This window comes from Phenylobacterium sp. (genome assembly GCF_030646615.1).
In the GTDB taxonomy this organism is placed as follows: domain Bacteria; phylum Pseudomonadota; class Alphaproteobacteria; order Caulobacterales; family Caulobacteraceae; genus Phenylobacterium.
This window is the reverse complement of sequence record NZ_JAUSLG010000066.1, coordinates 1-114,253: the sequence shown is the minus strand read 5'-3', so window position 1 is coordinate 114,253 and position 114,253 is coordinate 1. Positions and strand designations below refer to the sequence as shown.

General features: G+C 67.8%; 100 protein-coding genes and 1 pseudogene (1 of these 101 cut by a window edge). 41 read left to right on the top strand and 60 right to left on the bottom strand.

The features are described from left to right. From Q7S93_RS11430 to Q7S93_RS19050, 12 genes are all read right to left on the bottom strand, one after another. Positions 1–1,080, bottom strand: partial view of a phospholipase D family protein gene (locus tag Q7S93_RS11430; RefSeq protein ID WP_304714032.1) — the 5' portion only. Its footprint begins 111 nt before the window's first position; only the first 1,080 of its 1,191 coding nucleotides appear in the window; the start codon lies at positions 1,078–1,080; the stop codon falls past the left edge of the window. A gap of 120 nt (positions 1,081–1,200) precedes the next feature. Further along, entirely contained in the window at positions 1,201–1,926 is a 726-nt protein-coding gene (locus Q7S93_RS11425) for a M48 family metallopeptidase (protein WP_304714031.1), read from the bottom strand. Beyond that, complete coding sequence (locus Q7S93_RS11420) at positions 1,926–5,201, bottom strand: type I restriction endonuclease subunit R (protein WP_304714030.1); 3,276 nt, start codon at positions 5,199–5,201, stop codon at positions 1,926–1,928. The genes Q7S93_RS11425 and Q7S93_RS11420 overlap by 1 nt, the downstream gene beginning before the upstream one ends. Continuing rightward, entirely contained in the window at positions 5,198–6,841 is a 1,644-nt protein-coding gene (locus tag Q7S93_RS11415; protein WP_304714029.1) for a DUF6119 family protein, read from the bottom strand. The genes Q7S93_RS11420 and Q7S93_RS11415 overlap by 4 nt, the downstream gene beginning before the upstream one ends. Next, on the bottom strand, positions 6,838–8,022 hold the full coding sequence (locus tag Q7S93_RS11410; RefSeq protein WP_304714028.1) for a restriction endonuclease subunit S: 1,185 nt from the start codon (positions 8,020–8,022) through the stop codon (positions 6,838–6,840). Before Q7S93_RS11410 ends, Q7S93_RS11415 begins: the two co-directional genes overlap by 4 nt. A 154-nt stretch (positions 8,023–8,176) precedes the next feature. Then, positions 8,177–9,694, bottom strand: coding sequence for a type I restriction-modification system subunit M (locus tag Q7S93_RS11405; protein WP_304714027.1), 1,518 nt, complete (start codon positions 9,692–9,694; stop codon positions 8,177–8,179). Positions 9,695–9,696: 2 nt separating this feature from the next. Beyond that, positions 9,697–10,410 (bottom strand): restriction endonuclease subunit S, encoded by a 714-nt coding sequence (locus Q7S93_RS11400; protein WP_304714026.1) that lies wholly within the window; start codon positions 10,408–10,410, stop codon positions 9,697–9,699. Between the two features lie 205 nt (positions 10,411–10,615). Next, on the bottom strand, positions 10,616–11,464 hold the full coding sequence (locus Q7S93_RS11395) for a hypothetical protein (RefSeq protein ID WP_304714025.1): 849 nt from the start codon (positions 11,462–11,464) through the stop codon (positions 10,616–10,618). Between the two features lie 438 nt (positions 11,465–11,902). After that, entirely contained in the window at positions 11,903–13,153 is a 1,251-nt protein-coding gene (locus Q7S93_RS11390; protein WP_304714024.1) for a type II toxin-antitoxin system HipA family toxin, read from the bottom strand. Beyond that, positions 13,150–13,473, bottom strand: a complete 324-nt coding sequence (locus tag Q7S93_RS11385; RefSeq protein WP_304714023.1) for a helix-turn-helix transcriptional regulator — start codon at positions 13,471–13,473, stop codon at positions 13,150–13,152. Before Q7S93_RS11385 ends, Q7S93_RS11390 begins: the two co-directional genes overlap by 4 nt. 236 nt (positions 13,474–13,709) lie before the next feature. Next, entirely contained in the window at positions 13,710–14,789 is a 1,080-nt protein-coding gene (locus Q7S93_RS11380; protein ID WP_304714022.1) for a hypothetical protein, read from the bottom strand. A gap of 415 nt (positions 14,790–15,204) precedes the next feature. Continuing rightward, positions 15,205–15,933 (bottom strand): helix-turn-helix domain-containing protein, encoded by a 729-nt coding sequence (locus Q7S93_RS19050; protein WP_370652143.1) that lies wholly within the window; start codon positions 15,931–15,933, stop codon positions 15,205–15,207. 610 nt (positions 15,934–16,543) lie between these two features. Here Q7S93_RS19050 and Q7S93_RS11375 point away from each other — a divergent pair. Beyond that, entirely contained in the window at positions 16,544–16,867 is a 324-nt protein-coding gene (locus Q7S93_RS11375; RefSeq protein ID WP_304714021.1) for a DUF6968 family protein, read from the top strand. 58 nt (positions 16,868–16,925) lie between these two features. Here the strand turns inward: Q7S93_RS11375 and Q7S93_RS11370 are convergent, their stop codons facing one another. Next, positions 16,926–18,176, bottom strand: a complete 1,251-nt coding sequence (locus tag Q7S93_RS11370; RefSeq protein WP_304714020.1) for a type II toxin-antitoxin system HipA family toxin — start codon at positions 18,174–18,176, stop codon at positions 16,926–16,928. After that, positions 18,173–18,496 carry a helix-turn-helix transcriptional regulator gene (locus Q7S93_RS11365; protein ID WP_304714019.1) on the bottom strand — a complete coding sequence of 108 codons (324 nt, stop codon included), beginning with the start codon at positions 18,494–18,496 and terminating at the stop codon, positions 18,173–18,175. Before Q7S93_RS11365 ends, Q7S93_RS11370 begins: the two co-directional genes overlap by 4 nt. A gap of 680 nt (positions 18,497–19,176) precedes the next feature. Here Q7S93_RS11365 and Q7S93_RS11360 point away from each other — a divergent pair. Continuing rightward, complete coding sequence (locus Q7S93_RS11360; protein WP_304714018.1) at positions 19,177–20,364, top strand: serine hydrolase domain-containing protein; 1,188 nt, start codon at positions 19,177–19,179, stop codon at positions 20,362–20,364. A 40-nt stretch (positions 20,365–20,404) separates the two neighbouring features. Here the strand turns inward: Q7S93_RS11360 and Q7S93_RS11355 are convergent, their stop codons facing one another. From Q7S93_RS11355 to Q7S93_RS11335, 5 genes are all read right to left on the bottom strand, one after another. Then, entirely contained in the window at positions 20,405–20,995 is a 591-nt protein-coding gene (locus Q7S93_RS11355) for a hypothetical protein (protein WP_304714017.1), read from the bottom strand. Further along, positions 20,992–22,710, bottom strand: coding sequence for a hypothetical protein (locus tag Q7S93_RS11350; RefSeq protein ID WP_304714016.1), 1,719 nt, complete (start codon positions 22,708–22,710; stop codon positions 20,992–20,994). The genes Q7S93_RS11355 and Q7S93_RS11350 overlap by 4 nt, the downstream gene beginning before the upstream one ends. A 128-nt stretch (positions 22,711–22,838) precedes the next feature. Then, the gene (locus tag Q7S93_RS11345) at positions 22,839–23,951 is read right to left on the bottom strand and encodes an AI-2E family transporter (protein ID WP_304714015.1); all 1,113 of its coding nucleotides are present in this window, start codon (positions 23,949–23,951) and stop codon (positions 22,839–22,841) included. 27 nt (positions 23,952–23,978) lie between these two features. Continuing rightward, the gene (locus Q7S93_RS11340) at positions 23,979–24,965 is read right to left on the bottom strand and encodes an SDR family oxidoreductase (RefSeq protein WP_304714014.1); all 987 of its coding nucleotides are present in this window, start codon (positions 24,963–24,965) and stop codon (positions 23,979–23,981) included. A 77-nt stretch (positions 24,966–25,042) separates the two neighbouring features. Beyond that, the gene (locus tag Q7S93_RS11335; RefSeq protein ID WP_304714013.1) at positions 25,043–25,468 is read right to left on the bottom strand and encodes an Lrp/AsnC family transcriptional regulator; all 426 of its coding nucleotides are present in this window, start codon (positions 25,466–25,468) and stop codon (positions 25,043–25,045) included. A 128-nt stretch (positions 25,469–25,596) separates the two neighbouring features. Here Q7S93_RS11335 and Q7S93_RS11330 point away from each other — a divergent pair, with 128 nt between their 5' ends. After that, on the top strand, positions 25,597–26,697 hold the full coding sequence (locus tag Q7S93_RS11330) for a saccharopine dehydrogenase family protein (protein WP_304714012.1): 1,101 nt from the start codon (positions 25,597–25,599) through the stop codon (positions 26,695–26,697). Positions 26,698–26,706: 9 nt separating this feature from the next. Continuing rightward, complete coding sequence (gene amaB, locus Q7S93_RS11325; RefSeq protein WP_304714011.1) at positions 26,707–28,236, top strand: L-piperidine-6-carboxylate dehydrogenase; 1,530 nt, start codon at positions 26,707–26,709, stop codon at positions 28,234–28,236. A 12-nt stretch (positions 28,237–28,248) separates the two neighbouring features. Here the strand turns inward: amaB and Q7S93_RS11320 are convergent, their stop codons facing one another. From Q7S93_RS11320 to Q7S93_RS11305, 4 genes are read right to left on the bottom strand one after another with little or no spacing between them, the layout of a single operon-like run. Then, on the bottom strand, positions 28,249–29,469 hold the full coding sequence (locus Q7S93_RS11320) for a glycosyltransferase family 4 protein (protein WP_304714010.1): 1,221 nt from the start codon (positions 29,467–29,469) through the stop codon (positions 28,249–28,251). Further along, positions 29,466–31,751, bottom strand: coding sequence for a hypothetical protein (locus tag Q7S93_RS11315; protein ID WP_304714009.1), 2,286 nt, complete (start codon positions 31,749–31,751; stop codon positions 29,466–29,468). Before Q7S93_RS11315 ends, Q7S93_RS11320 begins: the two co-directional genes overlap by 4 nt. 57 nt (positions 31,752–31,808) lie before the next feature. Continuing rightward, on the bottom strand, positions 31,809–32,564 hold the full coding sequence (locus tag Q7S93_RS11310; RefSeq protein WP_304714008.1) for an ABC transporter ATP-binding protein: 756 nt from the start codon (positions 32,562–32,564) through the stop codon (positions 31,809–31,811). After that, a complete protein-coding gene (locus Q7S93_RS11305) occupies positions 32,561–33,394 on the bottom strand; it encodes an ABC transporter permease (protein WP_304714007.1) in 834 nt (277 codons plus the stop codon). Before Q7S93_RS11305 ends, Q7S93_RS11310 begins: the two co-directional genes overlap by 4 nt. A 126-nt stretch (positions 33,395–33,520) precedes the next feature. Here Q7S93_RS11305 and Q7S93_RS11300 point away from each other — a divergent pair, with 126 nt between their 5' ends. Together Q7S93_RS11300 and Q7S93_RS11295 are read left to right on the top strand one after the other, a co-directional pair. Next, a complete protein-coding gene (locus Q7S93_RS11300) occupies positions 33,521–34,615 on the top strand; it encodes a glycosyltransferase family 2 protein (protein ID WP_304714006.1) in 1,095 nt (364 codons plus the stop codon). Then, positions 34,612–34,980, top strand: a complete 369-nt coding sequence (locus tag Q7S93_RS11295; protein ID WP_304714005.1) for a hypothetical protein — start codon at positions 34,612–34,614, stop codon at positions 34,978–34,980. The genes Q7S93_RS11300 and Q7S93_RS11295 overlap by 4 nt, the downstream gene beginning before the upstream one ends. Here Q7S93_RS11295 and Q7S93_RS11290 read toward each other — a convergent pair. From Q7S93_RS11290 to Q7S93_RS11255, 8 genes are all read right to left on the bottom strand, one after another. Beyond that, a complete protein-coding gene (locus tag Q7S93_RS11290; RefSeq protein WP_304714004.1) occupies positions 34,955–35,725 on the bottom strand; it encodes a PIG-L family deacetylase in 771 nt (256 codons plus the stop codon). The two genes, Q7S93_RS11295 and Q7S93_RS11290, sit on opposite strands and share 26 nt — an antisense overlap. A gap of 1 nt (position 35,726) precedes the next feature. Beyond that, positions 35,727–36,578 (bottom strand): GNAT family N-acetyltransferase, encoded by an 852-nt coding sequence (locus Q7S93_RS11285; RefSeq protein WP_304714003.1) that lies wholly within the window; start codon positions 36,576–36,578, stop codon positions 35,727–35,729. 67 nt (positions 36,579–36,645) lie between these two features. Further along, the gene (locus Q7S93_RS11280) at positions 36,646–37,470 is read right to left on the bottom strand and encodes a glycosyltransferase family 2 protein (protein WP_304714002.1); all 825 of its coding nucleotides are present in this window, start codon (positions 37,468–37,470) and stop codon (positions 36,646–36,648) included. Next, positions 37,460–37,861: a GtrA family protein gene (locus Q7S93_RS11275; RefSeq protein ID WP_304714001.1), complete on the bottom strand. Its 402-nt coding sequence runs from the start codon at positions 37,859–37,861 to the stop codon at positions 37,460–37,462. The genes Q7S93_RS11280 and Q7S93_RS11275 overlap by 11 nt, the downstream gene beginning before the upstream one ends. An 8-nt stretch (positions 37,862–37,869) precedes the next feature. Then, entirely contained in the window at positions 37,870–39,033 is a 1,164-nt protein-coding gene (locus Q7S93_RS11270; RefSeq protein WP_304714000.1) for an FAD-dependent oxidoreductase, read from the bottom strand. Continuing rightward, complete coding sequence (locus Q7S93_RS11265) at positions 39,030–40,043, bottom strand: hypothetical protein (RefSeq protein WP_304713999.1); 1,014 nt, start codon at positions 40,041–40,043, stop codon at positions 39,030–39,032. The genes Q7S93_RS11270 and Q7S93_RS11265 overlap by 4 nt, the downstream gene beginning before the upstream one ends. After that, a complete protein-coding gene (locus tag Q7S93_RS11260) occupies positions 40,040–40,894 on the bottom strand; it encodes a sugar phosphate isomerase/epimerase family protein (protein WP_304713998.1) in 855 nt (284 codons plus the stop codon). The genes Q7S93_RS11265 and Q7S93_RS11260 overlap by 4 nt, the downstream gene beginning before the upstream one ends. Next, positions 40,891–41,844, bottom strand: a complete 954-nt coding sequence (locus Q7S93_RS11255) for a hypothetical protein (protein WP_304713997.1) — start codon at positions 41,842–41,844, stop codon at positions 40,891–40,893. The genes Q7S93_RS11260 and Q7S93_RS11255 overlap by 4 nt, the downstream gene beginning before the upstream one ends. Before the next feature lie 203 nt (positions 41,845–42,047). On the opposite strand from Q7S93_RS11255, the gene Q7S93_RS11250 reads away from it, so the two are divergent. Then, the gene (locus Q7S93_RS11250) at positions 42,048–43,433 is read left to right on the top strand and encodes a hypothetical protein (RefSeq protein WP_304713996.1); all 1,386 of its coding nucleotides are present in this window, start codon (positions 42,048–42,050) and stop codon (positions 43,431–43,433) included. A gap of 23 nt (positions 43,434–43,456) precedes the next feature. Then, positions 43,457–44,167 carry a hypothetical protein gene (locus Q7S93_RS11245; RefSeq protein ID WP_304713995.1) on the top strand — a complete coding sequence of 237 codons (711 nt, stop codon included), beginning with the start codon at positions 43,457–43,459 and terminating at the stop codon, positions 44,165–44,167. 73 nt (positions 44,168–44,240) lie between these two features. Here the strand turns inward: Q7S93_RS11245 and Q7S93_RS11240 are convergent, their stop codons facing one another. Genes Q7S93_RS11240 through Q7S93_RS11230 form a run of 3 tightly spaced genes read right to left on the bottom strand, consistent with a single transcriptional unit; the run spans position 44,241 to position 49,607 of the window. Beyond that, the gene (locus Q7S93_RS11240) at positions 44,241–45,374 is read right to left on the bottom strand and encodes a glycosyltransferase family 4 protein (RefSeq protein ID WP_304713994.1); all 1,134 of its coding nucleotides are present in this window, start codon (positions 45,372–45,374) and stop codon (positions 44,241–44,243) included. Further along, positions 45,371–48,562, bottom strand: a complete 3,192-nt coding sequence (locus tag Q7S93_RS11235) for a glycoside hydrolase family 99-like domain-containing protein (RefSeq protein WP_304713993.1) — start codon at positions 48,560–48,562, stop codon at positions 45,371–45,373. The genes Q7S93_RS11240 and Q7S93_RS11235 overlap by 4 nt, the downstream gene beginning before the upstream one ends. Before the next feature lie 25 nt (positions 48,563–48,587). Beyond that, positions 48,588–49,607, bottom strand: coding sequence for a sulfotransferase family protein (locus Q7S93_RS11230; RefSeq protein ID WP_304713992.1), 1,020 nt, complete (start codon positions 49,605–49,607; stop codon positions 48,588–48,590). 181 nt (positions 49,608–49,788) lie between these two features. Between Q7S93_RS11230 and Q7S93_RS11225 the strand changes: the two genes are divergently transcribed. The 8 genes from Q7S93_RS11225 (at position 49,789) to Q7S93_RS11190 (ending at position 61,864) form a co-directional block, all read left to right on the top strand. Further along, positions 49,789–51,795, top strand: coding sequence for a hypothetical protein (locus Q7S93_RS11225; protein WP_304713991.1), 2,007 nt, complete (start codon positions 49,789–49,791; stop codon positions 51,793–51,795). Next, positions 51,792–52,832: a hypothetical protein gene (locus Q7S93_RS11220; RefSeq protein ID WP_304713990.1), complete on the top strand. Its 1,041-nt coding sequence runs from the start codon at positions 51,792–51,794 to the stop codon at positions 52,830–52,832. Before Q7S93_RS11225 ends, Q7S93_RS11220 begins: the two co-directional genes overlap by 4 nt. Then, positions 52,829–54,067 carry a hypothetical protein gene (locus Q7S93_RS11215; protein ID WP_304713989.1) on the top strand — a complete coding sequence of 413 codons (1,239 nt, stop codon included), beginning with the start codon at positions 52,829–52,831 and terminating at the stop codon, positions 54,065–54,067. The genes Q7S93_RS11220 and Q7S93_RS11215 overlap by 4 nt, the downstream gene beginning before the upstream one ends. A 25-nt stretch (positions 54,068–54,092) precedes the next feature. Beyond that, entirely contained in the window at positions 54,093–54,791 is a 699-nt protein-coding gene (locus tag Q7S93_RS11210) for a sulfotransferase family 2 domain-containing protein (protein ID WP_304713988.1), read from the top strand. A 108-nt stretch (positions 54,792–54,899) separates the two neighbouring features. Then, positions 54,900–56,627 carry a type I secretion system permease/ATPase gene (locus Q7S93_RS11205; protein WP_304713987.1) on the top strand — a complete coding sequence of 576 codons (1,728 nt, stop codon included), beginning with the start codon at positions 54,900–54,902 and terminating at the stop codon, positions 56,625–56,627. Beyond that, positions 56,624–58,000, top strand: coding sequence for an HlyD family type I secretion periplasmic adaptor subunit (locus Q7S93_RS11200; protein ID WP_304713986.1), 1,377 nt, complete (start codon positions 56,624–56,626; stop codon positions 57,998–58,000). Before Q7S93_RS11205 ends, Q7S93_RS11200 begins: the two co-directional genes overlap by 4 nt. A gap of 234 nt (positions 58,001–58,234) precedes the next feature. Beyond that, positions 58,235–60,046 (top strand): calcium-binding protein, encoded by a 1,812-nt coding sequence (locus tag Q7S93_RS11195; RefSeq protein ID WP_304713985.1) that lies wholly within the window; start codon positions 58,235–58,237, stop codon positions 60,044–60,046. Positions 60,047–60,172: 126 nt separating this feature from the next. After that, complete coding sequence (locus tag Q7S93_RS11190; RefSeq protein WP_304713984.1) at positions 60,173–61,864, top strand: glycosyltransferase family 4 protein; 1,692 nt, start codon at positions 60,173–60,175, stop codon at positions 61,862–61,864. Between the two features lie 204 nt (positions 61,865–62,068). Here Q7S93_RS11190 and Q7S93_RS11185 read toward each other — a convergent pair whose 3' ends face one another. Together Q7S93_RS11185 and Q7S93_RS11180 are read right to left on the bottom strand one after the other, a co-directional pair. After that, the gene (locus Q7S93_RS11185; RefSeq protein WP_304713983.1) at positions 62,069–63,103 is read right to left on the bottom strand and encodes a M23 family metallopeptidase; all 1,035 of its coding nucleotides are present in this window, start codon (positions 63,101–63,103) and stop codon (positions 62,069–62,071) included. A gap of 44 nt (positions 63,104–63,147) precedes the next feature. Further along, positions 63,148–63,888 carry a sulfotransferase family protein gene (locus Q7S93_RS11180; protein WP_304713982.1) on the bottom strand — a complete coding sequence of 247 codons (741 nt, stop codon included), beginning with the start codon at positions 63,886–63,888 and terminating at the stop codon, positions 63,148–63,150. A 148-nt stretch (positions 63,889–64,036) separates the two neighbouring features. Here Q7S93_RS11180 and Q7S93_RS11175 point away from each other — a divergent pair, with 148 nt between their 5' ends. From Q7S93_RS11175 to Q7S93_RS11145, 7 genes are read left to right on the top strand one after another with little or no spacing between them, the layout of a single operon-like run. Continuing rightward, positions 64,037–64,804, top strand: a complete 768-nt coding sequence (locus Q7S93_RS11175) for a cephalosporin hydroxylase family protein (RefSeq protein ID WP_304713981.1) — start codon at positions 64,037–64,039, stop codon at positions 64,802–64,804. 25 nt (positions 64,805–64,829) lie between these two features. Continuing rightward, a complete protein-coding gene (gene rfbF, locus Q7S93_RS11170) occupies positions 64,830–65,603 on the top strand; it encodes a glucose-1-phosphate cytidylyltransferase (RefSeq protein ID WP_304713980.1) in 774 nt (257 codons plus the stop codon). Further along, complete coding sequence (gene rfbG, locus Q7S93_RS11165) at positions 65,564–66,658, top strand: CDP-glucose 4,6-dehydratase (protein ID WP_304713979.1); 1,095 nt, start codon at positions 65,564–65,566, stop codon at positions 66,656–66,658. Before rfbF ends, rfbG begins: the two co-directional genes overlap by 40 nt. Continuing rightward, a complete protein-coding gene (locus Q7S93_RS11160) occupies positions 66,658–67,896 on the top strand; it encodes a class I SAM-dependent methyltransferase (protein ID WP_304713978.1) in 1,239 nt (412 codons plus the stop codon). The genes rfbG and Q7S93_RS11160 overlap by 1 nt, the downstream gene beginning before the upstream one ends. Next, entirely contained in the window at positions 67,896–68,447 is a 552-nt protein-coding gene (locus Q7S93_RS11155; RefSeq protein WP_304713977.1) for a dTDP-4-dehydrorhamnose 3,5-epimerase family protein, read from the top strand. The genes Q7S93_RS11160 and Q7S93_RS11155 overlap by 1 nt, the downstream gene beginning before the upstream one ends. Then, a complete protein-coding gene (locus tag Q7S93_RS11150; protein ID WP_304713976.1) occupies positions 68,447–68,941 on the top strand; it encodes an acyltransferase in 495 nt (164 codons plus the stop codon). Before Q7S93_RS11155 ends, Q7S93_RS11150 begins: the two co-directional genes overlap by 1 nt. Beyond that, positions 68,938–69,753 carry an NAD-dependent epimerase/dehydratase family protein gene (locus tag Q7S93_RS11145; protein ID WP_304713975.1) on the top strand — a complete coding sequence of 272 codons (816 nt, stop codon included), beginning with the start codon at positions 68,938–68,940 and terminating at the stop codon, positions 69,751–69,753. Before Q7S93_RS11150 ends, Q7S93_RS11145 begins: the two co-directional genes overlap by 4 nt. Here Q7S93_RS11145 and Q7S93_RS11140 read toward each other — a convergent pair. The 4 genes from Q7S93_RS11140 to Q7S93_RS11125 all read right to left on the bottom strand — a co-directional run bounded on the left by Q7S93_RS11140 (position 69,750) and on the right by Q7S93_RS11125 (position 74,041). Beyond that, positions 69,750–72,062, bottom strand: coding sequence for an O-linked N-acetylglucosamine transferase, SPINDLY family protein (locus tag Q7S93_RS11140; RefSeq protein ID WP_304713974.1), 2,313 nt, complete (start codon positions 72,060–72,062; stop codon positions 69,750–69,752). The two genes, Q7S93_RS11145 and Q7S93_RS11140, sit on opposite strands and share 4 nt — an antisense overlap. Positions 72,063–72,169: 107 nt before the next feature. Further along, positions 72,170–72,469 carry a SemiSWEET family sugar transporter gene (locus tag Q7S93_RS11135; protein ID WP_304713973.1) on the bottom strand — a complete coding sequence of 100 codons (300 nt, stop codon included), beginning with the start codon at positions 72,467–72,469 and terminating at the stop codon, positions 72,170–72,172. Between the two features lie 6 nt (positions 72,470–72,475). Beyond that, positions 72,476–72,937, bottom strand: a complete 462-nt coding sequence (locus tag Q7S93_RS11130) for a response regulator (protein ID WP_304713972.1) — start codon at positions 72,935–72,937, stop codon at positions 72,476–72,478. A 6-nt stretch (positions 72,938–72,943) separates the two neighbouring features. Next, positions 72,944–74,041, bottom strand: coding sequence for a histidine kinase dimerization/phosphoacceptor domain -containing protein (locus Q7S93_RS11125; protein WP_304713971.1), 1,098 nt, complete (start codon positions 74,039–74,041; stop codon positions 72,944–72,946). A gap of 233 nt (positions 74,042–74,274) precedes the next feature. Between Q7S93_RS11125 and Q7S93_RS11120 the strand changes: the two genes are divergently transcribed. From Q7S93_RS11120 to Q7S93_RS11085, 8 genes are all read left to right on the top strand, one after another. Then, positions 74,275–75,654, top strand: coding sequence for an ATP-binding protein (locus Q7S93_RS11120; protein ID WP_304713970.1), 1,380 nt, complete (start codon positions 74,275–74,277; stop codon positions 75,652–75,654). Positions 75,655–75,770: 116 nt separating this feature from the next. Beyond that, complete coding sequence (pstC, locus tag Q7S93_RS11115) at positions 75,771–77,213, top strand: phosphate ABC transporter permease subunit PstC (protein WP_304713969.1); 1,443 nt, start codon at positions 75,771–75,773, stop codon at positions 77,211–77,213. Then, positions 77,206–78,507, top strand: a complete 1,302-nt coding sequence (gene pstA / locus Q7S93_RS11110) for a phosphate ABC transporter permease PstA (protein WP_304713968.1) — start codon at positions 77,206–77,208, stop codon at positions 78,505–78,507. Before pstC ends, pstA begins: the two co-directional genes overlap by 8 nt. 83 nt (positions 78,508–78,590) lie before the next feature. Beyond that, positions 78,591–79,373 carry a phosphate ABC transporter ATP-binding protein PstB gene (gene pstB, locus Q7S93_RS11105; RefSeq protein ID WP_304714074.1) on the top strand — a complete coding sequence of 261 codons (783 nt, stop codon included), beginning with the start codon at positions 78,591–78,593 and terminating at the stop codon, positions 79,371–79,373. Positions 79,374–79,389: 16 nt separating this feature from the next. Then, positions 79,390–80,085, top strand: a complete 696-nt coding sequence (gene phoU / locus Q7S93_RS11100; RefSeq protein ID WP_304713967.1) for a phosphate signaling complex protein PhoU — start codon at positions 79,390–79,392, stop codon at positions 80,083–80,085. A 17-nt stretch (positions 80,086–80,102) separates the two neighbouring features. Further along, complete coding sequence (gene phoB / locus Q7S93_RS11095; protein WP_304713966.1) at positions 80,103–80,792, top strand: phosphate regulon transcriptional regulator PhoB; 690 nt, start codon at positions 80,103–80,105, stop codon at positions 80,790–80,792. A 45-nt stretch (positions 80,793–80,837) separates the two neighbouring features. After that, the gene (gene purD / locus Q7S93_RS11090) at positions 80,838–82,109 is read left to right on the top strand and encodes a phosphoribosylamine--glycine ligase (protein ID WP_304713965.1); all 1,272 of its coding nucleotides are present in this window, start codon (positions 80,838–80,840) and stop codon (positions 82,107–82,109) included. A 134-nt stretch (positions 82,110–82,243) separates the two neighbouring features. Beyond that, a complete protein-coding gene (locus Q7S93_RS11085; protein WP_304713964.1) occupies positions 82,244–83,317 on the top strand; it encodes a phosphotransferase in 1,074 nt (357 codons plus the stop codon). An 11-nt stretch (positions 83,318–83,328) separates the two neighbouring features. Here the strand turns inward: Q7S93_RS11085 and lpxK are convergent, their stop codons facing one another. From lpxK to Q7S93_RS11060, 5 genes are read right to left on the bottom strand one after another with little or no spacing between them, the layout of a single operon-like run. After that, a complete protein-coding gene (gene lpxK / locus Q7S93_RS11080) occupies positions 83,329–84,351 on the bottom strand; it encodes a tetraacyldisaccharide 4'-kinase (protein WP_304713963.1) in 1,023 nt (340 codons plus the stop codon). Then, a complete protein-coding gene (locus Q7S93_RS11075; protein ID WP_304713962.1) occupies positions 84,348–85,643 on the bottom strand; it encodes a 3-deoxy-D-manno-octulosonic acid transferase in 1,296 nt (431 codons plus the stop codon). Before Q7S93_RS11075 ends, lpxK begins: the two co-directional genes overlap by 4 nt. Further along, positions 85,640–86,602 (bottom strand): cation diffusion facilitator family transporter, encoded by a 963-nt coding sequence (locus tag Q7S93_RS11070; protein ID WP_304713961.1) that lies wholly within the window; start codon positions 86,600–86,602, stop codon positions 85,640–85,642. Before Q7S93_RS11070 ends, Q7S93_RS11075 begins: the two co-directional genes overlap by 4 nt. A gap of 4 nt (positions 86,603–86,606) precedes the next feature. Beyond that, positions 86,607–87,338 (bottom strand): lysophospholipid acyltransferase family protein, encoded by a 732-nt coding sequence (locus Q7S93_RS11065; protein WP_304713960.1) that lies wholly within the window; start codon positions 87,336–87,338, stop codon positions 86,607–86,609. Continuing rightward, complete coding sequence (locus tag Q7S93_RS11060; protein ID WP_304713958.1) at positions 87,335–89,116, bottom strand: ABC transporter ATP-binding protein; 1,782 nt, start codon at positions 89,114–89,116, stop codon at positions 87,335–87,337. Before Q7S93_RS11060 ends, Q7S93_RS11065 begins: the two co-directional genes overlap by 4 nt. A 108-nt stretch (positions 89,117–89,224) precedes the next feature. On the opposite strand from Q7S93_RS11060, the gene Q7S93_RS11055 reads away from it, so the two are divergent. Next, complete coding sequence (locus Q7S93_RS11055) at positions 89,225–89,890, top strand: fused DSP-PTPase phosphatase/NAD kinase-like protein (RefSeq protein WP_304713957.1); 666 nt, start codon at positions 89,225–89,227, stop codon at positions 89,888–89,890. 70 nt (positions 89,891–89,960) lie between these two features. Here Q7S93_RS11055 and Q7S93_RS11050 read toward each other — a convergent pair whose 3' ends face one another. Next, positions 89,961–90,236, bottom strand: coding sequence for a hypothetical protein (locus Q7S93_RS11050; protein ID WP_304713955.1), 276 nt, complete (start codon positions 90,234–90,236; stop codon positions 89,961–89,963). 123 nt (positions 90,237–90,359) lie between these two features. Here Q7S93_RS11050 and Q7S93_RS11045 point away from each other — a divergent pair, with 123 nt between their 5' ends. The 3 genes and pseudogenes from Q7S93_RS11045 to Q7S93_RS11035 all read left to right on the top strand — a co-directional run bounded on the left by Q7S93_RS11045 (position 90,360) and on the right by Q7S93_RS11035 (position 91,833). Further along, on the top strand, positions 90,360–90,608 hold the full coding sequence (locus Q7S93_RS11045; protein WP_304713954.1) for a type II toxin-antitoxin system ParD family antitoxin: 249 nt from the start codon (positions 90,360–90,362) through the stop codon (positions 90,606–90,608). A gap of 57 nt (positions 90,609–90,665) precedes the next feature. Further along, positions 90,666–90,806 (top strand): annotated as a pseudogene (locus tag Q7S93_RS11040) (type II toxin-antitoxin system RelE/ParE family toxin); the annotation flags it as partial. Between the two features lie 286 nt (positions 90,807–91,092). Further along, positions 91,093–91,833: a hypothetical protein gene (locus Q7S93_RS11035; RefSeq protein WP_304713952.1), complete on the top strand. Its 741-nt coding sequence runs from the start codon at positions 91,093–91,095 to the stop codon at positions 91,831–91,833. Positions 91,834–91,842: 9 nt separating this feature from the next. On the opposite strand, the gene Q7S93_RS11030 is transcribed toward Q7S93_RS11035, so the two are convergent. Both Q7S93_RS11030 and Q7S93_RS11025 read right to left on the bottom strand, forming a co-directional pair. Further along, positions 91,843–92,700 carry a PIG-L deacetylase family protein gene (locus Q7S93_RS11030; protein WP_304713950.1) on the bottom strand — a complete coding sequence of 286 codons (858 nt, stop codon included), beginning with the start codon at positions 92,698–92,700 and terminating at the stop codon, positions 91,843–91,845. Continuing rightward, positions 92,690–93,928: a pyridoxal phosphate-dependent decarboxylase family protein gene (locus Q7S93_RS11025; RefSeq protein ID WP_304713949.1), complete on the bottom strand. Its 1,239-nt coding sequence runs from the start codon at positions 93,926–93,928 to the stop codon at positions 92,690–92,692. The genes Q7S93_RS11030 and Q7S93_RS11025 overlap by 11 nt, the downstream gene beginning before the upstream one ends. A 153-nt stretch (positions 93,929–94,081) precedes the next feature. On the opposite strand from Q7S93_RS11025, the gene Q7S93_RS11020 reads away from it, so the two are divergent. Then, complete coding sequence (locus tag Q7S93_RS11020) at positions 94,082–95,362, top strand: MFS transporter (protein ID WP_304713947.1); 1,281 nt, start codon at positions 94,082–94,084, stop codon at positions 95,360–95,362. Between the two features lie 3 nt (positions 95,363–95,365). On the opposite strand, the gene Q7S93_RS11015 is transcribed toward Q7S93_RS11020, so the two are convergent. After that, a complete protein-coding gene (locus Q7S93_RS11015) occupies positions 95,366–96,415 on the bottom strand; it encodes a serine hydrolase domain-containing protein (RefSeq protein WP_304713946.1) in 1,050 nt (349 codons plus the stop codon). Positions 96,416–96,598: 183 nt separating this feature from the next. Between Q7S93_RS11015 and Q7S93_RS11010 the strand changes: the two genes are divergently transcribed. Next, on the top strand, positions 96,599–97,975 hold the full coding sequence (locus Q7S93_RS11010) for an L-serine ammonia-lyase (RefSeq protein ID WP_304713945.1): 1,377 nt from the start codon (positions 96,599–96,601) through the stop codon (positions 97,973–97,975). 12 nt (positions 97,976–97,987) lie between these two features. On the opposite strand, the gene Q7S93_RS11005 is transcribed toward Q7S93_RS11010, so the two are convergent. Together Q7S93_RS11005 and Q7S93_RS11000 are read right to left on the bottom strand one after the other, a co-directional pair. After that, positions 97,988–98,449, bottom strand: coding sequence for a chemotaxis protein CheW (locus Q7S93_RS11005; RefSeq protein ID WP_304713944.1), 462 nt, complete (start codon positions 98,447–98,449; stop codon positions 97,988–97,990). 2 nt (positions 98,450–98,451) lie between these two features. Then, on the bottom strand, positions 98,452–99,957 hold the full coding sequence (locus tag Q7S93_RS11000) for a methyl-accepting chemotaxis protein (protein WP_304713943.1): 1,506 nt from the start codon (positions 99,955–99,957) through the stop codon (positions 98,452–98,454). A 169-nt stretch (positions 99,958–100,126) separates the two neighbouring features. Here Q7S93_RS11000 and Q7S93_RS10995 point away from each other — a divergent pair, with 169 nt between their 5' ends. Continuing rightward, the gene (locus Q7S93_RS10995; protein ID WP_304713942.1) at positions 100,127–100,633 is read left to right on the top strand and encodes a MarR family winged helix-turn-helix transcriptional regulator; all 507 of its coding nucleotides are present in this window, start codon (positions 100,127–100,129) and stop codon (positions 100,631–100,633) included. Between the two features lie 190 nt (positions 100,634–100,823). Here the strand turns inward: Q7S93_RS10995 and ahpF are convergent, their stop codons facing one another. The 3 genes from ahpF to Q7S93_RS10980 all read right to left on the bottom strand — a co-directional run bounded on the left by ahpF (position 100,824) and on the right by Q7S93_RS10980 (position 103,917). Continuing rightward, the gene (gene ahpF, locus Q7S93_RS10990) at positions 100,824–102,413 is read right to left on the bottom strand and encodes an alkyl hydroperoxide reductase subunit F (RefSeq protein WP_304713941.1); all 1,590 of its coding nucleotides are present in this window, start codon (positions 102,411–102,413) and stop codon (positions 100,824–100,826) included. Positions 102,414–102,676: 263 nt separating this feature from the next. Next, entirely contained in the window at positions 102,677–103,240 is a 564-nt protein-coding gene (ahpC, locus tag Q7S93_RS10985; protein WP_304713939.1) for an alkyl hydroperoxide reductase subunit C, read from the bottom strand. 140 nt (positions 103,241–103,380) lie between these two features. Further along, entirely contained in the window at positions 103,381–103,917 is a 537-nt protein-coding gene (locus Q7S93_RS10980) for a hypothetical protein (protein WP_304713938.1), read from the bottom strand. A gap of 220 nt (positions 103,918–104,137) precedes the next feature. Here Q7S93_RS10980 and Q7S93_RS10975 point away from each other — a divergent pair, with 220 nt between their 5' ends. After that, positions 104,138–104,683, top strand: a complete 546-nt coding sequence (locus Q7S93_RS10975) for a hypothetical protein (protein WP_304713937.1) — start codon at positions 104,138–104,140, stop codon at positions 104,681–104,683. Position 104,684: 1 nt separating this feature from the next. On the opposite strand, the gene Q7S93_RS10970 is transcribed toward Q7S93_RS10975, so the two are convergent. The 5 genes from Q7S93_RS10970 to Q7S93_RS10950 all read right to left on the bottom strand — a co-directional run bounded on the left by Q7S93_RS10970 (position 104,685) and on the right by Q7S93_RS10950 (position 110,469). After that, positions 104,685–106,031 (bottom strand): flavin-containing monooxygenase, encoded by a 1,347-nt coding sequence (locus tag Q7S93_RS10970; protein ID WP_304713936.1) that lies wholly within the window; start codon positions 106,029–106,031, stop codon positions 104,685–104,687. A 412-nt stretch (positions 106,032–106,443) separates the two neighbouring features. Next, entirely contained in the window at positions 106,444–107,241 is a 798-nt protein-coding gene (locus Q7S93_RS10965) for a 3-hydroxybutyrate dehydrogenase (RefSeq protein ID WP_304713935.1), read from the bottom strand. A 25-nt stretch (positions 107,242–107,266) separates the two neighbouring features. Next, positions 107,267–108,049, bottom strand: a complete 783-nt coding sequence (gene yaaA, locus Q7S93_RS10960) for a peroxide stress protein YaaA (protein WP_304713933.1) — start codon at positions 108,047–108,049, stop codon at positions 107,267–107,269. Between the two features lie 53 nt (positions 108,050–108,102). Further along, positions 108,103–109,512 carry an FAD-binding oxidoreductase gene (locus tag Q7S93_RS10955; protein WP_304713931.1) on the bottom strand — a complete coding sequence of 470 codons (1,410 nt, stop codon included), beginning with the start codon at positions 109,510–109,512 and terminating at the stop codon, positions 108,103–108,105. 24 nt (positions 109,513–109,536) lie between these two features. Beyond that, a complete protein-coding gene (locus Q7S93_RS10950) occupies positions 109,537–110,469 on the bottom strand; it encodes an L-threonylcarbamoyladenylate synthase (protein ID WP_304713929.1) in 933 nt (310 codons plus the stop codon). Between the two features lie 127 nt (positions 110,470–110,596). Between Q7S93_RS10950 and Q7S93_RS10945 the strand changes: the two genes are divergently transcribed. Continuing rightward, entirely contained in the window at positions 110,597–112,345 is a 1,749-nt protein-coding gene (locus tag Q7S93_RS10945) for an acyl-CoA dehydrogenase (protein ID WP_304713927.1), read from the top strand. Positions 112,346–112,438: 93 nt separating this feature from the next. Beyond that, the gene (locus Q7S93_RS10940; RefSeq protein ID WP_304713925.1) at positions 112,439–113,233 is read left to right on the top strand and encodes an EAL domain-containing protein; all 795 of its coding nucleotides are present in this window, start codon (positions 112,439–112,441) and stop codon (positions 113,231–113,233) included. A gap of 51 nt (positions 113,234–113,284) precedes the next feature. Here the strand turns inward: Q7S93_RS10940 and Q7S93_RS10935 are convergent, their stop codons facing one another. Continuing rightward, entirely contained in the window at positions 113,285–113,836 is a 552-nt protein-coding gene (locus Q7S93_RS10935) for an OmpA family protein (RefSeq protein WP_304713924.1), read from the bottom strand. Positions 113,837–114,253: the final 417 nt, after the last annotated feature.

Here is a 114,253-nt window from a genome sequence, read left to right as displayed (position 1 = left end):
TTCCGACAGGTGCACCGCGGCCTGTTGCCGATACGCGCGGCGCGGGTCCAGATTGCCCTCACCCTTAGTTAGGTTTCGCAGCGTCGAGGCGAACGATCGGGGCCCCAGGGCGTCCATAAGGGCGCTAAGCGATATGCCGTTGGCGAGTGTTCCGGCCACGAAGGTAGCGCCGTGAACGCGGATGTATCTGGGCCAGGTCTCTTTCCAAGGGCGCAGCGCTATGTCGGCTTCGGTCGCGTCATCGCGACCCGGTTGATGGGCACAGGCGATGGCCCTGCCGAAGACGACGATGTCTGATGGGTCACGGGTCAGGCGAGCGATGAAGATAACATCTCCGTCCTGGACGCCTCCCGGGCGTTTGGCGGCCGGATAGGCCACAGCCCAATGCGCGCCGGAGCGTCCGATCTCATCGATCACGGACTGGCCCAGCGATATCCTGTTCTTGCCCTCACCCAGGAACTTGACGAAGGCCTGGTTTGCGCCAGCAATGGCTACGGGGGTGTGGGAAGCGGGCTTGAGCCCCGCGTCCGCCCCATAGTCGGGCCAAGGCTCATCCTTTATGTCTGCACCGGCTGCCAGCACCCGACCCCCGAGCTTGCTACGCCAATAGCTCAACTGGGGGGCGGTGAGGTCCGGCCCGGCGAGTTGCCACAGGCGATCGAAATAATCTTGGCACGACTGGATCACAGCGAGATCGTCGGAAGCGACGCCAAACTCGTGATTTCGGTCCAGCGCGGCCCCGGTAAGATTGGCTGAGGTGATGATCGCCTGGCTCTGGCCGAACAAATAGAGCTTGGCGTGCAGGTGGCGCACGCCCCGGACCCTGGCCCCCGCCGCGAGCAGGCGCTGTAGGGCGTCAATGTCGCTGACGCCGCGCGAGAAGTCCTCGAGGCTGAACCGTGTGAGAACTTGCAGCGCGCGGGGCGCGGCGTCCAACAGTCGGTTCAGCGCCTTCAGCTTGATGAAGGGAGAGACGATCCGCAATCTGGAGGGATCAGCCGCGGCTGCCGCCATGATTTCCCGGCTCCAGTCGGTGTCGACGAGGCGAAGGCTCGTGGCAATCCTTTCGAAGTTCGGCACGCGATTGAGATATCGGAGGGGGCGCAACGGCCAAGTGGCGTACGCACATGGTTCAAGAACGTGTCGGCTTGCCAGGAGACTCTCTTTTGCTCCTATCGGCTCAACGGGCCCCATCAACCTTCACGCGACCAGCAACATCTCCGACAGCCCGTCTAGCTCATCCTTCGCAGTCCTCCACTCCGGCATGTGGCGATCGAGGAGCGCATAGAAGCGCGGACTGTGGTTGTGCTCTGCCAGGTGGCACAGCTCGTGGAGGAGGACGTATTCCACGCAGTGAACCGGCGCCTTGATCAGCGCCGGATTGAGCGTGATGGCGCCGTGCGGAGAGCAGCTCCCCCAAAACCGCTTCATCTTCAGCAGTTTGACTGGAGGCGCGATCTCGACCCACGGCAATTCGGCCGCCAACCGCGCTGTCCTCAGATTGAAGTAAGAGAGCGCACGTTGGCGATACCATCGCTGCAGGGCCAGCTTGACGTCGTCGGCGTCGCCCACCGGGGCCAACACTTCAAGCCGGCCGGCAATGAGCCTGACCGAGCGGGTAGCGCCGGGCTCGGTGATAACCTTCAGCTTATGCCGACGGCCGAGATAGAAGTGCGTCTCGCCGCTGCAATAGTCACGCGGCAGGGCGTATCGGCGGTAATCTTCGAACCGATTGATGTGATCCATGATCCAGCGGGCGCGCTTCTGAACGCCTGCGCGGATCTTGTTCTCCGAGGTGCCGACCGGCGCCTCGACCACGAGGGCGCCGCTCGGCTCCACATGGATACGTAGCTTGGCCGTCAGCCGCGGGCTTTCGCGCACGTCGTAGTCGGCGGACTTGGAGCCATAGCGCAGTGTCAGGCGCATTACGCCGCCTCCCGAGAGAGCCCTACCCTTGTGACCTCGACGACCTGATCGGTGATCGCCCGTGCCAGGTCGAGGCCGGTCAAGGCGAACAACCTCGGTAGGACTGCCTTGCGAATAGCGGCTTCGACGTTTGCAGGATTGAGCGAGTTCTCCGCGACCGCTGTCTGGACCATGCCGTCGATGTCGATGGCCGCGGCGGCAAAGCTATCGACGTCCGCGCCAAGCGCGCGCCCGTCGCCTACGGCGAGGCGGATGATTCCGAAATAGGCGGTGGCGTGCCGCTTGCCGTTGAGGGCGCCGGGCGTGCCATCGACCTTTCGGTTGGCGACCCGGTCCTCCACGTCCTTGAAGATCGCGTATTGCTTGAAGGGATGATCGAACAGCGCCGACGCCTCGGCGATGGCCGCCTTCAGCAGTTCGGAGAAATGGCGCTGGGCGTAGGGGTCTTCCACCAGATCCTGCTCGATGGTGCGTGTAAGCCGGGTGCGGATGATGTCGGTCTCGTTCCGGGTCTTCTCCTCGCTCCACTCCTCCGGCGGGGCCTGTTTTGCCACGTCGTTGACGACCAGCAGGTTGCCGTCGGAGACGACGTCTTCGCCGATGACGTACCGATCGACAATCTTGCGGATCTGGTCCTCATAGGCGCTGAAATCGACCGTCTCGTGCGCGTCCTGCTTTGCCATGCGGCGAAGGTTGGAGAAGAACTTCAGGTCGCGCTTGTAGGTGGCGATCTGGGCCTCCGAGAAAGCTCCGTCCTCGAAGAAGGAGCGCGTGGCCAGAGCCGTGCGCAGGCACATGCCTAAGGCGGTCAACGCCTCGTAGAAATCCTCGCGGACCTTCTGGTGAACGTCGGTGGATTCTCCGGCTTCATCGTCCGTGTAGCGTGGCACCAACACCTGCCGGTACTGCTCGATGTCGCTGCGGTTTCGCACACCTGCGAAGATCGTCCAGAGCGCCTCGTGGAGCGCGGGAAGCTTTTTATATTCAGTGCTGACGTTGGCGTAGAGGCTGTCGATGTCGTCAATATCGAAGCCTCCCTGGGTCTGGTCCGCCAGGTTCTGGTACTCGGTAAGGGCTGAATCCAGCTCCGCCAGGATGCCGCGATAGTCGATCAGCAGCCCGAACTTCTTCTGCTCGTGCAGGCGGTTCACGCGCGCGATCGCCTGGATCAGATTGTGCTGCTTCAACGGCTTGTCGATGTAGAGGACGGCGTTCCGCGGCTCGTCAAAGCCGGTCAGGAGCTTGTCGACAACGATGAGCAGGTCGGGCCGACCCTCCGTCGAGAAGTCTTCAATCACCTGGCGCTCGTAGGCCTCCGGGTCGCCGTGGACGTTTTCCTTCCACCATTGCAGCACCTCGGGCAGCTCGGCCTCGTCCACCTCCTCGTGCCCCTCGCGAGTGTCGGGAGACGAGATGACGATGGCGCTGCTGACGAGGCCGGTGGCGTCCAAGGCCTTCTTGTAGCGGATAGCCGAGAGCTTGCTGTCGGTCGCAATCTGACCCTTCAGGCCAAGGTCGAGGTCTTTGAAGTTGGTCTTGAAGTGGACGGCGATGTCCCAGGCGATCAGGTCGATCCGGTTGCCTGAGCCGTAGACCGGTCCCTTCTTGCCGTACTTGGCCTTCAGATCGCTCTGCTGCTTTTCCGACAGGCCCAGCGTGATCTTCTCAAACCAGTTGTCGATCGCCGCGTCGTTGATATCCAGCAGCGGCCTGCGCTCCTCGTAGAGTAAGGGCGTCACTGTGCCGTCGCTGACGGCGTCGCGCATAGTGTAGGCGTGGATGATCCGCCCGAACTTGCTGGCGGTCTTGTCCTCCTTCAACAGCGGGGTGCCGGTGAAGGCGACGTAGCTCGCCTTCGGCAAGGCCTGGCGCATGCGCTCGTGGTTTTCGCCGCCCTGGCTACGGTGGCCTTCATCCACCAACACGATCATGTCCGCGCTGTCGTTGTGGCACTCTGGCAGCTTCGAGGCGCTGGCGAACTTGTTGATGATGGTGAAGATGATCCGCTCGGCGCCCTTGCCGATGCGGCGGGCGAGATCGCGACCCGATGAGGCCTTGGCCTTAGCGCCATCCTTGTCCGCCACCCCCGAGCCAAAAGCGCCTCCGGTGAGGAAGTTGCCGGCGAGCTGCTTCTCCAGGTCACGCCGGTCCGTCACCACCACGACGCGGCAATTCTTCAACGCGTCGTCGAGCAGCAGCGCCTTGCAAAGCAACACCATGGTGAAGCTCTTGCCCGAGCCGGTCGTGTGCCAGATCACACCACCCTCGCGCCCACCGTCCGACCGGAGGGTGCGCACGCGCTCGAGCAGCGCCTTGATCCCGAAATACTGCTGGTGGCGGGCGGCGATCTTGCCGGCCTTCCGGTCGAACAGCATGAAGGTGCGTGTGAAATCGAGCAGGCGCTCGGGCGAGCACAGGCTAATCAGCAGTCGGTCCTGGCCGGTGACCTCCTGTTCCTCGCTCCAGAGGCTGACGAAGTGCGCTTTCACGTCGGACAGGCGGTCGCGCAGCAAGGCCTCGCGGGGATCAGTTTCCAGCGCCTGGTTCTTGATCTGCTTGAAGTGGGCCTCGTCCAGCACCTCTTCGCGCCAGCGCGCCCAGAACTTCTTCGGCGTCCGCGTTGTGGCGTAGCGCCCGTCCGTCATGCCGATTGAAAGCAGGAGCTGGGCATAGGCGAACAGCTGCGGGATCTCGTCCTGCCCCTGGTTGCGGATCATCTGGCTGATGCCTTCATCAACCATCGCCTTGTTCGGGTTGCCGCTGTCCGGGCGCTTGGCTTCGATCACCAGCAGGGGAATGCCGTTGACGTAGCCGACCACGTCCGGCCGCCGGGTATGCACGCCCCCGGTGGCCAGCAGTTCCACCTCCTCCGTGACCGTGAAACGGTTGGCCCGCGGCCGGGCCCAGTCGATGACCGGGACGGTCACGCTGTGGCGCTTGCCGTCCACGAACTCGGTGACCGTCACGCCCAGGGTGAGGGCGTTGTAGATGCGCTCATTGGCGGTCAGCAGGCCTTCGTTGAGCGGAGGCGAGGACAGCTCGCGCACGATCTGGTCAATGGCATTGGTCGAAAGCGGATAGGTCTTGCCCTTGTATTCGAAGGTCCGGAGCCGCAGCTCCTCCACCAGCACCGGTGCCAGCAGAACGCCTTGCGGCCCGCCAAGCGCGGCCATGGCCTCGGCCGGCGGCATGTAGTTCCAGCCCAGGGCCACGAGCGTCGCCAGGGCCGGGACGTGGGAGGAGTAGATTTCAGCAGTATCTGGAGAGTGGGTCACGGCGCTGCCGCCTTCTTGGTGCGTTCCTTAGGCTTGGCCGGCTTGGGCGGCGACTTGTCCGGGATGAAGCAGAGTTCGGCTTTGATCCCCATGACCTGGAGATCCTTGAAGGCCCGCCGCAGGCTGATGCGCGAGAAGAGCGGCAGGTTCCTCGACTTGTTACCCGGCGCCTTGGTCGTGACCACGCCGAAGACGACCTTCAACTTGTCGTCGTCCAGGGGCTTGTGAAACGCCACGTCAGCGCCCGCGGGCACCTTTTTGGTGATCAGCGCCTTCAGTCGGGCCTTCGCCTGGGGCTCGTCGCGGATCAGCCAGACCGAATTGACGCCCTGATTGAACAGGTGGCTCAAAGAACCAGACAGCGTCTTGAGCTTGATGTGATGGAGCACCGCGGCGCCGTTGATCACTTCGAACAGGTCACACGGTTCGACGGCCTTCTGTCCCGCCGGGGCGATGCTCGTGGTGTCGAGGCACAAGCGCTCGGCGGTGGCCGCCGCCTTGTTGTAGGCACCCTCGCTGGTGTGGTTGTAGTCGGGCAAGGTCGTGGCCACGATCTTGGGATCGAGAAAGTCCTTCAGGTCGTCGATGAACGACTGCTTGACCTCGTACCACTGGCCTTCGCGCAGGTGGTAGGCAACGCCGTTGTGGGCCGTATCAAACAGCAGACAGCGCAGGATCTTATATTCCGCGTGGGTGATTGATCCGTCTTCGTTGGTGACGAGCAGGCGATGCTTTTTCAGGTCTTCCAGCGTCAGCGCCGCCGGGTCTTGATCATGGTCGTCCAGGTACTGGAAGTAGTCATCGATATCGGCGTCATCCGAGACCTTGCCGCTTCCGGCGCCGGCGTAGCTCACGCCGAAGTTCGAGTTGAAATCCTGGATTTCCGGGACGGTCAGCACGACACCGTCGTCCTTGGCGTGAACCGCGCTAATCAGCTCGCCATTCAGCCCCTTTGCGATCGCCGGATCGCGCACCGGCGACACGTTCAACAGGGCCGGGAAACTCGTGGCGTAGGTATTCTTTCCGTAGAGATCGAGCAGTGTGGCGCACACCGTTGAGAGATCGCCCGACGCCTTGTCCGTGCTGATCCGCACGTTGGCGGCGCCGGTGATGTTGCGGCACAGGTCCTTCAGCGCCGGGTCCTTCACCTTGCCGGTCAGGCTCTTCAGGATCGTGCTGTCCTGATCGAAGTCGAACAGGGTCAGGTCACCGGGCGCCGGAAGCTGGATGCGCTGTCGCTTAGCGCCGCTGGGCTGCAGGATGTCGGTGCTGCGGATCAGGTCAGGATCGACGGCGTTCAGCGTCACCCGAAGGCCGAAGTCGTGCTCGTACTGTTCGTCGTCGAGGTAGTGGCTCACGTGGCCGAAGGAGAGCGCGAACCAGCGATCCTTGACGGGAAGGAACACCAGCGCGCCCTTGGACATCTGCTCCAGCTTGGCGGCCAGGCCGAAATAGCCCGCCCACCAGATCGGCCGAGGGTCCGTGTCGAGGACGTACAGGACCGCTCCCTTCGGTAGGCCCTCGCCCTTGATGGTGTCTTTAAGAGCGTGCCCGGCTTTCAACGCATCCGCCGGCGCCTTTACGTCCGACTTCAGCAGGAAGATCGAGAACGACCGGCTCTTGTTGCCCCCCTTGCTCATGCCGCCTCGCTTTCGGCTGGGCTGACGCGGCGCTTGCCGCTCAGCAGTTGTTGCATCAGCGCGGCCTTCTCCTGCTTCAAGGCGAGGAGCTTCGCTAATTGGCTCCGGACAAGCACGTCTGCCGTGCGCAAATGTTCCGCAATCGCGTCCTGCTCGTCCCGCGGCGGGATGGCGAACTTCAGCCGGGCGAGATTCGATGCACTGATATGGACCACGGCGTTGCCTTGCCCCATCTGCGCCTTCTGGATCGCCAGCTTGGGCGAGTTGAGGAGGTAAGCCAGGAAGACAGAGTTCTCCCCTTGCGGGGTGAAGACAACGATGTCTCCTCCAGCGTAGGCCCGTTCGGGACCGTCAAAGGCCACACATTTTCCGATTTCCTCGGCCGTCTCTCCAGAGCACGCGAATAGGATATCCCCGCGCCCGATCGGCTCGCTCAGGGACGCTGACGCTCGATCGATGTAGGATCCGAATTCCTGAATGAGGTCGTGGTGCAGGGTGTAGATTTCTCCGTACCGTACGCAGGGCAGCCCTGACGGCCTGACTTCCGCGCGGCTGATGCCCTTGCCTTTCCTGAACGTGCCGAGTTCGCTGAGCGTGACTTGGCGCCACGGCTGGTCAAACCCGGGCAGGCGGCGCTCCCCTGTCAGCAGCGCCTGCATCATCGCTGCCTTCTGCTCGCGGGCGTTGGCGATCAGACCCCCGACGGTCTCGATGGCCCGGTCCCAGGTGGCGAGGATTTCCGCGATCCGGCGTTGTTCGCGCGCGGGCGGCAGATCGAAATCCCACTTCAGCCACTCTTGCAGCTTGAAGATCATCTTCTCGACGTGAACGCCGATGCTGGAGTGGAAGCAGGTCTGCTGAAAGTAGATCGAGTGGGCGAGGCAGTTCAGGAATTCCAGGTGCAGCGACGGGCGCGCCCGGAGCACGGCGTACTCATTCGACACGATGGCGCCGTCGAGTTCGGGCGGCACAATCCCACACGCCCCATGCACGATCTGGCGCTTTGAGATCAGAAAGTCCCCGGCCTTGAGCCGGAACTGGCTCTTGACCGCGATTTGCGAGCCCCTGAGGCGCTCGCGCAGGACGACGCCGCCTCGCGAGCGCCTTACTGTCACGAGGGCGTAGACCTCGTCGTCCGCCATGTTCAGCGGGCGCAATTCCTCGATCAGATGGGCGGACAAGGGCCCCCGCGTCCAACCTGGCGGACAGGTGCCGAGCCTCGGCAAGCCCGATTGCACCGACTTCGGGTAGGCGGACGCTTTAGAAACAATGGTCACGCCAAGCCCCCTTCCGACACCTTCAATCGAGCCGCGGTGATGTCCTGCGCGCGGGCCATCAGTAGCCAAGCTCCGTGAGGTACGCGTCCATCTTGAGCTCAAGCATGGCCAACTCGTCCTTGAGCTTGAGGCGTTCGGCGCGGACGGCGACGAGGTCGATCTCGACCTCTTCCTCGAAGGTGTCGACGTAGCGCGGGATGTTGAGGTTCCAGTCGTTGCCGGCGATCTCCTCCGGTGAAGCCAGGTGAGCGTACTTCGGGACGGACGCGCGCGCCTTATAGGTTTCCACGATCTTGCGGACATTGCTGTCCGGCCCACCGACCGTGAGCTGGTTCTGGTTTTTGCCCGACCGGAATTCGCGCGAGGCGTCGATGAAGAGCACGCTGCGGTCCGGCTTGGATTTGCGCATGATCAAGATCGCGGCAGGAATGCCCGTGCCGTAAAACAGCTTCTCGGGAAGCCCGATCACGGCGTCGAGGAGGTTCTCCTCGATCAGTTTTCGACGGATGACGCCTTCCGCGCCACCCCGGAACAGAACGCCATGCGGAACCACGACGGCCATACGCCCGGTGCGGGGCTTCATCGTCTCCACCATGTGGAGAATAAAGGCGTAGTCGGCCTTCGTGCGCGGCGGCAGGCCTCGCCGAAAGCGGCCAAACCGGTCGTGCTCGGCGGTGTCGTGGCCCCACTTGTCCAGACTGAACGGCGGATTGGCGACAACCACGTCGAAGTGCTTCAGCGCGTCCGCGCTGTCGAGCAGCTTGGGATTGCGGATGGTGTCACCCCACTCGATGCGGTGATTGTCCTCGCCGTGCAGGAACATGTTCATCTTGGCGAGCGCCCAGGTGCTGCCGATCGATTCCTGGCCGTAGAGGGCGTACTTCTTTGAGCCGTGCTTGGCTTGGACGCGCTGGCCGCACTTCATGAGCAGCGAGCCCGAGCCGCAGGCTGGATCGCAGGCTTCCTCCCCCTCGGCCATGTCCATGATCTCGGCCATCAGTTCCGACACCTCGGGGGGCGTGTAAAATTCGCCCGCCTTGCGGCCGGCGTCCGATGCGAAGTTCTTGATCAGAAATTCGTAGGCGTTGCCGATGACGTCGAGATTGCCGATGCGCGACGGGCGCATGTTCAGCTCGGGCTTGGCGAAGTCCTCCAGCAGATGGCGGAGCAGGTCGTTCTTCTGCTTTTCCTCGCCGAGCTTGTTCGAGTTGAAGCTGATGTCCTGGAACACATCACGCAGCTTGCCGATGTTGGCGTCCTCGATGGCGTGCAGAGCCTTGTCGATACGCTCCCCGTTGCCTGGCTCATGCCGCCGCTCGTGGAGAGCGTAGAAACTGGCGCCGGTTGGCAGGACGAAGCGCTCGCTGCGCATCAGTTCGGTGATGAGATCCGGCGCGTCGCCATACTGCTTCTGGTAGGCGTCGTAGTGGTCCTGCCAGACGTCGCTGATGTATTTCAGGAATAACAGCGTGAGGACGTAATCCTTGTAGATGTCGGGCGAGACCGTGCCGCGAAAGGTGTCGCACGCCGCCCAAACGGCCCTGTTGACTTCATCCTGGGTGATGGCGTTGGCCATGGCTATTCCTTGTTACTGGCGCGAAGCCCGACGGCGAGCGCGTCCATTTCCTGCTGGCGGTTTTCGATGAGGGCGGAAAGCAGACGCCTTTCACGCGCGGCTTCCTCGGCAAAGGCTACGATCGCGGCCTGACGCGCCAGCGACGGGATCGCGATCTCCAGTCGCTCGATGACCTCTCGCCGGATGTTGAGAATGTGCGAGCCGGTCGCCTCGCGCTGGAGATATTCCTGCGCCGGGGCCTGGTTGATCTGCCAGGCCAGGAACCGAGGCTCGACGGCTCCCCCGCGGATGCGCAGGACGAAAAAATGCGGGGAGCAAACCGCGGGGAACGGCACCGCGCCCAAAGCGACAGCGTAGGTGCGGGTGCCCCGGGTCGAGAAGATCACGTCGCCTTGGTTTAGGAATTGAATCCGGCGCGCCGGCGGCAATTCGACCCTGGAGACACTCCTCCAGTCGACGCCAGTATCAGGATCGGCATTCCGCATCTGGATGACGCCGGTGTTGCCAGCTGGGAACTCATCCATCCCCAACCTCAAGGGATGGCCTGCCGCGATTTCGGCCACCTCAGCCAAGGTCGTAATTTTTGCACGATGCGGGATCATGCAGTAAATATGCAGCCATTCCGGGCGAAAGTCAAGGCAATCGAAGTGCGTGAAGGACGTTATTGCATATAGAATTGAGGCGCAGTTCACCTCAAGGCGCACCTCAGGAGCCATACCAATGTCCGTACACTCAGCCGGCGGCTGTGGCCGGCTTTGGTGAAAGCTGGGGGCCTAATGAGCCGTCGGTCGCCCGTGCAATGGGCTGCTGCCGCCGACGAACAGTGCAAGTGTAACCCCGCCGATGGCCGACAGCCCCCCACTCAGCAAAGGGCGGGCTTATGTGCCTCTCGCAATCGGCGGCGCTCGAGAGTCGCGGCGATCACGTAACCGTACGCTCGTAGGGAAAACTATTGAGGAGTAGCTGGCTCTGCTCGACTTTGGTTGCCCGCCCGTCGAAACCGGTTACCTCCGCGCCGCAACTCCGAGCTAAGCCTTCGAACATATAATTAAAACGCTTTACGGTATCGCCCGGGAGCGCATACTCCACGCCAACAACTACACTTAAGAAAACGCCATCTTCCTTACACCTGGTGAGCTGATCATTGAATATAGATCTGTCAAGCTCACAGCATACATTGGATTCATCTTCCTCTCCAGGAAACAAGACGCGCCCAAGCTGTATGACATTCATGAGGTGGGTGTCAGAGGAATTGGCTCTAGCGTACTGTGCTGCCTCTCCAGGGTTTGCAAACATCTTGTATGTCCAAAGGACTCGGATGGCGGGAGATCGTCCGACGTTCTTCACTTTGCATACAATCGGAAGGCGAATGTCGCGTTCGCTAAAGGTCAGGTCGCCCGATAGATCGAACTCTACAGAAAGCCAGGCTCGGTCGGCGACAACCACAGAGTCGCGCATCGCTCTGAGGCTTGCCTCTGCCAGCTTATGCTGCATTGAAAAATGCTGAGCTTGGGACGCCGCTTGCTGACGGGCGTCTTCTACTGATGCGGCTGCGGCGTCGGCGCTTCGTTTCGCCTCCGCCCAAGTTTGCCGAGCGTAGTAGACTGTGAAGCCAATGCCGAGCAGGCCTGTGGCACTTATCGCAGCCTGGGCCACTGCGATCTGCGCGATGGCAATGGTGGCGGCGTCCATCCCCATAGTTGGCGGCCCCAATTTTGCCACCATCATGAGGCCTGCCAGCATCGTTACCACCCCGCCGGTGATCGCCACGCAGACAGCAAGAGCGCCTGCGCCGCGTCTCAGCTGTTCCCCAAACTTAGACATACAGAAGCAGTTCCCCGCAGCTATCCAGGAAGATGAGTAAAGCACGGACGGGCATCATCAACCCATGACGTGGGCGAGCATCTCGACGTTCCTGACCTTCAATGTGGTGGGGCTTCTGGCTGAATCTTGCTGACGGCCGAGCGCGTCCCCGCCCTGATTGGTCAGGCACATGAACCCCGCCACCGGGGCCACCAAAGCCGGCCTTTGCAAGATCGGGGAAGAGTCGGGCCCGGGCCATCGTTGCGGCATCATGGCTGCTGCCAGAAAGCGGACCTTCCCAAGGTCAGAGAAGAGCCCAACACGATCACTGCCGTGGTCGGGGGCAAGCTGGATGGTCCTCCGCGCCGGGGCTCTCGTCATCTCTGGATTAGGAGTGGGGCTCTGTCACCGAATGTCACCCGCAACCGCCTCTTGCGCGGCTAGCACCTCGCTCCTGGACCGGCTGGTGACTCCGGCCTCGCTCGCAAAGCGCCCCCACTCGGCGACCGCCGCACGGACCTCCTCAACCACCGAGTCGATGACCCGATCAGATAGGCCGTGGCGGCGGCCAAGGGTCTGAACGTGCTCTTGGGTGGGGTTTCGGCCTTCGCCCTCGATGTCCAGATAGTGCTCGCCGCCCGGACCGGCGGAGTAGGTGAGGTCATAGGCCGGCGCCAGTCGCCATTGGCCGTGCTCGTCCATCAGGTAGCTGTGTTGTCGGGTGTGGTCGTCGCGGTTGCAGGCCAGCACGTTGAAGACCATGCGCCGGAAGGCGGCTTGCACGTCGTCGGCGCGGCGGGTGATGGCCAGGGTCACGCGGAGAAAGAGGTCGTAGCTGGCTGGCTTGCGCCAGGGCGCTTCCACCGCGCCGCTCAGCGACACCATGTGCAGACGCCGACCAGGTTCTGGCCGGTCAAAGCGCCGGGTGGCGAAGTAGCCCGGGCCTGATCGCGAGGGCAGCAGGCGATAGGGCGCCATCTCCAGGCCGGCGGCCACGGCCATGGCGGCGTAGGCCGCCTCGATGGGGCCGATGTCGGCCGGGTCGTTGGGCGTGGCGAACTTGACGATCCAGGCTTCGTGGCCGGGCGCTGTCTCCCCTTCGGAGACCGAGATCCGCCCTTGTGCGTCAAACCCGACATGGATCTTCGGCCGCGCCCCGCCTGAGCCTCCGCCCAGGGTCGCGAGCGTTGCGGCGAGCTCGCCTTCGTCACCGGCCAGGATGGTTTGGGACTCTTTGGCCAGGGCATCGAGGTCGAGACTCTGCACCTCTGGGGGCGGCGCGGTGGCTGGCCTGTAGGTCAGCGCGCCCCGGCCGCCGTCGCCCACCAAGGCCAGGCGATCGAGGGGCGTCAGGGCGTCTATGCTGACGCCTAGGCGGCTCAAACGCCGCCGCATAACCAGATGGCCCCAGCCCTCGGGCAGGCTGTCGGACAGGAAGCCATGCAGCCCGTCGAACTCCCGAGTGCGGGCGGGATGGAGGCCTGGCTGCGGTGGATAGAGGAGGGCCGACACAGACAGGTCGGCGGCGATCATCTCTGGCGACCACTCGAGCTGCGCCAGGCCATTGGCCATCGCCAGCCGTCCGACCAAGGAGGCGGGGGCGGCCTCATCGAACCGCAGGCTGGCGCCCAGCGGAGTCCCAGGGGCGAGCCTCACGATTTGCTGGCCCTGCTCCGTGGCGCGCGCGTGCGGGAAGGGCGCTTCGCGGTAGCGGCCTGCTGCGCCAGAAGCTCATCCAAACTGGCAGCGGCAGGCAGGGGAAAGAGCGCCTCCAGGCCTTCATCGCATCGCAGCGCGACAGCAGCCTTCACCATGTCCTCCAGGGAGGCCTGACCCTCGTTCTCCAGCCGGCGCCAGGTCCGATAGGCGACACCGGCCCGCCTAGCGGCCTCCACTTGCGTCCAGCCCAAGGCCAGACGGCGAGCCTTGAGGCGTGCCGCGAGAGATTTCAGAAGTTCAGTTGGTGTCTGAAGCATTGTCCACATTTGGCCGATATAGCAAGGAACGCCAGGTTAATTGGCCAGAACCCGCAACTGATGCGAACTTTCGGCGTGGCGGGTGGGCGGGCCACAGACGGGCGTCCGGGCCGTTGCGGCGCTCTCCGGGCGTCCCAGCAATAGGTGCGGCGCAAGGCAGTGGGAGGCCCGGCCGGCGTTCGCAGCAGGTAAGTATGTTGCGGAACAATTCCTCGGCGGCTTTGAGGCGCCTTCGGCTACGGTGCAAGGTTTGAGGTGCCAAGCTTGGCCGCCTGCAGGGCGGGTCGGATTTCGGCCCATCGCGCCCGCACTTCGCGAAGGAACGGGGTCGCCATTGCTTCAGCTATTCCGATGTCGACTATGGACGTTGGTATCGACCACGCCATCAGTGCGGCCTCGCGCTCTGCCACCATTCGGCTGCAGACGTCGGAGACGTCTATATCCGGCCAGTTAGAACCCCGCCCTCGCTCCCGTTCGTAAAGTCTCGGGTAGAGCGAACAGAACATTTTCAATCGAACCAGCGCGGGCGGATGCGTTCGCGGGCGATAGTCCTCTTCTATCCCAGGATCAAATAACTCAAAGAATAGTTGCGCCAAGCTGCCTCCAGCGACCACGAGGCGCAATGACGATTCAATCTCGCTACTGCTATTGATGTTGAGATTGCTAGCCCCCCCTCCGGAAACTGAGAGGTTGTGCAATGCCGCGAAAGCGTCGGCGTCAAACTCTAGCGTGCGCCGAGTTAACCTAACATCTGCATCGATTTCTCGCGCCGTCTCATCGATTGCTCCGTGGCCGTAAACACCAGATGCAAGGTGACCATTGATGATGTGACCGAGCTCGTGCAGAACGATAAAATTGATGGCCGTCGCAGCTAGCATATCCCGGAGGACCCGCTGCCTGTGCAAGAGCGGCGTCATTTCGCAATGCAGGATGTGAGCTAACCCGAAATAGCGGTTGGGCCAGCTCTGCGGAGGAAGCGGAGGTAACTGGTCCTGAACTAGAAACCGACCGGTAACTGAAAGATATGAGGCCGCGGCGTAAAAGCCCGATATCAGCCCCCGCGTGAGCAGAACGAACGGCACTTTGCCAGGCGGGCAAAATGCGTAAGCCGCAGGCCGCGGGTGCGCCGCAATTCCAAACTTGATTTGTTCGGATGTCCCCGTGCGCCCGCAGGCGTGGTTGATTGTCCCGGCGATGCCGTGAGCAACATTCGACGCCTCGACCTGGTCTAGCCTCAGAAGCGGGCAAGCCAAGCCTACCGCAAGCAGTCGATTTTCAACTGTGGCGTTTGTCGCCAGATAACGCTCAATCAACATCGGTAACCCAATCCGCGCGGTCCATGCGTCGTTGCTTGATTCAGGCAGCCACAAAACGGTGTCGACAGCGCTTGCGTTTTCGCACTGCCAAATGTCCTTCTGCGATCCATCATGTGCAACCTCTACTCCATGCCAAAGGCCAGACGGCGATCCTGAATGTCGTCCGCGCCACGTTGGACAAGACGGGGATCCAACCCTCGGGCTGGGAGGGGGTACGAAAGATCAAGACCGGGCGCGAGACGGCCGACCTCTTCGCCGCCCTCCCCACCGAGCCAAACGCCAAAGTCCGCGCGGTTCATCCGAAGGCTATGCCGGTGATCCTGACGCAACCGGAGGAGTGGCTTGACCCGCCCGTCGGCTGCGAAGGGGGGACTCGACCCGATAGATGAACAACGCGCGATTGACCCCGCCGGTCCTACCGGAGGCAGGGCGAAAGGGCGTGCACCCCCCCTACAGAGGTTGCGACGCTCAAGGCTTGGTGGCTCTCGGGGTCGTGGATGATGCGAATGCCAATGCGGTCCAGGTCGCGGCCGATCCGGTCGTGTAGCGCTTTCGCGGCGACGCCCAGACGGCAGATGATCGTCCGATCGTCGGGCCTCCAGACGGCTGGGTCCAGGTAGCTGATGGTTGCGGGTTCACCCAAGGCTCTGGCCGCGACCTGTCGAACGGCTTCCTCGGCGAAGCGCTTGGCCGTCGCCCCTCGGGGTTGGCCTGCCTGCACTCGGCCCGATGGGGGTAAGGGGGTAGATTCGGGTACTGAAAGGGTAGGGGGGACACCACTGTCCGCCTTTCGCGCCCACCATGTCCGCCTTTTGCCGGCAATGGAGGACACGGGTGTCCGCTTTTCTGCGGCGGGCTCTGGCTCTACCTGCCCTGACGAGTGGGGCGGCTCAGACGGAACGCCGTTGGGAGCGGACGAGAGGACCGGGGCGTAGATGTTCGCCTTGCCTCGCCCGCGAGAGATGCGAACCGTGAGGTAGCCGGCCTTGACCAGCTCCTCGGTCGCCCGCCGTATGCTGCGCACGGTGACTGACAGGGCTCGCGCAAGAGTCTCCTGTGCCGGCCACGTGGACTGGCTCTTGCCGAACATGTGGGTGAGGTGGCAGGCCAGCAGCCGGGCGAGCTGTCCCAGGTCTGGATCCACAATGACGCGCGCCTGCCAGGCGAGCTTGGCGGCGGTGAAGTGGCGAGGATCTGAGAGGGCCGTCACGAGGAAAGACCTCGGCGATTCGGGGCGTTTTTAGGCCCCAATCGGTTTGCAGCGGCTGAAAAACTCTCAACAAAAACAAACCCCCTAGAAGGGGGCGGTTTGCAACTTTCCTCAATGAAATCAACGCAAAACGTCAGACTACGAATCTGAGGGTCGGACGTTCGAATCGTTCCGGGCGCGCCAAATTTTCCTTGTTTATTAGAGGCTTAAAGCCTCTCTAGGGCAGGTTATCGCTGTTACGTGACCCCCTGAAACTCAGCCAGAAATAGCTAGAGTCCGCCCCATGGCGTCCTTCCCCTGCCACCGGGGATCTTGCCGGCATTGCGAGATGCCATCGTGCCTCCGCTATCGGGATCTGGCGGTGGCAATCCGAAACAGTGCGTCGTCCAGGTACGAGAATGACGCGGAGATTTGCCGGAGACTTCCAGGCGTCGGTAGCCGGCGACCCTGCTGGGAAAGCGCAGCTGAACGGGAAGCCTATTGTATCAAGTCCAAGGGGGAGGTTGGGTACCCGCCGCTCGGGACCTAGCTTGGAGAGCGTGGGATGATGCAGATTGCGGAGATTGCGCTGGATCTCTCCTATACGGACACAAAGGTCTGGGCGCGGGTCTATGCGCCTGTGCGCACGGCCTCTGACGAAGAGTGGTCCTGCTCATTTGAGATTAGCGAACCCCTCGCTATCGAGCGGACAATTTATGGCGGTTCCAGTCTGCAGGCGCTCATGCTCGCCCTAAAGACCATGTCGTCGTACCTCTACGGATCAGAGGCCTACGAGAACAAGCAACTCGGCATCGGTGGCGAATTCGGCGGAAATCTGTCCATCCCGGCTCCAAGTATCATCCTCGAGACCGCCCCTTTTCCATTCTGAGTGAGTTTGCGCAGCCTCGGGACTCTCTTCATTTCTCTGGACCAGGAGTGGGGCGATATCACAGGAAGAGCCCCACGACCGCCTCTTGCGCCGCCAGGATCTCGCCTCGGGACCGGCTGGCGACCCCAGCCTCGGTCGCGAAGCGCCCCCAGTCGGCGATGGCGGCGCGGACCTCCTGGACCACTAAATCGATGACCCGGTTGGACAGGCCGTGGCGGCGGCCGAGTGCTTGGACGTGCTCTCGGGTGGGGTTTCGGCCTTCGCCCTCGATGTCGAGATAGTGCTCGCCGCCGGGACCGGCGGAGTAGGTGAGGTCATAGGCCGGCGCCAGTCGCCAGTGGCCCTGCGCGTCCATCAGGTAGCTGTGTTGGCGGGTGTGGTCGTCTCGGTTGCAGGCCAGAACATTGAAGACCATCCGCCGGAAGGCGGCTTGTACATCGTCGGCGTGGCGGGTGATGGCCAGGGTGGCGCGGAGGAAGAGGTCGTAGCTCGCGGGCTTGCGCCAGGGCGCCTCCACCGCGCCGCTCAGGGACACCATGTGCAGACGCCGACCAGGTTCTGGCCGGTCAAAGCGCCGGGCGGCGAAATAGCCTGGGCCCGATCGCGAGGGCAGCAGGCGGTAGGGCGCCATCTCCAGGCCGGCGGCCACGGCCATGGCGGCGTAGGCCGCCTCGATGGGGCCGATGTCGGCCGGGTCGTTTGGGGTGGCGAACTTGACGATCCAGGCCTCGTGGCCGGGCGCTGTCTCCCCTTCGGAGACCGAGATGCGTCCTTGTCCGTCGAACCCCACATGGATCTTGGGCCGCGCCCCGCCCGAGCCCCCGCCCAGGGTCGCGAGCGTTGCGGCGAGCTCGCCCTCGTCACCGGCCAGGATGGCTTGGGATTCTTTGGCCAGGGCGTCCAGGTCGAGGCTTTGGACCTCTGGAGGCGGCGCGGTGGCAGGCCTGTAGGTCAGTGCGCCCCGGCCGCCGTCGCCCACCAACGCCAGGCGGTCGAGTGGCGTCAGGGCGTCTATGTTGACGCCTAGCCGGCTTAGACGCCGCCGCATGACCAGATGGCCCCAGCCTTCGGGCAGGCTGTCGGACAGGAAGCCATGCAGCCCGTCGAACTCACGAGTGCGGGCGGGATGAAGGCCTGGCTGCGGTGGATAGAGGAGGCCCGAGACAGGCAGGTCCGCCGCGATCATCTCTGGCGACCACTCGAGCTGCGCCAGGCCATCGGCCATCGCCAGCCGTCCGACGGGGGAGGCGGGGGCGGTCTCATCGAAGCAGAGGCTGGCGGCCAACGGAGTCCCTGGGGCGAGCCTCATGATTTGCCGGTCCTGCTCCGCGGCGCGCGCGTGCGGGATGGGCGCTTCGCGGCGGCGGCCTGCCGCGCCAGAAGCTCATCCAAACTGGCGGCGGCCGGCAGGGGAAAGAGCGCCTCCAGGCCTTCGTCGCATCGCAGCGCGACAGCTGCCTTCACCATGTCCTCCAGGGAGGCCTGCCCCTCATTCTCCAGCCGCCGCCAAGTCCGGTAGGCGACACCGGCCCGCCGCGCGGCCTCTACCTGCGTCCAGCCCAAGGCCAGACGGCGGGCCTTGAGGCGCGCCGCGAGAGATTTCAGAAGTTCGGCTGGAGTTTGACGCATTGTCCATATATGGCCGATAAAGCCGAAAAATTCAAGTTAAATGGCCAAAAGGAGAAGGCCATAAGGATGCGCGGCGGGCCGAGTGCGGCTATCGTATGCCTCTGTCGAAAAGCTCTGAGCCCTCCAGGCAGGCTGCGACTTAGGTCGACCGATCAGCTTGAGTCCGAACTTGCCGCCAAATCCATCCTCGCGTCGGTCTGGTCCGCCAGGGGCTGCGACGCTCAAGGCTTCGTGGCTCTCGGGGTCGTGGACGATGGGAATGCCAATGCGGTCCAGATCGTGGCCAATCCGGTCGTGTAGCGCCTTCGCGGCGACCCCCAGACGGCAGACGATCGTCCGATCGTCGGGCCTCCACACGGCGGGATCCAGGTAGCTGATGGTCGCAGATTCGCCCAAGCTTGCGACGCGCCCCCCGGATTGGTCATCGACAGTCGCAAGGCCCACTTCGCCGGACGGCTTCGAGGCGCCCTTCACTGTGCAATATGAACAATTTGAAACCTCGCGCCCCATGGCCGGGGCCGCGCTAACAGGCTTACTTGCTGGCTATGCAAGACGCGGACCGTCGATCGGTCCCGGCTGGGCGTCGGTTCACGGGATGTTTCTCCGCGGCCGATCACCAAGGCTAGCCTGGTCCGCAGTCGATTGAGAAAGCGGGGTGCAGAGTGAGACCGTCAAGCATCGTGGCGCGGATCGTCGCGCTGGCCATCGGGGGGGCGCCGCCTTTTGCGATGACCGCCTGCGCGTCGCCGCTCCTCCCCGCCACCATCGCTCAAGCGCCTTTCGCCGGTCGAACAGACCTGCCGGACGAAGCCGCCATCGCTGAGATCGTTCGGCGGCATGACATTGTCACCGCAGGCTTCGGCGTCATTCAAGACGGGGAGCTGGTCTGGGAACGCTATCTGGGCGAGCAGTCCCCCGGCGTCGCGGCAGGGCCTGGCACGCAGTTCAACGTGGCCTCGGTCACCAAGACGGTGACGGCCGAGACGATTCTGCGCCTGGCGGACCAAGGCCGGTTGTTGCTCGATGAGCCGATGGTCGCCCATTGGCTCGATCCGGACATCGCCAGCGATCCTCGTCGGCTCGCCCTGACGCCGCGAACGGCGCTCTCCCATTCCACGGGCTTTCCCAACTGGCGATTCTTCCTCCCCGGTGGACGGCTGGCCTTTCAGTCAGCGCCGGGGGAGCGCTACAGCTATTCCGGCGAAGGCATGGAGTATCTGGCGCGGTTCACCGAGCGCAAGCTCGGCCGGCCATTCCCGGACCTCGTCCAGGAGGTCGTTCTCGGACCTGTCGGAATGACCCACACCAGCCTCGTCGCCCGCCGCGGGGAGGCCGCGACGTCCATCGCCCGGCCAGTCGATGAGGCCGGTGAGTTTCCCGGGTACTATTGCCGGCCTGCAGAGCAGGACGGGGGCTGTCGCGCCGATGGGAGCTATTCCGCCGCCGACGACATGGTCACCACGGTTCGCGACTACGCCCTTTTCTTGAAGGCTGTGGCGACTGCGGAGGGGTACAGCGCCGAAATGGCCGCAGATCGCGACCGCATCCACACCGACAAGGGAGATCAGGCGGTCGTCGACTGCGCCTCGCCGTCATCAACCCCCTGTCCCGATCATCAGGGTTACGGCCTGGGCTTCAATGTCTTGAGGTTGGGCGACGCCGTCGTCCTCCAACACGGCGGTGCGGACTGGTCCGAAGTCAGCCTTGCCTACATCGGGACGCCTTCGCAGTCGGGCGTCATCATCTTCCTGAACGCCCCCAATGCGAGGGCGCTGGCCGCCATGCCGGAACTGATCGAGCAGATCGACCCGGGATCGCCGTTCACCGGGGAGTACCGACGGTGGCTGGCCAACGCACGGCAGCCGTGACGGCGAGTTTCGATCTAGCTCAAGCTCTTTGAGCCACGCCCTAGCGGCGGGCGATGGCGATTTCGTGGATCAGGACGGCGCCGCCGGCCTCGTTGTCGAGATCGAGGCGGATCTGGTCGATGGCCGATCGGCGCCAGGGGCGGCCTACCGACGGCTGCCTCATGTCATAGATCAGCAGGGTCTGGACGCCGATCGGCGGGGACGACGGGGGTTGCGGGGCGGCACGCCTGTCGGCGGATTCCCCCTGGCGGTCGGTCGCGTAGTAGAGCGATCCGTCCCAGCTCGCGGCGCCGGCCAGCCGGGTTAGCCGCACCAGCACGAGATCGGCGTCCTCGCCCCTGAGATTCAGGCCGGCCGCCGTACGGAGGCCCGGATCGTCGCCGGTGGCCACCACCCGGAGTCCCTCGGGCGTCGGCGTGGCGTCGGCGTTGATCGCCTGGAGGCCGTGGCTTGCGCCCGCGAAGGTCCACTGTGCGACCAGCTCGAGGGGATGATCGCCGGAAAGGTACCGCTGCGTCTGGGCGTCCCACCGGACTTGGGGGCGTTCGATCTCGGCGACGCGCTCGACATTGGGTTTGTCACACCCGGCGACCAGCGCCAGGACCAGGGCTGCGGCGAGAAGGAGTTTCATGGACCTTGGTCCGCCTCGTGCTGGAAGAGGTCGACTTCACGGCCGTCGAAGCGCGTCTCCCAGGGGGCGTCCAGGACATCGCCGCTCATGACGATCACCCAGTCATAGCCCTGAATCTCGGCCAGCGGGGCCTGGCCTGGGGGGGTGAGCAGAATGCGGGCGCCGCCGTTCAGTCGCATATAGGCGAGGTGGGCGCTGTTCAGGTTGGGGACCAGGGCGACGGAAGGGCCCGGCGCCGCCGTCATCAGGCCCTGCGCCACATGCAGCTCATGTTCGATGTCGCTGCGCTGCTGGGCGATCTCCCCCACCCACAGGTCGTCGAACAGGGTCGAGAGCACTCCGAGGACGACGAAATAGGCCGCCCAGGATCTGTAAAGATCCCGTCGGGTCGCCGTGGCTGCGACCAGGCCTGCGGTGGCGATGAAGGCGAGCAACCGGAACGGGGCCTGCGGGGCGAAGCCCCACCGCTCGGGATCGGGGGCGAAAAAGGCCGTGACCGCCGTGCCATCCCAGGGAAACAGCATGATCCCCGACAGGAAGGCGGCGGCAAGTCCCAGGGCGCCCAGCAGGGCCAGGCCCGCGGCGGCGCGGGCGGCATGCCGATAGCCCTGCCGCCAGGGCTGCAGATGCGGCGCGGCGGCGAGCCAGAGGATGGGCACGAAGAACTCGAAATAGCGGCCCCAAAGGCGATACCGCTCCCCCTCGACGGCGGCGATCTTGTAGGTGAAGACCGCCACCATCGCCACCGTGCCGAGCGCTAGGGCCAGGGCGAAGAGGAAGACGAGGTCCTCCCGCCGGAAGGCGCCGCCCTCCCGGATGAGCCGGCGCGCGCTGGCGGCCAGGGACCACAGGCCGGCCAGTAGGGGCGGGCCGGCGAAAAGGGCGAGCACGGACGCCATCGACGCCACGCCCAGCCCGGCCAGCCACAGGCCGTCGGCCGGAGGCTCCAGGCCGAGGTGCTCGGAATAGGCCCCGCCGAGGAAGAACAGCAGGGGGCGGGCCTCTGGCCCTTGGGCTGCGAGGTCTATCGCCGCGCCGGTCGCCAGGAAGGCGACGGCGAAAAGGATCAGGCGCTGGGCCGCGGCGCGCCGCGCGGGCTTCGAAAGCAGGGCCTCGACGCCCACCAGCAGGCCAAAGGCCAGGGGAACGATGAGGCCATGGGGCTTGACGAGGACCAGGATGGCGGCGAGGGCGCCGACCGCCAGGGCGTGCGCATAGGGCCGCCGCTGGTAGAGCCATGCCGTGATGGCGATGATGGCGCAGAGCAGGCCGACATACAGGCCCTCCGGCATGGCCGAGAAGACGAAGCGGTAATAGGGGAACAGGAGCGCCACCGCCGCCAGCCCCCAGATCTGGGGCCGGGGCAGTCTTGGGCTGACCGCCCGCAGAAGCAGCAGCAGCCCCCCGAAATAGGCCGCAGCGCCGATCAGGCGCAGCCACGGCAGGACATTGAGGGTCAGGGCGTCGAGCCCGCGAATGACCAGCAGATAGGCCGAATTTCCGACCGGCTGCAGGTTGCGGTGCAGCTCGGGATAGAGCGCGATCTGGTCGGCGAACAGCGCCCGGATCAGATAGGCGCCCTCGTCGCTGGCATAGAGGGGGAATTCCGGAAACAGCCGGTTGACGTAGAAGAGCGCCACCATCGCGCCGAGGGCGAGGCTGCCCCACCAGACGAGATTCGCGGCAAGCCGTTGCGTCTTACCCCACCCGGCCACGAAACACCTCACATCCCACTATGGACCGCGCCTGGCGGATCTCGCCAAGCCTCCGCCCCAGCGTTCGTCCATGCCCGTCGCATGCCACCCGGGCCTGGGGCAAGGGGCCGAAGATGCGCCCGGTCGTCCTACGGGGCGTCGGCGGCCTTCTCACCGGGAACCTCAGCCGCGTCGCCCAGGGTGTTCCGGATGTAGAGGATCTTCACCATCACGAAGAGCACCACCAGCAGGGGGGCGGCGAAGATGACGCCCAGGGGCCCGAACAGCACCCCGAAGCCTAGGACGGCGAACAGGGTCAGGGCCGGGGGTAGGGCGACGGCCTTCTTCTGGATCAGGGGATAGGTGAGATTGCTCTCCACCTGCTGGACGATGATATAAACCAGGATCGTCCAGACCACCATCATCGGCCCGTCCTGCAGGGCCAGCATGATGGCGGGAATCACCGAAACCACCGGCCCGACGATGGGCACGAAGGCGGCGATGGCGGCGAACAGGCCCAGCGCCACCGGCGAGGGCAGGCCGATGATCGAGACGCCGATCCACGTCAGCACGCCGACAATGGTCATGGAGGCGAACTGGCCCAGCAGCCAGCGGCGCAGGGCCACGCCGGTGACGTTCATGGCGTGACACATGGGCTCCCGCGGGCCAGCGGGCACCAGGCTGAGCAGGCCATCGCGGGACGATCGCGGGCTGATGGCCAGATAGATGCCGGCGAAGATCACCACCACCAGGTTCGTCACGGCGCCGGCGACGGTCATCGCATAGCCGCCCACCCGGCCGAGGATGTTCTGGATCGGGCCCGCCGCCTGGCGGGCCGAGGCGAGATCGAAGGTCTGGACCTGAGCCATGAAGTCGGCGGGCAGGGGCAGCTCCACCAGGCGCGCCTGCAGCTCCTCAGCCGATTGGGGCAGGCTTTCCAGCAGATCCTGCACCTGCTCGGCCACCGTGGCGCCGAACAGCCAGCCGGCGGCCGACAAAAGGCTGATGATCAGCAGGCCGGCCGCTAACAGGGACAGGCCCTCGTTCAGGGGCGTCAGCTTGTGGATCGGATCGCCCAGGGCGCGGAGCAGCACCGCCACCAGGATCGCGCCGAACACCAGCAGCATCACGTCGATGAGCTGCCAGGCCACCACGAGGACGATGCCGACTCCGACCAGGAACAGCACCCGGCGAACGAAGGCCGGGGACAGCGACGTCCCCCGGGACGTCTTGGCCGAAGGGCTCAGATCAGATTCGGCCAAGGCGCGTCTTCCCGTTCGTATTCAGGGTCAATAGCCGCCGATGACCGGCAGGATCTCGCCTGTGATGTAGCTCGACATCTGGGGGGACGCCAGGAAGACAAAGGCCGGCGCGATCTCTTCCGGCTGGGCCGGGCGGCCCATGGGGACGCCGGAGCCGAACTTGCTGACGTCTGGACGGTCTGCCGGGTTCAGAGGCGTCCAGACCGGACCTGGCGCCACCACATTGACGCGGATCCCCTTGGGGATGAGCTGGGCCGAGAGGGACCGGGCGAAGGCGTGGATGCCGCCCTTGGTCATGCCGTAGTCCAGCAGCTCGCCTGATCCCTGCAGGCCGACCACCGAGCCGGTCATCAGGATGGCGCCGCCCGGCTTCATGTGGGGGACCGCCGCCCGAGCCATGTAGAAATAGCCATAGAGGTTGGTCTTGAGGGTCCGGTCGAAGTGGGCGTCGGTGATCTGTTCCAGGTCTCCCGCATGCTCCTGGAAGGCGGCGTTGTTCACCAGGACGTCAAGCCGCCCGAAGGCCTCCAGGGTCTTGGCCACCGCGTGGCGGGCATAGTCCGGATCGGCCACATCGCCGGGCAACAGGATCGCCCGGCGGCCTTCCTTCTCCACCGCCGCCTTTGTGGCTTGTGCGTCCTCATCCTCATTGAGATAGGCGATGGCCACGTCGCAGCCTTCCCGCGCATAGAGCACCGCCACGGCCCGGCCGATGCCGGAGTCGGCGCCCGTGATCAGGGCCGCGCAGCCCTCCAGCTTGCCCGAGCCCCGGTAGAAGGGGGCGTCATACATGGGCTCAAGCTTCAGGTCGGCCTCGAGGCCCGGCTTCTTCAGATGCTGCTGCGGCAGGTCTGGAACGGGATATTCCCGGGCTCCGGCCTGCATGGCCTTGGGGCCGTCGTCATCGTTCGAGACCGCTGCGTCCTGGCGGTCGATGCCGGCCTGAATGGCCCGCTCGTCCTCGGCCGTACGCTCGGCGGCCTTGCGGAAGGTGTCTGGCTTGTCGTCGGTCATGGCGCGTCCCTTTCTGACCGATCCCCAATCCGCCGGGGCGCATGACGGTTCCAGGCGGACGCTTCAGGCGGCGCCCCCTAGCGGTCGAATTTGGTCGACAGCACGATGGACGAATTGGTGCGCTCCACGCCGGCCAAGGCGCCGATCTCGTCGATCAGCCCATCCATGGCCGCCACATCGGCCGCCGACACCATGGCGATCAGGTCGAAGACCCCGCTGACCGACTGCAGGCGCCGCACCCCAGGCATCTTGCGCATGGCCGTGGCCACCAGGCCGGCGGCCTTGGGCTGGACGGTCAGCATGACGAAGGCGTGGATCTGCCCCAGCTCATGGGCCTGCGAGGTCCGCACCGCGTAGCCGGCGATCACGCCCCGGCGCTCCAGCCGGGCGATCCGGCTCTGTACCGTGGTGCGCGACAGGCCCAGGCTCCGCGCCAGCTCGGCGACAGGGGCGCGGGCGTTCTCCTGCAGGCGCGCCAGCAGGTGCTGATCCAGGTCGTCCATCGTTATTCGCCGAAACTGAATGGTAGATCGCCGAAAATATGGCGCGATTTCGCCGATACCGCAATTGATACCGCCGGACCCGGCGGCGACCCTGGCCCATCACGTCTCGGGCCACAGGATCAGACAGAATGCGAAAGATCGCCGTCGTCGGCGCAGGCAAGATCGGCTCGGCCATTGTCGACATGCTGCGAACCTCGGGCGCCTATCAGGTGGCTGTGATCGACCAGGATGAGGCGCGCCTGGCCGGCCTGAAGGTGGGCGCGGGCGTGGAGCGCATCCGCGTCGATGTCCGGGACCCCGTCGCCCTGGCGGCGCGGCTGGAGGGCGTCTTTGCGGTGATCAGCGCCGCCCCCTATCAGCTCACCGTGCCTATCGCCCAGGCGGTGAAGGCGGCCGGCGCCCACTATCTCGACCTGACCGAGGACGTGGCGGCCACCCGGCAGGTGCGCGCCCTGGCCCAGGGCGCCACGAGCGCCTTCATTCCCCAGTGCGGCCTGGCGCCCGGCTTCATCAGCATCGTGGCCATGGATCTGGTCCGCCGGTTCGACGAGGTCCATGAGGCGCGCCTGCGGGTCGGCGCCCTGCCGCGCTATCCCACGGGGGGCCTGAACTACAATCTCACCTGGAGCACCGAGGGGGTCATCAACGAATACTGCGAGCCTTGCGAGGCCATTGTCGAGGGCGAGCGCCGCGAGGTCGCCGCCCTGGAGGGGCTGGAGGCCTTCGCCCTGGATGGCGTCGCCTATGAGGCGTTCAACACCTCCGGCGGCCTGGGCGGCCTGTGCGACACCCTGGCGGGGCGGGTGCGGAATCTCAGCTATCGGACCATCCGCTATCCCGGCCACGCGGCCATCATGCGCACCCTGCTGAACGACCTCGCCCTGCGCGACCGCCGCGATCTGCTGAAGGACATTCTTGAGCATGCGGTGCCGACCACCCTGCAGGACGTGGTGGTGGTTTTCGCCACGGTCAGCGGGCTGAAGGCCGGCGCCCTGACCCAGGAGACCTATGTGAACCGCATCTACGCCCAGCCGGTCGAGGGGCGGCCCATGAGCGCCATCCAGATCACCACAGCGGCCTCGGTCTGCGCCGTGGCCGACATGCTGGCCCAGGGAGATCTGCCCCAGAGCGGCTTCGTGCGGCAGGAGGACATCCCCCTCGACCGCTTCCTCGCCAACCGTTTTGGCCGCTGGTACGCCGACGACGATCACGCCCGCCGCACGGCCTGAAGGATACCCATGACCCTGTCTCTCCAGCCTGCTCCTACCCTGGGCGCCGCCGCCGATGTCGCCGCCACCCTTAACCGCCTGGGGGTGGCGCGCGCCCTGTGGACCGCCGGCCAACGCGAGGTGGTCTCCCCGGTCACCGGCGAGGCGGTGGCCCAGGTGCGCGGCGCCGAGGCTCCCGCAGTCCATGAGGCGATCGCTCAGGCGCACGCGGCCTTCCTGGTCTGGCGCAAGGTTCCCGCCCCCCGGCGGGGCGAACTGGTGCGGTTGCTGGGCGAAGAGCTGCGGGCGGCCAAGACCGACCTGGCCCGCCTCGTGACGCTTGAGGCCGGCAAGGTGGTCTCCGAGGGCCAGGGCGAAGTCCAGGAGATGATCGACATCTGCGACTATGCGGTGGGGCTCTCGCGTCAGCTGTTCGGCCTGACCATCGCCACCGAACGTCCCGACCATCGGATGATGGAGACCTGGCACCCCCTGGGGCCGGTGGGGGTGATCACCGCCTTCAACTTCCCGGTGGCCGTCTGGTCGTGGAATGCGGCCCTGGCCCTGGTGTGCGGCGATCCGGTGGTCTGGAAGCCGTCGGAGAAGACGCCGCTCACGGCGCTCGCCGTCCAGGCGGCCTTCGAGCGCGCCGCCGCCCGCTTCGGCGACGCGCCGCCCGGACTGTCGTCGGTGCTGATCGGCGGCCGTGAGGTGGGCGAGGCCCTGGCCGATGACCCGCGTCTGCCACTGGTCTCGGCCACCGGCTCCACCGCCATGGGCCGGGCGATCGGCCCGCGGCTGGCGAAGCGTTTCGCCCGCGCCCTGCTGGAGCTGGGGGGCAACAATGCAGCCATCGTCGCCCCTTCGGCCGATCTCGACCTGACCCTGCGCGGCGTGGCCTTCGCCGCCATGGGGACAGCCGGCCAGAGGTGCACGAGCCTGCGCCGCCTGTTCGTCCATGAGGACGTCTATGAGGCCTTCATCCCGCGGCTGAAGGCGGTCTATGGGTCGGTCGCCGTCGGCGATCCCCGGGCCGAGGGCGTCCTGGTGGGACCGTTGATCGACGAGGCGGCGGGTGAGGCCATGGCGCGGGCTCTGGATGAGGCCAGGGCCGGCGGCGGCGTGGTCCATGGGGGCGAGCGGCTGGACGGCCCCGGCGTCTATGTCCGTCCCGCCCTGGTGGAGACCCCAGACCAGGGCGAGGTCATGCTGCGGGAGACCTTCGCGCCGATCCTCCATGTGGTCCGCTATCGCGATCTGGACCAGGCGATCGCCGCCCAGAACGCCGCCCCCCAGGGCCTGTCCTCGGCGATCTTCACCCTGGACCTGCGGGAGGCCGAGCGGTTCCTCTCGGCCGAAGGCTCCGACTGCGGCATCGCCAATGTGAACATCGGCCCCTCGGGCGCCGAGATCGGCGGGGCGTTCGGCGGCGAGAAGGAGACCGGCGGCGGGCGGGAGGCCGGTTCGGACGCCTGGAAGGCCTATATGCGCCGGGCCACCAACACGGTGAATTACGGGGCGACCCTGCCGCTCGCCCAAGGCGTCCGGTTCGACATCTGAGATTGCCGCGGCTCAGCGGCCCTGGGCCGCCCGCATGGCGGCTGACTTGACCCTGTCCGGCAGGGTGGTGAACCAGGCCTGGGGCGAGAGGCGCTCGGCCACCCGGCGGCGGCCCGCCGCGGCCAGCACCGCCCGTCGTCCGGGGTCCGCGCGCAGGGCGACCAGGGCCTGGGCGGCGTAGGCGATGTCCGGCTCGGCCCAGCTCTGGCCGGCATAGAGGCTCTGCGGGTCCTCGACGGCGACGCGGCCGGCGGGGACCATCAGGGCCACTCCATCATCCAGGAAGTCGGCCACGCCCGACCAGTCGGTGGCCATGACCGGCGTGCCCAGGGCCAGGGCCTCGGCCGGCGTCAGGCCGAAGCCCTCCGACCGGTGCAGCGAGATCAGCACATCGGCGCCGGCGATCAGGGACAGCACCTCGGCATAGGGCCAGACCGCGTCGATGATCTCCACATTGGCCGGCGCGCCGGCGCGCAGCCTGGCCAGGGCGTCGGGGTGCTCGCCGCCGTTCTGGGTCTTGATCACCAGTCGCGCGCCAGGATCATCGCCAAAGGCCTGGGCGAAGGCGGCAATGGCGCCCTGCGGGTTCTTGCGGGCCTGGGAGGAGTTGAAATCAAACAGCGTCACCGCCTGGAAGGCCTCCCGCCGCGGGGCCGGGCGGACGTCATCATAGTCTTCCAGAAACAGTGGATGGGGCACGACCCGCACCGGCGCCCGGGCGCCGGCCAGGCTCGCGGCCACGAACCGGCTGGGCGTCCAGACCTCGTCGACCATGGCGGCGTCCTTCAGCCACCGGGGCGGGGCGCTCGGCAGCTCCCAGGCCCAATAGCCGTAGCGGGGACCGATCACCCGCCGCGGGCCCGTCTGCCCCAGGGCGGCCAGCAGTTCCGGCGGATTGAGATGGAAGATCCAGGCCGCCGCCGGTGTTGGGGCCGCGCCTTGCGGGCTCCAGGTCAGGGCCGCCCCCGTGGCGTCCATGCGCTCTATGGGAACGCCCAGGGCCTCGAAGGCCCGGGCGGCCAGCCGGGCTGAGGCCGCGATGCCGTGGGAGCCGGAAAAATAGCCGACGATGCGGAGCGGCCCGCCGTTCTGCCCCTCGGCGCCATGGGGTTTGCGGGCCTGGGCGCGGACATGGGCCTCGAGCATCGCGGCCAGCGCGGGCTGGGCCATGCGGCGCAGCGCCTCAGGCGCAAGGCCCCGCCAGGCGTCGCGCACCGGGCTGATCAGGTTCACAGGCCGATCAGCCCGGCGATCTGGGCCTGCAGGGGCGTCTCGGACGACAGGGTCCGCACCGGCCTTGGCCGGTCGTCGATGGCGGGGCGGTCGCTCCAGACCTCGTCGACAAACCCCCACACCGGATGGTCGTCGGACAGGTCCGCCAGCGCCGTGGTGGTCCAGGCGGCCGCCGCCTGGCGCCAGGTCACCCCCTGGGCCATGAGGGCCACCGCATCGGCGGCGACGAAGCCCGGACCGGTGGCGTAGACCACCAGATCGGCCTCGACCGGACCCACCGGCCCGCCGTCGGCCCGACGCAGCCGCCCCGTGGCCGCCTCCAGAATGACCACGTCATTGGGCCAGTCGGCCATGTCGCGGGTGCGCGCCGGCGCGACCACCACGGCAGCCACCCGGCTGGGGCGGTTGCGCACCAGCAGGGGGGCGCCATTGCGCACGCTCAGCCGGGCCAGGCGATAGACGAGACTGCGGGTCAGGACGTCCGGGAGGCCCGCCGGATCGATGTCATACTCGGCGAACCCGCCGCCGATCAGCCAGCGCAGGTAGCGGACCCGACCCAGGGGCCGGTGCAGGGGAAACAGCCGCTGCAGATCCGGGCGGCTTTCCCAGACGAGCATCAGGATACGGGGGAAGGGGAAGGGACTCGACAGGCTCCCCACCAGGCGATCGCCATCGCCCCGGACGGCCTGGGCCAGGACGAAAGGCCACCGGCCCCGCACCGCCAGGCCGTAGCCGGCGCAGGCCTGCAACCGGAAGGCCGCCAGGTCGCCTTGCGCGGCGCGGGCGTAGCGGGCCGCACACAGCAGCGGCTGGAGTTCCTGGCTGAGATCGAGCTGGGTCGGGCCATCCAGCAGGGCCGGGGCGAAGCGGCCGCCTTGCGCCTCCGGTCCCAGCAGCCAGGCCAGCAGGTCCTCCGGCGGGCCGCCTTCGAACCGCCGGCGCAGGTCGGCCCTCGCCGCCAGCAGGGCGGCGGCGGCCCGGGGCAGGGGCCGCTCGCCGGGGGCGGCCAGCCACTCGGCGATCTGGCGCGACTCGCCGGTCCAGGGAGTGTCAGCCTGCGGCCAGGGGGCGGCGATCCGCGCCCCGGCCCGCCAGGCGTCCAGCAGGGCCTGGCCCGCTGCGATCGAGGCGGTGGCGCTCTGCGGCTGGGCGGCGAACCAGGCGTGGAAACCCAGACGGCTCTCCAGGTCGCCGCGGCCGAACCGGGCGGCGGCGAAGGCGTCCTCCCGCCAGACCTGGTCCATCTCCCGGGTCACGTCAGGCAGGCCGTCGACCGAGGCCAGGGGGTCGGGGCTGTCCAGCCAGGCCTCGACCTCGGCGGTCAGGCCGTCGTCGAACCTCTGGCCCTCCCGGGCGGCCCGCAGGGCGCGGCGGCGCATGGGACCGGAGATCGCCCGGCCGGACGGGAAGGCCTCATAGGCGTAGGCTTGGCGCCGCGCCTGGTCGTGCCCGTTCTCCAGCAGCGCCTTGGCGTAGTTGTCCAGCAGCCGTGACAGGGGCGAACCCGGTGGGACCACCTGGCGGTCCTGGTGCTTGCTCAGCACCGCGGGGCTGCGCGGGTCGAAGCCGGAAAAGTGGAAGAAGCCCAGGGGATGGCCGTTGACCGTACATGCCCCGCCGCCATCGGACAGGGTGCGCCCCTCAAGATTCCAATAGGCGAGGTCGAGGCCCGGATCCCGCAGGATGGCCACGTCGCTGACCAGGCCCGGCGCCAGGTCCATCCATTTCTGGTCGGTGAACAGGCCGTTTTCGAAGTCCACCCGGCAGTCGAACCGGCACTTTTCGGCCCACCAGTCCAGCAGGGCGAAGATCTCGTCGGCCCGTCGCGCCGCCATGAAGCCCAGATTGAAGGCGCCCGAGGTCAGGATGGTGTGGTCGTTGGGATTGGCTTCGCCGGCCAGGGGTCGTGTCAGGTGCGGGATAAGCACCAGCGGCGCGGCCTCAAGGCCGGCGCGGATCTGCGCCAGGGGCGCATAGACGAAGATGTCCGGGTCCAGATAGGTCACTGAACTCACCCCCGGCTCGGCCATGAGCCGTCGGAAGGCGTGGGGCTTGATCGCGGTGTTCAGCTCGAGCGCGTCATAATAGACGCTCATGGGTCCCAGGGGGGCGCCGGTCTCGGACGCCTCGATCACCCGGGCGTAGGGTTCCAGCGCCGGGATGGGGCCATCGGCGGCGACGACCACCCGGGCGGCGGCGGGCTCGACCTGCGCCAGGCTGCGCATGAGGACCGCGGCCTGGGCGGCGTAGTTCCGCGAGACGATGGTGAAGACGACGTCCAAGGGCCCGCTCCCGACAGCTGGCGCCCGACTGGTGGCGGCCCGGCGGGCCGGCCAGGATCAGGCGGCGGCGAGTAGTTCGTCGATGCGGCGGATGTCCTTCACCTCGGAGGCGACCCCGCCTTCCATCCGCATCACCTTGTTGCAGTAGAGCCGTAGAAGCTGCGTATCGTGGGAGGCCAGCACGAGGATGCCGGCGCGCTCCACCAGGTTCAGCAGCCGGCGGTGGGCCAGCTTCTTGAATTCCGCGTCACCCACGGAGATCCACTCGTCCATCAGGAGGACATCGGCCTCGACCGCGGTGGCGACGGCGAAGGCCAGGCGGGCCTGCATGCCGGCGGAATAGGTCTTCATGGGCATGGCGAGGAAGGGGCCGAGACCGCTGAAGGCGGCGATCTCGTCCATCTTGTCCTCGATCTCCTTGGAGCTCATGCCGGCGATGCGGCCGCGCAGGCGGATATTGTCCACGCCGGTGGCGGAGGGGTCGATGCCCAGGGACAGGTCCAGCAGGGCGGCGATGCGGCCGCGGACCTCGATCTGGCCCTCGTCGGGCTCATAGGCGCCCGAGAGCGCGCGCAGCAGGGTCGTCTTGCCCGACCCATTGTGCCCGACCAGGCCCAGGCGGTCGCCCGGCCGCAGGTTGAAGCTGATGTTGGACAGGGCCGTGACCTCGGTCGCCCCGGTGTTCGACGAACCGAGCCGCCCGCCGACCGTGACCCGGGCCAGGTTCTTCTTCAGCGACTTGGCGTCCATCCCATAGACGGGGAAGCGCAGGCTGAGGTCGGTGACCGCGATCGAGACTTCGGGAGACTTCATAGGTAGTGCACGATCCGGCGGCGGGTGACAGCGAAGACCGAGAAGGTGAGCGCCCATCCCAGAACCGCCGCAATAGCTAGCACGATATAGGAGAGCCCGTCGGCCTGCTCGCCCAGCAGCGGAGCCCGGATGGTGGTGAGCATGTGGTAAAATGGGTTCAGCGTCAGGAAGGCGTGACGGTCGGGGAAGGCGTCAGGTTTCCAGAACACTGGCGTCATGAATATGGCGAACTGCATCACCGACATGACAAACTGGGGAATGTCGCGGAACCGGGCCGAGGCGATGGCCACCAGCAGGCTGATCCAGGACAGGTTCAGCACCGTCAGCAGCAGGCCGCCCAGGGCCGGTAGGAGATCCATCTCTCGCCACAGGCCAAACACCACGATCACCGCGATGATGATCACCGCATGGTGGGCGAAGTTGATCAGGTTCCGCAGAACCGTCCGCCAGACAAAGGTGAACATGGGCAGGGCCGTCTGGCTCAGCATGTTCCGAGCCTGAACGAAGGTCTCGCAGCCCTCGTTGATGGTCCCGGACATCAGGCCGAAGAAGACGATGCCCATGGCCACATAGGGCATGAACTCGGCCACCGAGATGCCGAACAGCCGCGCATAGAGGAGGCCGATGCCCAGCACCATCAGACCCATGGATATGGTGATCCAGAAGGGGCCGAGGATGGAGCCGCGATAGCGTGACACCACATCATGCCAGGCCAGCGACCAGGCGAGGCCGCGGCGGTCCCAGGACATGGCGAGGTCCCGCAGAGCCATGCTGAATTCGAACAGCGTGCCACGCCGGCCGGTCCGCAGCATGTGTTGAGCGGATTCCATAGGGTCTCCCAAAGCGAGCGCCGCTGGTATCAGGTGCATTTTTGCGGCGCAAGCATGGCGCCGGGACCGTAGCTTTGCACACTGACCCCCGCGTGATAGCGCAAAGCCAGGGAGAGCGCCGCCAGCATGTCGTCCATCGATCAGTTCCATCGGTCGCCGGCCCCGACCCACCACGATCTGCGCCCGATGGAGCCAGCCCTTGAGGGCGCCGGGGTGTGGATCGTCATCCCCTGCTACAAGGTCCGCGACCATATCCTGAACGTTCTCGCCAAGATCCCGGCCTGGGTCGAAGGCATCGTCTGCGTCGACGACGCCTGTCCCGACCGATCCGGCGACCTGATCGAGACGGCGTGCGAGGACCGTCGGGTCCACGTGCTTCGCCTGGCCGAGAACCAGGGTGTCGGCGGCGCGACCCTGGCGGGCTATGGCGAGGCCGCCCGCCTGGGCGGCGTCATCCTGGTCAAGGTCGATGGCGACGACCAGATGGACCTGTCCTACCTGCCCCAGCTCGTGACGCCGATCCTGCTGGGGGAGGCTGACTACGCCAAGGGCAACCGGTTCTCCTCGGTCAGCCACCTGCAGGGCATGCCCGGCGTTCGCATCCTGGGCAATGCCGGCTTGAGCTTCCTGGCCAAGCTCTCCACCGGCTACTGGAACGTCTTCGACCCCACCAATGGCTTCACCGCCATCGAGGCCAGCGTGGCGCGCCTGGTGGCCGAAAAGCGGGTGGCCAGGCGCTTCTTCTTCGAGACCGACCTGCTCTATCACCTCGGCACCCTGCGCGCGGTGGTCCGCGACGTGCCCATGCCGGCTCGCTATGGGGACGAGGTCAGCAATCTGAGGATAACCGAGGTGCTCGGCCCGTTCGCCTGGCGCCATCTGCGCAACTTCATACGCCGGGCGCTCGGCCAGTATTTCGTGCGCGACTTCAACGTCGCCACCCTGGAGCTGATCTTCGGCGGCCTGTTCCTGCTGTTTGGCGGCCTCTACACCCTGAACTGGATGGCGGTGCGCGACCCGGGCCAGGCGGCCTCGGCCGGCGTGGTCATGACCGCCGCCCTGCCGGTGATCATCGGCGTCCAGCTGCTGCTGCAGGCGATGAACTTCGACGTGGTCAATGTGCCGGTGCGGCCGATCCATCCCTATCTGCGCACCCTGGCGCGCATGGAAGCCGCCGCCCAGGCCGAGGACGGGGCCATGGTTGAGGAGGCGCGCCCATGATGGCCTTGCGCGACATGGCGCTGTGTGTGGTCTTCGCCGCGGCCCTGCCGGTGGGCCAGGTGATGTTCAAGTGGGCGGCGCTCTACAACGCCCAGCTCGACGGGCCGCTCGTCCTGCGCCTGATCAAGAACGTGCCTCTGATCGGCGCCTTTTCCTGGTACGGACTGACCGCGCTCCTGTGGTTCTACATCCTCACCCGGGTGCCCCTGTCACAGGCCTATGTCTTCTCGATCCTGGGCTCGGCCCTGGTGCCCCTGCTGGCCTGGGCCCTGTTCAAGGAGCCGGTCTCCTGGCGTTTTGCGCTAGGCTATCTGATCATGTTCGCCGGCTTCGCCGTGGTCATGCAGGCCCAGAGCCAGGCCTGAATTCGCGGGCCAGCAGCGTTTTGACCGCCGCGGCCACGTCGGAATAGGCCACCCCGAACCGACGCTCATAGAGCAGGTCGCCCGCATGCGGCCGTTCGGCCAGGCGGGCGGGGTCGAGACGCTGCACGCCATAGCCGCCGCGCAGGGCGAAGCCTGCGAACATCGAGGGCCAGAGGCCGAGCCAGCTGGTGGCCTGGGACGGATAGCGTCGCACCGACAGCGCCCAGTTCAGCCATTGGCCGAGGCTAAGCGGTATGCGCCGGACCGGCCCGTTCTCCGGAATGGGCGCGCAGGCCTGGAAGGGCAGGGCGCCCAGGCCCCGGCGATTATAGAGGCTGAACTGCTCGACCGGCGCGCCCCGCTCGGCCGCCAGCACGGTGGTGAGGGCGGCGCAGGCGTCATGATCGGCGTGCCCCCCCTCCCAGGCGGCGATGACGAACGTCTCCACCTGCGGGATCGCCGCCAGCCGGTCCCGCAGCTGGTCGAGGCAGGCGTCCAGATGCCGGTGGAGTTGGCCGTCATAGGCGCCGACGCCTGATACGGCATAGGTCGCGCTGTCCTCGGAAAGACCCAGGCTGGCCAGGAAGGCGCGGGTCTCGCCCAAACGCCGCTCGGCCACCGCCCTGCCTGAGTTTTCGGCCACATAGAGGAAGGCCTGCGCCTGCCCTGCGGCCTTGGCCTCCAGGATCAGCGGCAGGGCGGCGTACTCGTCGTCGCAATGGGCCAGGATATAGACGACCGTCATCTCAGTACGGATCAAAGTCCAGGAAGCTGATAGCCACAGCCTTCGGATCGAGGCTGCGGGGCGCCGCTTCGCTGAGGGGGCGGTAGATCAGGTTGAGCGGCGAGGGCCGGAAACGGTCGGGCAGGCGGAGGAGCCTCGGGCCATCCAGGTTGAGGCGCGGATCGAGGCCGAGGAACAGGGTGAAGCCCAGGGGGGGCGGCTCTGTCGCGGCCAGTGCTTCGCCGTCGACGAAGGCTGCGCAGCGGACGCCGCTCAGATGGGTGTCGGCATAGATGGCGGTGAGTTCGCCGCGGCGGGCCGTCCGGTAGCGGCTCGCCGGATTGGCCAGGCGCCAGGCCAGCATCGCGGCGTCCCAGTCGCCACGGAACTGCAGGGGGGCCTCTGCGAACCGGCGCGGCGCGGCCGCCAGCAGGCCGGCCTCCAGCCGGCCCACATGCTGGAAGCCCAGTCGCCCCAGGAAGCCCGGCGTGCTCTGGGCGTTGGCCACGCCGATCACGAAGTCATAGCCCCGCTCGGCGCCCTGCTCATAGGTCGCCCGCGCCAACCGGGTGAACAGCCCGCGGCCCTGGAAGTCCGGATGGGTGGCGGTGTTCAGCGACAGCAGTCCCTTCAGGGGGCGGCCCTCAACCACCGCGCGCATGGGGCAGGTGACATAGTGGCCCGCCAGGGTCGATCCCGCCCACGCATCGGCCCCGACCACATGACCGGCCGGATTGTCGCGGTAACGCCAGGCGATGGCCTCTGGCGTAAACTTCGGACCAGCCCCGAACACCCTGGAAAGCAGGGCTGAATAGGCCTCGAGCGCCGCGGGCGCCACGCCTGAGGGGCTGATATCCGGAGTTTCGGTGTCCATCGCGGCCAAATGACCATGATTGCACGGCGCCGCCAAGGAAGCCTTCCCGCCCGGCCGCAACGACGATCTAGGACGACGACCTGGGGGGATCATACCGCCCAAGGGCGGCCTGGAGCGTCTGCCCCAGCAGGGCCAGCTTGGCCGACAGCCCGCCGATCTTGGTGGGGGTGGCCTCCCCGACCGGATAGGTGCGCCGGACCGGGGTTTCGCAGACTCGATAGCCCAGGGGGCCTGCCCGGGCGGTCAGGTAGAACAGCAGCTCATAGTTGGAAAAGACCTCGCGGAATGGCGCCAGCCGCGGATCGGTCAGATAGGCGCGGGAATAGCCGCGATAGCCGTTGGTGGTGTCGGTGAACCAGCGCCGCCCCGCCAGGCTGAGCAGGGGCGCGTGGACCAGGCGGTTGCCCAGGGTGCGGTCCAGGGGCGTGTTCTCCGCCCGCCCGCCCGGTCGATAGCGCGAGCCCTGGACATAGTCGTAGCCGGCCTCCAGCAGGGCCACGAACTGGGCGACGGCTTCCACATTGTCCTTGCCGTTGCCGTCCATGGTGACGAGGCCGAGATAGCCCTCGTCCAGCGCCCAGGCATAGGCCATGCGCAACTGGGCGCTGAGGCGGCCCGGCCCCGTCTTGGTCAGCAACGCCCGGACGCCCACCTGCAGCAGGAAATCACGGGCCAGGGAGCCGTCGGTGGAGCCGCCGTCGGCGATGATCACGTCCACAGGCAGGTTCGCCGTCTGGATCGCCTCCAGCTGTCGCTGGATTCGCGTCCCCTCGTTGATCACCGGAATGACCAGGGCGTAGGCGTGGCGACGGGGCTCGAGGCTGAGCGTCTCATGGGCGGGAATCCGCCACGACGCGCGGTCGGCAGGGGGGTTCGCAGCGTCAGACGTCATGGCGGGGCCCGCCCTGGCTGGGGATGAAGACGAAGCGCTTGCTCAGTCCGTAGTTGACGATGAACGAGACGCCGGTGGCGGCGATCAGGACCCCCAGCGTCCCCAGGGCGCCCTGGCCCGCCAGGGGCTCCAGCAACGCCACCATGGCCACCCGCGTCAGGAGAGTGGCGGCCAGGGTCAGGACATAGGCGGCGATGCGTCTGGCCCCCCCTGACGGGCGCGCCGCGGCGAAGGTCCACTTCAGATTGACCACATAGTTGAAGACGGCGCCGGCGCAGAAGCCGCAGGCCGCCGCCAGGGGCAGGGCCAGGCCGGCCCCCGCCGCCAGGGCCGAGGCGACGGCGAGGTCCACGACCAGGCCGATCGCGGCCACCAGTCCAAACCGGAGCACCTGGGGAATCAAGAAACCTGCCGCGGGAAGAGGTGGCGGTCGTCGGCGCTGGCCCATTCCGGCTCCGTCGTGCGGATCAGCTCGAACAGGTCATAGATGTTGTCGATCTTGCCGCCCATGATGGAGATCACCCGGGAGTCCTGCGGCTGTCGCTGGTAGAGGATGGGGCGCCCATCGTCAGCCTCGTTCTTGAGCAGCACCGTCTTCACCTCATAGAGCGACCTGACCCAGGCGGCCTCGGCCAGACAGGGCACATAGCGCTGGGCGTCGAGCAGCATGTGGCGATGGCGGCTCACCGGCGCGCTGCCGGCCAGCACCTGATAGGGCGCATCGGCGGTGTCGGCGTCGGTCCAGCTCTTCTGCGGCGTGTAGCGGACATGGGTGAGCGAATAGAGGCTCTGCGCCGGATAGGGCATGGTCGACATGAAGGGGCCGTCCATGACGGTGACCCCGTAGCCCTGGAGTTCAGGCGGGGGTTCGATCAGCGCGATCTCCACCTGCTCATGCTTGAGATGGGCCTCCGGCAGGCGCCCGGCGCGCAGGACGTGGTTGATCTGCGCATAGGTCACGTTGAACACGTAGCGGGCCTCGACCTCCTGGCCGTCGGCCAGCCTTACGACGACGGAGCCCGGGGCGCTGGCGGGGCTGTCCTCGAGTTCGACCACCTCGGCGTTGAGGGCGACCTCCAGCCCCAGGGCGTCGAGGCGATTGGCCAGCACCCTGTGCAGGACCCGATAGTCGAAGGCGTATTCAGCGCAGTTGAAGACCGCCTCCACCATGGTCTCATCGAACAGCGCCGACTGGGACGCATTGGCCAGTTCGATCGGCGACCCCATCGTCTTGAAGGTGCGAAAGAACCGGTTGGCGTTCACCCGCGAGCGGCGCCGGGCGATCCCATAGAGCATCTGGAAGTCGTCGATCACCGCCTCGGCATAGTCGGCGGCGAATCTCTGCCGCAGGACCATCGACTTCACGGCGGTCAGGGCGCTGCGGGGATAGTGGAACCCTGTGTGGATGCGCGCCTGGTTCACCCGCGAGGCGCGGGTCATGAGGTCGTCGCCGGCCTCCACCAGGAGGATGCTCGAGGAGATCGACCTGAGGAACAGGGCGAGGTTGCAGCCATAGAAGCCGCCGCCGACGATGACATAGTCGTAGCTTCGACGCCCGCTCATGCCCGCGGGTTGTCCCGTGGGTCCAGGCCGCGGGGCGGCGGATGGGCGTGGCCGGTGCTGATCTCGACATTCAGCTCGTCGATGACCCGGCCGAACAGGTCCACGGCGCTGCGCTCGTCCAGCACGTCGTCGCTGGCGTCGGTGGCCATCAGCTCGATCAGGTTCTGCAGGCCGATGGACAGGCCGAATATGGCGGTCCCCAGAAAGGCGCTGGTCAGGCCCAGCACCACCGATGTGGTCAGCCACCCCGACTGGACGTCGTCCAGGGCCAGCCAGACGACGATGGCGTAGGCGATATAGGCCAGGGCGGACAGCACCACGAACAGGGAGCCCAGGCCCAGGAGCGCCAGGACCCGCGGGGCCGAGGCCACCAGCAGCCTGTGCAGAAGATTGAACCGGCGCCGCGTTTCCCGCAGGGACCGGCTCCTGCTGCGGGCGGCGTCGCACACCTGCCAGATGACCGGCGTCAGGCCATCGGCGGGGGGAAACCGGATCGCCAGCTCCCGGTCCCGCCGCGCCAGCAGCCGGTTGAGCTGGGTTCGCGGGAAGGCGGAGCTCAGCATGTCCTGAGCATTCACCTGAAACCCCGCCGTGCGCCCCAGGATTCGCAAGGGAAGGTTCAGGGCGCTCCGGCCGGGCTTGCGGGACACGACGATCGCGCCGCCTCGCTCCGCGGTCCTCAGCATGGCGATGGCGTCGATCTGGCAGATTTCCTCGGCCGAGGTCAGCAGGACGAGGTCCCCGATGGCTTCAGCGGCCACCGCCACGCGGCGGCGATAGAAGGGCATGCCGAGGCTGGTGCGCAGCAGGCGCAGATTCTCGATCGCGCGCAGGAGGTCGTCCTCCATGTGCCGGCGCGATCCGTCGTCCAGGATCAGGATCTCCCAATAGCGGAAGCTCTCATCCAGCCTTTGAGCCAGACGCCTCAGGGCGCCGTAGCCCGCCTCATCGAACTCGGCGTCGGCGAAGCAGACGGAGACCAGGACATCCTCGCGACGGCTTGTGGTCATGGGACGTTCAACCCCTTCGACTTCGCCATCTCGACCGCTGCGCGCAGACGACCCAGGGCCTGATCGAGTTCGTCCAGCCCCCCTGCCGGCGACTTCATTTCAATCGAATACCACCCTGTATAGCCCGCCGCCGACATGGCGTTGAGGATCTGGCTGGCCGTCTCCGGGGCGGCCGGCGCCGGGGCGAGTTGCGGCTCACTGATGTGGACGTGGCTGATCTGGCTAACCCGGTCGGGAGTCATGGCCTCCAGCACCGCCATCTCGTCGTTCATGAGCAGCGCCCCGCCGTCGAGGATGAGCCGCACCGCCGGGTGGTCCAGCCGGCGGACAAAGGCCTCGGCCTCATCGAACCGGTTGAGGAAGTTGGTCCCATAGGCGGCGGGATTGGGCTCCAGGCCCAGCCGCGCGCCGGCCTTGGCCGCCTCATCGCCCAGGCGGCTGAAGACCTCCACGGCGATGGCTTCGGCGGCGGCGGGCGCCAGGTCGGACGGAATGTCCCGCTGCCGGGGTGAGCCGAAGACGAGGTTGGGAATATCGAAGCGTCCGGCCAGGCGGATGGCGCGGGTCGTCGCCGCGATCAGGCGATCCCGTGAGGCCTGGTCGCCGAACAGCGCCGCCCCCTCGGCTCCGAACAGCAGAGACTGCATCGACACCAGTTGCAGGCCCGCCGACCTGACGGCGTCCAGGGCGCGGGCGGCCTCGTCCTGGCTGGGGGCGAAGGCGTCGTCGGACTCGGCGAACAGCAGCTTGGGCGCGACCTCCAGGCCCCGGATTCCGTGCCGGGCCAGGAGGCGATAGGCCTCGTCCCGGGTGGCGGCGGGCCATGCGATGTTCGAGACGGCGAGCTTCACGCCGGCGCCCTTGCAGACTCGTGGAACGCCTTCAGGGCGGCCAGGATCTCCGGAGGGTCCGAGATATAGGGACCGGTCCGGCCCCAGAGATCGGCGTGCAGGGTGCGCATGTCCTCCTGGTGGACCGGCGCGGGGCTGGCGGGCGGGGCCTGACCGGTGAGGGTCGTGAAAAGGGCGCCGGCCTGCAGCGGCGCGGGCGCCAGATGCAGCACCTCGAGGCCGCGCGCCCGTCCCCGCCCGATGTCCGCCCAGAGCTGGCTCACGCCGTAGTATTGGAAGGTGGAGGCGGGGTTGGTGAATACCGCGGCCGGCATGCCCGCCTTGATGATCGCCGCCTCGCAGGCGCGCCGCTCGCCGGTCGCATCGAAGGCGGGCCGGTCGAGCACGAACAGATCAAGCGCCTCGTCCCAGGCGTAGAAGCGCGCCAGACTCTGCGAGACCCCCGCAGGCAAGGCGGCCTGGAGTTCCGCCAGACGCGCGGCGTTCAGCATCGACGGCGTCGGGTTGAGAATATCGAACAGGAAGTTCTTCTTCAGTCCCGAGCCAAAGAGCGCCGGGGCGCGGACGATCAGACACCGCGGGAAGTGGTTGGCGCAGAAGACCTCCAGATCCCGACGATGTCGGCCATAGGCCTTTTCGGTTTCGAACCGATCGGCGGTCTCATCAGCCTCAAGCCCGCCCTCGGCCAGCACGGCGATGGTCGAGACCAGGACGAAGGTCTCGGCCTTCAGGGTCGAGAGATGATCGATCAGATTGTCGATGCGGGCGCGATCCCGGTCCGGAAAGCGGTTGGCTTCAAACATGGACCCTGGCGCGGCGGCGCAGACCACGGTGTCAAACGCGCCGCCCCGGGCCTGATCGATCGTCTGGCTGTTGAAGGCGGCGGCGAACCCGTGCTGGCGAGCCAGTGTCCCGCCCACGAATCCGGTGGAGCCGATCAACGCATCCATCCCAACGGCTCCCTGTACGATATGACCTAACCGGCGCGCCCGTTCGGATCGCCCGCCGCCCCACGGATGACGACACATAGCCCGCGCCTGGGCTGGCGGCCAGATTGGCGATCACGGCCGCGGCTCAGCCGCCGCAGGCCGCCCACGAATGGACTTTCCGTCGGCGGCGGCCAATCGTAGGAGATGGCGGAGGGGGACACGCCATGACGCTCGAACAACGGCTCGGATTTGGCGCTGGCCAGGCGTTGGGCGTCGTTCTGCTGGCCGGCTATGTCCTCATGCTCGCGGCCAACCTGCCCGGCCATCTGTCCTATGACTCCCTGATACAGCTGCATGAAGGCCGCATGCATGTCCGGGAGTCCATCGGGCCGGCGCTCTACGCTTGGATTCTCGGCGCCTTCGACGAGGTGATCCCCGGGACGGGGCTCTATGTGGCGGCCAGCGGCTTCCTGGTCACGGGCAGCCTGCTCTCCTTCCGCCGCCTGAGGCGTCAGGTTTCCTGGCTGTCGGTCGGCCTGGCCCTGCTGCTGGTGCTGACCCCGACCCTGCTGATCTATCAGGGGGTGGTCTGGAAGGACGTGCTGTTCGCCAATCTGGCCCTGGCCGGCTTTGCGGCCCTGGCGCAGGCGGCCCGGGTCTGGGATGGCCCCCGCCGCCCCTGGCTGGCGCTCATCGGCGCTCTGCTGCTCTTCGCCGTCGCCGCCCAGGTCCGCCAGAACGGCCTCATCGCGCCGGTCTTCGCCGCCATCGCCCTGGCCTGGCTGGCCTGGGCGCGCAACGGCTGGCGCTCCGGCCTGGCCTGGGGAGGCGGCGGCCTGATCCTGACCCTGGCCCTGTCGGCGGCCATGGGCCATCTGGCGCAGCCGCCACAGGCGGGGCCGGACATGGCTGGCGCGCGCGGACTGCGCATCGTCGCCCACTACGACATTGTCGGCGCGACAGCGGTCAAGCCGACCCTGCCCCTGGACGCCATACGTCAGCACGACCCTCTGACCGAGCGCCTGCTCCGCCATCGCGGCGTGTCGCTCTATACGCCCGAGCGCATGGATTATCTGGGCCAGGACGCGGAGTTCGGCCGGGCGCTCTGGCGCCTGCCCGATGCGGTCGTGTTCGCCCAGTGGCGAGACATTGTGACGCAGCACCCCGGCGCCTATCTGCGCCACCGCTGGGATGTCTTCCGCTGGGTGCTCACCACGCCAAAGATCGATTCCTGCCTGCCCATGCATGTGGGCGTGGGCGGACCTGAGGACCTGGCGGCGTCCCTCGGCCTCGTCATCGCCGCAGACCCCGCCGACCAGGCGCTGTTCAATTACGCCACATGGTTCTTCGACACGCCGCTGTACTCCCACGTCTTCTACGCCCTGATCGCCCTCGTATGCGCCGGCGTCCTGCTCTGGCGGCGAGAGGGTGCGGACCTGGTGATCGTCGCCATGCTGCTTTCGGCCCTGGCCTTTGCGGCCAGCTTTGCGGTGATCTCCATCGCCTGCGATTACAGATATCTCTACTTCCTGGACCTCGCAGCGGCCGCAGGCCTCCTATATCTGGCCCTCGACCCACCCTATGGCCGGTTGCGGCGGCGGTTTCGCTGAGCGACCCAGTCCGGGAGCGCCCTTTGAGAGCCTTCGTCCTTCTCGCCGTCCTTCTCGCCAGCACCCTCGTGGCCGCCTGCGACGAGCCCCGCTCGCGTGAGCAGCGGCTCAATCCGCGGCCCGCGGCGCCTGACAACCTCAGCCTGCCGCCCACAGTCTTCTCGGCGGAGGCCGCGGTGGAGCGGCCTGGACCCTTCGCCTGGGACCCGGCCACCAAGGCCTTCATGTGGAACGGTCAGCCCCTGCGCGCGGCGCGCACCTGGACCTTCGAGGGTTCGACGGACGGATTCGTCATGGGCGGCGGTGAGGTGGCGCCCGCGGAGGACGGCGGCCTGGCGATCGCCGCCCATGTCCTCGACTCGGCGGTGCGCACCCCAAGCGGTCTCGCCCTGCAAGGGCGGCGGTACACCCATGTCCTGGTTCGCGCCACGCGGCTGGCGGGCGGGACGGGATGGGACGGATCGCTCCACTACGCCACCGAGGTCCACCCCGAATCCCCTCAGTTCAGAAACAGGCCGTTCCAGGGCGAGGCGCCCGAAGTCAATGAGACGGTGATCCTGGCCTATGACATGTCAAAGCCTCTGACCGGCGGCGAGGACTGGACCACCTCGGTGATCGACCGCATCCGCATCGACTTTGACGAGGCCGCCGGCGGGGAGTTCGTGATCCACCAGGTGGCGATCACCGAGCCGCCCGCCCCAGAAGGCGCGCTCGGCTTGCGGCCGGCGACCTAGAGGCTGAGGCGATCAGACGGAACCGCTGATCGCATCAGGCTCCATACTCAAAGTCCTAGGGCCTACGGCCCGCTCACGGCGTCCGGAGGGCCTCGACCGCGTCTAGGCCGACAGCCTTGGGATTGAGGTGAATGCGGATATTGCGCCGCGCGCGCTCGGCGCGGGCCTTCGCCTCGGCGGGACGGTCCATGACCTGTTCGATCAGCCGGCTGGCCTGGGCGACATCCGGTTCGGCCCAGTGTTGGCCCTCGCCGTAGAGATAGGCGCCAGGCTTTACCGGCACGAGTTGGTAGTCCACCAGAAGGGCCGTCTCGGCGTCCATGAAGTCCATATTGCCGGACCAGCCGGTCGTCACCACCGGCGTCCCCAGGGCCATGGCTTCGGCCAGGCCGCGGCCGAACCCCTCGGAGCGATGCAGCGAGACAAAGACATCGACATTGCGGAACAGGTTCTTGACCTCGTTGTCCGACATTTCCCGGGTGATGGTCTGCACCCGACCGCTGAGCTGCGCGATCCGGGCTTCAAGGGCCTGGCGGTCGGGGTTTCCGGCTTCGCCGCCCTTGTACTTGATCAGGGCGTGGAGGGGGGCCTCGGGGCGTCGCGCCACCAGCTGCTCGAAGGCGTCCAGCACCCCGAAGGGGTTCTTGCGGGCCGCATAGGACGAGAAGTCGAAGGCGAACATCACCACGAAGGCGTGCTCCGGGATATCGAACCACCGACGCCCCAAAAAGGTCGAGAGCTTCATATCGACGGCCAGGGGAACCCGCGCCACCGGGCGGCCGGTGGCTCTTGCCATGGCGTCCTGGACGAAGGTGGTCGGCGCCCAGAGCCCGTCAAAGGCCGCGAGCTTCTCGACCCACGGCTGAGGATAGTCGGGCAGTTCCCAGGCGGGGAAGATGATGTTGTGGGCTTCACCGAAGGCCGAGGCGTCCAGCCGGGCCATGACCTCGTCCACCTCGTTGGCGTTCACGCAGAAGAGGTTCAAGGACCGTGAGAGCTGGCGGGTCACATCGGGGCCATAGGCGCGCTCCAGGTCCGGATCCCAGCCGCGATCCAAGCCATAGACGTCCAGCAGGCCCGGGCGCAGGCCCGCAGCCCGTAGGGCGCGGACGGTGGACCTCAGATGCTCGCCCATGCCGATCGGGGCGAAGGGGTGGCCGACCACGACCATGTCGCCCAGGTCGGCGTCGCGGCTTGGCGGGCTCATGGGCGAGGCTCCAGGAGGTCAGCCTCGGCGGCGTTCCTGAGGGCTTCCAGCCAGCCGTGACCAAACCGGATGTCGGGCTCCAGGTGGGCGCCCTCGGCCCATTCGTTCCAGGCGTTGATGAAGACGATCCGCTCCTCGCCGAAGTTCTGGCGCCGGGCCTCGGCCAGCATGGCCTCGGTCCAGGCCTGGAAGGCGCCAGGGCTGGCATGATGGAAGACATAGGCGTTGTCCTGCCGCCGGGCCGTATTGTCCCAGGACGGCGCGACGCCGCGGAAGCGGGTGTGGGCGGGCGTCGGGGCCTTGAGGAAATGCCGCACCAGCTCGCGGTAGTCGCTGACCACGCCTTCGAAGGCGCGGTTCTGCAGGGGGCCCGGCAGGCTGATCGGCTGGGCCGCGCCCATCGGGGGGAACTCGATGGCCGCATCGAAGCCCAGGGCGGCGGGATCGGGATAGGTCCCGGCCACGTCGAAGGTCTCCACGAAGGCCAGGTAGATCTCGCCCAGCTCGAGCGCCCTGGCGGTCTCCCGCCAGGTCCTGGCCCAGGCCGCGGCGTCGGGCAGCAGGCCTGGGCGATAGATCACCAGCAGGGGGCGGCCATTGATGCGGATATAGTTGGGGCGCCGCATCAGCGGAGCCATGTCCGTGATCAGGGCCACGGCGTCTTCGGCGCTGTAGGTCTGGGCCAGCAGCACGTCCTGTTCCTGGCCGTCCCAGGTCCGGGTCCAGTTCTCGTTGGCCCAGCAGACGCAGAACGGGAAGTCTGGCCCATCCTCAGCCATCAGATGGTTCAGCGGGGTCTCCAGCACCCGACGCCCGCCCGAGAACCAGTAGTAGTAGAAACAGAAGCCCCCCAGGCCATAGCGGGCCGCCAGCGCCGTCTGGCGCTTCAGAGCCGCCGGATCGGAAAGGTCATAGAAGCCCAGGTCGGCGGGCAGATGCGGCTGGTAGTGCCCGCGATAGCTCGGCAGGGCGCGGGTGACATTGGTCCACTCGGTGAAGCCGGCGCCCCACCAGCGATCGTTCTCGGGAATGGCGTGGAACTGGGGCAGGTGGAAGGCGATGGTGCGCACCTGGTTCAGCGCGTCCAGCCGGTGGGCCCAGCGCTTGACGAAGCGCTGCTGGTTGCGGGTCGCCAGGCGCAGCTTGTAGCCGGCGTCGATGGAGTTGGCCGTGACGCTGAGGTGGTGGATGATCGCCGAGCGCGGCTCATAGAGGATCTTCGCGCCCCGTTCCCGCAGGCGGAAACAGAGATCGGCGTCCTCGCAATAGGCGGGCGCGAAGGCCAGGTCGAAACCCTCAAGCGCCTCGAAGTCGGCCCGCCGCACCGCCAGGCAGGCGCCCGAGGCGTAGTCCACCTCTCGGCCCACATTCCAACGCGGCAGGTCCGGATCCTGGAAGAGGCCGATCATCTCGCTGGAGCCATCGGCGTTGATCCGCGCCCCGGCCTCCTGCAGCCGCCCGTCAGGGAACAGCATCTTGGGCGCTACGGCGCCGACCTGGGGGTCGGAGAGCGCTTCGGTCAGCGGCGCAAGCCAGCCCGGACGCACCTGGACATCGTTGTTGAGGAAGATCAGCACCTCGCCCCGCGCCTCGGCCGCGGCGCGGTTGCAGGTGCGGATGAAGCCGAGGTTCTCGGGGTTGGTGATGACCTTCAGGCCGGGCACGCCGGCCAGCACGGCGGCCGTCTCGTCGGTGGAGGCGTCGTCGATCACCAGGGTCTCGGCGCCCTCAAGTCCACCGGCGCCCGCCAGGGCCTGCAGGCATTCCAGGGTGAAGCGCAGATTATTGAAGGCCGGAATGATGATCGAGGCGCGGGGCGCGTCCGCCGTCGGCAGGCTGATCCGCCGGGCCGCCGCGGCGAGGTCGCCGGTGATGGAGACCATCTTGGGCGGCGTCGGGACGAAGTCCTCGATCCGCCCGGCTTGAATCCTGGCCCAGGTCCGCGCCAGGTCGTCATAGCCCTGGAGGTCATAGGCGGCGGCGTCTCTGTGGCGGCTCGCGGCGCGCATCTGATCGAACATGGCCGCGGCGCCCTGGACCCCAGACCCCGCCAGCGGTGCGGGTTTGGCGCCCGCATGGCGCGCCCAGTGCTCCAGGCTGCTGTAGGGCGTCGCCGCCGCCTCCGGATTGGCCAGAAGATAGGCCGCCTCATCGAAATCGGCGGCCGGCCAAAGGCCTTCAAAGGCGCCCCGGGCGACATAGTCGCTCAAGGGGTCCGGTCCGGCCCCCTCGGCCCCGCCGTCCTGTTGCAGATAGAAGGTCGAATCGAAGTGGGGGCTGGGGTCGCGATGTTCGCGGACGCCGAAGCGGACAAAATGGGCCAGGGCGTTGAAGCCCGGGGTCCTCAGATCGCGGTAACGCTCGGCATACCAGGCGCCGTCGAATAGGGGGTGGGGATCGCGACCCAGCTCGGCGCCGCCGGTGACATAGTCCAGCAGCGGCGCAATGCCGGCGGCCGCGACCTCGGGATAGCGCTCCAGATACCAGTCGTTGGCGAACAAGGGATGGGGATCCAAGCCCTGGCGCCAGCCCTCCCGCAGATAGTGGGTCAGAGGGTCCTCACCTGAGGCGGCCACGGTCTCGCACTGGCCCACATAGTGGCGCAGGTCGAACAGCGGGTGCGGGTCCAGACCCTGGGCCGCGCCGACCAACAGGTAGTGCTGAAGCACGCTGAGGCCGCTCGCCTCCACGGCCGCGCCGTTCCGCAGGCGGTAGTCGTTGACGCTGACCAGGGGATGGGGATCAAGGCCGGCGCCATCGCCCAGGACAAGATAGTGGGCCAGGGGCGCCCAGCGGGACCCGGCGAGTTCCGGGACCCGGGCCAGGTAGTCCGACTGGTCGAAAAGGGCGCGGGGATGGGCGGCGGGATCCGGCCCGGCCCGAACATAGGCGGCCAGGCTCGGGCTTAGCGCCGGCTCGACCCCCAGCCCATACAGCAGATCCTCCCGCCAGACGCCCGACGCCATGACCAGCAGGGCCCGCCCGGGCCACTTGCCCCGGGCCAAGGGAAGCGCAAGGCGCTGCGCCAGACGGGCCAGGACAAGGCTGGAGTTCTGACGGACCCGGACCTCGCGGTATCGCCGCCAGCGCTGGGCCGCGGCGGCCACCGTCTGAAGGCGAACCCGCTGGCGCTTGGCCAGGAGTTCGGCGGCCTGATCGGTCGGCGAAGATGATGTGGAGTCTGACACGGGCATCCGTCGGGTGGGCGAGGGTTCAGCTATCGCCGAGGAGGTCGTCTAGAAGCTCGTCCATGGTCTGTTCAAGTCGGCGCAGATCGTCGGCCTGAGCCAGGTTGATCGCCTGCTGGTTGGCAAGCTGCGCTTCCAGAGACCGGCTTTTGGCCTGCTCGAAGGCGGCGATCTGGCGAGCCTCCAGCAGGTCGCTGCGCGTCGCGTCAAGGTCGGAGGTCACCGGCGAGACGAACACGCCCATGATCCGCCGCATCTCCTCAAGGGCCTCTTCGGCGGCGGCGAGCTCGGCTGTGGGCCTGGGCCTGTCCTGCGCGGCGGCCGCGAACCAGTCATAGACCTGGGCGGCGATCGGACCCACCTGGGGAATCTTCGCCAGGTCGTCGGCGGCGGCGTTGTGGCGCAGCTCCTGGGTCAGGAAACCGTCGATGGCCTGACCCGCCTGCGGGGTCAGGGCGGGGAGGGGCGCCCCATGGGCGGCCTCGATCCGCGCCGCCTGAACGCGCCAGTCCGCCAGCAGCCCGTCATAGGGCACAAAGGCGCGGGGCATGCCGCGGCTGCAGGACTCGGCGGCGAGCATGTAGGCGACCCAGATCAACAGCGACTTCTCCACCGGAAAGCCGTTGCGCTTGGACAGGGAGCCGGCGACCTCAAGGGGGTGCCGCACGGGGATAACGGCTCGGGCCGGAAGTCCGAGGTCCTGCAGGACCGTCCGCCAAAGGGGGCCCAGGACACTGACCCGGGGGTCTTTCATCAGGGGATGGCGCGCGCCCGCAAATTCTTCATCGAAAAGGTCTGTGGCCCGTGTGATCCATCGCTTCTCCTCCCGGGCCTCCAGGGGACGATAGGGAAACACGAAGGGGTCGTCCCAGGCGCTGCGCGCGGCCCGCAGCCGCTGGTCGTTGAAGATGGCGATGCGCCAGGGCTCGAAGTAGCCCTTGGCGTTGTGCTCGTCCCCCGGCATCACGTTTTCCGGCAGGGCCGCGCCCGCCAGGGCCAGGACCTGGGTGAGCGCTGATGTCCCTGAACGGTGCATGCCGAGCACGAGATAGGCCGCCCGGCTTGATGGGGGGCCGGCCGCTCGATGATCTATCGGAAGGCGCTTGGCGAGGGTCACACAAGGTGCTGTATGGCCGTGCGGCCCGCGCCGCAAGACGGGAACGGTGTGGTTGATCCCCCCGGTCTTCTGTTGCACAGAACCCTTCGGCCTCGACAAGGAGCCCCGCATGGCTGCTCCGGCCGCCCAAGACTTCACATTGGCATTGGTCAGCACGGCCCTGGATCCGGTCTTTTATCGGCGCGCCTATCCGGACGTGGCCGCCGCCGGCGCCGACCCCATTGCGCACTATGTGGAACACGGCTGGCGGGAAGGGCGCGATCCCGCCGCCTGGTTCTCCACCACCGCCTATCTCGCCGATCATGCTGACGTGGCGGCTTCCGGCGGCAATCCCCTGGCCCATTTCCTGGCGTCCGGCGCGGGCCAGGGGCGCCAGGTTCGAGCCTCCGCCCTGGGCCGTCTGCTGGCCGACGGTGAGGGGCGAGTCAGCTGGGGCTACGCTCCGGAAGTCGTCGCCCCGTCGCCCGCCATGGCCGAAGCTACCGAGCCGCACGAGGCCGGCCGTTCGCCTGAGGAGTCCGCAGAGGCCTCGGCGAGCGCCATCTACGATCTCGTCGCCCAGGCTTTTGACCACGAGTTCTACATGGCGGAGAATCCCGACGTCGCCGCAAAGGGCGCCGATCCGGTGACGCACTTCCTGGAGGTGGGCTGGCGTGAGGGGCGCGATCCGGCGCGCTGGTTCTCAGTGTCGGACTATCTGGAACTCAATCCCGATGTCGCAGCGGCCTCCATCCAGCCGTTCGTCCACTATCTGCAGGCTGGTCGCCAGGAGGGCCGGGTTCCGCGCCTGGAGCTCGGCTTTCGCTACCGCATCATCGCCGCCCTGCAGACCCCGGAAGCGCGGATCAAGGCGGCGCAGGTGGAAGACGGGCCGGTCGGGAGCGGGACGACGGAGGCCTTGGTCGCCCTGCTGGAGAACGCCCGGTCCGGCCTTGCCGACCTCCACCTGACCTTCAGCCACGACGACTACCTGGCCAATCTGGGGGGCGTGCAGCTGTGCCTTCAGCGCGAGGGCGCCGCAGCGGCCGCGTCGGGTCGCGACCACCTGCACATCTACCCAGTCAATTCTCGACCCATCTTGCGCCGTCCGGGCCAGACCGAACTTCTGGGCGTGGTATGGAATGGCGTGTCGGCGGGAACCTTCTATCCCGCCGTCCTGGTCGAGGCGCTTGAATCGGTTCTCGCGGCGGTCACCCCGGGGCGGCGAAGTCTCGCCATCCACAGCCTGCTCGGCCATTCGGTCAGCGACATTCTGGCGATCGCCCGAGCCGCCGGACTGCGGGAAGGCTGGTTCTGGGTCCATGACTTCGCCGGCGTCTGCGCCAGCTACCATCTCCTGCGAAACGATGTGGCCGATTGCGGGGCGCCGCCCCTAGGCAGCGCGGCCTGCGGCGTCTGTGTCTATGGTCCACATCGGCAGTTCCATCTGGACGAACATGATCGGCTGTTCAGCGCCTTGACCATGTCCGTCGCCGCGCCAAGCCAGGTGGCCCTGGACACCTGGCGGCGAGGGACGGGGCTGTCTGGCGTGCGGACGGTCGTGACGCCGCTGGCCCGACTGGTCGAGCGCGATCGCAAGGCCTCAGCCGACGCCGTGCCGACCGCCGCGGATCGCCCCTTCCGCCTGGCCTTTCCAGGCCTGCCCAGCACCCTCAAGGGCTGGCCGGTCTTCCGCGAGCTTGTCCTCAGATTCGCCGAGGATCCTCGCTACGAGTTCCTGCATCTGGCCCGCGACGCCACCGGAGGGCTGCCGCTCAGCTTCCACCCCGTGACGGTGAGCGAGTCCCAGCCCCGGGCGATGCAGGACGCCCTGGACTCCCTGGGCGTTGACGCGGTGATGATATGGTCCCTGTGTCGTGAGACCTTTTCCTTCACCACCTATGAGGCGGCCGCCGCGGGCGCCGCGATCGTGACGAGCCCCGACACCGGCAATGTCGCCGCCTTTGTCGAGACGACCGGCCAGGGGCGCGTCCTCGCGAACGAGGCGGCCCTGTTTGCGATGTTCGAGACCGGCGCCGTGCTCGACCTGCGTCGGTCCGTGCGCCAGCCGGCGCTTCATGATCTCAGCTATAGCCGCCTGACCATCGACCTTCTGGACGGGGAGGCTTCCCAATGAAGGTGCTCTGCTATTCCAGCTTCACCTTCTCGTACCTGAATCGGGCTCGGGTGCTCTATTCCACCCTGCGTCGGTTTCACCCCGACTGGGAGCTGGTGGCGCTGATCACCGACGAACCGCCGCCGGGCTTTGCATTTGATCCGGACAAGGAGCCTTTCGACCGGGTCGTCTGGGCGCAGGATCTGGGGATCGAGAACTTCCGCAACTGGCTGTTTCGCCATGACGTGGTCGAGGTCTGCACGGCGGTGAAGGGGCCTTTCATCCACCAGGCCTGCAGCCAGGCCGACATCGCCATCTACCTTGATCCCGATACGGCGCTCCTAGCGCCCCTCGATCCGCTTATCGACTGGCTGGATGAGCACGACATCCTGCTGACGCCGCACCTGATCGACCCGAACACCGAGCGCACCGCCATCCTCGACAACGACCTGTCGGCCTCGCGCACGGGCATCTTCAATCTGGGCTTCGTGGCCATCCGGACCACGGGCGAGGGCGCCCGCTTCGCCAAGTGGTGGAACGATCGCCTGCTCGAATACTGCTACGACGACATGCCCCGCGGCCTGTTTGTCGACCAGCGGTGGTGCGACCATGTCCCGGCCCTGTTCGACAAGGTGAAGGTGGTGCGCGACCCGGGCTACAATGTGGCCAGCTGGAACCTGTCACAGCGCAAGGTGGCCATCGGCAAGGACGGTGCGATCACCGTCAATGGGCGGCCCCTGCGCTTCTGGCACTTCACCAAGCTGGGGCCCACGGGCGACCTGATGACCAAGAAGTACGCCGGCGACAACTTCGAGGTCTATGAGATCTGGAACTGGTACAAGCGTCAGGTGGCGGCGGCGACCGACCCGGCCATCCCGCCCCGCTACTGGGCCTATGGGACCTATTCGGACGGCGCGCCGATCGACAAGAGCCATCGGGTGCTCTGGCGAGACAGTCCTGACCTGCAGGCGACCTTCGATGATCCCTTTGACGCCGGGCCGGGCGGCTATCGGGCCTGGCTGATCGCCGATGGTCGCGCCGAAGGGAGCGCCGCATGACTGAAGACGACAATCCGCAGTCCTTGAACCGGGCGCCGCCGCCGGCGCAGAGCGCTGTCAGTCCGATCGTCGCCAAGGCGATCCGGGTGGCGGAGCGACACAGGCGACTGGTGGCCGACCAGCTCCAGGCTGAGGTCGAGCTCGCCCTGACGCGTTCGCGGCTGACCCTGGCCCTGGATCGCGCCCTGGCCGGCCGCGCGGAAGCCGTTGCGGCGGCGCGCGCGGCGCAGGTCGCCATCCACCGCCGGGCCGTCCGACGGCGTCCCCGGCGGCGCAGCCGCCTCAGCCAGACGATCGAAAGCCTGCTTCTTAAGCTGGGCGCGCCCGGGCGGGCTGCGGTGATTGCGCGGTCTGGTCTCTGGCTCCCGTCTGTCGGGGGCGTGAGGGGCCGGCTTGCAGGCCTGAAGGACATGGCGCGCTATGCGCAACAGCGGTCAGGGGCTGGCCTGCGCCCCTCAGCCATCTTCGACCATGACGGATATCTGGCCCGTTACCTCGACGCCGCGGGCGCCAATCCCCTGGCCCACTATCTGGTCAGTGGCGGCCGGGAGGGCCGTGTTCCCCATCCCCTGTTCGACCCTGCCTTCTATCTGACCCGGCACGACGCTGCGGTAAGCGCCACGGGCCTGACGCCGCTGGAGCACTATGTTCGGATAGGGGCTGCGGAGGGGTTTGACCCTCATCCGCTCTTCTGTGGCGACGGGTATGTCTCCCAGCGCCCCGATCTCGCCGCCGCCGGGGTCAATCCTCTGGTTCACTATCTGGGTCAGGGTTGGCGCGAAGGGGTGAACCCCCACCCTCTGTTCGACACCGACTACTATCTCGACCAGGCCGGTCAGGGCGGGCGCGGCCAGCCGGCGCTGCTGCACTATCTGACCGAGGGCTGGCGGGCGGGCCTGAAGCCGCACCCGCTGTTCGACCCGACCTGGTATCTGGAGCGTTACCCTGATGTGGCGGAGGCCGGCGCCGAGCCTCTGACCCACTTCGTCATGGTCGGCGGGGCCGAGCTGCGCGACCCCAGCGGCTGGTTCTCATCCTCCCAGTATGTTTCGGCCAAGCCCGGCGGCTTGGCGCCTGGGGGCAATCCGCTGATCGACTATCTGGCCGGCGGGGCCTGGGACCTGGGCGCCGCCAAGGCCGGATTTGCGCCGGGCGCCTATCTGGCGGCGCACCCGGAACTGGCTGAGACCGGCATGACCCCGCTGGAGCATTGGGCCCGGCAGGCCGGGCGTTGAATTCACTGTTCAGAGGAGGTTCGACTTGGCGGCCTACGACCCTGGTCAGGCGCTCATATCGCTGCACGTTCCGAAGACCGCTGGCACGAGCCTTCGCCTAGCCCTTCGCAGCTGGTTCGGCGAACGACTGTTCTTCCACTATCGCGGCCTTCAGGGCGAACCCCCCGAGCATCACACCCTATCGGCAGGCATTTGCGTCCATGGGCATTTCAACCGCGTTCGCGGCATAGGTCCGTTCGACTACTACCCGAAGGCGCGTCAATTCATCGTCTTTCTGCGCCACCCTTTCAGTCGGACGGTGTCACAGTGGAAGTACCTCCATTACCAAATGCGAGAGGGCGGGCGAGTGCCGGAGTTGGAGGATCACCCGACCTTCGAGACCTGGCTTGCCCGACGTCGTGATCTCGCCATGGGTCAGACGGAGGATCCATTCGCGACGATGGCGCAACTGCCCTGGAACACCGCGCCCGGAGCGGCCTTTGATGACGGCTACGTCTTCGTCGGCGTGCTGGAGCGGTACGATGAAGATTCCCGCGCCCTAGCGAAGGCGTTGGGTTGTCCGCCTGCGAAAGTGGTCCATATCAACCGGGCTGACGATGAAGTTCGACGCGGTGACCCGGGCTCTGACCTATCGGCTTTTCGATCGTTCCATGCGGCCTCATTTCCGGCCGAGTACGAACTCTATGAAGCCGCCCATGCTTGGCGGTCCAAACACTCGCCATAACCGCGCCCGAGGCGCCGCCATTGACTTGACCAGCGTCGGTCGTCATGTGTCGCGCCCTCAAGCGCTCCGCTTTTGGGGGCTCTGAGGCTCCGACGGACGTTCGCCCGCATGAAGATCCTGAACCCGTTTGCGTCGCTGCCCGACAATGTGCTGACGGGGGCGCTGAAAGAAGGCTCCAGGCCGCTGGCCTTCGCCGCCGGCTTCAGCCTGATCAGTAACCTGCTTTACTTGGCCCTGCCGCTCTACACCTTCCAGATCTACGGGCGGGTGCTGTCCAGTCATAGCGTCTCCACGCTCATCGTCCTGACGGTGGGGACGCTACTGGTGTTTCTGATCTCGGGCGTCATTGACGAACTGCGGACCCGGGTCCTGATCAACTATGGGATCATGCTCGATCAGCGGGTCTCCAGCCACGTCTTCGCCGCCCTGTTCGAGGCCGAGACCAAGGGGCAAGGGCAGACCCGGTCCCAGGCCCTGCGCGATCTGGACGCCTTCCGGCAGATCCTGACGGGTTCCGTCTTCTCGGCCATTTTCGACCTGCCCTGGATGCCGCTCTTCATCGGCATTCTGTTCGTCATCGACCCCTTGGTGGGGGCGATCACCCTGACGGGCGCTGTGGTCCTGTTCGGCCTCGCCATGCTGCAGGATCGTCTGTCGCGGCCGCCCCTACAGGAGGCCAATGAGGCCAGCCTGAAGGCCTACGCCTTCACCGAGGCGGGCCTGCGCAACGGCGAGGTCGTGCGCGCCATGGGCATGCTGGGCGCGCTCGGCGCCCGCTGGTCGGCCTTCCGCGGCCGCGCCATCGAGCGCAGCGCCTGGGCGTCGCAGCGCTCCAGCGTGGTCTCCAACATCACCAAATTCACGCGCATGTTCATCCAGGTCCTGGTGATCGGCGTCGGCGCCTATCTGGTGGTCGTGGGCAAGATCCCGCCGGCCATGCTGTTCGCCAACATGATCCTGGCCAGCCGCGCCCTGCAGCCCATCGAGAAGGTGGTCGGCGCCTGGGACGGCATCGTCAATGGCGGCCGCGCCTATGACCGGCTGAACATCCTGCTGAACAACTACAAGCCCACGACCCCCGCCACCTCTCTGCCGCGGCCGCTGGGCCAGCTGAGCATCGAGGCGGTGAACTTCGCCCCGCAGGGCGCGGAGCGGTTCGTGCTCCAGGGGCTGAACTTCAAGATCGAGCCCGGCGAAATGCTGGGGATCATCGGCCCTTCCGGCGCGGGCAAGTCCACCCTGGCCCGGCTGATCGTCGGAGTCTGGCGGCCGGTGAGCGGGCATGTGCGCCTGGACGGGGCTGACGTCTTCGCCTGGAACCGGACGGAATTCGGCCTTCATGTGGGCTATCTGCCGCAGGACACAGAGCTGTTCGCCGGCACCCTGCGCGACAACATCGCCCGCTTCCGCGCCGACGTGACCGACCAGGCGGTGATCGAAGCCGCCACCCAGGCCAATGTGCACGAGATGATCCTGCGGCTGCCCAAGGGCTATGAGACCGAACTGACCGACGGCGGCTACATCCTGTCGGCCGGCCAGCGGCAGCGGGTGGGCCTGGCCCGCGCCCTGCTGAACGATCCGCGCCTGCTGGTGCTGGACGAACCCAACGCCAGCCTGGACGCCGAGGGCGAAAACGCCCTGCTGCAGGTCATCGACGCCCAGCGGGCCAAGGGCACGACGGTGGTGGTGGTGTCACACAAGCCAAGCATCCTGCGCTCGGCCGACAAAATGCTGGTTCTGCGGGATGGCCGCATGGAGATGTTCGGCCCGCGGGAGGCCGTCATGGCCCGGGTCACCCAGCCGGCCGCCGTTCGCCCCGTCGAGGCCAGCCGATGAAATTCGATCTCAAGCCGGTGCTCGGCCCGATCCGTCCCCTCGACACCCGCTTCGACGTGGGCGCGCCCGAACCGAACCGCGACCTGGAAAAGCGCCTGTGGCGGCCGGTGCTGATCGGCTGCGTGGTCGTGGGCGTCTTCGTCTTCGGCATGCTCATCTGGGCCGGCTTCACCCAGATCAGCGCCGCGGTGGTGGCGCCAGCCGAGGTGCGGGTGGAATCCAGCCGCAAGACCCTGCGCCACCGCGAAGGGGGCGTGGTTTCCCAGATCCTGGTGCGGGAAGGCGAGCGCGTCCGCGCCAACCAGCCCCTGATCCGCTTCGACGCCGTCCAGTCGGACGCCGCAGTCGATGTGCTGCAAAATCAGTATGACGCCGTCCTGGCCCAGAGCGCCCGCTTCAGCGCCGAGTCGGTGGGAAGCCAGACCCTCAGCCTGCCGCAGGACCTGACCGGGCGCATGAGCGACCCCCGGGTCGCCGGCCTGATCCGTGACCAGCAGCTTCTATTCAACACGCGCCTGCAGTTCTTCATCAGCCAGCAGGGCGTGCTGGAGCAGCGGGTCGATCAGCTGGCCACCCAGATGGTCGGGGTCCAGGCCCAGCTCGATTCCATCGATGAACAGATCGGCTTCACCCGCGAAGAGCTGGCCGGCTATCAGACCCTTTTTGAAAAGGGCTATGCGCCCAAGACCCTGATCCTGCGCTATGAGCGCAGCTTGGCGGAGCTGGGCGGACGCCGGGGCGCGCTGACCTCTGAACTCAACCGGCTGCGCCAGGCGCAAGGGGAGGCGCGGCTCCAGCTGACCACCCTGCGCAACCAGCGAATCAGCGAGGCCGCCGAGGGCCTGCGCCAGATGCAGAGCCAGCTGTCAGACGTCGGCCCGCGCCTGACCGCAGCCCGCCAGATTCAGGAGCGCACGACGGTCCGCTCGCCGGTGGACGGCTATGTGCTGAACCTCACCCAGTTCACGGTCGGGGGCGTGGTCACCCCGGGCGAACTGCTGATGGATATCGTGCCGGCTGACGCGCCCCTGATCGTCCATGCCCGCGTCCAGCCCAACGACATCGACAGCGTCAGCGTCGGCCAGGAGGCCCGCGTCGAGGTTTCGGCCTTCAGCTCGCGCCGCTTGCCGCCCATGGACGCCGTCGTCACCAGCCTGTCGGCCGACCGCCTGGTGGATCAGCAGACCGGCGTCGCCTATTTCCTGGCCGAACTGCGCATCGACCCCGCCGCCCTGGCCAAGCTGCCCCGGGATGTGGAGCTGGCGCCCGGCATGCCGGCCCAGGCGATGATCGTCACCGGACGGCGTTCGATCCTGTCCTATATTCTGGACCCACTGACCGACACCTTCGACAGCGCCCTGCGCGAAGAGTAGAATGACGCCCATCTGAGTCTCGGCGGGCATGTCACACCTCTACGCGACCCGCCCCCGGCAAGGCTTTTTGATATTGCGTATCGACGAAGCATCCGATACCCATTCCTCGGGCTCGTTTTAACCTTCGCCACGTCCATGCGTAATGGCGCGCGGGGAGGGACCGCCAGGACCGCTCCATCCGCGGGATGGTGGCCAGGCGTTCTGGGGTCCACGTGACACTGACTGGAGAGAAGCATGGCTAACTACACTTTCGACACGATTACGGCGGCACAGGCGATCGACTACACCGCCGGCACCGACTCGCTGGCCTTCGCGCCGGGCACCAACGCCTCGGCGATCCGGGTCCAGTACATCACCGGCACGGGCGCCGATCCTGACCGCGTGAGCATCACCGTCAACGGCGTCACCAAGCTGTTCGGCACCGGTATCTACGGCGAACGCGAAACCACCACCACGGGTTCGGTCCTGTTCATCGGCGGCGCTGGTACCGACGCCGGCACCGGTGACACGGGCGCTGATGGCCTGTTCGGCGGCAGCGGCGCAGACACCTTGGTGGGCGGCGCCGGCGCCAACTTCATCCAGGGCAATGCCGGCAACGACTCGATCACGGCCGGGGCCGGGGCTGACCAGATCTATGGCGGCCAAGGCAACGACTCGATCACGGCCGGCGACGGCAACAACTTCGTCCACGGCAACCTCGGCAACGACGAAATCGAGAGCGGCACCGGCAACGACACGCTGCTGGGCGGCCAAGGCGACGACGTCATTACCAGCGCCGGCGGCTCGAACTACATCAACGGCAACCTGGGCAACGACGAGCTCAATGGCGGCACTGGCGCGGACACCCTGCTGGGTGAAGGCGGCAATGACAGCATCGACGGCGGCGCTGGCAATGACAGCATCGACGGCGGTGAAGGCGACGACGAGCTTTCGGGCGGCGCTGGCAACGACACCATCTGGGGCGGCCTTGGCGCTGACATCCTGAATGGCAATGCTGACAACGACGTGCTGCAAGGCAATGCCGGCAATGACACCCTCGACGGCGGCGCTGGCAACGACACCCTGTACGGCGGTCAGGACAACGACCAAATCGCCGGCGGCGACGGCAACGACTGGGCCAACGGCAACCTCGGCAACGACAGCATGACAGCCGGGGCCGGCAACGACACCCTGCTCGGCGGCCAAGGCAACGACACCATTGTCGGCACCTCGGGCACCAACTTCCTGAACGGCAACCTCGGCGATGACCAGATCACCGGCGGCACGGGCGCTGACTCCATCTACGGCGAGGGCGGAAACGACGTCCTCGACGGCGGTGATGGCAACGACCTGATCGACGGCGGTGTGGGCAACGACGACATCGAAACGGGCGCTGGCAACGACACCGTCTTTGGTGGCGAAGGCAACGACCAGATCGATGCGGCCGGCGGCGGCAACAACAGCCTGTCGGGTGACGCGGGCAACGACGCCATCAATGGCGGCGCTGGCAACGACACCATCTCGGGTGGCGATGGCAACGACATCATCACCACCGGTAACGGCACCAACGTCGTCAACGGCGGCGCTGGCACCGACACCATCACCGGCGGTACGGGTGCTGACTCGCTGCAAGGCGGCGCCGACAATGACCAGATCACCGGCGGTGACGGCAACGACACCATCGCTGGTGGCGCTGGCGTCGACACGGTGACCGGTGGCGCCGGCGACGACAAGTTCGTCTTCGCGGCGGGTGACACCTCGTCGACCTCGGGCTCGATCGACCGCATCACCGACTTCAACGATGCCGGCACCGACACGATCTCGTTCGGCTTCGCCGGTACGGCTGCCAACTACGCCGAGATCGGCGACGCGACCTGGACCTACACCCAGGCGTTCAACGACGCCGCCGCCCTGATCGGTGGCGGGCAGCGCGACATCGTCTCGGTGCAGGTCGGCGGCGACGTCTATGTGTTCGCCGACATCAGCGGCACCAACACCGTCACGGGCACTGTCCAACTCATGGGCAAGGACCTCACCGATCTCGACGAGAGCAGCTTCGTCGCCTAAGCGATCTGAAGTTTGAACCAAGATTGGGGCCGTCCTTCGGGGCGGCCCCTTTTCTTTGCGCGAGGCTCGTGACCCTGCGCAATTGGCGCTTTCGGCGGGCTAGCTTTGCCTTTAGGCCAGGTGGTCATGCGCAACGCCGCCATCCTTCTGCATCCAGACGGCTACCGGACCGACCGAGACCAGCTGATGGGCCGCCATTCCGCGGGGGAGAGCTTCCTGCGGGGCTATATCCGCCACCTCGACGCCCCCTACATGGCCTTCTGGCGCCAGAGCGCCCTGACCCAGGACCAGGCCAGCGCCCTGGTTCGCGGCATCGAGCCTTCGTCCCGTCCCGCGCGCTGGCTGCCGCCGGACGGCCGCGCCGCCCTCAGCGATCCCGGCTGCGTCTATTATCCCAGTCCCTCGATCGGTCCCGAGGCCTGGCGGCGACGTACGGTGGGGCCAGCGACCTATAGTCTCTGCGGGGTCACCCACACCACCGCCACCCACAAGGCGATCGACGCCCTCGTCGACCTGCTGGTCAGCCCTGTGGAGCCGTGGGATGGCGTCATCTGCACCTCGGCCGCTGTCCGCGCCAATGTGGAGGTGCAGCTCGAGGCCGCTCGCGAGGATCTCATTGAGCGCCTGGGCGCCACGCGCCTCGCCAAGCCACAGTTCGCAACCATTCCCCTGGGGGTCAACAGCGACGACTTCGCCACCGATCTGGCCCAGCGTCGGGCGTGGCGCCAACGCCTCGATATTCCCGACGACGCCGTTGTAGCCCTCTATGTCGGGCGCCTGAACGCCCTGGCCAAGATGAACCCGGCGCTGATGGCCCAGGCCCTCGAGCGCACGGCCAAGGCGACGGGCAAGACCCTCTACTGGATTGTCTCCGGCTGGTCCGCCAGCCCCGAGGCCTGGGAGAAGTTCCATGCCTCCACTCGGGCCTTTTGTCCCAGCATCCAATACCGCCCTGTGGATGGCCGGCCCGCAGACACCCGCTTTTCCATCTGGTCGGCCGCTGACCTGTTCCTGTCCTTCTCCGACAATATCCAGGAGACCTTCGGCCTGACTCCGGCCGAGGCCATGGCCGCAGGCCTGCCCTGCGTGGTCACCGACTGGAACGGCTATCGCGAAACGGTGCGGCACGGGATTGATGGCTTCCGCATTCCGACCCTGGCCCCGCGCCCCGGCCTTGGTCAGGACCTGGCCTTCAGCCACGACAATGGCTGGCTGTCCTATGAGAACTATGTGGGCGCCGCCGCCCAGATGACCGCCATCGACATGGCCGCGGCGGTCGAGGCCCTGTCGGCCCTGGTCCGCGACCCTGACCTGCGGCGGCGCATGGGGGAGGCCGGCCGCCGCCGGGTGGCCGAGGCCCTCGATTGGTCGGCGATCATTCCCCAGTATCAGGATTTCTGGGAGGAGCTGGCTAGGCGCCGCGCCGCCGCCGGACCCGACAAGCATCAGCCGGTGCGTCCCAACCATCCCCGCCGTCTGGATCCCTTCACCCTCTTCGCCGCCTATCCGACCGCCACCCTGAGGCCTCAGGACCGGCTACGCCTGGGGCCGGCCGCGTCTAACTGGACCGAAGCCCTGGCGGTTCTGGACCAGGGGCTCGCCAGCATCGGCCGCTGGGCCATGGCGCCCAAGGCCGAGATCGAGGCCGCCTACAACGCCGTCGCCCGCCAGGGAGAGTGTGCGCTGGCCGAACTCCTGACGCCGCTGGCCGCCGATAGCGACCGCGCCGGCCGTCTGGAACGGGCCCTGCTATGGCTGATGAAGTTTGATCTTCTGGTCCTGGCGACGCCGCCAACGCTGGCGCCAGACACAGACTGATCCGCGCGCGAGCCCAGTCATATGGTCGGGAATGCAAGAGGCCGGGCCATAGCTGGCATGGATGCTATGGCCCGGCCGATGCGACACAGCCCTGGAGAGCAAGGCTGACACCAAACTGTAGCTTAGTCCGCCGCAGCGCGAAAGAGAATCTGTCGCTTTCGCGACAGGTTTAACCAAAAATCCAGCCGACCGGCGGGCGTGTGGTCAGAGGCTGGCCTCGAATCGCTGCGCCAGGGCGCGCTTGCCGCCGCGCTCCACCCAGTACTCGGCCGTGTAGGTTCCGGGCGCCCAGCCCTCGGGCGGCGTCCGACGTCCGGCATAGAGCATGTACTGGGCCTTCGGCCCGTCCAGCGGGTCGATGGTGGTCTCCGCCAGGGGCGTCCCGTCAGGCCCCGTCACCTTCAGGCGCTGGACATCGCCGGCCTCCAGCCCGATGGCGCGCACATAGGCCACCAGCGCTGGCGCATGCGCGCTGGCGGGGGGAAGTCCGGCATCCTCGATGGACTCCATCGAAACGGCCCCGGATGAGAATCCGGTGTTGAGAACCGCCCCGGCCTTGTAGGCCAGGGCCTCGACCAGGTCGGCCGACCACAACGCGCCCTTAGCTTCGCAGACCTCGCCGCCTGCAGGCGCGAAGGGATCGACTACCTGGCCGTCCTTGCGCAGGGTGAAGTGCAGGTGCGGATACTCCGTCTGGCCCGAAAGGCCGATACGGGCGATGGGCTGGCCGGCCCGGACTTTGGCGTCCTGCGTCACGATCACGCTGCCCTGGGCCAGGTGGCAATACTGGCTCTCCCAGCCGTCGCCATGGTCGATGACGACGCCGTTGCCGCATTCCACGCCGTCCACGGCCGAGACACCTGTGGTCCGCACCGAGACATCGGCCACGCCATCCCGCAGACGCGCCACGCGCCCTGGGGCTGCAGCCAGGACGGCGACGCCGGCCCGCTGGGCGGCCATGTCGGGCAGGCGGATGTCGACGCCGTTGTGGTCCTGATAGGAGCGGCTCGCGCAGGTATAGTCCTTGGCGCCGGGGCCGGGGTCGCGATCCACATAGTTCTGGATCTCGCAGGTCTCGCCCAGCACGCAATCCACCGGGAGCACCAGTTCAGGCCCGAGCGGCGTGGCGTCAGCGGCCTCGCTGGGATCGCTGGGGGAGCAGGCGACCAGCAGGGCGAGCGCGGCAAGGGGGGCGAAGGCGGCCGGTGGAGTCGTCCACCTACAGGGGAAGGCGAGCATGTCGCCTAGCTTGGCCAAGGGCCCTGACGGAAATGTGGCGGGGCTCACCAGAATCGGAGGCCGGTAAGATCGGCCAGCTGCGCCATGTCGGCGCCGTAGAGGCGCCGGAGCAGGGCGACATCCTCCGTCGTCAGGCTGGAAGGATAGGTCATGGGCTGCGCCTCATGCACCCGCCTGGACCGCATGGGCGGCGGCGGGGGCGCGTCCAGGAAGAGGCTGATTCGCCGCAGCGTCCCCTCAGGGGCGATGTCCAGCTCGTTGGACTGCAGGATCAGCAGCTGCTCGGCCGGAAAATGCGCCAGAACCCGGGCGATCTGCTCGCCGTAAAAGCCCCGCTCCACATAGCTGAACTCCCGGTGGAAGCCCCAGGGGTCGGCGTCGAAAAGGCGGGCGCGGCCCTGCCGGATGCACCAGGCGAACGGGTTGGTTTCTGCGCCACGGGCAAACTCCATCTTCCAGTGCGACCAGGCCCGCTCCACCGGGTCCCGCAACAGGATGATCAGCCGGGCCCTAGGGTTGTAGGCCGCGATCCGCTCGATGCTGTTCTTCCAATAGAGATAGATCGGCGTGGCCTCGCCCCAGCGGCGGCTGCGGTCGGCCAGGTTGAAATGGGCGTGATAGGCGTCGTAGTCTGGGGCGTCCCAGTCGCGGGCCTCGTCATCGAAGAAGTGGACCTCCTTGACGTCGGACAGGCCGATCTGAGGATGCTCGCCCATATAGTCGAACAGGGCCGTGGTCCCGGCCTTCTGGGCGCCGATGATGATGAAATCGACCTTCGGCTCCAAACCCTGCTCCTGATCCATTCAAGCGCCACCTTGCGCGCGCGACGCGGGATACGGCTTCATCGGGCCGCCGACACGCGATATGGAGGAGGCCACACAGCGGGCCACCTTAGGCGACGGCCCGCCAGAAACGGCATACAAGGTCGGGGTCTTGATCACCATCATCGACGAAGAGCGCGGCGAAGTCGTCGTCCGCGACGGCGACACAGAAACGCGCCACAGCCTCTCCACCGCCGAAGGCTTCGCCGCGGCGTCCAAGGCCTGGGTGCGGGCGACCTGGGATTCCAAATACGTCTATTCCTTCGCCTGGATGGGACGGCCGATCATTCAGCTGCCGGAGGACATGGTCCGCCTGCAGGAAGTGATCTGGGACTTGAAGCCCGACGTGCTGGTGGAGACCGGCGTGGCCCATGGCGGCTCCCTGGTCTTCTACGCCTCCCTGTTCGAAGCCATGAACAAGGGCCGGGTGATCGGCATCGATATCGAGATCCGGCCGCACAACCGCACCGCCATTGAGGCTCATCCGATGAAGACGCGGATAGAGCTGATCGAAGGCTCTTCCACCGCCCCTGAGGTGGTCGAACAGGTGAGGGCGCAGATCAAGCCGGGCGAGACGGTGCTGGTGGTGCTCGATTCCAACCACACCAAGGGCCATGTGCTCGACGAACTGCGCGCCTATGCCGACATGGTGCCGGTGGGCTCCTATATCGTCGCCACCGACGGGATCATGGAGCAGGTGGCGGGCGGCCCCCGCACGGCCGAGGACTGGACCTGGAACAATCCCCGCCAGGCAGTGCACGACTTCGTGGCTGAGGATAAGCGCTTCATCATCGAAGAGCCCGCCTTCCCCTTCAACGAAGGGGTGGTGAACTCGCGGGTCACCTACTGGCCCGACGCCTTCGTCAAGCGGATCGCCTGAAGCCTGGCCAAGGGGAGCTAATGCGATGAAAGTCGTCATCCTGGCCGGCGGCCTGGGCACCCGGATTTCCGAGGAAAGCCACCTGCGGCCCAAGCCGATGATCGAGGTCGGCGGCCGGCCGATCCTCTGGCACATCATGAAGATGTTCTCGCACCACGGCTTCAACGAGTTCATCGTGTGCCTGGGCTACAAGGGCTATGTGGTGAAGGAGTATTTCGCCAACTACGTCCTGCATAATGCCGACTTCACGGTCGATCTCGCCAACCGGGCCATCGACTACCACGCCACCAAGCATGAGCCGTGGAAGGTGACCCTGGTGGACACCGGCCCCGACACCATGACCGGCGGCCGCCTGAAGCGGGTGCGGGAATTCCTCGATCCCGGCCAGCCCTTCTTCTTCACCTATGGGGACGGGGTCGCCGATGTGGATCTCGCGGCGCTGGCGAAGTTCCATGCCGACCACGGCAAGCGCGCGACGGTGACCGCCGTGGCGCCGCCGGGCCGCTATGGCGCCCTGGAGATGACCGGCGACCGGGTGGACCGCTTCGTGGAGAAGCCGCCGGGCGACAATGGCCTGATCAATGGCGGCTTCTTCGTCCTCGACCCCTCGGTGATTGACCGGGTGGTTGACGACGCCACGGTCTGGGAGCTCGGCCCGTTGGAGGGCCTGGCCGCCGACGGCGAGCTGATCGCCTACCGCCACGACGGCTTCTGGGCGGCCATGGACACCCTGCGCGACAAGAATCAGCTGGAGAGCCTGTGGGCGTCCGGCCAGGCGCCCTGGCGCAGGTGGGCATGACCCGGCCCGACCCAGGTTTCTGGGCTGGCCAGCGCGTCCTGCTGACCGGCCATACCGGTTTCAAGGGCGCCTGGACGGGCCTCTGGCTGGCTCGCATGGGCGCCGAGGTCACCGGCCTGGCTTTGGCGCCGGACCAGAGCCCGGCGCTTGCCGACCTGGCCGGCTATGGTCACCTGGCTGCTTCACACCTTGTCGACCTGCGCGACCGCCGCGCCCTGCTGGACGTGATCGGCGGCCGGCCCTTCGACCTCGTGCTGCACATGGCCGCCCAGCCCATCGTGCGCGCCGCCATCGAGGATCCGGTCGGCGCGTTCTCCACCAACATCATGGGCACGGCCCATCTGCTGGAGTCCCTGCGGGACGAGGACGCCCTGCGCGCCGTGCTGGTGATCACCTCGGACAAGGTCTACGCCAACAACGACGGCGGCCGCGCCTTCCAGGAAGGCGACGCCCTGGGCGGCAAGGACCCCTATTCGGCGTCGAAGGCCTGCGCGGAGATCGTCACCTCCAGCTTCGCCCGCTCCTATTTCGACAAGGCCGGCGTGCCGGTGGCCACCGCCCGGGGGGGCAATGTGATCGGCGGCGGCGACTTCTCCCGCGACCGCCTGGTGGCCGACATCGTCCGCGCCGCCCGGGCCGGCGAGACCACCGTCCTGCGCCACCCCGAGGCCACGCGGCCCTGGCAGCATGTGCTGGACTGCGTGGCCGGCTATCTCGTCTTCGCCCAGGCCCTGGTCCAGAAGCCGAACACCCCGCGCGCCCTCAATTTCGGCCCCCGCCCGGGCGCCGCCGAAATCACCGTGGGCGAGCTGGCCACCCAGGCCATCGCCGCCCTGGACGCCCAGCCCTGGCGCCATGAACCCGACCCGACCTCCATCGAGGCCAGGAGCCTGGCGGTGGACGCCAGCCTGGCGCGCAGGAGCCTCGACTTTGAGAGCGTGCTTGACGGGCCTGCGGCCGTGGCCTGGACCATGGACTGGTATCGCCGTCAGGGGCTGGGCGAAGCCGCCCGCGACCTCTGCCTGGCGCAGATCGAGACCTACGAAAGCCTGTGATGACGACGCCCGTCTGCCGTTTCTGCCGTACGCCGCTCACCCACACCCTGGTGGACCTGGGTCGCCAGCCCCTGGCGAACAGCAACCTCACCGCCGAGCAGCTGGCCGCCGGCGATGAGAAGACCTATCCCCTGCACGCCCGGGTCTGCGCCGAGTGCTTCCTGGTGCAGGTGGACGATCCGGTCGCCGCCGACGAGATCTTCGATTCCGGCTACGCCTATTTCTCCTCCTATTCGGCCAGCTGGGTGGAGCACGCCCGCCGCTACGCCGAAGGGATGATCGGACGCTTCGGCCTGGGCCCGGACTCCCTGGTGGTCGAGATCGCCTCCAATGACGGCTACCTCTTGCAGCACTTCAAGGCCGCTGGCGTGCCGGTGCTGGGGATCGAGCCCACGGCTAACACCGCCCAGGCGGCCATCGAAAAGGGCGTGCCCACCGAGGTGATGTTCTTTCACGGTGAGACCGGCAAGGCGCTGGCCGCCCGCGGCGTCCAGGCCGACCTGATGGCGGCCAATAATGTCCTGGCCCACGTCCCCGACATCGGCGGCTTCGTGGCCGGCTTCCGCGAGGTGCTGAAGCCGGAAGGCGTGCTGACCTTCGAGTTCCCGCACTTCCTGAACATGCTGGAGATGGTGCAGTTCGACACCATCTATCATGAGCACTTCTCCTATCTGTCCCTGCTGGCGGTGGCCCAGGTGCTGCGGGCCAACGGCCTGCGCGCCTTCGATGTGGAGCTACTGGCTACCCATGGCGGCTCACTGCGCCTGTTCTGCGCCCATGAGGCGTCCAGCCATCAGGAGACCGAGGCGCTCAAGACCCTGCGGGCCCGTGAGGCCGCAGCCGGCCTGCACAAGCTCGAGACCTATGAGGGCTACGCCGCCCGGGTCGACGAGGTCCGCGACAGCTTCCTGGACTTCCTTAGCCAGACCAAGGCCGACGGCAAGACTGTCGCGGCCTACGGGGCGGCGGCCAAGGGCAACACCTTCCTCAACTATGCCGGGGTGGGATCAGACGACATCGTCTGCGCCTTCGACGCCAATCCGCACAAGCAGGGCCGTTTCCTGCCCGGCAGCCATGCGCCCATCTATGGCCCAGACAAGGTCGCAGACGTGAAGCCTGACTATCTGCTGATCCTGCCCTGGAATCTGAAGGACGAGATCATGGGCCAGCTGGGCCATATCCGCGACTGGGGCGGCCGTTTCGTCATCGCCTCGCCGACCACCAAGGTCCTCGACTGATGCGGTTCTCGCCGACGGACATCGCCGGCGTCGTCGTGGTCGATCCCGACCCCGTCCTCGATGATCGTGGCGCCTTCGCCCGGCTGCACTGCCCGGCCGAGTTCGCGCAGGCCGGGATCGACTTCGCCCCGGCCCAGACCAGCCTGTCGCGGAACACCGCCGCCCTGACCCTGCGGGGCATGCACTACCAGTCCGCCCCCCACGGGGAGAGCAAGCTGGTGCGGGTCGTCCGTGGGCGGATTTTCGACGTGGCCCTCGACCTGCGACCGGGCAGCGCCACCCTTGGCCGCTGGACCGGGGTCGAACTGGACACGCAAGCCGGCCGCGCCCTGTTTATCCCCGAAGGGGTCGCCCATGGCTTCCTGACCCTGGAGCCGGACACCGACGTGCTCTACCAGATCGCGCCCTTGTTCGAGCCCGGCCATGGGGCAGGCGTGCGCTGGAACGATCCGGCCTTCGCCATCGCCTGGCCGGCCCCGCCGCAGGTGATATCGGATCGGGACGCCAGCTATCCGGATTTCGGTCCCAAGACCGGGCCAGGAGGCCGCTGATGCTGAAGATCGATCCCACCGCCACCATTTCGCCCCTGGCCGATATCGAGCGCTCGGTGCGGGGCACGCTGATCGAGATCGGGGCGAACGTGCTGATCGACTCCTTCGTCAAGATCAAGGCGGTCGGTGGCTCCGGCGAGGTGATCATCGGCGCGGACTCGGCGGTCAATTCCGGCACGGTGATCTATACCGGCAATGGGGTGCGCATCGGCGAGGGCGTGCTCATCGCCGCCAACTGCACCCTGGCGCCCACCAACCATGAGATCGCCGATCGCAACGCCCGCATCCGCGACCAGGGCTTCATGCCGAGCCGCGGCGGCATCGTGATCGAGGATGACGTGTGGCTGGGCGCCGGCGTCGTGGTCCTGGACGGGGCGGTGATCGGCAAGGGCTGCGTGGTGGCCGCCGGCGCGGTGGTGCGGGGCAGGCTTGAGCCCTACGGAATCTATGCGGGCGCGCCGGTCCGTCGCATCGGCGAGCGCGGCAAGGGGTGAGCGGCTGGACCATCATCGGCGCCGGGGGGTTCATCGGCGGGCGGCTGGCCCAGGCCCTGCGTGACCGCGGTGAGGCAGTCTATGCGCCGGCTCGCGGCGAGGACGGACTGTTCGAACGCAACCTGGGTCAGGTCTTCTATTGCGCGGGCCTGACCGGCGACTTCGCTGTCCGCCCCTTCGATACGGTGGAGGCCCATGTCACCCTGCTGGCCCAGGTGCTGTCGCAGGCCCGTTTCGAACGGCTGATCTATCTGTCGTCCACAAGGCTATATGACAGCCTGGGCGCCGCGGGCGGCCGCGAAAACGACGTTCTGGCGTTCGACCCGGCGGCGCCCCGCAATGTCTATGATCTGTCCAAGGCCCTGGGTGAAAACCTGACCCTGGCCAGGTCCGATGGCCGCGGCGCCGTGGCCCGTCTCTCCAACGTTTTTGATCTTGCGCAGGGCGCCAGCGGCTTCCTGCCGGAGCTGTTGCAGGAAGCCCGTCGCAGCCGCGTCCTGACGCGGGACTCCGCGCCCGCCGCGGTGCGCGACTACATCCACGCCGACGACGTGGTCGCCGGCCTGCTGGCCATGGCCGACCAGGACGCCGCCGGGGTCGTCAATGTGGCGCGGGGCGACAATGTCTCCAACGCCGACCTGGCCGCCGTCTTCGCCGAGGCAGGCTGGACCCTGAACCTCGCGGCGGACAGGCCCATGCCCCCGGCGCCGGCCTGCGCTACTGGACGCCTCCACGCCTTGGGGGTCCGCCCCCGCGACGCCCGGACCCTTTTGCGGCAAGCCCTTTCGGCGCCGGGCTTCTTCCAGGGTTAGACGGCCGCGCCGGCCTTGGTTTTCGCCCCCTGGTTGCGGGTCACCGCGGCGTCGATCATGCGATAGAAGTCCTGGGCGAAGAGCTTGGTCTGGCCCAGGCGGCTCGCCTTGAGGGTCGAGCGCAGGGTGCGACGCAGGTAGGTGAGCCGATCAATGTCGCCCGCCAGGGTCACTGCCGTCTGCAGATAGGCGTCGAGGTCGCCGGCGCACAGGTCCGACAGGCCGGCGTTCGCCAGGATCGACAGGCTCAGCCGCTCGAACAGGCCCTGTCCGACCAGGGTCACCACCGGCACGCCCATCCAGAGGGACTCGCAGGTCGTGGTGCCGCCGGTCTGGGGGAAGGTGTCCAGGCTGATGTCCATCTCGTTGTAGAGCGGCATGTGCGCGCCGCGAACCGCCTCGAAGCGCAGCCGGTCCCGGCTCACGCCCTCAGCCTCGAAGATGGCGCTGATATTGTCGCGGAAGGCCGCTGTGCCCGCCTCCGGGCGGACAATCATGAAACGTGAATTGGGGACGGCCGCGGTCACCCGCGCCCAATGCCGCACCATCTCCCGGCTGTACTTGTAGGGGTTGTTGGCGGTGCCGAAGGTGACATAGCCGTTGGCGACCGCCGGCGGCTGATCCGCCATCGCCCGCTCCGGAAAGGCCAGCTCGCCCATGGCGATCCAGCTGGCGGGCATCAGCAGCGGCTCCTCGATCATCAGTTCGGGCCGCGGCGGCAGCAGGTAGGGATCGACGATCAGATGATCGATCCGCGACAGGCCTGAGGAATGCGGATAGCCGAGCCAGCTGGCCTGCAGGGGCGCAGGCTTCCACGCCATCACATTGAGCTTGTTCATGTGGGTCGAGCCGCCGAGCTCGATCAGCATGTCCAACTGGTCATCGCTGATCATCTGGGCGGCGTCGACGTCGCTGATGTCCTGGCTCCAGCGGAAGGCCTTCACCTGATTGGTGATCCGCTTCTGAAGCTGGTCTTCGGGGCCCTGATAGAAGGAGTAGCAATAGAGATCGAAGCGCTCAGGCGGATAGTGCTCGAACAGGGGCAGGGCGAAATAGGCCACCGGGTGATTGCGCAGGTCGGACGACATGAAGCCCAGGCGGATCTTGCCGTCCGGCTGTCGCGGCGCCGCCGGCGCCCGCAGGGGATAGCGGTCGACCTTGGCCTGCACCATGTCCCCATAGATGCGGTGCTGGGCGACCAGTTCGTCCCGATCCTCTGGAGCGCGCACCCGCGACAACTGGCTCAGCAGCGCGGTGTGGCGGCCCTGTTCGGCCCATAGGCGGCCCGTCTCGTAGAAGTCGCAGCTCGTGTCCAGGCCGTCGAAATCGGCCACGCGGGAGAGCACCTCGGAGGCGACCTTGAGCTGCGGGCCGGTGACGAGGGGCCCGACCTCCCGGGCCAGTTTCAGCTCGGCATAGGCGGCGTCGATATGGGCGGCTTCGTCGCCATAGCGCGAGCGTGCGAGGCTTTCGACCAAGGCGACCCGGTACTCCAGATTATCCGGCGCCAGTTCGATCGCGCGCCGCAGATGCGTATTGGCTCGGGGCCGGTCCCAGTCCGTAATCACCGCGCCAAGCTGGTAGTGCACCCAAGCCTCGTCCGGAAGGCTCTCCAGCACCGTCAACAGATAGGCTTCGGCCTGACGCAGCTTGTGGGCCCGGCGGATGGCCAGGGCCTTGGCTTCTTTCAGGCGCGGGGCCGGGTTCTGGGCGATGGCCTCTTCCAGGGTCGCCAGGGCCGCCTCTGGCGTCTTGGTTTCCGACTGCAGGGCCGAGAGGTCGAGCCAGGCGTCGACCAGGTCCGGCCGCAGGCGCGTGGATAGCCGATAGCGCATCTCGGCCTTCTCCAGGTCGCCGGCGTTCGCATAGGCGCGCCCCAGACACCGCTGAAACTCAGGGTTGGTGGGCGCCTGGCGGACCAGGCGGCTGAACACGGCGATGGCGCCCGGGCCGTCCTTCAAGTCGTTCAGGACATTGCCCTTGTTTTGCCAGAGGGCCTCATTCTTGGGCTGGGCCTTGATCCCCGTGTTCAGCGCCCGCAGGGCCTCCTGCGGCCGGTCGAGACGGCGCAGGGATACGCCGAGAACGTTCCAGAGTTCGCCGTCGCGGGGATAGACATCTGCGCCCGCCTGCGCCCAGCGGGCGCTGGCCTCGTAGCGGCCGCGGCGAAAGAGCAGCGAGGCGAAGTTGCGATAGAGCTGATTCCCGGACTTGGGTTCGTCGGTCAGCAGCGCCTCAGTCAGGGCGATTCCTTCTTCGAAACGCCCCGCCTTGAAGGCGGCTTCGGCTGCGGCGATCCGGTCATTCATTGCGAAGTCCTGGTATGCGGCCGCGCCCGCTGGTGACGGCGCGACGCTCGTCGTCGGAGTCGCAATTCTAGAGAGCGCCTGCTGCGGCGCCAACCGATGCCGCCAAGCTAGGCTTCGGGCTTGAGGCTCGCCGCGGCGGGCGTGTGCGAGAAGCGCCACTTCATGGCCAGGATCAGCGCCGACAGGACCAGGCAGACCGAGTTGGTCAGCATCACCGGCCAACTGCCGATCATCACGCCATAGGTCACCCAGAGGCTGAAGCCGGTGACGGTCACCACGTACATGCGAAGTGAGATCGACCGGGCGTCGCGCTCCCGCCAGGTCTTGATGAGCTGCGGGGTGAAGCTCACCATCGAACACAGACCGGCGCAGAAGCCGACCACCTCGGGCAGAAAGCTCGGGGTCATGATCGCCTAAGCCGTCTTTTCGAGATGATGGACGCCCCAGCGGGCGGCGTGGCTGTCGGACAGGGTGAGCCCTGGGGGCGGATGCGTGTCGGCGCACCCCCGCTCCAGGCAGCCGACGAGGTAGATCAGGGCGCGGCGAACGGCGCGATCGGTATAGGGCTTTCCGATCACCCCGCAGGCGCCCGCCAGGTCCTCCGGCAGGCGCTTCACATTGGCCGTCATGAACAACACCATCGCCCCGTGATGGGCGGCGATCTCCCGGGCGGCGTCAACGCCTGTGGGGCCGTCCGCCAGGTGAACATCCACCAGGGCGATGTCCGGCTTGAGCTGAGCGGCCATCTGCACCGCCACCGCCGAGTCCGCGGCGTGGCCAACCTCGACGCAGCCGGCCTCCCGAACGAGGAAGCCGAGTTCGACGGCCAGCAGGGCCTCATCCTCGACGATCAGCACAGACAGGGGGTTGGACATGGGGACCTAGGCGTTCACGGGCAGTTCGAGAATGGCGCGCACGCCAGGGTTCGTCGGTTCGAAACGCAACTCGGCGCGCAGTTGTTGCGCCAGCAGCCCGACAATCGTCAGGCCAAACCCGGGCTCGAACTGTCCGGAAGGGGGAAGTCCCGGCCCGCCGTCGCAGATCGCGATCAGGTAATGGCCATTCTGGCGCTGGACGCGCACGCTCAGCTTGCCGGCGCGGCGCTCGTTCAGGCCGTGGGCGAAGGCGTTGTCCAGCAGCTCATTGACGGCCAGGGCCAGGGGCGCGGCCTGGGCGGCGTCGATCTCTATGCTCTGCAGGTCCAGGTCGATCGCGACCTTGTCGTGGCTCGAGGAGACGTCCCCCACCAGGTCGCGAACGAAGGCGGCCACGTCGAACCGCTCCAGGTCTCGGCTCTGGAACAGGCGCCGGTGCACCGTGGCTATGGCGCTCACCCGCGACAGCATCGACTCCAGCGCGATCCGCGTCTGCAGATCTTCGGTCCGTCGCGTCTGCAGGACCAGCAGCGAGCCGATGAGCTGGAGGTTGTTCTTGACCCGGTGATCGACCTCGTGGAGCAGGGCGGTGCGCTCGGCCAGCGCCTGTTCGGCGGCCCGGGTCTGCTCGGTGGCCACCGTGACCAGGCCTTCCCGATCCCGGACCAGGCGATCCTCGGCGTTCTTGCGGGCGGTGACGTCGATCTGCGAACCGATGTAATAGACCAGCAGGCCCTCGGCGTTGCGCACCGGGCTGATCTGGAGGGCGTTCCAGAACGGCTTGCCGTCCTTGCTGTAGTTCAGAATATCCACATTGATCGGCGCGCCTTCGACGACCGCCTGGGCCAGCCTTCGCGCCATCTCCGGGTCGGTGTCCGGGCCTTGGAGGAAACGGCAGTTGCGCCCCAGAACCTCGTCGCGAGCGTAACCGCTCAGCGCAAGAAAGGCGTCGTTGGCGAAGACGATGGGCATGTCGGGCGCCTGGGCGTCGGCGATGATCATCGACATGCGGGTGGCATGGACGGCGGCGGCGAACGGATCGTCGATCCCGGCCCGCGGCGTCAGCAGGCTGTCGGCCCGAAAGGTGTCCCTTCGCTCGATCATGATCTTTGCATCCGCCGTCCCCCAGGCCAGACAAACGCCGGCTCTCCGGGGCAGTTCCAGGGCGGAGGCCCAGGTCGGGCGCCTGTCGGCTGCGAATTCTTTCCCTTGTCACGGCGATGACACAGGTATCCGGCTTGGTGGATGATCCGGCGAACGGAGATTCGGTCTTGTCCCTGCTGCCGCAACCCTTGCCCCTCGGACCTCGACGGGGGTTCGCTGCCGGCCCGGCCCTTATGACGGGCGCGGCGGGCCTGCTGGCCTTGGCCGGTCTGGTCGCCGTGGGCGGCGCCGATCCCGTGGCCGCGATCATGCTGGCCCTGCCGGTGGCCGGCGTCGCGGCGATCCAGGCTGTCCGCGCCCGAGGGGAAGCCGCGCGGCTCAAGGCGGAGGTGGCCGAGACCCATGCCGAGGTCGCCGCCGGCCAGCTGTCTCTGCCCTATACGGCTGTGCTGAACGCCCTGCCCGATCCCGTCATGGTGATCTCGGCCCACGAGCCCGATGACCTTACGGGGCGCCGCTTCGTCATGGTCAATCTGGCTGGCCGGGAGGTGCTGAAGATCCAGCGAGAGGCGGGCCTGCTGGTCACCGCCATCCGCGATCCCGACGTGCTGGAGGCCGTCGATGAAGCCCTGTTCGGGAACCTCGAAGGCGAGGCCATCTATGAGCCCGGCGGCTCTCAGGAGCGGATCTTTCGGGTCTATGCCCGGCCCCTGGGCCTAGGGGCGGATGGGGGACGGCTGGCGCTGCTGGTGCTGCACGACGAGACCGACATCCGGCGTGTGGAGCGGATGCGGGCCGACTTCCTGGCCAATGCCAGCCACGAACTTCGCACCCCGCTCGCCTCGCTTTCGGGCTTCATCGAGACCTTGCGGGGACACGCCCGGGCCGATGAGAGCGCCCGCGAGAAGTTCCTGGGCATCATGCACGTCCAGGCCGAGCGCATGTCCCGGCTGATCGACGACCTGATGTCACTGAGCCGTATCGAGTTGAACGAGCATGTGCCGCCCAATGAGGATGTGGACCTGGTGGCCGCCGTCATGGACGTGGTCGACGCCATCACGCCCCTGGCCCGGGAAAAGGGCGTCAGCCTTGAGGTCAACCTGCCGCCCCGGGGCAGTGTGACGGCGGTGGGGGACCGCGATCAGGTCGTGCAGGTGGCCCAGAACCTGGTGGACAACGCGCTGAAGTACTCCCCCGCCGGCGGCGTGGTCCGGGTGTCTCTGGAGGATGGCCTTGGGATCGAGGCGGCCATGGCCCCCCGCATGGACCAGGCCGCCCGGCTGTCGCTGCTGACGCCTGACCACGGCCCGGGCCGTTTCGCCGCCCTGTCGGTCACCGATTCCGGCCCTGGCATGGCCCGGGAGCATCTGCCCCGGCTCACCGAACGCTTCTACCGGGTCGAGGGCCAGAAGAGCGGCGAGAAGTCCGGGACGGGCCTCGGCCTGGCCATCGTCAAGCACATCATGAACCGCCACAGGGGCGGACTCATGGTGGAAAGCGCCCTGGGCCGGGGGGCGATCTTCACGGCCTATTTCCCCCGGGTGGAGCCCGCGCGACGGCGGCGAGAGCCCCTGGACACCGACAAGTCGGGCGATGTCGCAAAAGTGTCATGAAACTGTCGCGTTCAATCAGCAATCCGCAGGCAGGTTCCGCGCCGCGCACCCTGGGGTCGGTTCAAGACCGCGGTCCCCTCTTCCCGCGCGATCCGAGCCGTAAGTCGAAGGCCTGAATGCTCATCTGGATCGCCCTGATCGGGCTCATCCTGTTCTCCCTCGCGGCCTATTCGGCCGGACGCCGCAAGGTGCTGCGCGCCTCGGGCGGCAGCACCCGCGTGCTCCATTCCCTGCCGGGCTATTATGGCGCCTATGTCGCGCTGTGGGCCGCAGCGCCGGCGGCCATCCTGCTGATCCTGGTGAGCCTGCTGGGCGGCCAGATCGAGGAAGCGGCCCTGCGCGCCGATCCACCCGCCGCGGTGATGGCGTTGCCCGACAGCACCCAGGATGTCTTCTACAATGACGTCGTCGGCACGGTGACGGGGGGACAGGTCAGCCAGACCGAATATGACGGCGCCCTTGGCGAGGCCTTCGCGGCCAAGCTGATCGAGGCCCGTGACATCCACCGCAACCTCGTGGCCGCCACGCTCGCCGCCGCCCTGGCCCTGGCCCTGGCCGGCGCCGCCTTCGCCTGGCCGAAGATCAGCGCCGGCTTTGCGGCCCGTCCGCGGGTGGAGCGGTGGATCGCCGCCCTCTTCCTGGTCTGCTCGATCGTCGCCGTGCTGACGACCGTGGGCATCGTGGCTTCGCTCGTCTGGGAGTCCTGGCGGTTCTTCCAGGCCGTGCCGATCTTCGAATTCCTGTTCGGCCTGACCTGGGACCCGCAGATCGCCATCCGCGCCGATCAGGTGGCGTCCTCGGGCGCGTTCGGCGCAGTGCCCCTGTTCATGGGCACCTTCCTGATCATGATGATCGCCATGACGGTGGCCGCGCCCGTGGGCCTGTTCGCCGCCATCTATCTCTCGGAATATGCCGGGCGCACGACGCGGGCGGTGGTCAAGCCGCTGCTCGAGGTGCTCGCCGGCATTCCCACGGTGGTCTACGGCTTCTTCGCCGCCCTGACCGTGGGGCCGCTGTTCCGCGGCTTCTTCAACGGGATCGGCGCGGAGCTGCTGGGGGGACCCCTGGATGGGGTCGGCCTCTATCTGATGCAGGTGCAGAACCAGATGGCCCTGGTGGCCGGGGCGGTCATGGGCATCATGCTGATCCCCTTCGTCTCGTCCCTGTCGGACGACATCATCAACGCCGTGCCCCAGTCCCTGAGAGACGGCTCCCTGGCCATGGGCGCGACGCGGTCGGAGACCATCACCCGCGTGATCATGCCCGCGGCCCTGCCCGGCGTCATGGGCGCCCTGCTGCTGGCCATATCCCGGGCTATCGGCGAGACCATGATCGTCACCATGGCCGCCGGCCTTCAGGCCCGCGCCACCTTCAACCCGCTGGACACGGTGACCACCGTGACAGTGCAGATCGTCACCCTGCTGACCGGCGACCAGGAGTTCGACAGCCCCAAGACCCTGTCGGCCTTTGGCCTGGGCCTGACCCTCTTCGTGATCACGCTGGTGCTCAACATCGTCGCCCTGCAGATCGTGCAGCGGTATCGGGAACAGTATGACTGACGCGGCCCTGACCCCCGCCCAGGCCGCCAAGGCCCGCGCCCGCGCCCAGGCCGAGGCCCGCCTAAAGCGCCGTTACCGCGCCGAGACGCGCTTCCGCTTCTATGGCCGCGCGGCCATCTTCCTGGCCCTGGCCTTCCTGGTGGTGCTGCTGGGCCGGATCGGAATCCAGGGCTATTCGACCTTCGTCGACTACCGCATCAGCCTGCCGGTGGAGATTTCCGCCGACCGCGTCGACATGGCCGACCTCGGCGGCTCGAACTTCAACCTCATGGTCGCGGAGTCCGCGCTGGCCGTGCTGGGCGAGGAGGACGACGTCTATGGCGAGGCCTCCAGTGAGATGATGGCCATCCTGTCGGGGGACCTGGGCTTCCAGATCCTCGACCGTCTGCGGGAAGATCCCGCGCTCATCGGCCAGACCATCACGGTTCAGGGGCCGATGAAGGCCAATGCCAGCCTCTACTACAAGGGCCAGATCAGCCGCGACACCGAGGTCGGCGGGCGGCGGCTGAGCGACCGCCAGCTCGACTGGCTGGACGAGCTGCGCCAGCGCGACATGGTCAGCGGCGGCTTCAACTGGACCTTCCTTTCGCGCTCGGACTCCACCGAGCCGGAGCAGGCCGGGGTGCTCGGCGCCGTGGTCGGCTCGGCCATGATGTTGCTGGTCACCGCCCTGCTGGCCGCCCCCATCGGGGTGCTGGCCGCCACCTATCTGGAAGAGTTCGCGCCCAAGAACCGCTGGACCGACCTGATCGAGGTGAACATCAACAACCTCGCCGCCGTGCCCTCGATCATCTACGGCCTGCTTGGCTTGGCGGTGTTCATCAACTGGCTGGCCGTGCCGCGGTCCTCGCCCCTGCTGGGGGGCCTGGTGCTGGCGCTGATGGCCCTGCCGACCATCATCATCGCCACCCGCGCCTCCCTGCGCGCCGTGCCGCCGTCGATTCGGGAGGCCGCCCTGGCCGTGGGCGCCTCGCGCACCCAGACCGTCTTCCACCACGTCCTGCCGCTGGCCATGCCGGGCATGATGACCGGCACCATCCTGTCCCTGGCCCACGCCCTGGGCGAGACCGCGCCCCTGCTGATGATCGGCATGGTCTCCTTCGTGCCGGGCGTGCCCGAGACCCTGACCAGCGCGGCCACCGTGCTGCCGGTGCAGATCTTCATCTGGGAAAACGCGTCCGAGCGCGCCTTCCATGAGCGCACGGCCGCAGCCATTATCGTGCTGCTGGTCTTCATGGTGTTGATGAACCTCGCGGCGGTCCTGCTCCGCCGACGTTTCGAACGGCGGTGGTGATCCCCATGTCCTCTCAGTCCCGCCATGCCCCGAGTTCGCCGATGACCCGCCAACGCGACGACGCCCACGCCCAGGGCGTCTCCATGACGACGCCCCGCGCCGGCCAGGCCGGCCCCAAGCTTTCGGCCACCGACATCAGCGTCTTCTATGGTGACAAGCAGGCCCTGTTCGACGTCTCCCTGGACATGCCCGACCGGGCGGTCACCGCGCTGATCGGCCCCTCGGGCTGCGGCAAGTCCACCTTCCTGCGCTGCATCAACCGGATGAACGACACCATCCCCGGCGCCCGGGTCGAGGGACGGATCATCCTGGACGGCGAGGATATCAACGACCGCGGGGTCGATCCCGTCCTGCTGCGCGCCCGGGTGGGCATGGTCTTCCAGAAGCCCAACCCCTTCCCGAAGAGCATCTTCGAAAACGTGGCCTATGGGCCGCGTATTCACGGCTTCGCCTCCACCAAGAGCGAACTGGCCGACATCGTCGAGTCCTCGCTCAAGCGCGCCGGCCTCTGGGCCGAGGTGGCCGACCGCCTGCAGGCGCCGGGCACCAGCCTGTCGGGCGGCCAGCAGCAGCGCCTGGTCATCGCCCGGGCCATCGCCGTCAGCCCCGAAGTGATCCTGATGGACGAGCCCTGCTCGGCGCTCGACCCCATCGCCACGGCCAAGATCGAAGAGCTGATCGACGACCTGCGCAGCCAGTACTGCATCGTCATCGTCACCCACTCCATGGCCCAGGCCGCGCGGGTCTCCCAGCGCACCGCCTTCTTCCACATGGGCGCGGTGGTCGAGGCGGGCGCCACCGACGAGATCTTCACCAACCCGCGTGACACCCGCACGCAGGATTATATCACCGGACGCTTCGGCTGACCGGGAGGACGCCGCCATGAACGAACACATCGTCAAGGCCTACGAAGACGAGCTCAACATGCTCACCGCCGAGTGCGCGCGGATGGGCGGGCTGACCGAGGCCGCCGTCGCCGACGCCCTGGAGGCCGTGGTGCGCCGCGACCAGCAGACCGCCGACCTGGTGGTGGGGCGCGATGAGCGCCTGGATGTCCTGCAGGCCGATATCGAGCGCAAGGCGATCCGCATGATCGCCCTGCGCCAGCCGCTGGCCAACGACCTGCGCCGCACGGTGGCGGCCATGAAGATCGCCAACAATCTCGAGCGGGTTGGCGACCTGGCCAAGAACATCGCCAAGCGCACCATCGTGATCATCGAGTCCGACCCGATGGTGCCCCTGACGCGCTCCATCGAGCGCATGGGTCGGCTGGTGGTGACCCGCCTGAAAGAGGTGCTGGACGCCTATACCGCCTCGGATCTCGAGCGGGCCATGACCGTCTGGTCCCGGGACGACGAGGTGGACGAGCACTACAACAGCCTCTTCCGGGAACTGCTGACCTATATGATGGGCGATCCGCGGACGATCACCGCCTGCGCCCACCTGCTGTTCGTGGCCAAGAACCTCGAGCGCATCGGCGACCACGCCACCAACATCGCCGAGATCATCCACTACGAGATCACCGGGGACGAGGCGATCGCCGCCGAGCGTCCCAAGACCGATCCGCTGCAGCGGTAGGCGCGGGAGAACACCCCATGACCCCCAATATCCTGGTCGCCGAGGACGAAGATTCCCTCTCGACCCTGCTGAACTACAATCTCGAAAAAGAGGGCTACGCCGTCGCGGTCGCCGCCGACGGGGAAGAAGCCCTGGTGATGGTCGACGAGAAGATGCCCGACCTCATCCTGCTGGACTGGATGCTGCCCAAGGTGTCGGGCATCGAGGTCTGCCGCCGGCTGCGGGCGCGGTCTGAAACCCGCAACATCCCGATCATCATGCTGACGGCCCGGGGCGAGGAGACCGACCGGATCCGCGGCCTGGACACCGGCGCCGACGACTACATCGTCAAGCCCTTCTCCATGTCGGAGCTCTCGGCCCGCATCCGCGCCGTTCTGCGCCGCCTGCGGCCGGGCCTGGCCGAGGATCGGGTCCGGATCGGCGACCTGGTCATCGACCGCGTCGCCCACCGGGTGAAGCGGGGGGGCAAGGAGATCCATCTCGGCCCCACCGAATTCCGCCTGCTGGACTATCTGATGCAGCATCCCGGCCGGGTGTTTTCCCGCGAGCAACTGCTGGACGCCGTCTGGGGCTCGGACGTCTATGTGGAGGCGCGCACGGTTGATGTGCATGTGGGCCGCCTGCGCAAGGCGTTGAACCGCGAGGCCTCGGCCGACCCGATCCGCACCGTGCGCTCGGCCGGCTACTCCCTCGACGTCGAGGCCTGAGCCCGCCAGCTTGACGCTCCGGGCGCGGCGCGGCAAAGCCCGCCCATGAACATTCTCCTCGTCGGTTCGGGCGGGCGCGAGCATGCGCTGGCCTGGAAGATCGCCCAGTCGCCCCTGCTCACCCGCCTGGTCATGGCGCCGGGAAATCCGGGCATGGCGGCCCTGGGCGAGGTGGTTCCGGTCAAGGTCACCGACGTGCCCGGCCTCTTGGCCCTGGCTAGGGAGATGGCCGCGGACCTGGTGGTCATCGGTCCGGAATCGGCCGTCGAGGCGGGCCTGGCCGACGCGCTGGTGGCCGCAGGCGTGCCCTGTTTCGGACCCAGCCAGGCGGCGGGCCGGCTGGAATCCTCCAAGGCCTTCACCAAGGCCTTCGCCGAACGCCACGGCCTGCCCACCGGCGCCTATGTGGTCTGCGATGACGCCGCAGTGGCCAAGGCCGCCCTGGACCAATTCTCGCCCCCCTATGTGATCAAGGCCGACGGCCTGGCGGCGGGCAAGGGCGTGGTGATCGCGCCCACCCGCGCCGAGGCCGAGGCCGCCATCGACGACACCCTGGGCGGCCGGTTCGGCGCGGCCGGCGCGCGGGTGGTGATCGAGGAATTCCTGGAGGGCGAGATCGGCTCCCTGTTCGCCCTGTGCGATGGGACAACCAGCATGGTCTTCGGCCACGCCCAGGACCACAAGCGGGCCTATGACGGCGAAAGGGGCCCCAATACCGGGGGCATGGGCACCTATGCGCCGGCGCCCCTGTTCACCGATGAGCTGGTGGAACAGGTGCGCAAGGAACTGGCCGAGCCCACCTTCGCCGCCATCGCCGCCGAGGGCGCGCCCTATCGCGGCGTGCTGTTCGTGGAATTCATGGCCACCCGCGACGGCCCCCGCCTGGTGGAGTTCAACGTCCGCTTCGGCGATCCGGAATGCCAGGTGCTGATGCTGCGGCTGGAAAGCGATCTGGTCCCCTATCTGACGGCCTGCGCCCAGGGCGAGCTCGACAGGCTGCCGGCGCCGGTCTGGCGCGATGACGCCGCCGTCTGCGTGGTGATGGCCGCGCAAGGCTATCCCGACGCCCCGGTGGCCGGCGCGGCGATCACCGGCGCCGACCAGGCCTTCGGCGACGGCGTGGTGGTCTTTCATGCCGGCACGGCGACGGACCCCGACGGAACCCTGCGGGTCGCCGGCGGCCGGGTGCTGAACGTCTGCGCCCTGGGGGCGGACTTCCCGGCCGCCCGTCAGGCGGCCTATGCGGCGGTGGACCAGATCCACATGCCCGGCGGCTTCTATCGCTCCGACATCGGCTGGCGCGCGCTGAACCGCTGACCCGGCTCGCCCTGTTCCTGGCGGCGGTACGCCCGGGCGCCGAACGCCTTGCGGCGCCATGCGCAGGCTCGGTAAGGTGGGTTCAAACAAGCGTAAGACTCACGCGCCCAAGCCTATGAGTAGAGGGGAATCCCATGGCCGACGCCGCCGAACAGCAGCGCGAACAGCTGAACACCGGCACCAAGGAGGTCGCGGAGTCCCATCGGTTCGACGAGGCCCGGCTTGAGGCCTGGATGCAGGCCCATGTGGAGGGCTTCCAGGGTCCGCTGGAGGTGCGCCAGTTCAAGGGCGGCCAGTCCAACCCCACCTACCAGCTGGTGACGCCCACCAAGAAGTACGTCCTGCGCCGCAAGCCGCCGGGCAAGCTGCTGCCCTCGGCCCATGCGGTGGACCGCGAGTACAAGGTGATCAGCGCCCTCTATCCCACCGGCTTCCCGGTGGCGCGCTCCTATGGCCTGTGCACCGACGACGAGGTCATCGGCACCATGTTCTACGTCATGGACATGGTGGAGGGCCGCATCCTCTGGGACCAGCAGCTGCCGCAGTACACCCCGGAAGAGCGTCGGCCGATCTATATGGCCAAGCTCAAGACCCTGGCCGACCTGCACAACACCGACCATGAAGCCATCGGCCTGGGGGACTATGGCAAGCCCGGCAACTATATGGGCCGGCAGGTGGATCGCTGGACCAAGCAGTACCGCGCCTCGGAGACCGTCAAGCTCGAGGAGATGGAGCGGCTGATCGAATGGCTGCCCCGCACCGTGCCGCCCCAGGAGCGGACCTCCATCGTCCATGGGGACTACCGCCTGGACAATATGGTGCTGCATCCCACGGAGCCGCGGGTGATCGCCGTGCTGGATTGGGAACTCTCGACCCTGGGCGAGCCCCTGGCCGACTTCACCTATCTGCTGATGAACTGGGTCAACGGGACCATCGCCAATATCGAGGACCTCGAGGCCCACGGCGTGCCGTCCATCGACGAGTACGTGGCCGAGTACTGCCGCCTGACCGGCCGCGACAGCCTGCCGGACCTGAACTGGTACTTCGCCTACAACATCTTCCGGCTGGCGGGGATCATCCAGGGCATTGTCGGTCGGGTCCGCGATGGCACCGCCAACAGTCCGCAGGCTGCGGCCATGGCCGAACGGGTGCCGCTGCTGGCCAAGGCCGGCTGGAGCTTCGCCCAGAAGGCCGGCGCGACGGCGTAAAGAGAGCCGGGCTAAAGAGGCCGACCCACAGCCCTGGACAGCAGCGCGTCCAGGGCGGCCTCGTCCTCGAACTGGGCCTGGACCGGCCAAGCGGCCACCCGGCCCCGCCAGTCGGGGGGCAGGCGGGCCCAGTCCTTTTCCGTGGTCACCAGCCCGGCGCCGAAATCCTCGGCCCGCGCCGCCAAGCGGGCCAGGGTGGCGGCGTCATAGGCGAAGTGATCGGGCAGGGCGACGAAGTCGACCAGCTCGCAGCCGGCCGCCTTGAGGGCGCGCTCCACCTTCCACGGCTTGCCGACCCCGGCGAAGGCCACCTGCGGCCCCGGCGGCGGCGGCGCCGAGGCCCTCAGCCGGGCGATCAGCACCGGCGTCTGGCCAAATAGGGCCAGGAGTTCGCGGTCGGCAGCGGCCAGATCCTCCGGCAACATCACGACGACGGCGTCGGCCCGCGCCAGCCCGGCGGCCAGGGGCTCGCGCAGGGGGCCGGCCGGGAAGACCGCCCCGTCGCCCAAGGGCCATTCCCCCTCGCGGGTCTCGCCATCCACCACGATCAGGGACAGGCGCTTGGCGAGGCTCGGGTTCTGGTGGCCGTCGTCCATGACGATGGCGGCCGCACCCGCCTGCACCGCGGCGCAGGCGCCCAGGGCCCGGTCCCGGGCCACCCAGATGGGCGCGTCCTGCGCCATCATCAGCGGCTCGTCCCCGACATCGGCGGCGGTGTGCTGCGCGGGATCCACGCGGACGGGTCCGACGAGCCGGCCCCCATAGCCGCGGGAGAGGCCATGGGCCTCGATCCCGCCGCGCCGCAGCCGGGCCAGGATTTCCCGGACCACCGGCGTCTTGCCGGTCCCGCCCATGGTGATATTGCCGACGCAGATGACCGGCGCCCCGGGGTCGCAGGCCCCTGTGCGGGCGATGCGGCGGGCGGTGACGGCGCCCCAGATCCAGGAGATCGGCGTCAGCAGCGCCCGCGTCATGGGCATGGACGAGCGGTCACGCTCGCGCACGTACCACCAGCGCGGGGTGGAGAGTTTCATGGGGCGGCCTCGCTCGGGAGCAGCGGCGAAAGCCTGTCCATGGCCTCGTCCAGGGCCGCGCCATAGCGTTGGGCATGGGCCATGGCCGCGGCGCCCATGCGCAGGGCGATGGCCGGATTGTCCAGCAGGCCGGCCAGGTGGCGCGTCAGGGCCGCCCCGTCCGGGGCGCAGAGGGCGGCGACCTCTTCGAACATGGCCTGATAGGTCTCGGCGGCGTTGAACACCGAGGGGCCGGTGACGATGGCGGCGCCCAGCCGGGCGGGCTCCAGGGGATTGTGGCCGCCGACGCCCGGCGCATAGCCGCCGCCCATGACCACCACATCGGCCAGGCGGAAGAACAGGCCAAGCTCCCCCAGGGTGTCGGCCACATAGGCCCCGACCAGGGGCGTCGGTGTGTGTCCCGCGCTGCGGCGGGCGGTGTTGAAACCGGCCTGGGAGAGGAGGCGAGCGACCTCAAGTCCGCGCTCGGGATGTCGGGGGGCGACGATCAGCAAGGTCCCGGGCTGGTCGGCCATCAGGCCCTGGACCGCCTCGGCGATCAGGATCTCTTCGCCCGGATGGGTGCTGGCGGCCAGGATCACCGGCCGGCCTTCGGTCTCCTGGCGCAGACGGTCCAGCTCGGCGGCGTCGCAGGGCAGGGGGGCGCCGACCTGCTTGAGGTTCAGGTGCGGGCCAATGGTCGCCCCCAGCTCCTGCAGTCGCGCGGCGGTCTCGGCGTCCTGCGGCAGGACCAGGTCGAAGGCTTGCAGCAGGGCGCGGGCCGCGCCCGGCGCCCGGCGCCAGCCGAGCGCGCTCTTCTCCGTCATCCGGGCCGAGACCAGGGCCAGGCGGACGCCCCTTTCGGCCGCCGCCATGATCAGGTTGGGCCAGAGCTCGCTCTCCACCAGGATCGCCACGGCGGGGCGCCAGTGGTCGAGGAAGCCGGCCACCGCGCGGGGGCCGTCCACCGGGGCGTACTGATGGATCACCCCGGCGGGCAGGCGCCGCGACAGGAGCTCGGCCGCCGTGCGGGTGCCCGAGCTGACGAGCAGATTCAGGTCTGGGCGGCGTTCAATCAAGGCCTCGACCAGGGGCAGCAGCGAGACGCTTTCGCCGACGCTCACCCCATGCAGCCAGACGATATCCCCGGGCGGGCGGGCGCAGCGGGGCTGGCCCAGGCGCTCGTCCAGTCGCTCAGGATCCTCCTTGCCCCGCCGGGCGCGGGCGCGCAGCAGACGCGGCGCCAGGGGCTCCAGGGCGGCCAGGACCTGGCGATAGGCGGCGAGGCCGGGCGAGCGGGGGCGAGGCTTCACACCCCCTCGGCCGGATAGAGCCGGCAATCGGCGGCCTCGCCCGTCTCGACCTGCAGGGTGGCGTGGCCGATGCCGAACCTGCTCTGCAAGCCCTCGCAGGCGGCGTGCAGGAAGCCGTCGGGGTCGGCATTGTCGGGACGGGTGAGGTGGACCGTCAGCGCCGTCTCGGTGGTGCTCATGGCCCAGATGTGCAGGTCGTGGATGTCGGTCACGCCCGGCAGGCCGCCGAGCCAGGCGCGGACGGCCTCAACATCGATCCCCCGGGGCGCGGCGTCCAGGGCCAGGTCGACGGAGTCCCGCAGCAGGCCCCAGGTGCCGATCAGGATCACCGCCACGATCAGCAGGCTGAGCGCCGGGTCCAGCCAGTAGAGGCTGGTGAGCGCGATGACGCCCGCTCCGATCACCACGGCCAGGGAGACGGCCGCATCGGCGGCCATGTGCAGGAAGGCGCCGCGGATGTTCAGGTCGCCCTTGGCGCCGCCCATGAACATCAGCGCCGTGGCGGTGTTGATCACCACCCCGATCGCCGCGACGATCATCACGGGCGCGGCGGCCACCTCGGCCGGATCGGCGATCCGCCGCACGGCCTCGGAGACGATGGCGCCCACGGCCACCAGCAGCAGGATGGCGTTGGCCAGGGAGGCCAGGATGGTCGCCTTGCGCAGGCCATAGGTGCGACGTCCCGTGGGCCGGCGCTTGGCCAGGCTGGCGGCGCCCCAGGCCAGCAGCAGGCTCATCACATCCGACAGGTTGTGGCCCGCGTCGGCCAGCAGGGCCAGCGAGCCGAACCACAGGCCAGCCGCCACCTCGGCGGCGACGAAGCCGGTGTTCAGCACGACGCCGATGGCGAAGGCCCGGCCGAAATCCTTGGGCGCGTGATGATGGTGTCCACCTAGCCCGTGACTGTGGCCGTGGTCATGCCCATGATCGTGATGATGGCCGGGATGGTCGTGCGCCATGGCCCTATGTCCCATCCGCTGGGGCGTCAGGCAACGGCGCGGCGCCCACCAGGGCTTCGGCCCGACGGGTGGCGGCCGAGAGGCGGGCCGACCAGTCGGCGCAAAGCTCTGCGATCTGATCTTCCTGGGCGTCGGCGGGCGCATAGAAGGGGCCATCCCAGACCACGGCCCCGCGCCCGAAGGGGGCGGCGAGCATCACCTTGTCCCAGCTGTCGAGCCGCAGGGACGGCGCCGCCGCCAGGCCCATCAGGAAGACCGGCGCCTGGGTTCGCTTGGCGATCTGAACCGCGCCAGGCGCCACGACCTCATTGGGGCCCCGGGGGCCGTCGGGGCTGATGATCAGGGCGCCCCCGTCCCCCACGAAGCCGAGGGCCTGGCGAAAACCCGCCACGGCCGCGCGGGCCTTGGCCGAGTCGCCCTTCTTGGCCGAGGACATGCGGATCGACGGAAAGCCCACCCGGTCCAGGGCCTGGGCGACGAACTCCCCGTCCGATGAGGGGGAGACCAGCACCTGCGTCTTGCCCCTGGGCCACCATTTGGGGGCGGTGGCCAGGGACAGGGGAATGCGCCCATGCCACATCAGGGCCAGCAGCCCGGTCCTGTCGGTCAGGAACGGTTCCAGGCAGGCGTCATCCACGTGCCGCCAGCGGACGGTTTTCAGGATCAGCTGCAGATAGGCGGCCAGCAGCCAGCCCAGGAGGGCCTGCACGCCGGGGCGCCGGAACAGCCCCTTCACGCCGCGCTCTCCGTCTCCAGGTCCTGGCTCTTGGCCAGCCGCGCATAGAGGCCCTGGGCCTTGACCAGGCTGGCATGGTCGCCGGTCTCCACCACCTGACCCTTGTCGATCACATAGATGCGGTCGGCGCCGCGCACCGTCGACAGCCGGTGGGCGATGAGCATGGTGGTCCGCCCGGCCATCAGGCGGGTGAGCGCCGCCTGCACCTGGGCCTCGCTCTCGGTGTCCAGGGCGCTGGTGGCCTCGTCCAGCAGCAGGATGGGGGCGTCCTTCAGGAAGGCCCGGGCGATGGCGATCCGCTGCCGCTGGCCGCCCGACAGCCTTGCGCCGGCCTCGCCCACCAGGGTGGCGTAGCCGTCCGGAAGTTCGGTGATGAAGTCGTGGGCGGCCGCGGCCTGGGCGGCGGCTTCGATCTCGGCCTCGGTGGCGTCGGGCCTCGCATAGGCGATGTTGGCGCGGATGGTGTCGTCGAATAGGAAGGGCTCCTGGGTCACCAGGGCGATCTGGTCGCGCAGGGAGGCCAGCGTCAGGTCGCGGACATCGACGCCGTCGATGCTCACCCGCCCGGCGGTCACGTCATAGAAGCGCGGGATCAGGTTCAGGATGGTGCTCTTGCCGCCGCCCGAGGGTCCGACCAGGGCGATGGTCTCCCCGCGACGGGCGCTCAGGGTCACGCCGGTCAGCGCCGGCGCGCCCTCCCCATAGGCGAAGCTGACCGCCTCGAAGGCGATGGATCCCTCGCTGCGGGGCGCGGTGCGGGCCCCGGCCGGCTCGCGGATCAGCGGCTCCACGTCGAGGGCGGCGAACAGCCGCCGGGCGCCGGCCAGGCCTTCGGCGAAGACGGTCTGCAGGTTAGCCAGCTGCCGCAGGGACTGGGACGCCATGCCCAGGGCGCCGATAAAGGCCACGAAGGCGCCGACATTCATCGCGCCGCTGGCGGCCCGCCAGCCGGCATAGGCCATGACCCCGGCGACAATCAGGGTCATCAGGGTTTCGGTGGCCGGCGCCGCGGCGGCGCGGGCGTTGGCGCCCTTGACCAGATGGGCCTGGCGGCGGGCCACCACCTCGGCCACCCGGGCCTCTTCGAAGGCTTCGCGGTTCTCGATCTTGACGACGCGAACCCCGTCCAGGCTCTCCATGATGGCGGTCGAGAGCGCCGAGGTCTCGGCCATGGCGCCCCGGGCGGCCTTGGTGGTCTTCTTGGAGAACCGCCGCATGATGCCGGTGGCCAGCGGCGCGGCCAGCAGGATGGCCAGCGTCAGGATGGCGTCATTGGAGACCATGACCAGCACCGCCCCGATCACGGTCAGGAAGTGCTGGGTGTAGTTGACCAGGCCCGACGTGGCCGCCTCGCGGATCAGGCCGGCGTCATAGAGAACCGAGGAGACATAGGCGCCCGAATGCTGGCCCCGCAGGCGGGCCAGGTCGGCCCGCACCAGCTTGCCGAACAGCTGCACCTGGACATCGCCCACCACCCCATTGCCGATCCGGTTGACCAGGGAGGCCTGGGTCACCTGGGCGACGCCCCGCAGGATGGCGTAGCCCGCGATAGCCAGCGGAATGGCCCAGATGGCGCCGGGCTTATGCAACACCAGCAGATCGTTGATCGCCGGCTCCAGAATCTGGACCAGCTTGGCGCTGGAGAAGGCGACGATCACGGCGGCCACCAGCGCCAGGGCGAAGCCCTTCCAGCGCGGCTTCAGATAGACCTGCGCGATACGGCCGATCAGGACGCGGGCGGGCGTCTTGTCAGGCTCCGGGGTGGCCGTGGAACTCATGGCCCTGGCGTCGTCCGTCACGGCGCGCAAGTCAAGTCAACCGCAGGGCTCAAGGCTTCCGTTGGGCGAGCCGAACGCCTAGTTATGCGGCAAATCCCGGAGCGCCCCTTGGCCCAATTCGACCTCAGCACCCCCGAAGGCCGCAAGCGCGCCCTGCGGGACTATATGTGGAACGACCACGCCTTCCTGCGTCTGCGCTTCCAGAACGCCCACTGGATCAGCGAGGAGCTGGTGCGCACCAACCAGCCCTCGCCCGAGCAGCTGGCCGGGTGGAAGGCCCGCGGGATCAAGACGATCATCAACCTGCGAGGCGGCTTCGATGGCAGCTTCCATGTGCTGGAAAAGGCCGCCTGCGAAGAGCTCGGCCTGACCCTGGTGGACTTCACCATCACGTCTCGCGAGGTCCCCAGCCGCGCCCGGGTGCTGGGCGCCCGCGACCTCTTCCAGTCCATCGAATATCCGGCCCTGATGCACTGCAAGTCCGGGGCGGATCGGGCCGGCATCATGAGCGTCTTCTACATGCACTTCCGCAAGGGCAAGACGATCGCTGAGGCCCTGGACCAGCTCCACCTGCGCTACCTGCACATGAAGGCCGGCAAGACCGGCGTGCTGGACTACACCTTCGAGCGCTACCTGGCCGAAGGCGAACCGGCCGGCCTCTCCTTCATCGAATGGGTCGAAAGCCCCGCCTACGACCCCGACGCCATCAAGGCCGACTTCCGCAGCCAGTGGTGGGGCAACTTCTTCACCGAACGCCTGCTGAAGCGGGAGTAGGGGGCGGGGGGGCCTCAAGAGGGGACACGAAGGGGCGCAAAGGGCACGAAGGCGAGCCGACGACGTCTCCTCACCGCACCGTTTCCTTCTCCCGCGGCGCCGACACCTTCTGGGGCCTGGCCTGGGCCTTGGGTTTGGGGAGCAGGCGGAACCGGGACTGGCACCAGGCGAAGTCGATGCCGACATCGACCAGGGCGTCGGAGCGGCCGCAGGGGCAGGGGAAGTCCATCACCGCCCAGACGCGGTAGGTTTCCCCGGCCTGCAGGGGCACCGGGCGTCCGTTGACGTGATTGGGGGCCGCATTGACGCACAGAACCAGATCGCCAGGGCCGACCGCGTCGCTCATCGCATCCATCCACTTCGCTACGGGAAGACTAAACCCTTAGCCACACGCGACAAAGACCCGCTTCCACACGCCGGAATTGACAAAGTTTGCCAATTTATTGAAGCTCTCTCGTGGAGGTGATCCATGGCGACGATGAATGTCTCGCTGCCCGATGCGATGAAGGACTGGGTGGAGGAGCGGGCCGGAACAGGTCGCTACAGCAACGCCAGCGACTATGTGCGCGATCTGATCCGCCGAGATCAGGAGCGGGTCGATAAGCTCACGGCGCTCCAGCGTCTCATCCAAGAGGGTGAAGAGAGCGGCGCCAGCGACCTGTCCGCCGCCGATATCATCGCCCAGGCGCGTGCGCGCGCAGGCGAGCGTGGCCTATAGGTTTAGCCGCAAGGCGGCCGCCGAACGCCACCGCACCATGGAGATAGAGGTTCTCAAGGTCCTCGACCGGAACTTGGTCCGGCCACCCGCGGGCATCCGTACAAGTCCCACCTGATCTTCTATCGCCCCCAAGGCGCAGACATCTTCGTCCAGCGCATCCGGCACGGAAGCGAGGACTGGCAGAACATAGAGGCTTGATGCGTCCGCCCTCTTCTTCCTGCCCATCGCGCCCCTTCGTGCCCTTCGTGTTCCCCTTCTTTCTCCGGCCTCCGCCGCCCTCCAGGCCCCGCCGCGCGGTGACGGTCCTGTGTCCCGATGGCGACAATTGGCGTCGTGACGCTCCCTGATCCCCGTGCCAGGATGCCCTGTCGGCCGTCGCGGCCAGAGGGGCGCGGGCCGGCCAGGACATCGGCGGCGGCGCCGGTGATCCTGCAGAAACACAAAAAGGCCCGGCGACATGATCGGGCGCGGGAAGGAAACGAAGATGCGCCTCGCACACGAGGCGGCGGGGGAGGGGACGACTCTGGTCGGCCCCCCTGTCCCGTCGCGCAACGGCGCCGGTCCCCTGAGCGGGGCGGCCTATCTGGACTCCTTTGTTCCCCTGCTGGTCGACCTCTATGGGGAGGGCTGGTGCGCCGGCGGCAATCTCTCGGTCCTGTTCAAGGGCGCGGCCCCGGCCGGCGAGATGCTGCGCGTCGAGGCCACCCCAGGGCGGGAGCGGGCCAGGCTTGAGATGCGCAACGCGGCCATGGTCATGATCTGCCACGGCACCGGCGCCGACCACGCCGACGCCGGCTCGGAACTGTCCCGCCGCCTGCTGACCCAGGAGGCGGCTCCGCGCAGCGCGATCCGCATCCTGGCGGCCCTGAGCGTGGGAGCCGAGGCCCAGAATCTCCCCTTGATGAGGCCGGACTCTGCGTCCGGCGGGGCCTTGTCGCCCTCGGAGGTGGTCGAGCTGGCCGGGGGCGCCTGGGCGCCGGCGGTGGGGGCCGATCTGGCGCAGCAAGGTCAGCTGGGCGGGGTGGAGATCCAGTTCCTGGAGGGCCCCCTGCGCGAAGGCGTCGCCTATCTCGCCCGCACCCGGCTGCACGCCATCACCGAAAGCCCCGAGGCTGAGGCCGCCTGGTTCGATGTCCTGATCGCCGATCCGCAGACCGGCCGCGACCAGGCGCGAGTGACCTTCTGCCTGCGCTTCATGAAGGCCGCCTCGCCGCTCTGGGCCTAGGGTCGGCGTTCAGCGCCGGCGGATCGCGGCGAAATACTCCCGGTCGAACAGGCGGTAATAGAGCCAGGCCGGCACGCGGTCGTAATAGGGCTGGACGTCGGCGATGATCTTCGCCTGGGAGGCGTGGACGTCCAGCAGGTCGCGCTTGGTCTGGGCCACGGTGGCGATGCTCACCGCCAGCTCCGGCGGCGGCAGGCCCTTGCCCGGATCGCGGGGATAGTGCTCGCGGAAGGCGGCCACCAGCCGGCGGGCCAGGCGCACCAGGGCGCCGGGCAGGGTCACCTGATAGAGCAGGCGCGGCCAGGGGCCGTCCTTGGGCGCGGCCTCGAACACCTCCCGCACCCAGACGCCGGTGCGGACATGATCGGGATGGCCATAGAAGCCGACCTTCTCGTCGAAGCTGATCAGCACCTGGGGCCGATAGCGGCCGATAGCCTCGGCGATGGCGGCCTTGGGCTTGGCGGGATCGAGCCGGATGAGGCCCCCGTCGGGAAAGTCCAGCACCTCCACGGCCTCGGCGCCCAGCAGCCGGCCGGCGGCCTTGGCCTCGGCCCGGCGGACCCGGGCCAGTTCGTCGGGCCCGTAGCCGGCGCCCTGCGCCGCCTCTCCGTGGGTGAGATAGAGCAGGATGACCCGCGCGCCGGCCTTGGCCATGCGGGCGAGCGTGCCGGCGCAGGTGATCTCATCGTCCGGATGGGCCCAGATGCCCAGGACCGTGACCTCTGCGCCGACGCCCGGCAGGATATGGGTCCTGGGCACGGACTCGTCGTTCAGCTGCCCGCGGGCGAGCAGGAAGCCGCCGAGCAGGGCGGTGGGCAGGCCGACCGCGGCGATGGCGCCCCAGGGGATTTTCCGTTCAGCCGCCATAACGCGCCTCCGCCGGTTTGCCGCCGTCCCCTCGGGCGGCGTTCGTGGCCCAGTCCAGGTCGGCCAGATAGTGACCCGCGACGGCCTTGTGAACCGGCGACAGCATCAGGTGCAGGCCGGCCGGCTCGGTCACCGCGCTGGTCACCCAGCCGCGCTCATAGAGCTTCTTCAGCACAGCGAAGGGGTTCACGTCATCCCGGGTGAAGGCGAGGATGCCGAGCATCGGGCCACCCAGCAGGCGCCAGCCCTGGGCCTGCACGCCCGTGGCGATGGCCTGGCGGGCCTCGGTGACCTCGGCGTGCTTGGCCCGGTAGCCTTCGACGCCCAGGACATTCATCACCGCCCAGGCTGCGGCGATGGCGCCCCCGGGCCGGGTGCCGGCCAGGGTCGGGGTGACCATCTTGCCCGCCGGCCAGTCGCCGACCTCGAAGATCATGTGAGCCCGCAAGTCTTCGCTGCGGAAGAAGACGGTGGAGGCCCCCTTGGCGCAGTAGCCGTACTTGTGCAGGTCCGCCGAGATGGACGAGACCCCCTCGACCTCGAAATCAAAGGGCGGGATGGACGCCCCGTTCATCCGCACGAAGGGGGCGATATAGCCGCCGACGCAGGCGTCCACATGCAGCCAGAGGCTACGCCGAAGGGCGAGCTCAGCCAGGGCCGCGATGGGGTCGATCAGGCCATAGGGGAAGCAGGGCGCCGAGCCGACGATCATGAAGGTCTGGCCGTCGATGGCCGCCTCCATGGCCTCAGGATCGGCGAGGAGGTCCTTCAGCGGCGTGCGCCGCACCTCGATCTCCATCACCGCACAGGCCTTGTCGAAGGCCGGGTGCGCCGAGCGGGGCAGGACGAGGTTCAGCTGGCCCGTCAGGCCGCGGACCTTGCGGGCGTGGTCCCGGGCGGCCTTGACCGCCATCAGGATCGAGTCCGTGCCGCCGCTGGTCATATTGCCGACGCAAGGCCCCTCGCCGTGCAGCAGGCCGAGGCCAAAGCTGACCACCTCGGCCTCCATCTGCTTCAGGCTCGGAAAGGCCGCCGGCCCCAGCCCGTTTTCCGAGGCGAATTTGGCATAGGCTTCCTTCTGCACCTGCTCGATCTCAGGGCCGGCGTTGAAGACATAGACGGCGGCCTTGCCGTCGCGCCATTTGACGTCGCCGGCGCCCAGCGCGTCCATGCGGGCGGCCACCTGGCTCCAGGGCGTCCCGTGTTCCGGCAGTTCGATCCTGGCCATTTCGCCCTCCCCGGGCGGCGTCGGCCGCCGAGCGGCTCTGATCCTTGTGGCCGGCCAAGGTGACACAACCGGGCTGGCCTGGAAAAGCCGAAGACTTGACGGCGATCTTCGCCGGGGCCAAGCCGTTCGACCTTGAGGGGGAGGGGACAACAGATGTCGCAAGGGATCGAGGTGCTGAAGGCGCCGTCCACCCGCCGCGTGCTGGGCGCAAGCCTGGTGGGCACGGCGGTGGAATTCTATGATTTCTACATCTACGCCACGGCCGCGGCCCTGGTGTTCGGGCCGCTGTTCTTTCCCTCGGCCTCGCCCTCGGCCCAGCTGCTGTCGTCCTACGCCACCTTCGCCATCGCCTTCTTCGCCCGGCCCCTGGGCGCGGCGCTATTTGGCCATTACGGCGACCGGATCGGACGCAAGTCGACCCTGGTGGCCTCCCTGATGCTCATGGGGGCCTCGACCTTCGCCATCGCCTTCCTGCCCACCTATGCGACCGCCGGCTGGATCGCCCCGGCCCTGCTCTGCCTGCTGCGATTTGGCCAGGGGCTGGGCCTGGGCGGCGAATGGGGCGGGGCGGCCCTGCTGGCGGTGGAGAATGCGCCGCCCGGCTGGAAGGCCCGCTTTGGCATGTTCCCGCAGCTAGGGGCGCCGGTGGGTTTCATCGCCGCCAACGGCCTGTTCCTGATCCTTGGTCTCTTCCTGACGCCGGAACAGTTCATCGCCTGGGGCTGGCGCATCCCCTTCCTGCTCAGCGCCGTGCTGGTGGGGGTGGGCCTGTGGGTGCGCCTGAAGCTCACCGAGACCCCGGCCTTCGCCAAGGCGCTGGAGGAGGCCCCGCCGCCCAAGACGCCGCTGTTCGAGCTCCTGGCCCGCCATCCCCTGGAGACGCTCGGCGGCACCTTCGCCGTGGTGGCCTGCTTCGCCACCTACTACCTCTCGACCTCGTTTGCGCTCGGCTATGGCGTCACCGCGCTCGGCTATGCCCGGGAATCCTTCCTGGCCATCCAGCTGGGCGCCATCCTGTTCATGGCGGTCGGCATCGTCATCGCCGGCTACTGGTCGGACGCCACCACACCCCGGGCCGTGCTGATGTGGGGCTGCGGCATGGTGATCGTCGCCGGTCTCCTGCTGGCGCCGATGCTGGGCTCGGGCTCGCTGCTGCTGGTGTTCGGCTTCCTGTCGCTCAGCCTGTTCTGCATGGGCTTCGTCTACGGCCCGCTGGGCGCCTTCCTGCCCGGCCTGTTCCCCGCGCGGGTCCGCTATACCGGCGCCTCAGTGGCCTTCAATGTAGGCGGCATCCTGGGCGGCGGCCTGGCTCCCCTGGTGGCCCAGTTGCTGGCCGACCGCGGCGGCCTGGTCCCGGTGGGCTTCTATCTGGGCGCTGCGGCCCTGGTCAGCCTGGTGGCGCTCGCCCCCCTGCGCCGGACCGTGGAGGACTAAAGGTCAGCGGAAGGCGTCCACCACCTGGGCGATCCAGGTCTTGACGTGGTCCTTCTTCTCCAGTGGCGTCTTGCCGTGGCGGACCAGGATCAGGTCGAGATCGGGGACCAGGACGGTGTACTGGCCCTCATAGCCGTTGGCGCTGAACGAGCCGGGGCCGGCGATGTTCAGCCACCAGTGGGCGCCGTAGTCGCCTTCGCGCACCACGGGCTGGGGCGTCGGCGTGCGGGCATAGGCGATCCAGTCGGCCGGCAGCAGCTGGCGGTCCTCCCAGCGGCCGCCGCGCAGATAGAGCAGGCCAAAGCGCGCAAAATCCCTCGCCGTCGCAAAGCAGAAGGACGAGCCGATAAAGGTCCCGGCGGGATCGAACTTGGGGACCGGGCTCGTCATGCCCAGCGGCTCAAATAGACGCTCCCGCATGAAGGCCTCAAACCCTTCCCCATCGACGCCCAGCGCCCGGGCGGCGCAGCGGGCGACGATGTTGGTCGTGCCGCTGGCATAGGACCAGGCGGTCCCCGGCGGATGGGCGAGCGGCCTGCTGGCCGCATAGTGGGCGACATCGGCCTTGCCCGAACCGAACAGCATCTCGATCACATCGGAGACGTGGCCGGGCACATAGTCCTCCACGAAGGACAGGCCGCTCGACATGCGCAGGAGCTGGTCCAGGGTGATCGCGGCCCGGGGATCGCCCGCGCTCTCGCGCCATTCCGGCACGTCGGCCGGGGCGTGGATGTCGAGCCTCCCCTCGGCGACCAGCAGGCCCACCAGGGCGTGGGTGATGCTCTTGGCCTTGGACCAGGAGGGGTAGGTGGCGTCCGGGCCGAAGCCCTCGCCATAGCGCTCCAGAACGATCGCCCCGCCCTGAACCACCAGCAGGGCGTGGGTCTCCCCCAGCAGCTCGGTGTCCGGGGCGGCGAAGGCGGTGGCCACGAGCGCCTCCAGGGCGGGCCGGTCCACCGGACTGGGCAGGTCCCCCTCCGGCCACTGCCGGGTTGGCCAGGGCGTGGCGGCAGGTTGCGAGGGCAGGGCGGGCAGGGGCGCGATCTCGGTCATGGGCCAAGGTTGGGCGGGCCGTCCGCCCTTGTCAAAGCTCACCCAAGGTCAGGCCGGTGATCGCATTGCGTTCAGAAGCGGCCAGAGGGCGGTCCTATCCTCTATAGTGGGATGCTAGGCTGGCCACGGCGCAGGCTGTGGCTATGTTCGCGCTTCCTTCGTGTTCAAGCCCGAGAGTCTTTCATGCCCGCCGGCGTCTTCGACCTTTTCAAGCTGGGGGTCGGGCCTTCCAGTTCCCACACCATGGGGCCGATGACGGCCGGGGCGCGGTTCCTGCGCAGCCTGGCGCAGGCCCCGGGGCTCGCCGCCGTGGCGCGGGTGGAGACGACCCTCTACGCCTCCCTGGCCATGACCGGCCGCGGGCACGCCACCGACCGGGCGGTGATCCTCGGCCTGGCCGGGTTCGAGCCCGCCACCCTCGATCCCGACGCCGCCGAGGCGGTCCTGGGCCAGATCGCCTCCGGGGGGCGCTTGGCCCTGGGCGGCGAGGGGTCGGAGATCGAATTCGACCCCGCCCGCGACATCCTGTGGGAGGGGCGAACCCGCCTGCCGCAGCATCCCAACGCCCTCCGCTTCCGCGCCCTGGGCGCTGAAGGCGAGGTCCTGGCTGAACGGATCTATTTCTCGATCGGCGGCGGCTTCGTGGTGGACGAGGCGGAGTTCGGCCAGCCGCCGGCCGACGACGGCCCGGTCGTGCCCTACGACTTCACCAGCGCCGACGAGATGCTGACCATGGCCGAGCAGGCCGGCGTCACCATCGCCGAACTGATGTGGCGCAACGAGATCGCCCGGCGCGCCCCCGAGGCGGTGAACGCCGGCCTCGACGCCATCTTCGAGGCCATGGAGGCCTGTATCGAGCGGGGGCTGCGCCAGGACGGCTGCCTGCCCGGCGGCCTGAAGGTGCGCCGGCGCGCGCAACAGCATTTCAACGAGCTGACGCGGCGGATGGAGCGCAATATCAGCGATCCCCTGGCCGCCCTGGACTGGGTCAACCTCTGGGCCCTGTCGGTGAACGAGGAGAACGCCTCAGGCGGCAAGGTGGTGACCGCGCCGACCAATGGCGCGGCGGGTCTGTTGCCGGCCGTGCTGCGCTTCTATGACCGCTTCCACCGGGGCGGGGCCGAGGGACGCCGGACCTTCCTGCTGACGGCGGCGGCCATCGGGGCGCTCTACAAGCGCAACGCCTCGATCTCCGGCGCCGAGGTGGGCTGTCAGGGGGAGGTGGGCGTGGCCTGCTCCATGGCCGCGGCGGGCCTGACCGCGGCCCTGGGCGGTAACAACGCCCAGATCGAGAATGCGGCGGAGATCGCCATGGAGCACAATCTGGGACTCACCTGCGACCCTATCGGTGGTCTGGTGCAGGTGCCCTGCATCGAGCGCAACGCCATGGGGGCGGTGAAGGCCATCGACGCCTCGCGCCTGGCCCTGCTGGGGGATGGCCAGCACACGGTCAGCCTCGACAAGGTCATCGCCACCATGAAGCGCACGGGCGAGGACATGAACGAAATCTACAAGGAGACCTCGCTCGGCGGCCTGGCCGTCAACGTGGTGGAGTGCTGAACCCGGCGCGGCTCAGGCGGCTTCCTGCGCGACGGTCGGCAGGATGCCGCTCATGTCGATCAGGGTGATGATGCCTTCGTCTGTGGTGATCATGCCCCGGGCCAGCCCCTTGCTCGAGGCCGCGCCGATCACCGGCGCCGGCTGGATCTCGCCCTCGCCCACATTGATGATGTCGGAGACGGCGTCCACCAGCAGGCCGACGGTACGGCCCACGAGGTCAACAACGATGACCACCGAGGAGGAGCGGGCCTCGCTGGCCGGCAGGCCCAGGCGGGCGGCCAGGTTCAGCACCGGCAGCACCGCGCCGCGCAGGTTGATGACGCCCAGCACATAGTCGGGCGCATTGGGCAGCGGAGTCGATGTGGTCCAGCCGCGGATCTCGCGGACCAGCTGGATGTCGATGGCGAAGCGCTGGGCGCCGATGATCACGGTGATCAGCTCGCCGCTGGCCGACATGGTGCTCTGGTCGTTCATGGTCAGAATTCCTCCCAGCCGGCCTCTTGGGCCACGGGCGCCAATTTCAAGGCCGCCGAGCCGTGCGTCATGGGACGCGGCGCACGGGTGAAGGCGACAGGGCGAGGCGCCCGAGCCGGAGCCTTGGCTTGCGCGCGCGGTTGGATTTCCGTGGCGAACTGGAACCGGCCCATGAGGCGGTTCAGCTCGGCGGTCTCCTGGGCGAGCGCATGGCTGGCGGCGGTAGATTCCTCGACCATGGCCGCATTCTGCTGCGTAATCTGATCCATCTGGTTAACGGCGGAGTTGACCTGCCCGAGGCCGATGGCCTGCTCCTCGGACGAGGCGGAGATCTCGGTCATCAGGCCGTTGATCTCGGCCACCTGGGTGACGATGGTCTCCAGGGACTGTCCCGTCTCAGCCACCAGGCGCACGCCGCCGGCCACATGGGCGGCCGAGGCGCTGATCAGGGTCTTGATCTCCTTGGCCGCATCGGCCGAGCGCTGGGCCAGCGCCCGGACTTCGGAGGCGACCACGGCGAAGCCGCGACCGGCGTCGCCGGCCCGGGCGGCCTCGACCCCGGCGTTCAGGGCCAGCAGATTGGTCTGGAAGGCGATTTCGTCAATCACCCCGATGATCTGACTGATCTGGGTCGAGGACTGCTCGATCTGACCCATGGCCGCGACCGCTTCGCCGACCACCTTGCCGGACGCCTCGGCGTTGCTGCGGGTGACGGCGACGGAGTCGCGGGCCAGCCGCGCGCTCTCGGCGGATTTCCTCACCGTGGCGGTGATCTCGTCGAGGGCCGCGGCGGTTTCTTCCAGGCTGGCGGCCTGTTGTTCTGTCCGGCGCGACAGGTCGTCGGAGGCCTGGCTGATTTCGCCGGTGCTCATGCCGATCTGGTCGGCGACGGCCACCAGGGCGGCCATGGCCTCGGCCAGGCGGTCGGCCGCGGCGTTGAAGTCCTGCTGCAGGGCGGCGTATTCGGCGGGAAAGTCGCCGTCGATACGGGCGCGCAGGTCGCCTTCGGCCAGGGCCGAGAGGCCGGCGCCGATGGCGCTCATGGCCCGTTGCTGATCAGCCTGGCGCTGGCGGCGCTCGGCCTCGTTGCGGGCGCGTTCATCCTCGATGGCGGTGACGTCGGTGGCGAACTTCACCACCTTGTAGGCCTTGCCCTCGGCGTCGAACATCGGGTTGTAGCTGGCCTGGATCCAGACCTCCTTCCCGCCCTTGCCGATGCGCAGGTACTTCTCGGCCATGAACTCGCCCCGGCGAAGCCCGTCCCAGAAGGCGGCGTATGCGGGGCTCTTGGCGAAGTCAGGCGGCACGAAGATGCTGTGCTTGCGGCCGACCACCTCCTCGGCGGTGTAGCCCATGGCGCTAAGGAAGTTCTCATTGGCCGTGATGATCGTGCCGTCGAGTTCGAACTCGATCACGGCCTGCGACCGGAGCATGGCGGCCGCCTTGGCGCGAAGCTCGGACAGTTCCAGGTCCTGGGCCTTCTGGCGTTTGGAGTCGAAGCGGAACATGGGGAGGTCCTGAGGCCTTGGGGGAACGTTGTTCGCCCTTATGGCCCGCAATCCCTAACAAGTGATTGTATCAAGTCTGATTGAATCAAATCGTATCTTGGTAAGGTTTGGTTTTCCATTCTACCCTAGGCTGTCCGTGAGCGCATGTTGCTGCGATTGGCCTTGATCCATGTCAGTTTTCATTACGGACGCGTCGTTCAGATCTGAAGCGGCCGACCTGCCGCCCCGCCTGCGGGACCTCTATGTGGATCGCCAGCTCTGCCTGGCCCTGCAGGTGGCCGCGAGCCAGGTGACGCGCATCTATCGCGGCCTGCTGGACCCGCTGGGCCTGACCTATCCGCAGTATCTGGTGCTGATCGCCCTGTGGGAGGCCGAGGCGCAACTGACCATGCGCCAGTTGCGCCGGACCCTGTCGATGGACACCGGCTCGCTCACCCCCCTGATCAAGAGGATGGAGGTCTCGGGCCTGGTGACCCGCGCCCGCGACACCGTCGATGAGCGCCTGGTCTGGGTCTCGCTGACGCAGGCCGGCTGGGATCTGCGCGACCAGGTGGCCGATGTGCGCTGCGAGGTGGTCCGCCGTCTGCCCATGGCCGACGCCGACATCGCCGACCTGCGCGAAAAGCTGCAGGTGATGAACGCCGCCCTCCAGGCCGAGACCCCGGAAGACAATTAGGGGCCCCTGCGTCCTTCGAGGCTCGCTTTCGCCCGCACCTCAGGATGAGGGCCATGGGTGGGGCCTCTGAAGTCCGTCCTCCCCCTCCGCCGTCATGGTCGGGCTTGACCCGACCATCCATGAACACTGCGACGGCCGCGGTGTGCATGGCCCCTCCGGTCGAGCCGGAGGGCGACGGAGAAGGAGCGCCCTAAGCCGCCTTGGCCGTAGCCTCGACCGGGGCCAGGCGGATCAGGTAGTCGAAGGCCGAGAGCGCGGCCTTGGAGCCCTCGCCCATGGCGATGACGATCTGCTTGTAGGGCGTCGTCGTGGCGTCGCCGGCGGCGAACACGCCGGCCACCGAGGTCTGGCCCTTGGCGTCCACCTCGATCTCGCCGCGGGGCGACAGAGCCACCCCGCCCTCGGCCAGCCATTCGGTGTTGGGGACCAGGCCGATCTGCACGAACACGCCGTCCAGCTCCACCTTGTGCGAGGTCCCGGCGCCGCGGTCGTTATAGGTCAGCGCCGTGACCTTGGACCCGTCGCCCTGCACCTCGGTGGTCAGCGCCGAGGTGATGACCGTCACATTGGGCAGGCTGCGCAGCTTGCGTTGCAGCACCTCGTCGGCGCGCAGCTGGCCGTCATACTCGATCAGCGTCACATGGGCGGTGATGCCCGCCAGGTCGATGGCGGCCTCGACGCCGGAATTGCCGCCGCCGATCACCGCCACGCGCTTGCCCTTATAGAGCGGGCCGTCGCAGTGCGGGCAGTAGGCCACGCCCTTGTTGCGGTACTTGTCCTCGCCCGGCACGTTCATCTGCCGCCAGCGGGCGCCGACCGCCAGGATGACGGTGCGGGATTTCAGCGAGGCGCCGTTCTCCAGCACGATCTCCACCAGACCGCCGGGCTCGGAGGGCGGGATCAGCTTGGCGGCCTTCTGCAGGTTCATGATGTCGACCTCATAGTCGCGCACATGGCGCTCCAGGTCGGCGGCGAGCTTGGGGCCCTCGGTGTGCGGGGTGCCGGTCAGGTTCTCGATGGCCATGGTGTCCAGCACCTGGCCGCCGAACCGCTCGGCGGCGATCCCGGTGCGGATGCCCTTGCGCGCGGCATAGATGGCGGCGGCCGCGCCGGCCGGACCGCCGCCGATGACCAGCACCTCGAAGGGTTCCTTGGTCTTGATCTTCGCAGCTTGCCGAGCGACCGCGCCGGTGTCCAGCTTGGCCAGCACCTGCTCCAGGGTCATGCGCCCTTGAGCGAATTCGGCGCCGTTCAGCATGACGGTGGGCACGGCCATGACTTGGCGGGCAGCCACTTCTTCCTGAAAGAGCGCGCCGTCGATGGCCACGTGGCGGATGCGCGGGTTCAGCACGCTCATGGTGTTCAGGGCCTGCACCACGTCGGGGCAGTTCTGGCACGAGAGCGAGAAATAGGTCTCAAACACGAAGTCGCCCTCCAGCGCCTTCACCTGTTCGGCGACCTCGGCGTCCACCTTGGGCGGATGGCCGCCCACATGCAGCAGGGCCAGAACCAGCGAGGTGAATTCGTGGCCCATGGGCAGGCCGGCGAAGGTGACGGCCACATCGGTTCCGGTGCGGCGGATCTCGAAGGAGGGTTTGCGCGCATCGTCGCCATCCCGGCGCACGGTCACCTTGCCGTCCGACACCGAGGCGATGTCGTCGAGCAGTTGCGCCATTTCCGCGCTCTTGGGGCCGTCGCTCAAGGAGGCGATCAGCTCGACCGGCTGGGAGACGTTCTGCAGATAGCCCTGCAGCTGGGCTTTCAGATTGGCGTCCAACATGGCTCGGATCCGGTGTTTGCGCCGGTGCGTGCGGCGCGGAGGGGGAGGAAACTCAAGACAGCAGCGATCAGGAGGCGCAGGGCTGGCAGACCCCAGGCGCGGACCAGGCATAAGCCCGGCGCGCCCACGGCGTTCCATGATCGATGGAGGGGGCGGGGCGTTCCCGCAGACCTGCCCAGCGCAAGCGCCAGACGGGAGCGGAAACGCCCCTTAATCCGTCAGCCTGACCCGGCAGGATCAGGGGATCTGGAAGGGGTCGCCCTTTAGATCTTGCCGACGAGGTCCAGGGACGGCGAGAGCGTCTTTTCGCCCTCTTCCCACTTGGCCGGGCAGACTTCGCCCGGATGGGCGGCCACGTACTGGGCCGCGCGGATCTTGCGCAGCAGCTCCATGGCGTTACGGCCGATGCCCTCGGCGGTGACTTCCATGAACTGGATCACGCCTTCGGGGTCCACCAGGAAGGTGCCGCGGTCGGCCAGGCCTTGCCCAGCGCGCATCATGCCGAAGTTGTTGGTGACCAGGCCCGAGGGGTCGCCGATCATGGTGTATTCGATCTTGCCGATGGCCGGCGAGGAGTCGTGCCAAGCCTTGTGCGAGAAGTGGGTGTCGGTCGAGACCGAATAGATCTCCACGCCCAGCTTCTGGAACTGGGCGTAGTTGTCGGCCAGGTCCTCCAGCTCGGTCGGGCAGACGAAGGTGAAGTCGGCCGGGTAGAAGAAGACCACCGACCACTTGCCCTTCAGGTCGGTGTCGCTGACCTCGACGAACTTGCCGCCCTTATAGGCCTGGGCGGTGAAGGGAAGGATGGTCGTGTTGACGGAAGCCATGCGGCGCGCTCCTGGGCGTTTTGTGGATAGGGGGAGGAAACACCGCCTTTCTACCACCCCATGCTGCATCGCAGAAATCGATTTTATCTGGCGCGGCGATAGAGGGGGTCGATGGGGTGTGGGCATCGCTTGGGAGCGGCCTAGCCAAACAGCTTCGGGGGGTTCTTCTCAACCCTGGCGCGGTAGAAGCCCAGGATGTCCCCCTCATAGAGATATTGCGCTCTCGATAGCCCTTGGTCACCGAAGCGTTCGCGGGGTTCCTCCTCGTAGCCTTCGCGGTGGTCCAGCGCTCCGTCGATGTAGAGCCAGACCTTCTCAGCCTCGGCCTCGCGGTCCTTGCCCTGGGCGAGAGCTCTCAGCGTGAGCTCGCGCACATGTTCGCCGCCCACGTCGGCGAGCGCAAGTTCGCCCCGCAGCGTCCGCATGAATCCGGCTCGGACCAAGCGCCAGCTAACTTCCTCATGGTCCAGGTTGCTCTTCATAGCACTTAGGCCAAGCGCAGTTATTTTGGCCCGATCTTCCAAGTTATCCCGTGCGATACCATCCGTAATTGCGCCCAAGCAGCCCGCAAACGTCGCAGCTTTCTCTTCGATCATCCGAGCTTTGGCTCGTAACACGGCAATCCCCAGGGCAATAGCCAGCACCACGTTGAGAATAACTGAGATGGTAACAATCATGAGCATCCCCCTGCCAAGGGCTGTACCTTAGCCCAGCTTTTTCGACTTGTGCTCCTTAAACTTAGGTCGGGGGCTTCGTAGAACTGGCCGCGCGGGCGTCGCCTTCGTCCTTGGCGATGAGGGCCTCCATCTCGGCCGGTGCAGCGGGACGCAAACTCAGGCTTGTTCCTGTGCGATTTTCACGTTTTGTTTTCGGGCAGGCGGGAGGCGCGGCAGGACTATGCAGAAGACGGGCGAGACCCTAGGGCGGCGCGTGGCGCGCTACTTCTCCGAAGGCGTGGGGGCGGCAGGCGCTCGGGTTCCGGCGTCGCCGGCGGTGGTTGACCTCTGGGCGCGCATTCGACCGGCGTTCTGGGGCGTCTTCGCCGTCATGCTCCTGTTGTCGTTGATTGGCCGGTCGGCAGAATTGATCGACGACCCGGCGGGCGCGACCGAGGTGGCGCTATTTTCGATCCTCAGCAGTCTTTTGATCGCCCTGGGCGTCGCGGGCCTCTTTGTGAGCCTTCGCGCGCTCATCTGGATCTTGATGCGGCGGTCATTCGGCCGGTCGCAGGAGGCGGAGGTGCGCGGGTGGCCGCGGCGCGAGTTCGACGATGCCATCAAGACGGCGGAGAAAGAAGCGAGCATGCCGGGGGCGAGGAAACAGCGCCAGTATCGTCGCTACATCGCCTGGCTCTACAAGGAGCGGGAGCGGACGCACGGCGTCCCCATTCCCGAACGCATGCGCGAGGACGTGCTGAGCCTGGCCGGCCCGAAGTCTCGCTGACCTAGGTGGCGACTTCGACGAGGGCCGGTTGCGCATGCCGCGCCCTCTTCTCCCCCCGCCCAATCTCCTTCAACAGGTCGTGGACATAGAGCCCGAAGTCGACCTGGATGGTGTGGCGCTGGCTCTTGTAGAAGTGGCCGAGGTGCAGGGCTTCGTCCTTGGCGATGATGGCCTCCATCTCGGGCGCGCTCGGCGGGCGGTAGCGGCCGGCGAGGCAGGCGGCCGCCAGCTTGGCCTGCTGCTCGGCGAAGTTGACGAGCGTCGGCAGGGGCTGGGCCAGGCCCATGAAGAACAGGTTGTCGACGCCCGGCTTCATCATCCGCTTGAACAGGGGGAAGCGGTTCTCGGCGTCGGGTAGCAGGTCCGGATCGTCGAAGAAGGGGAAGCTGATCCTGTAGCCGGTGGCGTAGATGATGGCGTCCACCTCTTCTGTGCTGCCGTCCTCGAAGCGCACGCGCTCGCCCATCAGCTGCGCGATATTGGGCTTGAATTTGATGTCGCCGCAGCCGGCCCGGGTCAGGAACTCGCCGGAGACCGAGGGGTGGGCGGCCAGGGGCTCGTGGTCGGGCTTGGGCAGGCCATAGTCCTCCATATTGCCGACGATCTTGCGGATGCGCTTGGCCGCCAGGCGAAGCCCTAGCTTGCGCGGCATCCAGTGGGGCATGGAGGCTTTGTCGGCCACGCGGCCGTTCATGTATTTCGGCAGCACCCAGACGCCCCGGCGGGCGGCGACCCACAGGGTCTGGGCGATCGGCTTCTGCGACAGCTCCGAGGCGATATCCATGGCCGAATTGCCCATGCCGACCACCACCACCCGCTTGCCCCTCAGGTCCACCGGCGCGAACGGGCTGCGATAGTCGTGGGCGTGGAAGGCCGGCCCGTCGAAGACGCCGGGATAGTCCGGATAGCGCGGGTCCCAGTGGTGGCCGTTGCAGACGAACAGGACGTCATAGGTCTTCGTCTCACCGGTCGAGAGCGTGACCGCCCAGCGGCCGTCGTCGGTGCGGGCGGCCTTGGTGACCGCGGTGTTGAAGGTGATGTGTGGGCGTAGGCCGAAGTGGTCCACATAGCCCTTGAAGTAGTCCAGCAGCTGGCCGTGGTGGGGGAAGTCGGGCCAGTCGGCCGGGACGGGATAGTCCTCGAAGGCCAGGCGCCATTTCGAGGTGTCGATGTGCAGGCTCTCGTAGCAGGCCGACTTGCCGTTGGGATTGTTGAAGTACCAGGTGCCGCCGATGTCGTCGGACATCTCGAAGATGTCGAAATCGATCCCCTCGTCCTTCAGCCGCTTGGCGGTGGTGAAGCCCGAACAGCCGGCCCCGATGATGCAGGCGGTGAGCTTGCCGGTCATTATTGGTCCTCCCACGCCGATGTCCCTCGGCTGTCGCGGCGGAGGATGGCGCGGTTTCCCCTAGGGTCGGCAACCAGCGGGGCCGTGCGTCCTTCGAGGCTCGCTTTGCTCTCACCTCAGGATGAGGGAGGGGGTGCGGGCGTCTGCAGTCCGTCCTCATCCTGAGGCGCCCTGCGCGAGCAGGGCCTCGAAGGACGAGGCGGTCGCAGGGCGAGTTGGTCAACCACGAAGCCCACAAAGGGCACGAAGGCGCCGCGCCGTCCTTGGTGGTCTTCGTGTGCTTAGTGGTTCGCCTTTCGGACGCCTGCGGCGCGAGGCCTTGCGTCCTTCGAGGCTCGCTTCGCTCGCACCTCAGGATGAGGGAGGGGTGAGGGGCCCCTTCGTGTCCCCTCTTAGGCGGCTCGCAACGCCCTCAGGTCGCCGTCCAGCCGCCGTCCACCGACAGGGCCGCCCCCGTGGCCGAGGCGCCCATGTCCGAGACCAGATAGAGCAGCATGCCGGCCAGGTGGTCGTATTCCACAAAGGCCCGGTTGGGCTGGGCGGCCAGGATCACCTCCTCCACCACCCGGTCCTCGGAAATCCCCCGGGAGCGGGCCTGGTCGCCGATCTGGGCCTCCACCAGGGGGGTCTTCACATAGCCCGGGCAGATGGCGTTGCAGGTCACCCCGCTCTTGGCCAGCTCGACGCCGACCGCCTTGGTCAGGCCCACCACCCCGAACTTGGCCGCCACATAGGCCGACTTGAACGGCGAGGCCACCAGGCCGTGGGCCGAGGCGATATTGACGATCCGGCCGCGGCCCTGGGCCTTCATCACCGGCACGGCGGCGCGGGTGGCGTGGAAGGCCGAGGACAGGATGATGGCGATGAGCGCGTCCCACTTCTCCGGCGGAAAGTCCTCGATGGGCGAGACGTGCTGGACGCCCGCATTGTTGACCAGGATGTCGAGGCGGCCGAACTCGCGCACGGCGAAGTCCACCAGGTCGGCGATCTCATCGGCCTTGGTCATGTCGGCGCCGTGATAGGCGATGGTCGCATTGGTGCGCGCCTGCAGGGCCCGGCGATCGGTCTCGATCTGGGCCGGATCACCCAGGCCGTTGAGGATGACATTCACCCCCTGTTCGGCGAGCGCCGCGGCCATGGCCTGGCCGATGCCGCTGGTGGAGCCGGTGACGATGGCCACATGGCCGGCGATCCCATAGTCCACGGCCATGTCGCGCGCTCCTCAAGGTCTGATGTCAGGCCGCAGCGGCGGTCGGCTGCCTGCGGCTGAAGGTCCATTCGCCGGGCTGGGACTGGGCGGCCACGAAGCCGTAGCCCTCCAGGTCGAAGCCCCGCAGATCATCGGCGCGGGTGATGCGGTTGTCGATGGCGTAGCGGGCCATCAGGCCCCGGGCCTTCTTGGCGTAGAAGCTGACGATCCGCGCATGGCCGTCCTTTTCCTCCAGGAAGCGGATGTTGAGGATCGGCAGCTTCAGGGCCTGGGCGTCGACGGCGCCGAAATATTCCTGGCTGGCCAGGTTCACCAGCGTCGGGTCGGCGTGATCCTGGCCCGCGACGTTCAGCGCCTTGGCGATCCGGTCGGACCAGAAGTCATAGAGGGTGGCTCCCCGCTTGGTCTTCAACCGGGTCCCCATCTCCAGGCGATAGGGCTGGATCACGTCCAGGGGCCGCAGCAGGCCATAGAGGCCCGACAGGATGCGCAGGTGGTCCTGCGCCCAGTCCAGATCGGCCTTGCTGAGGGTGCGGGCCTGGAGTCCCGTATAGACGTCGCCATTGAAGGCCAGGGCGGCCTGCAGCCCGTCCTCGCTCTCGGGGTCGAAGGCCTGGAAGCGGGCGCGGTTCAGCTCGGCCAGATTGTCCGACAGGGACATCAGCCGCTTGAGGTCGGCGACGGTGAGCTTGCGGGTGGTCTTGGAAAGCTCGATCACGTCCGCATCGAACTGCGGCGCCGTCATGGGCAGCAGCTTTTGCGGCGCGGAGAAGTCCAGCGCCTTGGCCGGGGAGAGAACGATCAGCATGGCGCGGTCCTTTGACCGCTCTTCATGACAAAGCCAAGGCGGTTGCGCCGCCTTTAAAAGTGGACGCGCGGATTCATGATGCGCTTCGGGTCAAGAGCCAGGCGGATCGCCCGCAGAGCGTTCACCTCCACCGGCGCCTTGTAGCGCAAGGCTTCGTCGGTCTTCATCGCCCCCAGGCCGTGCTCGGCCGAGATGGAGCCTTCGAGGCGGGCGACAATGTCGTGGACAAGCCGCGACCCAGCGTCACGCCCCGCCGAATGGGCGCCGTCGTCGCCTCCGTCGGGGCGCAGGACGTCATAGTGGATGTTGCCGTCCCCCACATGGCCGAAGGCGCAGATTCGGCAGCCGGGCGCAAAGGCGGTCATGGCCGCGCCGGCCTCCTCCAGGAAATCGGCCACCTTGCTGACCGGCACCGAGACGTCGTGCTTCCAGGTGGCGCCCTCGGGCTTCTGGGCCGGCGACTGGTTTTCCCGCAGGGACCAGAGCGCCTCGGCCTGGGTCCTGGTCTGGGCGACCACGGCGTCGGCGATGAGGCCGGTCTCCAGGGCCTGGGCCAACAGCCGCTCCAGGGCGGCTTCCGCCGCGCCCGGCTCGCCCGAGGCCAGCTCCACCAGCACGTACCAGGGATGGGGCTCGCTTAGAGGGTCGCGCTGGCCGGCGATGTTCTTGAGGGCGAAGTCCACGCCGACCCGGCTGATCAGTTCGAAGGCCTCGACCCCGCCGCCGGCCGCCTCCTTGGCCCGGGCCAAAAGGTCGAGCGCCGCCCGCGGACTGGCCAGGCCGACCATGGCCGTGGCTCGGGACGGCAGGATGGGAAACAGCTTCAGGCTGGCGGCGGTCACGACGCCCAGCGTGCCCTCCGCGCCGATCAGCAGCTGCTTGAGGTCGTAGCCGGTATTGTCCTTGCGCAGGCGCTTGAGGCCGTTCCACACCTCGCCATTGGGCAGCACCGCCTCCAGGCCCAGCACCAGGTCCCGGGTGGTCCCATAGCGCAGCACCGCGGTGCCGCCAGCATTGGTGGAGATCACCCCGCCGATGGTCGCCGTCCCCTGCGAGGCCAGGTCCAGCGGGAAGCGGCGGTTCTTCTCCAGCGCCGCCTCGTGCGCGCCGGCCAGGGTGACGCCGGCCTCCACCACCATGACGTCGTCCAGGGCGTCCACGTCGCGGACGCCGCGCAGGCGTTCGGTGGACAGGAGGATCTCGCCCATGGGGATCTGGCCGCCCACCAGGCCGGTATTGCCCCCCTGCGGCGTGATCGGAACGCCCGCCTCGAAACAGATGCCGACCACGGCGGCCACCTCGGCCGTCGAGCCCGGCAGGGCGAGGAAGGGGGTCTGGCCGCTCCAGCGGTCGCGCCATTCCAGCAGCTTGGGAGCCAGGCGCTCAGGGTCCTGGCTCCAGCCGCCCTCGCCGAGCACGGCCTTCAGGCGGGAGATGACGTCGGCGGGGACGGAAAGGCTCATGGGATAAATCTAGCCCCTCACAGCCTAGCCGACAAAGCCCGCCGCCCGATTCAGGCGGTCGGCGATCGCCTCGCCCAGCCCATGGGTCGGGATCGGCGCCACGGCGATGGCCCGCGGGGCGGTGCGATCAGCCGCCCGCAGATAGGCGAACAGGTGGCTGGCGGCCTCGGCCAGGTCGCCGGTAGGGCTCAGATTGAACACCCGCGGCCCCTCCGGCGCGTCGGGTCCGAAGGCCAGATAGGCCTCGTCCGGCTCGGGCGCGGCGGCGTTGAGCCGCACCGGGGCCTGGGGGGCGTAGTGCCGCGCCATGCGGCCGGGCGAGCGGTGGGCGTCATCCTCGGCCTCGGCCAGCGGGCCGATCACCGCCTCGATCTGTTCGCGGGTCACAGCGCCAGGGCGCAGCAGGCGGGGTTCGTCCAGCAGGGCGACGACAGTGGACTCCAGCCCCACGGCGCAGGGCCCGCCGTCCAGGGCGGCCAGGGCGAACACCCCGGTCTCCTCCAGGGCGTCGGAGAATGTGGTGGGGCTCGGCCGCCCCGAGCGATTGGCCGAGGGCGCCACCACCGGACGGCCGAGGGCGGCGATCACGGCGTGGGCCACAGGATGGGCCGGGGCGCGGACGGCGACGCTGTCCAGGCCGGCGCGGGCCAGGTCACACACCGCCGCCTGATCGGTGATCGGCAGCACCAGGGTCAGGGGACCGGGCCAGAAGGCCTCGGCCAGCGCCTGGGCGCGGTCGTCGAACCGGGCGATGGTCTCGGCCATGGCCAGGTCGGCCACATGGGCGATCAGGGGATTGAACCGCGGCCGGCCCTTGGCCTCGAACAGGGCGGCCACGGCCCGGGGATCGGCGGCGTCGGCGGCCAGGCCATAGACCGTCTCGGTGGGCAGGATGGCCAGGGCGCCGCTGGCCAGGGCCTGGGCGGCGCGTTGGACGGCGGCTTCGGCTTGGCTCATGGTCTGGCTCCGGTTACGCAGGGGCGTGATAGCCGCAAAGGGCCCGGCTTGTCCCCTCCTGGGCTGCTCGGCCTTGGTGACGCCACGTCATCGCGCCTAAATAGCGCCTGCCTTACTGGAGCCCCGCATGACCTTCCGCGCGCCTGTCCGCGACATCGCCTTCGCCCTCAACGTCGCCGGCCACGGGGATCTGGCCAAGGCGAGCTTTCCGGAGCTGGACGAGGCCACCATCGAAGCGGTGCTGGACGCCGCCGGCGCCTTCGCCACCGACGTGCTCGCCCCCCTGAACCGGATCGGCGACCAGAAGGGCGCCAGCCACAAGGACGGCAAGGTCACCGCTGCGCCGGGTTTCGCCGAGGCCTATCGCGCCTTTGCCGAACAGGGCTGGAACAGCCTGTCGGCCGAGCCTGAGCATGGGGGCCAGGGCCTGCCCAAGGCCATGGAGCTGGCCGTCTTCGAGATGGTCCATGCGGCCAACATGGCCTTTGGCCTCTGCCCCATGCTGACCCAGGCGGCCATCGAGGCCCTGACCCTGCATGGGGATGAGCGGCAGAAGCGCCTGGTCCTGCCTCGGCTGGTCTCCGGCGAATGGACCGGCACCATGAACCTGACCGAGCCCCAGGCCGGCACGGACCTGGCGGCGCTCACCACCCGGGCCGAGCCGGACGGGAAGGGCGGCTACAAGCTCTATGGCCAGAAGATCTTCATCACCTGGGGCGACCACGATGCGGCGGACAATATCTGCCACCTGGTGCTGGCGAGGCTGCCCGATGCGCCGCCCGGGGTGAAGGGCATCTCGCTGTTCCTGGCCACCAAGCGGCTGGTCAAGGACGACGGGTCCCTGGGGGAGGCCAACGCCCTGTGGCCGGCCTCCATCGAGCACAAGCTGGGCATCCACGCCTCGCCCACCTGCGTGATGATGTTCGACGGCGCCCAGGCTGAGCTGGTGGGGGAGGTCAATCAGGGCCTGGCCCACATGTTCGTCATGATGAACGCCGCCCGCCTGCAGGTGGGCGTCGAGGGCGTCGGTATCGCCGAGCGGGCCTTTCAGCAGGCGCTGGCCTACGCCCAGGACCGCACCCAGGGGAAGTCGCCCTGGACCGGGGCCTCGCCGGCCCCGATCTTCGACCATCCGGACGTGCGCCGCACCCTGATGCTGATGAAGGCGAAGATCGAGGCGGCTCGGGGCATCTGCTTCATGACCGGCGTGCTGGCCGACCATGCGCGGCTGGGACCGACGCCGGAGGCTCGGGCGAGCGCCAAGGCCCGCCAGGAACTGCTGACCCCCATCGCCAAGGCCTGGTCCACCGATATGGGGGTCGAGGTCGCCTCCATGGGGGTGCAGATCCACGGGGGCATGGGTTTCATCGAGGAGACGGGCGCGGCCCAGCACTATCGCGACGCCCGCATCGCCCCGATCTATGAGGGCGCCAACGGGATCCAGGCCCTGGACCTGGCGGGCCGCAAGCTCGGCATGGCGGACGGCGCGGTGATGGACGCCCTATGCGCCGAGATGGCCATGACCGCAGAGGCCCTGACCGAACGCGCCGACCTCACCGAGGCCGGCCGCCGCCTGGCCGAGGGCGTGCGGTCCCTGGAGGCGGCCACCGACTGGCTGCTGGCCAACCGGGGGACCGACTCCGCCGCCGGCGCGACGCCCTATCTGAAGCTGGCCGGCGATGTGATCGGCGGCTTTGTCCTGGCCCGGCAGGCCCTGGCCGCGGCGGGGTCGGACGATCCCTGGATGCAGGCCCGCCTGCCGCTGCTGCGCCTCTATGGCGCACAGGTCCTGGCCGGCGCCGGCGGCCTGGTGGCGGCGGTGACCCAAGGGGCGGCCGAGCTGGAGGCCGTCGGCGCCGAGGCGCTCGGGGGCTGAGGCCAGGCCGTGTGGCGGCCTGTCGCACGGCATTCCACCGTTGATTCATGTTCTTAGGGCAGGGTCGCGGGTCAGTTCCCACGGACCCGCGTCATGACCCCCACCGCCCAGAAAGCCACCGTCCCGTGCCAGGGCTGCCGCGACGGCGCCGGTCTCGACTTCGATTTCGCGATGGCCTTCCAGCCGATCATCGACATGGAGACCGGCCGGCCCTTCGCCTATGAGGCCCTGGTCCGCGGCCGGGATGGGCAGTCCGCCCTGAGCGTGCTCTCCCAGGTGACGGAAGAGAACCGCTACGCCTTCGACCAGCAGTGCCGGGTCAGGGCGATCGAGACGGCCACCCGGGCCGGCATTCTTGACGGGCCAGCCAGGCTGTCGATCAACTTCCTGCCCAACGCGGTCTATTCGCCGTTGGCCTGCATCCAGCTGACCCTGAAGACCGCCGCGGCCCAGGGTTTCCCCACCGAGCGACTGATCTTCGAGTTCACCGAGAACGAGCAGATGGCCGACCCCGCCCATGTGGCCAATATCGTCGCCAGCTATCAGAAGATGGGCTTTGGCACCGCGCTGGACGATTTCGGCGCCGGCCATGCGGGGCTGAACCTGCTGGCCCGCTTCCAGACCGACATCATCAAGCTGGACATGGAGCTGATCCGCGGCCTGGACCAGAGCCTGCCGCGACGGACCATCGTGGCGGGCGTGGTGCGGATGTGCGCTGAGCTTGGGATCCAGGTCATCGCCGAGGGCGTCGAGACGGAGGGCGAGCTGGCGGCCCTGCGCGCCATCGGCGTCCGCTATATCCAGGGCTACCTCCTGGCCCGGCCGGCCTTCGAGACCCTGCCGGCGGTCGATCTGCCAACGCCTCGGCGCGTGGCCGCGGCGGGCTAGATCCCGACAGGACCGCTGGCCAAGGCCAGGTCCTGCCGGGACCTGGCAGCCTTAGGTCAGGACGATGATCGCCACGCGGCGATTCTGCGCCCGACCATCGGCGGTGTCATTGGAGGCCACCGGGACCTCCTCGCCATACGAGATGGTGGCCATGCGGTTGAGCGCGATGCCGTTCATCGACAGGTACTTGCGCACGGCCTCGGCCCGGGCCTCGCCCAGTTGGTCATTATAGCCAGAAGGGCCGGTGGCGTCGGTGTGGCCCTGGATCTCCAGATAGACGTTGCGGTTTTCCGAGGTCAGCCGCTGCACAAGCTCGGCCAGACGGGCCTCGGCCTCCGGCGACAGGGCGTGGCGGTCGGAGGGGAATTTCACGGAATCGTCGGAGAGCACGACCTCATAGAGGAACTTGCCCTCGGCCAGCTTGTGGGCGGCGTTGGCGCGATCGAGCGCCTCGCCGGCGGTGCCCTGCACCTGGGTGACGCGGCCATCGACCACGGCGACCTCGTCGCGGACAAAGCCCTTGGTGGCGCAGCCGCTGGCCACCAGGCCGGCCATCACCAGAACGCTGACGGTCGCAGCCGACCGAAGAGTGGATTTCGTCATTTAGAAGCCTTTCCTGCAACGCAGACCCCATCCCCATCTGCAGTGGACGGTCATTGGGTTGGCCCATCACGGCTCCGTGATGGCGCGTTCGTGGCGCGAACAAGGCGCCTTGACCATGGGCGCGCCCGCCCGCCGCCACCTTCTCGACGCATCCCCATGGGAGCCATCTGGGTCCCGATCACGGTGACAGGCGCTTCATGCAAGGGCGAGGAGACGGCAGGGACAAGCCGCGCAGGACAGTGGGCCGCGCGGGGGCAGGCCTTGTCAGCCTGGCGGTTCATGCGGCGATCCTCGGGGCCCTTGCGCTCATGCCGCCCAAGGCCGCCGAGCCAGAGCCCCGCGCCATCGAGGTGGCCCTGATCCCGCCGCCGCCGCGCCCCGATCCGCCCCCGCCGCCAGAGCCGCCGCCCGCCGAGG

Bases quoted from the DNA above. Each gene is read 5' to 3' on its own strand.
- Q7S93_RS11425 (WP_304714031.1), bottom strand. From the start codon at position 1,926: ATGCGCCTGACACTGCGCTATGGCTCCAAGTCCGCCGACTACGACGTG.
- Q7S93_RS11415 (WP_304714029.1), bottom strand. From the start codon at position 6,841: ATGAGCAAGGGGGGCAACAAGAGCCGGTCGTTCTCGATCTTCCTGCTG.
- Q7S93_RS11405 (WP_304714027.1), bottom strand. From the start codon at position 9,694: ATGGCCAACGCCATCACCCAGGATGAAGTCAACAGGGCCGTTTGGGCG.
- Q7S93_RS11400 (WP_304714026.1), bottom strand. From the start codon at position 10,410: ATGGCTCCTGAGGTGCGCCTTGAGGTGAACTGCGCCTCAATTCTATAT.
- Q7S93_RS11385 (WP_304714023.1), bottom strand. From the start codon at position 13,473: ATGCTTCAGACACCAACTGAACTTCTGAAATCTCTCGCGGCACGCCTC.
- Q7S93_RS11380 (WP_304714022.1), bottom strand. From the start codon at position 14,789: ATGTTGATTGAGCGTTATCTGGCGACAAACGCCACAGTTGAAAATCGA.
- Q7S93_RS11375 (WP_304714021.1), top strand. From the start codon at position 16,544: ATGATGCAGATTGCGGAGATTGCGCTGGATCTCTCCTATACGGACACA.
- Q7S93_RS11370 (WP_304714020.1), bottom strand. From the start codon at position 18,176: ATGAGGCTCGCCCCAGGGACTCCGTTGGCCGCCAGCCTCTGCTTCGAT.
- Q7S93_RS11365 (WP_304714019.1), bottom strand. From the start codon at position 18,496: ATGCGTCAAACTCCAGCCGAACTTCTGAAATCTCTCGCGGCGCGCCTC.
- Q7S93_RS11355 (WP_304714017.1), bottom strand. From the start codon at position 20,995: ATGAAACTCCTTCTCGCCGCAGCCCTGGTCCTGGCGCTGGTCGCCGGG.
- Q7S93_RS11340 (WP_304714014.1), bottom strand. From the start codon at position 24,965: ATGACCGACGACAAGCCAGACACCTTCCGCAAGGCCGCCGAGCGTACG.
- Q7S93_RS11335 (WP_304714013.1), bottom strand. From the start codon at position 25,468: ATGGACGACCTGGATCAGCACCTGCTGGCGCGCCTGCAGGAGAACGCC.
- Q7S93_RS11330 (WP_304714012.1), top strand. From the start codon at position 25,597: ATGCGAAAGATCGCCGTCGTCGGCGCAGGCAAGATCGGCTCGGCCATT.
- amaB (WP_304714011.1), top strand. From the start codon at position 26,707: ATGACCCTGTCTCTCCAGCCTGCTCCTACCCTGGGCGCCGCCGCCGAT.
- Q7S93_RS11310 (WP_304714008.1), bottom strand. From the start codon at position 32,564: ATGAAGTCTCCCGAAGTCTCGATCGCGGTCACCGACCTCAGCCTGCGC.
- Q7S93_RS11305 (WP_304714007.1), bottom strand. From the start codon at position 33,394: ATGGAATCCGCTCAACACATGCTGCGGACCGGCCGGCGTGGCACGCTG.
- Q7S93_RS11300 (WP_304714006.1), top strand. From the start codon at position 33,521: ATGTCGTCCATCGATCAGTTCCATCGGTCGCCGGCCCCGACCCACCAC.
- Q7S93_RS11295 (WP_304714005.1), top strand. From the start codon at position 34,612: ATGATGGCCTTGCGCGACATGGCGCTGTGTGTGGTCTTCGCCGCGGCC.
- Q7S93_RS11290 (WP_304714004.1), bottom strand. From the start codon at position 35,725: ATGACGGTCGTCTATATCCTGGCCCATTGCGACGACGAGTACGCCGCC.
- Q7S93_RS11285 (WP_304714003.1), bottom strand. From the start codon at position 36,578: ATGGACACCGAAACTCCGGATATCAGCCCCTCAGGCGTGGCGCCCGCG.
- Q7S93_RS11280 (WP_304714002.1), bottom strand. From the start codon at position 37,470: ATGACGTCTGACGCTGCGAACCCCCCTGCCGACCGCGCGTCGTGGCGG.
- Q7S93_RS11270 (WP_304714000.1), bottom strand. From the start codon at position 39,033: ATGAGCGGGCGTCGAAGCTACGACTATGTCATCGTCGGCGGCGGCTTC.
- Q7S93_RS11265 (WP_304713999.1), bottom strand. From the start codon at position 40,043: ATGACCACAAGCCGTCGCGAGGATGTCCTGGTCTCCGTCTGCTTCGCC.
- Q7S93_RS11255 (WP_304713997.1), bottom strand. From the start codon at position 41,844: ATGGATGCGTTGATCGGCTCCACCGGATTCGTGGGCGGGACACTGGCT.
- Q7S93_RS11250 (WP_304713996.1), top strand. From the start codon at position 42,048: ATGACGCTCGAACAACGGCTCGGATTTGGCGCTGGCCAGGCGTTGGGC.
- Q7S93_RS11240 (WP_304713994.1), bottom strand. From the start codon at position 45,374: ATGAGCCCGCCAAGCCGCGACGCCGACCTGGGCGACATGGTCGTGGTC.
- Q7S93_RS11225 (WP_304713991.1), top strand. From the start codon at position 49,789: ATGGCTGCTCCGGCCGCCCAAGACTTCACATTGGCATTGGTCAGCACG.
- Q7S93_RS11220 (WP_304713990.1), top strand. From the start codon at position 51,792: ATGAAGGTGCTCTGCTATTCCAGCTTCACCTTCTCGTACCTGAATCGG.
- Q7S93_RS11215 (WP_304713989.1), top strand. From the start codon at position 52,829: ATGACTGAAGACGACAATCCGCAGTCCTTGAACCGGGCGCCGCCGCCG.
- Q7S93_RS11205 (WP_304713987.1), top strand. From the start codon at position 54,900: ATGAAGATCCTGAACCCGTTTGCGTCGCTGCCCGACAATGTGCTGACG.
- Q7S93_RS11200 (WP_304713986.1), top strand. From the start codon at position 56,624: ATGAAATTCGATCTCAAGCCGGTGCTCGGCCCGATCCGTCCCCTCGAC.
- Q7S93_RS11195 (WP_304713985.1), top strand. From the start codon at position 58,235: ATGGCTAACTACACTTTCGACACGATTACGGCGGCACAGGCGATCGAC.
- Q7S93_RS11190 (WP_304713984.1), top strand. From the start codon at position 60,173: ATGCGCAACGCCGCCATCCTTCTGCATCCAGACGGCTACCGGACCGAC.
- Q7S93_RS11185 (WP_304713983.1), bottom strand. From the start codon at position 63,103: ATGCTCGCCTTCCCCTGTAGGTGGACGACTCCACCGGCCGCCTTCGCC.
- rfbF (WP_304713980.1), top strand. From the start codon at position 64,830: ATGAAAGTCGTCATCCTGGCCGGCGGCCTGGGCACCCGGATTTCCGAG.
- Q7S93_RS11160 (WP_304713978.1), top strand. From the start codon at position 66,658: ATGACGACGCCCGTCTGCCGTTTCTGCCGTACGCCGCTCACCCACACC.
- Q7S93_RS11155 (WP_304713977.1), top strand. From the start codon at position 67,896: ATGCGGTTCTCGCCGACGGACATCGCCGGCGTCGTCGTGGTCGATCCC.
- Q7S93_RS11150 (WP_304713976.1), top strand. From the start codon at position 68,447: ATGCTGAAGATCGATCCCACCGCCACCATTTCGCCCCTGGCCGATATC.
- Q7S93_RS11140 (WP_304713974.1), bottom strand. From the start codon at position 72,062: ATGAATGACCGGATCGCCGCAGCCGAAGCCGCCTTCAAGGCGGGGCGT.
- Q7S93_RS11135 (WP_304713973.1), bottom strand. From the start codon at position 72,469: ATGACCCCGAGCTTTCTGCCCGAGGTGGTCGGCTTCTGCGCCGGTCTG.
- Q7S93_RS11130 (WP_304713972.1), bottom strand. From the start codon at position 72,937: ATGTCCAACCCCCTGTCTGTGCTGATCGTCGAGGATGAGGCCCTGCTG.
- Q7S93_RS11125 (WP_304713971.1), bottom strand. From the start codon at position 74,041: ATGATCGAGCGAAGGGACACCTTTCGGGCCGACAGCCTGCTGACGCCG.
- Q7S93_RS11120 (WP_304713970.1), top strand. From the start codon at position 74,275: ATGACGGGCGCGGCGGGCCTGCTGGCCTTGGCCGGTCTGGTCGCCGTG.
- pstC (WP_304713969.1), top strand. From the start codon at position 75,771: ATGCTCATCTGGATCGCCCTGATCGGGCTCATCCTGTTCTCCCTCGCG.
- pstA (WP_304713968.1), top strand. From the start codon at position 77,206: ATGACTGACGCGGCCCTGACCCCCGCCCAGGCCGCCAAGGCCCGCGCC.
- pstB (WP_304714074.1), top strand. From the start codon at position 78,591: ATGACGACGCCCCGCGCCGGCCAGGCCGGCCCCAAGCTTTCGGCCACC.
- phoU (WP_304713967.1), top strand. From the start codon at position 79,390: ATGAACGAACACATCGTCAAGGCCTACGAAGACGAGCTCAACATGCTC.
- phoB (WP_304713966.1), top strand. From the start codon at position 80,103: ATGACCCCCAATATCCTGGTCGCCGAGGACGAAGATTCCCTCTCGACC.
- purD (WP_304713965.1), top strand. From the start codon at position 80,838: ATGAACATTCTCCTCGTCGGTTCGGGCGGGCGCGAGCATGCGCTGGCC.
- Q7S93_RS11085 (WP_304713964.1), top strand. From the start codon at position 82,244: ATGGCCGACGCCGCCGAACAGCAGCGCGAACAGCTGAACACCGGCACC.
- lpxK (WP_304713963.1), bottom strand. From the start codon at position 84,351: ATGAAACTCTCCACCCCGCGCTGGTGGTACGTGCGCGAGCGTGACCGC.
- Q7S93_RS11070 (WP_304713961.1), bottom strand. From the start codon at position 86,602: ATGGCGCACGACCATCCCGGCCATCATCACGATCATGGGCATGACCAC.
- Q7S93_RS11060 (WP_304713958.1), bottom strand. From the start codon at position 89,116: ATGAGTTCCACGGCCACCCCGGAGCCTGACAAGACGCCCGCCCGCGTC.
- Q7S93_RS11050 (WP_304713955.1), bottom strand. From the start codon at position 90,236: ATGAGCGACGCGGTCGGCCCTGGCGATCTGGTTCTGTGCGTCAATGCG.
- Q7S93_RS11045 (WP_304713954.1), top strand. From the start codon at position 90,360: ATGGCGACGATGAATGTCTCGCTGCCCGATGCGATGAAGGACTGGGTG.
- Q7S93_RS11035 (WP_304713952.1), top strand. From the start codon at position 91,093: ATGCGCCTCGCACACGAGGCGGCGGGGGAGGGGACGACTCTGGTCGGC.
- Q7S93_RS11030 (WP_304713950.1), bottom strand. From the start codon at position 92,700: ATGGCGGCTGAACGGAAAATCCCCTGGGGCGCCATCGCCGCGGTCGGC.
- Q7S93_RS11025 (WP_304713949.1), bottom strand. From the start codon at position 93,928: ATGGCCAGGATCGAACTGCCGGAACACGGGACGCCCTGGAGCCAGGTG.
- Q7S93_RS11020 (WP_304713947.1), top strand. From the start codon at position 94,082: ATGTCGCAAGGGATCGAGGTGCTGAAGGCGCCGTCCACCCGCCGCGTG.
- Q7S93_RS11015 (WP_304713946.1), bottom strand. From the start codon at position 96,415: ATGACCGAGATCGCGCCCCTGCCCGCCCTGCCCTCGCAACCTGCCGCC.
- Q7S93_RS11010 (WP_304713945.1), top strand. From the start codon at position 96,599: ATGCCCGCCGGCGTCTTCGACCTTTTCAAGCTGGGGGTCGGGCCTTCC.
- Q7S93_RS11005 (WP_304713944.1), bottom strand. From the start codon at position 98,449: ATGAACGACCAGAGCACCATGTCGGCCAGCGGCGAGCTGATCACCGTG.
- Q7S93_RS11000 (WP_304713943.1), bottom strand. From the start codon at position 99,957: ATGTTCCGCTTCGACTCCAAACGCCAGAAGGCCCAGGACCTGGAACTG.
- Q7S93_RS10995 (WP_304713942.1), top strand. From the start codon at position 100,127: ATGTCAGTTTTCATTACGGACGCGTCGTTCAGATCTGAAGCGGCCGAC.
- ahpF (WP_304713941.1), bottom strand. From the start codon at position 102,413: ATGTTGGACGCCAATCTGAAAGCCCAGCTGCAGGGCTATCTGCAGAAC.
- ahpC (WP_304713939.1), bottom strand. From the start codon at position 103,240: ATGGCTTCCGTCAACACGACCATCCTTCCCTTCACCGCCCAGGCCTAT.
- Q7S93_RS10980 (WP_304713938.1), bottom strand. From the start codon at position 103,917: ATGATTGTTACCATCTCAGTTATTCTCAACGTGGTGCTGGCTATTGCC.
- Q7S93_RS10975 (WP_304713937.1), top strand. From the start codon at position 104,138: ATGCAGAAGACGGGCGAGACCCTAGGGCGGCGCGTGGCGCGCTACTTC.
- Q7S93_RS10970 (WP_304713936.1), bottom strand. From the start codon at position 106,031: ATGACCGGCAAGCTCACCGCCTGCATCATCGGGGCCGGCTGTTCGGGC.
- Q7S93_RS10965 (WP_304713935.1), bottom strand. From the start codon at position 107,241: ATGGCCGTGGACTATGGGATCGCCGGCCATGTGGCCATCGTCACCGGC.
- yaaA (WP_304713933.1), bottom strand. From the start codon at position 108,049: ATGCTGATCGTTCTCTCCCCGGCCAAGGCGCTGGACTTCTCCGCGCCG.
- Q7S93_RS10955 (WP_304713931.1), bottom strand. From the start codon at position 109,512: ATGAGCCTTTCCGTCCCCGCCGACGTCATCTCCCGCCTGAAGGCCGTG.
- Q7S93_RS10950 (WP_304713929.1), bottom strand. From the start codon at position 110,469: ATGAGCCAAGCCGAAGCCGCCGTCCAACGCGCCGCCCAGGCCCTGGCC.
- Q7S93_RS10945 (WP_304713927.1), top strand. From the start codon at position 110,597: ATGACCTTCCGCGCGCCTGTCCGCGACATCGCCTTCGCCCTCAACGTC.
- Q7S93_RS10940 (WP_304713925.1), top strand. From the start codon at position 112,439: ATGACCCCCACCGCCCAGAAAGCCACCGTCCCGTGCCAGGGCTGCCGC.
- Q7S93_RS10935 (WP_304713924.1), bottom strand. From the start codon at position 113,836: ATGACGAAATCCACTCTTCGGTCGGCTGCGACCGTCAGCGTTCTGGTG.